The 108,645-nt window shown below is 34.7% G+C and carries 102 protein-coding genes, 1 pseudogene and 1 riboswitch (1 of these 104 running past the window's edge); of the genes and pseudogenes, 85 read left to right on the plus strand and 18 right to left on the minus strand.

Annotation, left to right across the window (positions count from 1 at the left end):
• From AC1Q8N_RS12475 to AC1Q8N_RS12645, 35 genes are all read left to right on the plus strand, one after another.
• Window positions 1-951: the 3' portion of a ribonuclease J gene (locus AC1Q8N_RS12475; RefSeq protein WP_000823079.1), read on the plus strand. The gene continues 720 nt to the left of window position 1, outside the view; only the last 951 of its 1,671 coding nucleotides appear in the window; the start codon falls outside the window, past its left edge; its stop codon occupies window positions 949-951.
• Between the two features lie 104 nt (window positions 952-1,055).
• The gene (tepA, locus tag AC1Q8N_RS12480) at window positions 1,056-1,805 is read left to right on the plus strand and encodes a translocation-enhancing protein TepA (protein WP_000139828.1); all 750 of its coding nucleotides are present in this window, start codon (window positions 1,056-1,058) and stop codon (window positions 1,803-1,805) included.
• A complete protein-coding gene (locus AC1Q8N_RS12485; RefSeq protein ID WP_000605020.1) occupies window positions 1,802-2,005 on the plus strand; it encodes a YlzJ-like family protein in 204 nt (67 codons plus the stop codon). Before tepA ends, AC1Q8N_RS12485 begins: the two co-directional genes overlap by 4 nt.
• A gap of 211 nt (window positions 2,006-2,216) precedes the next feature.
• Window positions 2,217-4,601, plus strand: coding sequence for a DNA translocase FtsK (locus AC1Q8N_RS12490; RefSeq protein ID WP_098047848.1), 2,385 nt, complete (start codon window positions 2,217-2,219; stop codon window positions 4,599-4,601).
• A 203-nt stretch (window positions 4,602-4,804) separates the two neighbouring features.
• Window positions 4,805-4,906, plus strand: a riboswitch (purine riboswitch).
• 233 nt (window positions 4,907-5,139) lie between these two features.
• Complete coding sequence (locus AC1Q8N_RS12495) at window positions 5,140-5,865, plus strand: GntR family transcriptional regulator (RefSeq protein WP_000114176.1); 726 nt, start codon at window positions 5,140-5,142, stop codon at window positions 5,863-5,865.
• 92 nt (window positions 5,866-5,957) lie between these two features.
• Window positions 5,958-7,034: a BMP family lipoprotein gene (locus AC1Q8N_RS12500; protein WP_493521187.1), complete on the plus strand. Its 1,077-nt coding sequence runs from the start codon at window positions 5,958-5,960 to the stop codon at window positions 7,032-7,034.
• 118 nt (window positions 7,035-7,152) lie between these two features.
• Window positions 7,153-8,685 carry an ABC transporter ATP-binding protein gene (locus AC1Q8N_RS12505; protein ID WP_098132038.1) on the plus strand — a complete coding sequence of 511 codons (1,533 nt, stop codon included), beginning with the start codon at window positions 7,153-7,155 and terminating at the stop codon, window positions 8,683-8,685.
• On the plus strand, window positions 8,678-9,736 hold the full coding sequence (locus tag AC1Q8N_RS12510; RefSeq protein ID WP_098079077.1) for an ABC transporter permease: 1,059 nt from the start codon (window positions 8,678-8,680) through the stop codon (window positions 9,734-9,736). Before AC1Q8N_RS12505 ends, AC1Q8N_RS12510 begins: the two co-directional genes overlap by 8 nt.
• Window positions 9,737-10,696 carry an ABC transporter permease gene (locus AC1Q8N_RS12515; RefSeq protein WP_000008857.1) on the plus strand — a complete coding sequence of 320 codons (960 nt, stop codon included), beginning with the start codon at window positions 9,737-9,739 and terminating at the stop codon, window positions 10,694-10,696.
• Window positions 10,697-10,916: 220 nt separating this feature from the next.
• Complete coding sequence (gene yfmF / locus AC1Q8N_RS12520) at window positions 10,917-12,191, plus strand: EF-P 5-aminopentanol modification-associated protein YfmF (protein ID WP_048545971.1); 1,275 nt, start codon at window positions 10,917-10,919, stop codon at window positions 12,189-12,191.
• Window positions 12,192-13,478: an EF-P 5-aminopentanol modification-associated protein YfmH gene (yfmH, locus tag AC1Q8N_RS12525; RefSeq protein WP_048545969.1), complete on the plus strand. Its 1,287-nt coding sequence runs from the start codon at window positions 12,192-12,194 to the stop codon at window positions 13,476-13,478. It begins immediately after the preceding gene.
• A gap of 99 nt (window positions 13,479-13,577) precedes the next feature.
• A complete protein-coding gene (gene ymfI / locus AC1Q8N_RS12530) occupies window positions 13,578-14,291 on the plus strand; it encodes an elongation factor P 5-aminopentanone reductase (RefSeq protein WP_000759593.1) in 714 nt (237 codons plus the stop codon).
• 75 nt (window positions 14,292-14,366) lie between these two features.
• Window positions 14,367-14,615: a DUF3243 domain-containing protein gene (locus AC1Q8N_RS12535; RefSeq protein WP_000114455.1), complete on the plus strand. Its 249-nt coding sequence runs from the start codon at window positions 14,367-14,369 to the stop codon at window positions 14,613-14,615.
• Between the two features lie 139 nt (window positions 14,616-14,754).
• Window positions 14,755-15,540 carry a DUF3388 domain-containing protein gene (locus tag AC1Q8N_RS12540; protein WP_000574107.1) on the plus strand — a complete coding sequence of 262 codons (786 nt, stop codon included), beginning with the start codon at window positions 14,755-14,757 and terminating at the stop codon, window positions 15,538-15,540.
• A gap of 21 nt (window positions 15,541-15,561) precedes the next feature.
• Window positions 15,562-16,473, plus strand: coding sequence for a helix-turn-helix domain-containing protein (locus tag AC1Q8N_RS12545; protein WP_000137490.1), 912 nt, complete (start codon window positions 15,562-15,564; stop codon window positions 16,471-16,473).
• A gap of 63 nt (window positions 16,474-16,536) precedes the next feature.
• A complete protein-coding gene (gene pgsA / locus AC1Q8N_RS12550; protein WP_046956497.1) occupies window positions 16,537-17,115 on the plus strand; it encodes a CDP-diacylglycerol--glycerol-3-phosphate 3-phosphatidyltransferase in 579 nt (192 codons plus the stop codon).
• 20 nt (window positions 17,116-17,135) lie between these two features.
• Window positions 17,136-18,374 carry a competence/damage-inducible protein CinA gene (gene cinA / locus AC1Q8N_RS12555; protein ID WP_098079080.1) on the plus strand — a complete coding sequence of 413 codons (1,239 nt, stop codon included), beginning with the start codon at window positions 17,136-17,138 and terminating at the stop codon, window positions 18,372-18,374.
• A gap of 142 nt (window positions 18,375-18,516) precedes the next feature.
• A complete protein-coding gene (gene recA, locus AC1Q8N_RS12560; protein ID WP_048545964.1) occupies window positions 18,517-19,548 on the plus strand; it encodes a recombinase RecA in 1,032 nt (343 codons plus the stop codon).
• 481 nt (window positions 19,549-20,029) lie between these two features.
• Complete coding sequence (rny, locus tag AC1Q8N_RS12565) at window positions 20,030-21,592, plus strand: ribonuclease Y (RefSeq protein WP_048545962.1); 1,563 nt, start codon at window positions 20,030-20,032, stop codon at window positions 21,590-21,592.
• A 154-nt stretch (window positions 21,593-21,746) separates the two neighbouring features.
• Complete coding sequence (locus AC1Q8N_RS12570) at window positions 21,747-22,541, plus strand: TIGR00282 family metallophosphoesterase (RefSeq protein ID WP_001221093.1); 795 nt, start codon at window positions 21,747-21,749, stop codon at window positions 22,539-22,541.
• A gap of 149 nt (window positions 22,542-22,690) precedes the next feature.
• Entirely contained in the window at window positions 22,691-22,951 is a 261-nt protein-coding gene (spoVS, locus tag AC1Q8N_RS12575; protein WP_000404341.1) for a stage V sporulation protein SpoVS, read from the plus strand.
• Window positions 22,952-23,009: 58 nt separating this feature from the next.
• Window positions 23,010-23,933, plus strand: a complete 924-nt coding sequence (locus tag AC1Q8N_RS12580; RefSeq protein ID WP_048545959.1) for a dipeptidase — start codon at window positions 23,010-23,012, stop codon at window positions 23,931-23,933.
• 227 nt (window positions 23,934-24,160) lie between these two features.
• Window positions 24,161-25,918 carry a 2-oxoacid:acceptor oxidoreductase subunit alpha gene (locus tag AC1Q8N_RS12585; RefSeq protein ID WP_098079082.1) on the plus strand — a complete coding sequence of 586 codons (1,758 nt, stop codon included), beginning with the start codon at window positions 24,161-24,163 and terminating at the stop codon, window positions 25,916-25,918.
• Window positions 25,905-26,771, plus strand: coding sequence for a 2-oxoacid:ferredoxin oxidoreductase subunit beta (locus AC1Q8N_RS12590; protein WP_000190158.1), 867 nt, complete (start codon window positions 25,905-25,907; stop codon window positions 26,769-26,771). Before AC1Q8N_RS12585 ends, AC1Q8N_RS12590 begins: the two co-directional genes overlap by 14 nt.
• 429 nt (window positions 26,772-27,200) lie before the next feature.
• Window positions 27,201-28,730, plus strand: coding sequence for a tRNA (N6-isopentenyl adenosine(37)-C2)-methylthiotransferase MiaB (gene miaB / locus AC1Q8N_RS12595; protein WP_087985036.1), 1,530 nt, complete (start codon window positions 27,201-27,203; stop codon window positions 28,728-28,730).
• Between the two features lie 3 nt (window positions 28,731-28,733).
• Window positions 28,734-29,165 carry a YlbF/YmcA family competence regulator gene (locus tag AC1Q8N_RS12600; protein WP_000649386.1) on the plus strand — a complete coding sequence of 144 codons (432 nt, stop codon included), beginning with the start codon at window positions 28,734-28,736 and terminating at the stop codon, window positions 29,163-29,165.
• A gap of 125 nt (window positions 29,166-29,290) precedes the next feature.
• Window positions 29,291-29,833 carry an outer spore coat protein CotE gene (gene cotE / locus AC1Q8N_RS12605; RefSeq protein ID WP_001288802.1) on the plus strand — a complete coding sequence of 181 codons (543 nt, stop codon included), beginning with the start codon at window positions 29,291-29,293 and terminating at the stop codon, window positions 29,831-29,833.
• A gap of 181 nt (window positions 29,834-30,014) precedes the next feature.
• A complete protein-coding gene (gene mutS / locus AC1Q8N_RS12610) occupies window positions 30,015-32,687 on the plus strand; it encodes a DNA mismatch repair protein MutS (protein ID WP_048545947.1) in 2,673 nt (890 codons plus the stop codon).
• Window positions 32,688-32,695: 8 nt separating this feature from the next.
• Window positions 32,696-34,639 carry a DNA mismatch repair endonuclease MutL gene (gene mutL, locus AC1Q8N_RS12615; RefSeq protein WP_493521188.1) on the plus strand — a complete coding sequence of 648 codons (1,944 nt, stop codon included), beginning with the start codon at window positions 32,696-32,698 and terminating at the stop codon, window positions 34,637-34,639.
• Window positions 34,640-34,897: 258 nt separating this feature from the next.
• The gene (locus tag AC1Q8N_RS12620; RefSeq protein WP_048545945.1) at window positions 34,898-35,602 is read left to right on the plus strand and encodes a lantibiotic protection ABC transporter ATP-binding protein; all 705 of its coding nucleotides are present in this window, start codon (window positions 34,898-34,900) and stop codon (window positions 35,600-35,602) included.
• 3 nt (window positions 35,603-35,605) lie between these two features.
• Window positions 35,606-36,358 (plus strand): lantibiotic immunity ABC transporter MutE/EpiE family permease subunit, encoded by a 753-nt coding sequence (locus AC1Q8N_RS12625; protein ID WP_048545944.1) that lies wholly within the window; start codon window positions 35,606-35,608, stop codon window positions 36,356-36,358.
• Window position 36,359: 1 nt separating this feature from the next.
• A complete protein-coding gene (locus AC1Q8N_RS12630) occupies window positions 36,360-37,118 on the plus strand; it encodes a lantibiotic immunity ABC transporter MutG family permease subunit (RefSeq protein WP_048545942.1) in 759 nt (252 codons plus the stop codon).
• 41 nt (window positions 37,119-37,159) lie between these two features.
• Entirely contained in the window at window positions 37,160-37,822 is a 663-nt protein-coding gene (locus AC1Q8N_RS12635; protein WP_048545941.1) for a response regulator transcription factor, read from the plus strand.
• A complete protein-coding gene (locus AC1Q8N_RS12640) occupies window positions 37,810-39,171 on the plus strand; it encodes a sensor histidine kinase (protein WP_048545939.1) in 1,362 nt (453 codons plus the stop codon). Before AC1Q8N_RS12635 ends, AC1Q8N_RS12640 begins: the two co-directional genes overlap by 13 nt.
• A gap of 214 nt (window positions 39,172-39,385) precedes the next feature.
• The gene (locus AC1Q8N_RS12645; RefSeq protein WP_493521189.1) at window positions 39,386-40,372 is read left to right on the plus strand and encodes a choloylglycine hydrolase family protein; all 987 of its coding nucleotides are present in this window, start codon (window positions 39,386-39,388) and stop codon (window positions 40,370-40,372) included.
• A gap of 468 nt (window positions 40,373-40,840) precedes the next feature.
• On the opposite strand, the gene AC1Q8N_RS12650 is transcribed toward AC1Q8N_RS12645, so the two are convergent.
• Entirely contained in the window at window positions 40,841-41,026 is a 186-nt protein-coding gene (locus tag AC1Q8N_RS12650) for a hypothetical protein (RefSeq protein WP_000461129.1), read from the minus strand.
• 482 nt (window positions 41,027-41,508) lie between these two features.
• Here AC1Q8N_RS12650 and AC1Q8N_RS12655 point away from each other — a divergent pair, with 482 nt between their 5' ends.
• Window positions 41,509-44,292: a dynamin family protein gene (locus tag AC1Q8N_RS12655; RefSeq protein ID WP_493521190.1), complete on the plus strand. Its 2,784-nt coding sequence runs from the start codon at window positions 41,509-41,511 to the stop codon at window positions 44,290-44,292.
• Window positions 44,293-44,390: 98 nt separating this feature from the next.
• Here the strand turns inward: AC1Q8N_RS12655 and AC1Q8N_RS12660 are convergent, their stop codons facing one another.
• The 3 genes from AC1Q8N_RS12660 to AC1Q8N_RS12670 all read right to left on the minus strand — a co-directional run bounded on the left by AC1Q8N_RS12660 (window position 44,391) and on the right by AC1Q8N_RS12670 (window position 49,171).
• Window positions 44,391-46,310 carry an LTA synthase family protein gene (locus AC1Q8N_RS12660; RefSeq protein ID WP_048545934.1) on the minus strand — a complete coding sequence of 640 codons (1,920 nt, stop codon included), beginning with the start codon at window positions 46,308-46,310 and terminating at the stop codon, window positions 44,391-44,393.
• A 465-nt stretch (window positions 46,311-46,775) separates the two neighbouring features.
• A complete protein-coding gene (locus AC1Q8N_RS12665) occupies window positions 46,776-48,113 on the minus strand; it encodes an NAD(P)/FAD-dependent oxidoreductase (RefSeq protein WP_064469397.1) in 1,338 nt (445 codons plus the stop codon).
• Window positions 48,114-48,373: 260 nt separating this feature from the next.
• On the minus strand, window positions 48,374-49,171 hold the full coding sequence (locus AC1Q8N_RS12670; protein WP_098079095.1) for a cell wall hydrolase: 798 nt from the start codon (window positions 49,169-49,171) through the stop codon (window positions 48,374-48,376).
• A gap of 291 nt (window positions 49,172-49,462) precedes the next feature.
• Here AC1Q8N_RS12670 and AC1Q8N_RS12675 point away from each other — a divergent pair, with 291 nt between their 5' ends.
• The 12 genes from AC1Q8N_RS12675 (at window position 49,463) to AC1Q8N_RS12730 (ending at window position 61,756) form a co-directional block, all read left to right on the plus strand.
• The gene (locus AC1Q8N_RS12675; protein ID WP_098079098.1) at window positions 49,463-51,304 is read left to right on the plus strand and encodes a S8 family peptidase; all 1,842 of its coding nucleotides are present in this window, start codon (window positions 49,463-49,465) and stop codon (window positions 51,302-51,304) included.
• Window positions 51,305-51,481: 177 nt separating this feature from the next.
• The gene (locus AC1Q8N_RS12680) at window positions 51,482-52,462 is read left to right on the plus strand and encodes a phosphatidylinositol-specific phospholipase C (protein WP_064475043.1); all 981 of its coding nucleotides are present in this window, start codon (window positions 51,482-51,484) and stop codon (window positions 52,460-52,462) included.
• 231 nt (window positions 52,463-52,693) lie between these two features.
• The gene (locus tag AC1Q8N_RS12685) at window positions 52,694-54,409 is read left to right on the plus strand and encodes a methyl-accepting chemotaxis protein (protein ID WP_098079101.1); all 1,716 of its coding nucleotides are present in this window, start codon (window positions 52,694-52,696) and stop codon (window positions 54,407-54,409) included.
• A gap of 231 nt (window positions 54,410-54,640) precedes the next feature.
• Window positions 54,641-56,050, plus strand: a complete 1,410-nt coding sequence (locus AC1Q8N_RS12690; RefSeq protein ID WP_048545925.1) for a glycoside hydrolase family 1 protein — start codon at window positions 54,641-54,643, stop codon at window positions 56,048-56,050.
• Between the two features lie 30 nt (window positions 56,051-56,080).
• Window positions 56,081-56,788, plus strand: coding sequence for a GntR family transcriptional regulator (locus tag AC1Q8N_RS12695; RefSeq protein ID WP_046956514.1), 708 nt, complete (start codon window positions 56,081-56,083; stop codon window positions 56,786-56,788).
• 214 nt (window positions 56,789-57,002) lie between these two features.
• Entirely contained in the window at window positions 57,003-57,194 is a 192-nt protein-coding gene (locus AC1Q8N_RS12700; RefSeq protein WP_048545921.1) for a hypothetical protein, read from the plus strand.
• 53 nt (window positions 57,195-57,247) lie between these two features.
• A complete protein-coding gene (bshB2, locus tag AC1Q8N_RS12705) occupies window positions 57,248-57,928 on the plus strand; it encodes a bacillithiol biosynthesis deacetylase BshB2 (protein WP_431097661.1) in 681 nt (226 codons plus the stop codon).
• 23 nt (window positions 57,929-57,951) lie between these two features.
• On the plus strand, window positions 57,952-58,725 hold the full coding sequence (locus tag AC1Q8N_RS12710) for an alpha/beta fold hydrolase (protein ID WP_493521191.1): 774 nt from the start codon (window positions 57,952-57,954) through the stop codon (window positions 58,723-58,725).
• Window positions 58,726-58,793: 68 nt separating this feature from the next.
• Complete coding sequence (gene pdxR, locus AC1Q8N_RS12715; protein WP_431097595.1) at window positions 58,794-60,227, plus strand: MocR-like pyridoxine biosynthesis transcription factor PdxR; 1,434 nt, start codon at window positions 58,794-58,796, stop codon at window positions 60,225-60,227.
• A 30-nt stretch (window positions 60,228-60,257) separates the two neighbouring features.
• Window positions 60,258-60,614 carry a CidA/LrgA family holin-like protein gene (locus AC1Q8N_RS12720; RefSeq protein ID WP_098642035.1) on the plus strand — a complete coding sequence of 119 codons (357 nt, stop codon included), beginning with the start codon at window positions 60,258-60,260 and terminating at the stop codon, window positions 60,612-60,614.
• Between the two features lie 23 nt (window positions 60,615-60,637).
• Complete coding sequence (locus AC1Q8N_RS12725; protein ID WP_048545914.1) at window positions 60,638-61,309, plus strand: LrgB family protein; 672 nt, start codon at window positions 60,638-60,640, stop codon at window positions 61,307-61,309.
• A gap of 21 nt (window positions 61,310-61,330) precedes the next feature.
• Window positions 61,331-61,756: a YfmQ family protein gene (locus tag AC1Q8N_RS12730; RefSeq protein ID WP_048545912.1), complete on the plus strand. Its 426-nt coding sequence runs from the start codon at window positions 61,331-61,333 to the stop codon at window positions 61,754-61,756.
• 63 nt (window positions 61,757-61,819) lie between these two features.
• Here AC1Q8N_RS12730 and AC1Q8N_RS12735 read toward each other — a convergent pair whose 3' ends face one another.
• A complete protein-coding gene (locus tag AC1Q8N_RS12735; protein ID WP_048545911.1) occupies window positions 61,820-62,509 on the minus strand; it encodes a Crp/Fnr family transcriptional regulator in 690 nt (229 codons plus the stop codon).
• Between the two features lie 78 nt (window positions 62,510-62,587).
• Between AC1Q8N_RS12735 and AC1Q8N_RS12740 the strand changes: the two genes are divergently transcribed.
• Window positions 62,588-63,343 (plus strand): HAD-IIB family hydrolase, encoded by a 756-nt coding sequence (locus AC1Q8N_RS12740; protein WP_048545909.1) that lies wholly within the window; start codon window positions 62,588-62,590, stop codon window positions 63,341-63,343.
• Window positions 63,344-63,387: 44 nt separating this feature from the next.
• Here AC1Q8N_RS12740 and AC1Q8N_RS12745 read toward each other — a convergent pair whose 3' ends face one another.
• Together AC1Q8N_RS12745 and AC1Q8N_RS12750 are read right to left on the minus strand one after the other, a co-directional pair.
• Window positions 63,388-63,813: a CBO0543 family protein gene (locus AC1Q8N_RS12745; protein WP_493521192.1), complete on the minus strand. Its 426-nt coding sequence runs from the start codon at window positions 63,811-63,813 to the stop codon at window positions 63,388-63,390.
• A complete protein-coding gene (locus tag AC1Q8N_RS12750) occupies window positions 63,776-64,954 on the minus strand; it encodes a DUF2515 domain-containing protein (protein ID WP_098077461.1) in 1,179 nt (392 codons plus the stop codon). The genes AC1Q8N_RS12745 and AC1Q8N_RS12750 overlap by 38 nt, the downstream gene beginning before the upstream one ends.
• 309 nt (window positions 64,955-65,263) lie before the next feature.
• On the opposite strand from AC1Q8N_RS12750, the gene AC1Q8N_RS12755 reads away from it, so the two are divergent.
• From AC1Q8N_RS12755 to murG, 4 genes are read left to right on the plus strand one after another with little or no spacing between them, the layout of a single operon-like run.
• Window positions 65,264-66,250 (plus strand): UDP-N-acetylglucosamine 4,6-dehydratase family protein, encoded by a 987-nt coding sequence (locus tag AC1Q8N_RS12755; RefSeq protein ID WP_098077464.1) that lies wholly within the window; start codon window positions 65,264-65,266, stop codon window positions 66,248-66,250.
• Complete coding sequence (locus AC1Q8N_RS12760) at window positions 66,247-67,158, plus strand: SDR family oxidoreductase (RefSeq protein ID WP_493521193.1); 912 nt, start codon at window positions 66,247-66,249, stop codon at window positions 67,156-67,158. The genes AC1Q8N_RS12755 and AC1Q8N_RS12760 overlap by 4 nt, the downstream gene beginning before the upstream one ends.
• A 25-nt stretch (window positions 67,159-67,183) precedes the next feature.
• Window positions 67,184-67,504, plus strand: a complete 321-nt coding sequence (locus tag AC1Q8N_RS12765; RefSeq protein WP_048545900.1) for a DUF6572 domain-containing protein — start codon at window positions 67,184-67,186, stop codon at window positions 67,502-67,504.
• Window positions 67,505-67,552: 48 nt separating this feature from the next.
• Complete coding sequence (gene murG, locus AC1Q8N_RS12770) at window positions 67,553-68,620, plus strand: undecaprenyldiphospho-muramoylpentapeptide beta-N-acetylglucosaminyltransferase (protein WP_098079130.1); 1,068 nt, start codon at window positions 67,553-67,555, stop codon at window positions 68,618-68,620.
• A gap of 96 nt (window positions 68,621-68,716) precedes the next feature.
• Here murG and AC1Q8N_RS12775 read toward each other — a convergent pair whose 3' ends face one another.
• Window positions 68,717-71,437 carry a putative bifunctional diguanylate cyclase/phosphodiesterase gene (locus AC1Q8N_RS12775; RefSeq protein ID WP_493521194.1) on the minus strand — a complete coding sequence of 907 codons (2,721 nt, stop codon included), beginning with the start codon at window positions 71,435-71,437 and terminating at the stop codon, window positions 68,717-68,719.
• Window positions 71,438-71,876: 439 nt separating this feature from the next.
• Between AC1Q8N_RS12775 and AC1Q8N_RS12780 the strand changes: the two genes are divergently transcribed.
• The 3 genes from AC1Q8N_RS12780 to AC1Q8N_RS12790 all read left to right on the plus strand — a co-directional run bounded on the left by AC1Q8N_RS12780 (window position 71,877) and on the right by AC1Q8N_RS12790 (window position 73,934).
• A complete protein-coding gene (locus tag AC1Q8N_RS12780) occupies window positions 71,877-72,692 on the plus strand; it encodes an alpha/beta fold hydrolase (protein WP_098079135.1) in 816 nt (271 codons plus the stop codon).
• A 30-nt stretch (window positions 72,693-72,722) separates the two neighbouring features.
• The gene (locus AC1Q8N_RS12785) at window positions 72,723-73,298 is read left to right on the plus strand and encodes a histidine phosphatase family protein (RefSeq protein ID WP_493521195.1); all 576 of its coding nucleotides are present in this window, start codon (window positions 72,723-72,725) and stop codon (window positions 73,296-73,298) included.
• Window positions 73,299-73,616: 318 nt separating this feature from the next.
• Complete coding sequence (locus tag AC1Q8N_RS12790) at window positions 73,617-73,934, plus strand: hypothetical protein (RefSeq protein WP_098089586.1); 318 nt, start codon at window positions 73,617-73,619, stop codon at window positions 73,932-73,934.
• 91 nt (window positions 73,935-74,025) lie between these two features.
• Here AC1Q8N_RS12790 and AC1Q8N_RS12795 read toward each other — a convergent pair whose 3' ends face one another.
• Window positions 74,026-74,664, minus strand: a complete 639-nt coding sequence (locus AC1Q8N_RS12795; RefSeq protein ID WP_098079140.1) for a YczE/YyaS/YitT family protein — start codon at window positions 74,662-74,664, stop codon at window positions 74,026-74,028.
• Window positions 74,665-74,857: 193 nt separating this feature from the next.
• Between AC1Q8N_RS12795 and pepT the strand changes: the two genes are divergently transcribed.
• Entirely contained in the window at window positions 74,858-76,090 is a 1,233-nt protein-coding gene (gene pepT, locus AC1Q8N_RS12800) for a peptidase T (RefSeq protein ID WP_098048817.1), read from the plus strand.
• Window positions 76,091-76,127: 37 nt separating this feature from the next.
• Here the strand turns inward: pepT and AC1Q8N_RS12805 are convergent, their stop codons facing one another.
• From AC1Q8N_RS12805 to AC1Q8N_RS12815, 3 genes are read right to left on the minus strand one after another with little or no spacing between them, the layout of a single operon-like run.
• Window positions 76,128-77,039 (minus strand): DNA-3-methyladenine glycosylase family protein, encoded by a 912-nt coding sequence (locus tag AC1Q8N_RS12805; RefSeq protein ID WP_098079143.1) that lies wholly within the window; start codon window positions 77,037-77,039, stop codon window positions 76,128-76,130.
• A complete protein-coding gene (locus AC1Q8N_RS12810) occupies window positions 77,036-77,566 on the minus strand; it encodes a methylated-DNA--[protein]-cysteine S-methyltransferase (RefSeq protein WP_098079147.1) in 531 nt (176 codons plus the stop codon). Before AC1Q8N_RS12810 ends, AC1Q8N_RS12805 begins: the two co-directional genes overlap by 4 nt.
• Complete coding sequence (locus tag AC1Q8N_RS12815; RefSeq protein WP_098079150.1) at window positions 77,547-78,143, minus strand: bifunctional transcriptional activator/DNA repair enzyme AdaA; 597 nt, start codon at window positions 78,141-78,143, stop codon at window positions 77,547-77,549. The genes AC1Q8N_RS12810 and AC1Q8N_RS12815 overlap by 20 nt, the downstream gene beginning before the upstream one ends.
• A gap of 154 nt (window positions 78,144-78,297) precedes the next feature.
• On the opposite strand from AC1Q8N_RS12815, the gene AC1Q8N_RS12820 reads away from it, so the two are divergent.
• From AC1Q8N_RS12820 to AC1Q8N_RS12845, 6 genes are all read left to right on the plus strand, one after another.
• Entirely contained in the window at window positions 78,298-79,056 is a 759-nt protein-coding gene (locus tag AC1Q8N_RS12820) for an exodeoxyribonuclease III (protein ID WP_048545879.1), read from the plus strand.
• A gap of 298 nt (window positions 79,057-79,354) precedes the next feature.
• Window positions 79,355-80,320 carry an iron-hydroxamate ABC transporter substrate-binding protein gene (locus AC1Q8N_RS12825; protein WP_493521196.1) on the plus strand — a complete coding sequence of 322 codons (966 nt, stop codon included), beginning with the start codon at window positions 79,355-79,357 and terminating at the stop codon, window positions 80,318-80,320.
• Window positions 80,321-80,347: 27 nt separating this feature from the next.
• Window positions 80,348-81,355, plus strand: a complete 1,008-nt coding sequence (locus AC1Q8N_RS12830) for a FecCD family ABC transporter permease (protein ID WP_001173055.1) — start codon at window positions 80,348-80,350, stop codon at window positions 81,353-81,355.
• Complete coding sequence (locus tag AC1Q8N_RS12835; protein WP_048545876.1) at window positions 81,348-82,370, plus strand: FecCD family ABC transporter permease; 1,023 nt, start codon at window positions 81,348-81,350, stop codon at window positions 82,368-82,370. Before AC1Q8N_RS12830 ends, AC1Q8N_RS12835 begins: the two co-directional genes overlap by 8 nt.
• Before the next feature lie 14 nt (window positions 82,371-82,384).
• On the plus strand, window positions 82,385-83,206 hold the full coding sequence (locus AC1Q8N_RS12840) for an ABC transporter ATP-binding protein (protein ID WP_048545874.1): 822 nt from the start codon (window positions 82,385-82,387) through the stop codon (window positions 83,204-83,206).
• 16 nt (window positions 83,207-83,222) lie between these two features.
• On the plus strand, window positions 83,223-84,041 hold the full coding sequence (locus tag AC1Q8N_RS12845) for an alpha/beta hydrolase (RefSeq protein WP_431097611.1): 819 nt from the start codon (window positions 83,223-83,225) through the stop codon (window positions 84,039-84,041).
• Window positions 84,042-84,078: 37 nt separating this feature from the next.
• On the opposite strand, the gene AC1Q8N_RS12850 is transcribed toward AC1Q8N_RS12845, so the two are convergent.
• Complete coding sequence (locus AC1Q8N_RS12850) at window positions 84,079-84,768, minus strand: class I SAM-dependent methyltransferase (RefSeq protein ID WP_098079156.1); 690 nt, start codon at window positions 84,766-84,768, stop codon at window positions 84,079-84,081.
• Between the two features lie 92 nt (window positions 84,769-84,860).
• Here AC1Q8N_RS12850 and AC1Q8N_RS12855 point away from each other — a divergent pair, with 92 nt between their 5' ends.
• The 10 genes from AC1Q8N_RS12855 to AC1Q8N_RS12900 all read left to right on the plus strand — a co-directional run bounded on the left by AC1Q8N_RS12855 (window position 84,861) and on the right by AC1Q8N_RS12900 (window position 92,816).
• On the plus strand, window positions 84,861-85,601 hold the full coding sequence (locus AC1Q8N_RS12855; protein ID WP_255258495.1) for a hypothetical protein: 741 nt from the start codon (window positions 84,861-84,863) through the stop codon (window positions 85,599-85,601).
• A 108-nt stretch (window positions 85,602-85,709) separates the two neighbouring features.
• Entirely contained in the window at window positions 85,710-86,084 is a 375-nt protein-coding gene (locus AC1Q8N_RS12860) for an ArsR/SmtB family transcription factor (protein ID WP_098079158.1), read from the plus strand.
• A 66-nt stretch (window positions 86,085-86,150) separates the two neighbouring features.
• The gene (gene gpmA / locus AC1Q8N_RS12865) at window positions 86,151-86,873 is read left to right on the plus strand and encodes a 2,3-diphosphoglycerate-dependent phosphoglycerate mutase (protein ID WP_098079161.1); all 723 of its coding nucleotides are present in this window, start codon (window positions 86,151-86,153) and stop codon (window positions 86,871-86,873) included.
• 60 nt (window positions 86,874-86,933) lie between these two features.
• Window positions 86,934-87,179 carry a ferredoxin gene (locus AC1Q8N_RS12870; RefSeq protein WP_098079164.1) on the plus strand — a complete coding sequence of 82 codons (246 nt, stop codon included), beginning with the start codon at window positions 86,934-86,936 and terminating at the stop codon, window positions 87,177-87,179.
• A 43-nt stretch (window positions 87,180-87,222) separates the two neighbouring features.
• Window positions 87,223-88,170, plus strand: coding sequence for a cation diffusion facilitator family transporter (locus AC1Q8N_RS12875; RefSeq protein WP_098630896.1), 948 nt, complete (start codon window positions 87,223-87,225; stop codon window positions 88,168-88,170).
• Between the two features lie 259 nt (window positions 88,171-88,429).
• A complete protein-coding gene (locus AC1Q8N_RS12880) occupies window positions 88,430-88,657 on the plus strand; it encodes a hypothetical protein (protein WP_000849106.1) in 228 nt (75 codons plus the stop codon).
• Window positions 88,658-88,949: 292 nt separating this feature from the next.
• Complete coding sequence (locus AC1Q8N_RS12885) at window positions 88,950-89,252, plus strand: metal-sensing transcriptional repressor (protein WP_000509876.1); 303 nt, start codon at window positions 88,950-88,952, stop codon at window positions 89,250-89,252.
• A 200-nt stretch (window positions 89,253-89,452) separates the two neighbouring features.
• Window positions 89,453-89,659 (plus strand): copper chaperone CopZ, encoded by a 207-nt coding sequence (gene copZ, locus AC1Q8N_RS12890; RefSeq protein WP_002014669.1) that lies wholly within the window; start codon window positions 89,453-89,455, stop codon window positions 89,657-89,659.
• Window positions 89,660-89,754: 95 nt separating this feature from the next.
• Entirely contained in the window at window positions 89,755-92,175 is a 2,421-nt protein-coding gene (locus tag AC1Q8N_RS12895; protein ID WP_493521197.1) for a heavy metal translocating P-type ATPase, read from the plus strand.
• A gap of 161 nt (window positions 92,176-92,336) precedes the next feature.
• Entirely contained in the window at window positions 92,337-92,816 is a 480-nt protein-coding gene (locus AC1Q8N_RS12900) for a GNAT family N-acetyltransferase (protein ID WP_098079172.1), read from the plus strand.
• A gap of 20 nt (window positions 92,817-92,836) precedes the next feature.
• On the opposite strand, the gene AC1Q8N_RS12905 is transcribed toward AC1Q8N_RS12900, so the two are convergent.
• Window positions 92,837-93,109, minus strand: a complete 273-nt coding sequence (locus AC1Q8N_RS12905; RefSeq protein ID WP_001043904.1) for an HU family DNA-binding protein — start codon at window positions 93,107-93,109, stop codon at window positions 92,837-92,839.
• A gap of 141 nt (window positions 93,110-93,250) precedes the next feature.
• Window positions 93,251-94,066 (minus strand): formate/nitrite transporter family protein, encoded by an 816-nt coding sequence (locus tag AC1Q8N_RS12910; RefSeq protein WP_098079175.1) that lies wholly within the window; start codon window positions 94,064-94,066, stop codon window positions 93,251-93,253.
• 196 nt (window positions 94,067-94,262) lie between these two features.
• Between AC1Q8N_RS12910 and AC1Q8N_RS12915 the strand changes: the two genes are divergently transcribed.
• Entirely contained in the window at window positions 94,263-95,156 is an 894-nt protein-coding gene (locus AC1Q8N_RS12915; RefSeq protein WP_098079178.1) for a metallophosphoesterase, read from the plus strand.
• 167 nt (window positions 95,157-95,323) lie between these two features.
• A pseudogene (locus tag AC1Q8N_RS12920) lies at window positions 95,324-95,403 on the plus strand (N-acyl-L-amino acid amidohydrolase); the annotation flags it as partial.
• Window positions 95,404-95,453: 50 nt separating this feature from the next.
• Here the strand turns inward: AC1Q8N_RS12920 and AC1Q8N_RS12925 are convergent.
• Window positions 95,454-96,536 (minus strand): chitinase, encoded by a 1,083-nt coding sequence (locus AC1Q8N_RS12925; protein ID WP_098079181.1) that lies wholly within the window; start codon window positions 96,534-96,536, stop codon window positions 95,454-95,456.
• A 270-nt stretch (window positions 96,537-96,806) separates the two neighbouring features.
• On the opposite strand from AC1Q8N_RS12925, the gene gabP reads away from it, so the two are divergent.
• The 8 genes from gabP (at window position 96,807) to entD (ending at window position 105,787) form a co-directional block, all read left to right on the plus strand.
• On the plus strand, window positions 96,807-98,201 hold the full coding sequence (gene gabP, locus AC1Q8N_RS12930) for a GABA permease (protein WP_098079184.1): 1,395 nt from the start codon (window positions 96,807-96,809) through the stop codon (window positions 98,199-98,201).
• A 161-nt stretch (window positions 98,202-98,362) separates the two neighbouring features.
• Window positions 98,363-98,674: a hypothetical protein gene (locus AC1Q8N_RS12935; RefSeq protein ID WP_000393474.1), complete on the plus strand. Its 312-nt coding sequence runs from the start codon at window positions 98,363-98,365 to the stop codon at window positions 98,672-98,674.
• 317 nt (window positions 98,675-98,991) lie between these two features.
• Window positions 98,992-99,534, plus strand: a complete 543-nt coding sequence (locus AC1Q8N_RS12940; RefSeq protein ID WP_000228316.1) for a DUF420 domain-containing protein — start codon at window positions 98,992-98,994, stop codon at window positions 99,532-99,534.
• 117 nt (window positions 99,535-99,651) lie between these two features.
• A complete protein-coding gene (locus tag AC1Q8N_RS12945; protein ID WP_431097619.1) occupies window positions 99,652-100,815 on the plus strand; it encodes an iron-containing alcohol dehydrogenase in 1,164 nt (387 codons plus the stop codon).
• 158 nt (window positions 100,816-100,973) lie between these two features.
• On the plus strand, window positions 100,974-101,726 hold the full coding sequence (locus AC1Q8N_RS12950) for a DeoR/GlpR family DNA-binding transcription regulator (protein WP_000957278.1): 753 nt from the start codon (window positions 100,974-100,976) through the stop codon (window positions 101,724-101,726).
• Window positions 101,723-102,634 carry a 1-phosphofructokinase gene (gene pfkB, locus AC1Q8N_RS12955; protein WP_098048809.1) on the plus strand — a complete coding sequence of 304 codons (912 nt, stop codon included), beginning with the start codon at window positions 101,723-101,725 and terminating at the stop codon, window positions 102,632-102,634. Before AC1Q8N_RS12950 ends, pfkB begins: the two co-directional genes overlap by 4 nt.
• A 13-nt stretch (window positions 102,635-102,647) precedes the next feature.
• Window positions 102,648-104,507 (plus strand): PTS fructose transporter subunit IIABC, encoded by a 1,860-nt coding sequence (locus AC1Q8N_RS12960; RefSeq protein WP_098048808.1) that lies wholly within the window; start codon window positions 102,648-102,650, stop codon window positions 104,505-104,507.
• A 347-nt stretch (window positions 104,508-104,854) separates the two neighbouring features.
• The gene (gene entD / locus AC1Q8N_RS12965; protein WP_098642736.1) at window positions 104,855-105,787 is read left to right on the plus strand and encodes a cell wall-binding protein EntD; all 933 of its coding nucleotides are present in this window, start codon (window positions 104,855-104,857) and stop codon (window positions 105,785-105,787) included.
• Window positions 105,788-105,849: 62 nt separating this feature from the next.
• Here entD and AC1Q8N_RS12970 read toward each other — a convergent pair whose 3' ends face one another.
• A complete protein-coding gene (locus AC1Q8N_RS12970; RefSeq protein WP_098079194.1) occupies window positions 105,850-106,095 on the minus strand; it encodes a hypothetical protein in 246 nt (81 codons plus the stop codon).
• 181 nt (window positions 106,096-106,276) lie between these two features.
• Between AC1Q8N_RS12970 and miaA the strand changes: the two genes are divergently transcribed.
• Together miaA and hfq are read left to right on the plus strand one after the other, a co-directional pair.
• Window positions 106,277-107,230 (plus strand): tRNA (adenosine(37)-N6)-dimethylallyltransferase MiaA, encoded by a 954-nt coding sequence (gene miaA, locus AC1Q8N_RS12975; RefSeq protein WP_098079197.1) that lies wholly within the window; start codon window positions 106,277-106,279, stop codon window positions 107,228-107,230.
• 21 nt (window positions 107,231-107,251) lie between these two features.
• The gene (gene hfq / locus AC1Q8N_RS12980; RefSeq protein ID WP_000813896.1) at window positions 107,252-107,476 is read left to right on the plus strand and encodes an RNA chaperone Hfq; all 225 of its coding nucleotides are present in this window, start codon (window positions 107,252-107,254) and stop codon (window positions 107,474-107,476) included.
• An 80-nt stretch (window positions 107,477-107,556) separates the two neighbouring features.
• Here hfq and AC1Q8N_RS12985 read toward each other — a convergent pair.
• Window positions 107,557-108,645: Gly-Xaa-Xaa repeat protein (locus AC1Q8N_RS12985; RefSeq protein ID WP_493521198.1), on the minus strand; the 1,089-nt coding region annotated here is incomplete at its 5' end.

Genomic DNA, 108,645 nt, shown 5'->3' on the forward strand with positions numbered 1-108,645 from the left:
CAAGTATTTGATGCAGCTGCTGAAACAGGACGAAAAGTAGCGGTTGTAGGACGTAGTATGGTGAAAGTGGTAGATATCGCAAGACGTCTTGGTTATTTAGATGTTCCAGAAGGTATGGTTATTTCACTACAAGAAGTAGACAATTTCCCAGAGAAAAAGGTAGCTATTTTAACGACAGGTAGCCAAGGTGAACCGATGGCAGCCCTTTCTAGAATGGCGAAGCAAGCTCATAAACAAATTTCAATTCGTAAAGGCGATACGGTTATTATTGCGGCTTCTCCAATTCCAGGTAATGAAATATCTGTATCGAAAATTATTGACTTGTTATTTAGAGCTGGAGCTGATGTTATTTATTACGGTGAAAGAAAAGTTCACGTTTCAGGTCACGGTAGCCAAGAAGAATTAAAGTTAATGTTAAATTTAATGAAACCGAAATATTTTGTACCCGTACATGGTGAGTTCCGTATGCAAAAAGCACATGCATATTTAGCTGAAGATGTAGGTATTGCAAGAGAGAATATCTTTATCGTAGAAAAAGGTGATGTGATTGCTTTTGGTGACGATGACGCAAACTTAGTTGGCAAAGTACAAGCTGGTAATGTGTTAATTGATGGATTAGGTGTAGGTGACGTTGGTAATATCGTTCTTCGAGATAGAAAAATGTTATCTCAAGATGGAATATTAGTAGTTGTTGTAACACTTGGTAAAGATGAAAAGAAAATTATCTCTGGTCCAGAAATCATTTCACGTGGTTTTGTGTATGTTCGTGAATCAGAAGCGTTAATTGACCGCTCTACAGAGATTGTACGTATGATTGTTGAGCAATCGATTAAAGAGTATTCAATTGAATGGTCTATGTTAAAACAAAATATTCGTGAATTATTAGGGCAGTTCTTGTACGAAGAGACAAAGAGAAAACCTATGATTTTACCGATTATTATGGAAGTATAAAAAAGATCACCTTTACGGGTGATCTTTTTTTCTTTTTAAACTCTATCGAATGAAATTTATAACTTAAGAAATAATAGTTATATACGAGTGAAAGGGGATGCGATATGACAGAACGTGATCGTTATACAAATGAAGGGAAAGAGGCTGAGCCGAAAGAAACTGGGAAAGAAGCTTCGATAGTGGAGAAAATTCAACAGCTAGGGCAAACGAATGTACCACAAATGAATGAGTCAAGTATTCATTGTTTAACAATCATCGGGCAGGTGGAAGGTCATGTTCAGTTGCCGCCGCAAAATAAAACAACAAAATATGAGCATATTATTCCGCAAATTGTTGCGATAGAACAAAATCCGAAAATTGAAGGTTTGCTTTTAATATTAAACACGGTCGGAGGTGACGTTGAAGCAGGGTTAGCAATTTCTGAGATGGTAGCTTCGCTTTCAAAGCCAACGGTATCACTTGTTCTGGGCGGAGGGCATTCTATCGGTGTACCAATCGCCGTCTCTACGGATTATTCATTTATTGCGGAAACTGCGACGATGACAATTCATCCCATTCGTCTAACAGGTCTTGTTATAGGTGTGCCGCAAACATTTGAGTATTTAGATAAAATGCAAGAAAGAGTCATTCGATTTGTGACGAAGCATTCGAAAGTAACCGAAGATCGTTTTAAAGAACTTATGTTTGCGAAAGGGAATTTGACGCGAGATATTGGGACGAATGTAATTGGTGGCGATGCAGTGAAATATGGTCTTATAGATGATGTCGGTGGTATTGGGAATGCGATTCGAAAACTGAATGAATTAATAGATGCTCGCATGGATGATAGTGCAGAAGGGACAATGTTACAATGATTTTATACACAATTATGCCAGAGCAACTTGTATATCCAGCTGATTATTCGCAATGTGAAAGCCAAAAAGTTGTAAATATAAACGGTGTTGAATTAATGGTTTCTGAAGAAGAACATGGGTGTTATTCTATTGTACGTGTGTTAAGTACGGATCCGCTACACTACTTAGAGTTTGAGCCCGGCCAGAAAATAACCTTTTAGCAAAAAGAAGGATTTTGTTTAGAAGCTATGGTATAATATAAAAAACAAGACGGTTGAGCAGCCATGAGAGGGCTGCTTTCTTCTGTTTATTTAACAATTTACAAGAAGTGTAAAAATAGAAGATATAAGACCTGAAAAAATAGAGAAAACAGACATGTAAGTAGTGCTTTTTTAGGAAGCCCTACTTACATGTAGAACACGAGGTGAAGAAATGGCAAAACAAAAGCAAAGAGGGACGAAGGCAAAAGCAAGACGCACGATAAAGCCAACTTTGTATTATGAAATCGTCGGTTTAACTCTTTTTGCACTTTCAATCATTACGATTTTACAGCTAGGTGTTGTAGGGAAATCGTTTGTGTTATTTTTTCGCTTCTTCTTTGGTGAGTGGTACATAATTGGTGTGTTAGGTGTAATAGCTTTATCGGTTTCGTTTGTAATCAAACGTGGATGGCCGAACCTTTTAAATAAACGGTTAATTGGTTTTTATTTAATAGTATTGGCGATATTAATGTTTAGTCATATTACATTATTTAACCTTCTTACGAAAGATGGAGCAGTGCAAAATACTTCTGTTATTGTGAGTACGAAAGATAACTTCTTTCTTGAAATGAAAAAGGGGCCGGATAGCGTTCATTTAGGCGGTGGTATGTTTGGTGCGCTTATGTTCGCGACGTGTTACTTTTTATTTGACGAAGTAGGAGCTTATATCATTGGCATTATTTTAGTGATTCTCGGCATACTTTGTATAACAAATAAGCATATTGGAGAAGTACTTGCCCCTGTAGGAAGAATCCTTAGAAGTCAATTTGAAGTAATGCAAGGGGATTATAAAGATTGGAGATCCAAAAGGACGGCTGAACAAACAGAAAAGAAAAAAACAACGAGAAGCACAAGGAGCAAACGTGCTGCAGAACAAGAAGAGACTATTGAGCCGATGGAAGAAATCTCAATTGATCCTCCAATTATTTCGAATTTCACTGAGAATTATCCTGTAAATGAAGAAGAGAATAAACGAATTAGCGAAGAACAGGAAGCAGAGTTAATAACTTCACCGTCTATTGAAGAGGCTCCGTCTGTTGAAGAATCTAAGAAAAAGCGTGGAGAAAAGATTGTAGAATCTTTAGAGGCGGAAACAAGTGCCCCGCCAATGCAATTTTCAAATGTAGAAAATAAAGATTACAAGCTTCCTGCACTTGATATATTGAAATTTCCTAAGAATAAGCAAGTTACAAATGAAAATGCAGAAATTTATGAGAATGCTCGTAAATTAGAACGTACATTCCAAAGTTTTGGAGTGAAAGCGAAAGTAACAAAAGTACATAGAGGTCCTGCAGTTACAAAATATGAAGTGTATCCTGATATGGGAGTAAAGGTAAGCAAAATTGTTAGTTTAAGTGATGATTTAGCACTTGCTTTAGCTGCAAAAGACATTCGTATTGAAGCACCTATTCCCGGGAAATCAGCTGTAGGGATTGAAGTTCCGAACTCAGAAGTATCTATGGTAACGCTAAGAGAAGTTCTTGATTCTAAGGCTAATAATCATCCGGAAGAGAAGTTGTTAATTGGTCTTGGACGAGATATTACAGGTGAAGCTGTATTAGCCCGTTTAAATAAAATGCCCCATTTACTAGTAGCTGGTGCGACAGGTAGCGGGAAAAGTGTATGTATTAATGGTATTATTGTTAGTATTTTAATGCGTGCAAAACCACATGAAGTAAAATTAATGATGATTGATCCGAAAATGGTAGAGTTAAATGTATATAACGGTGTTCCGCATTTATTAACACCAGTTGTAACTGATCCGAAAAAAGCATCACAAGCTTTGAAAAAAGTCGTGAGTGAAATGGAACGACGTTATGAATTATTTGCTCATAGTGGCACGCGTAACATTGAAGGATATAATGATCATATTAAAGAACATAATAGTCAATCAGAAGCGAAACAACCGGAATTACCTTATATTGTAGTAATAGTGGACGAGTTAGCCGATTTAATGATGGTTGCTTCATCAGATGTAGAGGATGCGATTATGCGTTTAGCACAAATGGCTCGTGCGGCTGGTATTCATTTAATTATTGCGACGCAGCGTCCATCGGTTGATGTTATTACGGGAGTTATTAAAGCGAATATTCCATCACGTATTGCATTCGCGGTATCGTCTCAAACGGACTCTCGTACAATTCTTGACGGTGGTGGTGCAGAGAAACTGCTAGGTCGTGGAGATATGCTGTTTATACCAATTGGTGCATCGAAGCCTGTACGTGTACAAGGGGCATTTTTATCCGATGATGAAGTTGAGAGAGTTGTAGAGTATGTTATTGGTCAGCAAAAAGCGCAATATCAAGAAGATATGATTCCACAAGATGTTCCTGATACGAAGCAGGAAGTAGAAGATGAATTATATGATGAAGCAGTTCAGCTTGTAGTGGAAATGCAAACAGCATCTGTTTCTATGTTGCAACGTAGGTTTAGAGTAGGTTATACGCGAGCTGCCCGTTTAATTGATGCAATGGAAATGAATGGTGTAGTAGGTCCGTATGAAGGTAGTAAACCGCGAGAAGTGCTCATTAATGATGTACAAGAAAAAAGTTCATAAAAAAAGCCTAATTGTTTTTACAATTAGGCTTTTTTATATGCCATTTTTGTTATATACTATATTCAGTGATTAAGAAAGGGCTTACATTTGAAGAGGTTCTTTAGAATACGAATACTTTGATTATGTTTTTAATAAATGTTCGATATTTAATGTAGAAAAATGTTAAATTTTGTTGACACGTATGGGAGCAAGTGGTAAGATTACTTCGAAAAGAATCACTGCCTCATATAATCTTGGAGATAAGGTCCATAAGTTTCTACCCAGCAACCATGAATTGCTGGACTATGAGGGGAAAAGTGTGTAACAAAGGATGTAAGAGATCTTTGTGCCGAACTTTTTCTCGAAATGAGGAATGTTTATGGTGCGAAGTTTTTTTTATGCAGTAAAGAGTGAAAATTTCATCTTGAAAAATTATTAATATTTATTCGACAATTAAGCTTATTTTTAGTATTTAGCAATTTTTATTATGTTGTAAGTTGAAAAAAGAGAAAAGAAGTCTTACATCAGAGGTCGAATAATTGAAATGCGGGGGAGTCTTATGTCAGTAAAATCCGATAGTCGTCACCTATATTTACGGGTGATTGATCACATCAAAGAAAAAATTAAAGATGGAGCTTACAAAGAAAGACAGAAGTTACCATCAGAGTTTGATTTAGCGAAAGAACTTGGTGTAAGTAGGGCGACTTTAAGGGAAGCGCTGCGTATTTTAGAAGAAGAAAATGTTGTCATTCGTAGACATGGTGTAGGAACATTTGTAAATGCAAAGCCGTTATTTTCTTCTGGGATTGAACAACTTTCTAGTATTACAGATATGATTTCTAGTGTGGGGAAAACACCAGGAACTATCTTTTTATCATCATCTACAACAAGTTTAACAGAAGAAGAAAAAGAGAAGTTTAATAGTGAAGACGGTTTTAATGCCGTAATGATTGAGCGTGTGCGTACAGCAGATGGGGAACCTGTTGTATATTGTATCGATAAACTTGCAAAAGAAATCTTGCCAGATTTATCGGGATACAACGAAGAATCATTGCTTACAGTGATACATAACAATACGCACAAACGTATCACATACGCAGTTGCGCACATTGAGCCAATTGGCTATCATCCGAAAATCTCACCGATTTTAGAATGTGAACCGGAAACGGCACTGCTAGTTTTAAAACAAATGCACTATGATCAAAATGATGAGCCAATCTTATATTCTATCAATTACTTTAGAGCTGATAAGTTTAGCTTCCACGTATTAAGAAAACGTATGTAGGTAAGTTCCATTTTAGGGAGGTGACAGCAAGAAGTTAGGGACAGCAGCGTAAGAATAAAGAGATATATATAATTTTAGGAGGGGTTTCTAGTATGAAGAAAAAAACAGGTCTTTTATTATCATTAACATTAGCAGCAAGCGCGGTTTTAGGTGCATGTGGTAACTCGGATAAGGCGAGTAGTGACAAGAAAGAAGATAAAGAATTCAAAGTTGGTATGGTAACGGATGTTGGGGGTGTTGATGATAAATCATTCAACCAATCTTCTTGGGAAGGTTTGAAAAAGTTTGGTAAAGATAATGGATTAAAGGAAAAGACAAATTATCGTTACCTACAGTCTGAAAAAGAAGCAGATTATATTCCAAACTTAAAGAAATTTTCAAAAGATAAGTATGATTTATCTTTCGGAATCGGTTATAAATTAGAAGGTGCAATTAAAGAAGTAGCAAAAGAAGCTCCAAAACAACAATTCGCAATTGTGGATACTGTTGTAGATGCACCGAACGTAACGAGCATTACATTTAAAGATCATGAAGGATCATTCCTTGTAGGTGCGGTAGCGGCTATGTCAACAAAATCGAATAAAGTAGGATTTGTTGGTGGAATGAAGAGTGATTTAATTAGTAAATTTGAAAATGGATTTAAAGCTGGTGCAAAGGCAGTAAATCCAAACATTGAAATCGTATCTGAATATGCAGAAGCATTCGATAAGCCTGAAAAAGGTACAGTTCTTGCTTCAGCAATGTACGGTCAAGGCGTAGATGTAATTTATCATGCTGCTGGTGGTACAGGTAACGGTGTGTTCACTGAAGCGAAAAATCGCAAGAAAAAAGGTGAAAATGTTTGGGTAATCGGTGTTGACCGTGACCAACATCAAGAAGGTATGCCTGAGAATGTAACATTAACTTCAATGATAAAACGCGTTGATGTAGCTGTAGAAAAAGTAGCTAAAGAAGCAAAAGATGGAAAGTTAAAAGGTGGAAAAATTGAAGCGTTTGGCTTAAAAGATGACGGTATTGGTATTTCAAAAACAACTGATAACGTGAAAAAAGTTAACTCTGAAATTTTAACAAAAGTAGAAGAATTTGAAAAGAAAATTACAGACGGTGAAATTAAAGTACCAGCTACAGATAAAGAGTATAAAGAATATGAAGCTTCTCTAAAAAAATAAATAGAGAAATAGCAAAGGTTAGTTCATAGAACTAACCTTTGTATGTATAAAACTTCCGAATTGCTTAATAAGTTAATAGTGTAATAGGGGAATGTTCCCTGTTAAAAGGAGGAACAAAATGGAATACGTAATTGAGATGAATAACATTACGAAAGTATTCCCAGGCATTGTAGCGAATGATGATATTACGCTGCAAGTAAAGCAGGGTGAGATACATGCTTTACTTGGCGAAAATGGTGCAGGGAAATCCACATTGATGAATGTACTATTTGGTTTGTACCAACCAGAACAAGGTGAAATTAAAATTAATGGAAAGTCTGTAAACATTACCAATCCGAATGTGGCAAATGACCTTGGTATTGGAATGGTTCATCAGCACTTTATGCTTGTTCATAATTTTACAGTTACAGAGAATATTATTCTCGGAAATGAACCGAAGAAAAAAGGGAAAATTGCTGTTGAAGAAGCTGCTAAAGAAATTCAAAAACTGTCTGAACAATACGGCTTAGCTGTAGATCCATATGCGAAAATACAGGATATTTCAGTTGGTATGCAACAGCGTGTTGAGATTTTGAAAACTCTTTACCGCGGTGCAGAAATTTTAATATTTGATGAACCGACAGCTGTGTTAACACCACAAGAAATTCATGAGCTAATTCAAATTATGAAAAAGCTTGTGCAAGAAGGAAAATCTATCGTTCTTATTACACATAAGTTGAAAGAAATTATGGAAGTTTGCGATCGTTGTACGATTATTCGTAAAGGAAAAGGGATTGGAACGGTTGACGTTGCAAATACGGATGAAAATAAACTTGCAGAATTAATGGTCGGACGTCAAGTGAATTTTAAAACAGAAAAAATAGACGCGAAGCCAAAAGAAGAGGTACTTTCAATTGCAAACCTTGTTGTTCACGATGCACGTCAACTACCTGCTGTAAAAGGCCTTGACTTAACTGTTCGTGCGGGGGAAATTGTTGGGATTGCAGGAATTGATGGAAACGGACAAAGTGAATTAATAGAAGCGATTACTGGTTTACGAAAAGTTGAGTCAGGTTCTATTGCAATTAGAGGAAAAGAAATAACAAATTGGCCTGTTAGAAGAATAACAGAAGAAGGAATTGGTCATATTCCAGAAGATCGTCATAAACACGGCCTTGTTCTTGATTTTTCTGTTAGAGATAATATAGTTCTGCAAACGTACTATAAAAATCCGTTTTCAAAGAAAGGGATTTTAAATTTTAGTAAAATTACAGAAAAAGCAAAGGCACTTATTGAACAGTTTGATGTACGTACACCTAGTGAGCAAACGTTAGCGCGCGCTTTATCTGGGGGGAATCAACAAAAAGCAATTATTGCACGTGAAGTAGACCGTGATCCAGATTTATTAATCGCGGCACAGCCAACACGTGGTTTAGATGTAGGAGCAATTGAATTTATTCATAAGAGATTAATAGAGCAAAGGGATAAAGGAAAAGGTGTATTACTTTTATCACTAGAGTTAGATGAAATCTTAAATGTTAGTGACCGAATTGCTGTTATTTATGAAGGGAAAATTGTAGCAATTGTTGATGCGAAAGAAACGAATGAACAACAGCTTGGATTGTTAATGGCTGGAGGAACAAAGAAGGAGCAGGTGGGTACAAATGGCTAAAAAACTTTTAACAGAACGAACGATAAATATTTTAGTCCCAGTACTATCCGTTATTTTTGGCTTACTTGTCGGAGCAATTGTAATGCTAGTTAGTGGCTATGATCCAATTGTTGGTTATAGTGCACTTTGGACAGGAATGTTCGGTAGCGCAAGTGCGATTGGTGAAACGCTTCGTACAATGATCCCGCTTATTCTTGCTGGTTTATCAGTGGCGTTTGCATTTCGAACAGGTTTATTTAATATCGGGGTAGAGGGCCAATTGCTAGTTGGTTGGCTTGCAGCAGTTTGGTTCGGTTATGCAGTTTCGCTACCAGCTGTTCTTCACATTCCGTTATCAATTTTATTTGCAGCATTGGTAGGTGGAATTTGGGGTTTCATCCCTGGATATTTAAAGGGGAAATTTCAAGTTAATGAAGTTATTGTAACGATTATGATGAACTATATTGCGTTATACGTAACATATGACATTATTAAGCGTTTCTTGCACGAGGGTAATGATAAAACGTACGACATCAAAGCGAGTGCGTCATTATCTTCAGACTGGCTTGCTTCCATCACTGACGGTTCGCGCCTTCACTGGGGAATTGTTGTAGCAATTTTAATCGCTATTTTAATGTGGTTCTTATTAGATCGAACAACTTTAGGGTATGAATTAAAGTCGGTAGGATTTAATCAACATGCCTCCCAATATGCTGGTATGAAAGTTTCTCGCAATGTAGTATTCTCTATGACAATTGCTGGTGCATTTGCAGGGATTGGCGGTGCGATGGAAGGGTTAGGAACATTCCAAAGTATGACAGCAATGTCTTCGTTTACAGGAGTAGGATTTGACGGGATTGCCGTAGCCTTACTTGGGGGGAATAATCCGTTTGGTATTATCCTTTCAGCTTTATTATTTGGTGGTTTGAAAAGTGCTTCCCCTCAAATGAACTTTGAGGCAGATGTACCATCAGAGCTTATTAATGTGATTATTGCATGTATCATCTTCTTTGTTGCATGTAGTTATGTGTTAAGATGGGCGCTTACACGCATGAGCAAGGAGGGGAAATAAATGAGCTTTTTAGATATATTAGCCATTCTTGTGACGGGTACGTTATATACATCAGCACCTATAATTTTTACAGCACTAGGTGGTGTATTTAGTGAACGATCAGGTGTTGTAAATATTGGATTAGAAGGACTAATGCTATTTGGTGCATTTATTGGAGTTGTTACAAACTTATTAATGGGTGATACATGGGGCACGATGACTCCGTGGATTGCGTTATTATTTGCGGCAATTGGTAGTGGGTTATTTGCATTACTTCATGCGGTAGCATCTATTACATTCCGAGCGGATCAAGTTGTAAGTGGTGTAGCAATTAACTTCTTATCTCTTGGTTTAACAGTATTTGCAATTAAGAAGATTTTTGATAAAGGGCAGACTGACTTTATTCAGTATCGTATTGAAAAGATTGATATTCCAGGCCTTTCGGATATTCCGGTTTTAGGGAAAATATTTTTCTCGAACGTACCAATAACGTCGTATATTGCCATTATTTTAGCATTCGTTGTTTGGTATGTTATTTATAAAACACCGTTCGGTCTTCGTCTACGTGCTGTTGGTGAACACCCAATGGCTGCGGATACGATGGGGATTAACGTATATAAAATGCGCTATATTGGAGTCTGTATATCAGGTGTGTTTGCTGGAATTGGTGGAGCGATTTTTGCAATGTCAATTTCTAATAACTTCTCAGGGGCAACTATTACAGGACAAGGTTTCTTAGCTTTAGCGGCTATGATTTTTGGAAAGTGGAATCCACTAGGCGCACTAGGTGCAGCTCTATTCTTTGGTTTTGCGCAATCTCTTAGTGTAACAGGTGGAACAATTCCTGTATTAGATCAAATTCCAAGTGTTTTATTAACGATATTACCATATGTATTCACAATATTAGCACTTGTCGGTTTTGTAGGCCGTTCTGAAGCTCCGAAAGCATTAGGAACTCCTTATGAAAAAGGAAAACGATAAGTATTTTATAAGTATTTTATAAGTATAAAAAAGCTCGCACATTAGTGCGGGCTTTTTTACATAGAATATATGTAATACGGAATTTTACTATGTTCCTTACATATGAAAGTTTTTAGAAAGAGCCTCATGTAAGTATAGTGAGGAAGAAAAGTTGATTTTTCATTTCTAAAAACTGTATATTGAAGAGGAATATTCCTATATACGTAAAGGAGGGCTATAAATGAAACTAATGGAACAACAGTTACATGAGTTAGGTGGTTTGCGAGTACATATTATTCCGACTGATAAATATAAAACAAATACTTTTGTATTTCGTTTTAAAGCACCTTTAAATGAGGAGACGGTGACAGAGCGTGCCCTATTGCCATACGTATTGCAAAGTGCGACAGAAAAGCTTCCTTCTGTAATTCGTCTTCGTCAATATTTAGAAGAATTATACGGATCTTCTTTGGCAGTAGATGTAAGTAAAAAAGGAGAAGACCATATTATCTCTATTTATGTAGACATTGCAAATGAAGTATATTTACATGATGCACCACCGCTATTTGAAAAAGCGCTTTCTATGTTATCGGATATCGTTTTACATCCAGCAACAGAGGGGAATGGTTTTTTACCTTCTATCGTAGAAAGTGAAAAGAGAGCGCTCTTGCAACGAATTGAAGCTACGTACGATGATAAAATGCGCTATGCAAACGAGCGTTTAATTGAAGAAATGTGCAAAGTAGAACCGTATCGTTTAAGTGCACATGGGAAAAAAGAGATTGTTTCTTCTATTACAAATGAAAGTTTGTATCAATATTATCAAAAAGTGTTAGCAGAAGATGAAATGGATCTATACATTATTGGTGATATTTCAGAAAACGCAGTGGATCTTGTAAGTAAGTATTTTTCTATTTCAGCGCGTCCTGCGAGAGAAAGAAATGTACTTCTTCATAAGAGAAATAATGAAGAAAAAGAAGTTGTTGAAAAACAAGAATTAAAACAAAGTAAATTACACATTGGTTATCGTACATTTATTACGTATAAAGACGAAGATTATTTTGCGCTACAATTGTTCAATGGATTGTTTGGAGGATTTTCTCATTCGAAGTTATTCGTTAACGTTCGTGAAAAAAATAGTTTAGCGTACTATGCGGCATCCCGCTTTGAAAGTCATAAAGGCTTATTGTTTGTCATGTCAGGGATCGAAGCGAAAAATTATGAAAAAGCTGTTGAGATTATTAAAGAACAAATGTTAGCGATGCAAAATGGTGATTTTTCTGAAGAAGAGATGCATCAAACGAAAAGTGTTATTCAAAATCAAATATTAGAGGCGATTGATACACCACGCGGATTTGTGGAGATGCTGTATCATGGTATTATTTCAGATCGTACGCGTCCGGTTGAAGAATGGCTTACAGGCATTGAAAGTGTGACGAAAGAAGAGATTGTGAAAGTTGCTAAAAATATTGAACTAGATACAATTTACTTTTTACAAGGAACGGAGGGAGAATAAATGGAGAAAATTGTTTATGAGCAATTAAAAGAGACACTCTATTATGAAAAACTTCCTAATGGATTAGATGTATATATTTTACCAAAGCAAGGATTTAATAAAACATTTGCAACGTTTACGACAAAATATGGTTCTATGGATAATACATTCGTACCATTAGGTAAAGAAGAAATGGTTCGTGTGCCTGATGGAATTGCTCATTTTCTTGAACATAAATTATTTGAAAAAGAAGATCACGATGCTTTCCAATTGTTTAGTAAACAAGGAGCATCAGCAAATGCTTTCACATCTTTCACAAGAACAGCTTACCTGTTTTCATGTACATCAAATGTAGAACAAAATTTAAATACATTGTTAAACTTCGTACAAGAGCCTTACTTCTCTGAAAAAACAGTTGAAAAAGAGAAGGGGATTATTGGGCAAGAAATTCAAATGTATCAAGATAATCCAGATTGGCGCTTATACTTTGGATTAATTGATAGCTTGTTTGTGAAGCACCCAATTAAAATTGATATTGCAGGGACAATCGAGTCTATTAGTAAAATTACGAAAGACTTATTATATGAATGTTATGAAACATTTTATCATCCGAGCAATATGTTATTGTTCGTTGTGGGGGCAATTGATCCAGAGAAAACAATGGATTTAGTACGTGAAAATCAAGCGAAAAAAGATTATAAAAACCAGCCAGAAATTGTACGTTCATTTGAAGAAGAACCAGATGAGGTAAATGAAAAGAAGAAAATTATTTCCATGCCTGTACAAACACCGAAATGTTTAGTTGGTATTAAAGCGACAAATTTAAAAGAAAAAGGGAAAGCCCTTTTAAAACAAGAAATTGCGCTTACGTTACTTTTAGATTATTTATTTGGGAAAAGCTCCGTTCATTACGAATCTTTATATAATGAAGGTCTTATTGATGATTCGTTCTCGTATGATTATACGGAAGAGAATAACTTCGGTTTTGCAATGGTTGGCGGCGATACGAAGCAACCTGATGAGCTGGAAGAGCGTTTGAAAAGCATTTTACTAAATACAAATTATGATCAATTAGATGAGGTGGCATTAGAACGAGTAAAGAAAAAGAAAATAGGTGGCTTTTTACGCTCGTTGAATTCGCCGGAATATATTGCAAATCAATTTACACGATATGCGTTTAATGAATCTAGTCTGTTTGAGGCATTGACTGTATTAGAAAGTTTAACTGTTCAAGATTTACAAGAAGTAGCCAAATTATTATTATCAGAAGAGAAAATGAGTGTTTGTCAAGTTTTACCGAAAAAATAAAAGATTTCATAATAATACCCTCATCTTATCATTGATAAATTGTAAGATGAGGGTATTATTTATAGGAGAAAGATTTTGTTGAAATAAGAGAGGAATTGTATGAAAAAGTATGCATTAGTAACTGGAGGAAGCGGAGGGATTGGCTCTGCTATTTCAAAACAATTAATTCAAGATGGATATACAGTATATGTTCATTATAATAACGGTGAAGAGAAAGTGAACGAGTTGCAGAAAGAATGGGGTGAAGTGATTCCTGTTCAAGCGAATTTAGCTTCTACTGATGGGGCAGAGCAGTTGTGGGAACAAATTGAACATCCTCTTGATGTTATCGTATACGCAGCTGGGAAGAGTATCTTTGGACTCGTAACAGATGTAACGAACGATGAATTGAATTATATGGTAGAACTTCAAGTGAAGAGTATTTATAAATTATTATCAAGGGCGCTGCCATCTATGATTCAGCGGAGAAGTGGTAATATTGTACTTGTTTCTTCTATATGGGGCCAAATCGGCGCATCATGTGAAGTGCTTTACTCGATGGTAAAAGGTGCACAAAATTCATATGTGAAAGCTTTAGCGAAAGAAGTTTCATTAAGTGGATTAAGGGTTAACGCGGTGGCGCCAGGTGCAATTGAAACGGAAATGTTACAAGTATTTTCAGAAGAGGATAAGAATGAAATTGCTGAAGAGATCCCGTTAGGCAGGTTGGGACTACCAGAAGAGGTAGCGAAAACAGTGTCATTCCTCGTATCACCAGGAGCATCTTACATAACTGGACAAATTATCGGAGTAAATGGTGGTTGGCATTGCTAAAAATTTCTTACATAAAAAATGAAAAACTGTACAAATTAAGCATGATTCTATTACTAAGTAGTGAGGTGCTTACACATGTCAGTTTTAGATAATTTTGATCAATGGAAGAGCTTTTTAGGAGAACGTTTAGAACAGGCATCAGGAAAAGGTCTTGATGGTGGTGCTGTATCAGATATGGCATTTCGTGTTGGAGATTATTTAGCAAATGAAGTAGAAGCGCGCAACGATCAAGAGAAATTATTGTCTGAGCTTTGGAAAGTTGCTGATGAACAAGAGCAACATACAATCGCAAACTTAATGGTGAAGTTTGTACAGCATAAGTAAAAAATAGAGAGGAGATTCTCCTCTCTATTTTTTTTGTATAATAATTGAACGGGATAGATTATACATTTAGCTTCCCTATTAAGGTGAAATCATATAATATAGTACGTAGGTGTAAAGTAAGCAAGGGGAGTGATCTTGGATGATTGAATGGTATTTTGAATATGAAATACATAAAAACCGACCTGGCTTGCTTGGTGACGTTTCTTCGTTAATCGGTATGCTCGGCATTAATATTGTCACAATTAATGGTGTAGATAATGCACGACGTGGATTACTCCTTATGTGTGATAATCAAGAGCAAATCTCTAGACTTGAATCAATTTTAAATACGATGGATAACATAACGGTAACGAAATATCGTCCGCCAAAGCTAAGAGATAAGCTAGCGGTTAGACATGGTAGGTACATACAACGAGATGCAGATGATAAGAAGACATTTCGATTTGTACGTGATGAATTAGGGTTACTTGTAGACTTTATGGCTGAAATAATGAAAAAAGAAGGTCATAAACTAATCGGGATACGAGGAATGCCTCGTGTCGGAAAAACAGAATCCATTGTTGCCGCAAGTGTTTGTGCAAATAAAAGATGGTTATTTGTATCATCTACTCTTATTAAGCAAACTGTTCGTAGTCAATTGATTGAAGATGAGTATAGCGACGACAATATTTTTATCTTAGATGGAATCGTGTCAACAAAGCGTGCTAACGAAAGGCATTGGCAGCTTGTTCGTGAAATTATGAGATTACCTGCAACGAAAGTTGTGGAACATCCTGACGTATTTGTGAGTCAGTCAGAATACACATTGGATGATTTTGATTATATTATCGAGTTGCGTAACGATTATGATGAAGAAATTCAATATAATTTAGTAGATGAAATTGAGCAAGGTACGCAAAATAATTTCTCTATGTTTGACTTTTAAAGAAATATTGAGGTGTTAGTAGTGACAGAATTAGGACAAAAGCTGAAAGAAGCAAGAGGAACGAAGGGCTTGTCTATGGATCAGCTGCATGAGATTACAAAAATTCAAAAACGCCATTTAGTAGCGATTGAGGAAGGCAATTATGATGTATTGCCCGGAGCTTTTTATGCGCGTGCATTCATTAAACAATACGCAGATGCGGTTGGGTTAAATGGAGAGGAACTGCTTGTAGAATATCAGAGTACGATACCACAATCTGAAAAACGCGACGTTCCACAAGTATCAACAGGACAGAAAACACAAGAAACAATGCAAAAATCTTCATCATGGCCAATTGCAGATCATATGCCGAAAGTTTTAGTTGCGCTATTAGTTATTGCATTTGGAGTGGTAATTTGGTTTGTTTTCCAAGCGTTAACTGGAAAAGGTGATGAGAAAGTTCCGAATGCTCAAAGTGAGAAAATTGAAGTTAAAAAAGCAGAAAACTCGCCGTTAGATACGAAGAAAGATGAAGTGAAAGCGGAAGAGCCGAAAAAAGAGGAACCAAAGAAAGAAGAGCCAAAGAAAGAGGAACAACCAGCACAACCAACGGGACAAGAAGAAGTAAAAGTAGTTGGTACAACTGGTAAAGTATCTACTTTGGAAATTCATAACAATAAAACATTAGAACTGGAAATATCGGGTAAAGGTGCGAGTTATGTAGACGTTAAAGATGATGCGGGGAATGTGATTCTAAACGCTACAGTACAAGAGGGCCAAATAGAAAAACGTGATGTATCAACATTAAAAGAAGTGCGACTTAATATTGGGAATGCAACGAATGTTGAAGTTAAACTGAATGGCCAAGTGGTCGCTTATCCATTGGATCCAGAAAAAGAACTTCACCAAAGATTGGTGATAAAAAACCAAGGGATAGGGCAACCTGCACAATAATAGTCATCGCCTCGATGACTTTTTTCAATGAACAAATGTTTTTGATATGATGGAGGAATAGCTGTGAATTTACCAAATAAAATTACAATATCTAGAATCTTCTTAATTCCAATTTTTATGGTAATTATGTTAGCGCCCTTTGATTGGGGTTCATACACAATTGGTGATGTTGATTTACCAATTCAACATTTAGTAGGGGCACTTATCTTTATTATTGCTTCGGCTACAGATTGGATTGATGGACATTACGCAAGAAAGTATAATCTTGTAACGAATTTAGGGAAGTTTCTTGACCCGTTAGCTGATAAATTACTTGTTTCAGCAGCGCTTATTACATTAGTTGAGATGCAATACGTACCTGCTTGGATCGTTATTGTAATTATCAGCCGTGAGTTTGCAGTAACTGGTTTACGCCTTGTACTTGCTGGAACAGGAGAAGTAGTGGCAGCAAATCAGTTAGGGAAAATTAAGACGTGGACACAAATTATTGCAATTGCGGCGTATTTATTACACGATGTACCTTTAAATTTAATCCATATCCCAGTTGCTGATATTTTCATATGGATTGCATTAATCTTTACTGTTATTTCAGGGTGGGATTATTTCTGGAAAAATAGAGCTGCTTTTGTAAACTCAAAATAGAAGTTTATGGGGGAATTGGGATGAATGCTGAAATTATTGCGGTTGGAACTGAATTATTACTTGGACAAATTGCAAATACAAATGCCCAGTTTTTATCTGAAAAGTTAGCTTCAATCGGAATTAATGTGTACTACCATACTGTAGTTGGAGATAATAACAAGCGATTACAGCAGGCGATTGAAGTTGCGGAAGAACGTGCTGACATACTTATTTTCACAGGTGGATTAGGCCCGACAAAAGATGATTTGACGAAAGAAACGATATCTTCTAGTTTGGGTGAAGAGCTTGTATATGATGAAAAGGCATTAGCATCGATAAGCGAGTACTTTAAGCGTACAGGTCGCGAGTTCACAGAGAATAATAAAAAGCAAGCGCTCGTTTTGAATGGAGCAACTGTATTTGCGAATGATCACGGCATGGCACCTGGTATGGGGTTAAATAAGAACAGGAAAGTTTATATTTTATTACCAGGACCACCGAAAGAGATGAAGCCGATGTATATAAGTTATGTAGAGCCTTTTTTACGTAACTTTACAACAGGAGAAAACATTTATTCTCGTGTGCTTCGCTTTTTCGGGATCGGGGAATCTCAATTAGAAGTGAAAGTTCAAGATTTAATTGATGGACAAACGAACCCGACAATCGCCCCCCTTGCGAATGATGGAGAAGTGACACTACGTTTAACTGCCAAACATCAAAATGCTGATGAAGCTGCGAAACGCATTCAGCATATGGAAGATTTGATTTTAGAAAGAGTAGGAAAATTTTTCTACGGGTATGATCAAGAGTTTCTGCATGATAAGGCGATAGAGTTATTGAAGAAAAAAGGATTAACTTTAGCGTGTGCAGAAAGTTTAACCGGTGGTCTCTTTGGCAATCAAGTAACAGAAAGTGCTGGTGTGTCTTCAGTATTTAAAGGCGGTATCATTTGTTATCATAATGATGTGAAGCAACATGTTTTACATGTACCTGCGGAAGTGTTGTCTACTGATGGTGCAGTTAGTAAAGAATGTGCTCGTTATCTTGCTGAAAATGTTAAGGGCTTATTAAAAGCGGATATCGGAATTAGTTTCACTGGGGTAGCAGGACCGGATGCTTCAGAACATAAAGAGCCGGGAACAGTATTCGTTGGATTGGCGATTAAGGATGAACCAACTGTAGTCTTTCCTCTTATTTTAAGTGGAAGTCGTCAACAAATTAGGGAACGTTCGGTGAAATATGGATTTTATCATTTATATAAAAAGCTAGAAGAGATATAAGTTTCTTCTAGCTTTTTTTATGGTTAAACTCATTTTTATTTAATGGAAAATAAAAAAATCGAATAAATGTTCGATTTTGTTGGCAAATTGAATTGAAAATAGGTATAATAAGATTAGCAATTGAGTTAAGGAGGAATTTTGAATGAGTGATCGTCAAGCGGCGTTAGATATGGCGTTAAAACAAATAGAGAAGCAATTCGGTAAAGGTTCAATTATGAAATTAGGAGAACAAGCGGAGCGTAGAATTTCTACAATTTCAAGTGGTTCTTTAGCACTTGATGTGGCATTAGGGGTAGGCGGATACCCACGTGGCCGTATTATCGAAATTTATGGACCAGAAAGTTCAGGTAAAACAACAGTTTCATTACACGCAATCGCGGAAGTACAGCGTCAAGGTGGACAAGCAGCGTTTATTGATGCGGAGCATGCAATGGATCCTGTATATGCACAAAAATTAGGCGTTAACATAGATGAATTACTATTATCACAACCTGATACAGGGGAGCAAGGACTAGAAATCGCAGAAGCACTTGTACGAAGTGGCGCGGTTGATATTATCGTAATTGACTCTGTAGCAGCTCTTGTACCGAAAGCTGAGATTGAAGGAGACATGGGTGACTCACACGTAGGTCTACAAGCTCGTTTAATGTCTCAAGCACTTCGTAAGCTGTCAGGTGCAATCAATAAATCAAAAACAATCGCAATCTTTATTAACCAAATTCGTGAAAAAGTTGGGGTTATGTTCGGGAACCCAGAAACAACTCCAGGTGGTCGTGCGTTGAAATTCTATTCAACAGTTCGTCTTGAAGTGCGTCGTGCGGAGCAATTAAAGCAAGGTAACGACATCGTTGGTAATAAAACAAAAGTAAAAGTAGTTAAAAATAAAGTGGCACCACCATTCCGTGTTGCTGAAGTTGATATTATGTACGGAGAAGGTATTTCAAGAGAAGGTGAAATCTTAGATATGGCTTCTGAACTTGATATCGTTCAAAAGAGTGGTGCTTGGTACTCTTATAATGAAGAGCGTTTAGGGCAAGGTCGTGAAAATTCGAAGCAATTCTTAAAAGAGAATACGGATTTAAGAGAGGAAATTGCCTTCTTTGTTCGTGACCATCACGGAATTGGTGAAGACTCTGGTGCTGAAGAAACGGAAGATTCAAATCTTCAAGATTAAAAAATAAAAGACACGGTTCCGTGTCTTTTATTTTTAATTATTATGAAAGCGTTGTATATCGTTGGAGATAAAATATTTAATCTGCCTAAAAGGCTATGTATAAAGAGGGATATATGCATGTTTTGTATGCATAAACTGGAATTCACTAAGGTTTTCCAGGATAATATGCTGTCTTCTTTTTAAATTCATATATGAATTAGAGCTGAAGGTAAAGAAAGTAAAAGTAGACAACGCTTGACAATGAAAATTGCGATAGATACAATGAGAATGTATATTTTTTCTTATATACGAAACACTCTTCTCAAGAAGAGAAGTAATATTCGGAGTAAGACTTAAATCTTGCCGAAATAATAATATGACATTTTAATTGTGAAATGAAGAAAGTCCCTTAAAAAAGCGGGACGACGGTCTTTGCTGTATGTTGGTATTCAATGTACATGCCGACAGTCTTTTTTCATTCATAGCAAGGGGAGGTGAAATCATGAGTAGTACAGTTTGGATACTCATCTCCATTTTGCTTGCAACAGTCGGTGCAGTTGTTGGCTTTTTTGTTCGAAAGTCTATTGCTGAAGCGAAGATTAATGGTGCAGCTAACGAAGCGAAACGTATTCTAGACGAAGCGAATCGTGAGGCTGAAGCACTTAAGAAAGAGGCGCTTTTAGAAGCAAAGGATGAAATTCATACACTTCGTACAGAAGCTGAATTAGAAATTCGTGACCGTAGAAGCGAATTACAAAAACAAGAAAATCGTTTAATGCAAAAAGAAGAGAACCTTGATCGTAAAGACGAAACGCTCGATAAACGCGAGCGACAGTTAGAAAAGAAAGAGGAATCTCTTGTAGCGAGACAACAACAGATTGAAGAGTTGGAAAGCAAAGTGGGAGAGTTAGTTCAAAAGCAACAAACAGAATTAGAGCGCATTTCCAATCTGACACGCGAACAAGCGAAAGCAATTATTCTTGGTAAAGTAGAAAGTGAAGTTTCTCATGAAATTGCCGTAATGGTAAAAGAAAGTGAAGTTCGTGCGAAAGAAGAAGCGGATAAGAAAGCAAAAGAGATTTTATCTCTTGCAATGCAAAGGTGTGCAGCTGATCATGTTGCTGAAACAACCGTTTCGGTTGTAAATCTTCCAAATGACGAAATGAAGGGACGTATTATCGGACGTGAAGGTCGAAATATTCGTACGTTAGAAACGTTAACAGGTATTGACCTAATTATCGATGATACACCAGAAGCGGTTATCCTTTCTGGATTCGACCCAATTCGTCGTGAAACAGCTCGTATCGCTCTTGATAAACTAGTACAGGACGGACGTATTCACCCAGCGCGTATTGAAGAGATGGTCGAAAAATCAAGACGTGAAGTGGACGAGTATATTCGCGAAGTCGGAGAGCAAACAACGTTTGAAGTGGGTGTTCACGGATTACATCCAGATTTAATTAAGATTTTAGGTCGTTTAAAATACCGTACAAGTTACGGACAAAACGTCTTAAAACACTCTATGGAAGTTGCATATTTAACTGGACTTATGGCAGCGGAGCTTGGTGAGGATGAAAAACTAGCAAGACGTGCTGGTCTATTACATGATATCGGTAAAGCAATTGATCATGAAGTAGAAGGTAGCCACGTTGAAATTGGTGTCGAACTCGCAACGAAGTATAAAGAGCATCCTGTAGTTATAAACAGTATTGCATCTCACCATGGGGACACAGAACCAACTTCTATCATTGCAGTTTTAGTTGCAGCAGCAGATGCATTATCAGCTGCAAGACCTGGAGCTCGTAGTGAAACACTTGAGAACTATATTCGTCGTCTTGAAAAGTTGGAAGAGATTTCAGAGTCTTATGAAGGCGTAGAAAAATCTTTCGCAATTCAAGCAGGACGAGAAGTTCGTATTCTGGTAAAACCAGATACAATTGATGATTTAGAAGCTCATCGTTTAGCTCGTGATATTCGAAAACGTATTGAGAATGAACTGGATTACCCAGGACATATTAAAGTAACTGTTATTCGTGAAACACGTGCAGTGGAATACGCAAAATAAAGTGGTGAAACACCACTTTATTTTTTTGTGTTGGAATTGGTTAAAATAAAGGGAATTAGTATACAAGTGAAACAAACTTATAATAAATATATTGTAAGGAAATCACTTGAAGCTATAGTAATAAAAAATGTAGTACATAGGAAGGGTAAGACATATGAGAATATTATTTGTTGGGGATGTAGTAGGATCTCCTGGTAGAGGTATGATTCAACAATACGTACCGGCATTAAAGAAGAAATATACACCTACAGTAACCATTATTAATGGAGAAAATGCAGCAGGTGGACGTGGAATTACGGAAAAAATATATCGAAACTTTTTAGAATGCGGGGCACAAGCGGTTACACTTGGAAACCACGCTTGGGATAACCGTGAAGTATTTGAATTTATTGATGATGCAAAATATCTTGCAAGACCAGCTAACTTCCCAGAAGGAACTCCAGGGAAAGGACTTATCTTTGTGAACTGCAATGGAACAGAAGTGGCAGTTATTAACCTACAAGGACGTACATTCCTTCCTCCAATTGATTGTCCATTCCGTAAAGTGGATGAATTAATTAACATTGCAAAAAAACGTACGAATATTATCTTTATTGATTTTCATGCGGAAACTACAAGTGAAAAACAAGCGTTAGGTTGGTATGTAGATGGTCGTGCTACAGCAGTAGTGGGTACACATACACATGTTCCTACAGCAGATAATCGTATTTTACCAAGCGGAACTGCATATATCACAGATGTTGGTATGACAGGTCCTTACGATGGGATTTTAGGTATGGATCGAGAAGCGGTATTGAAGAAGTTTTTAACAAACTTACCAGTACGATTTGAAGTGACAAGTGGTAGAACACAATTAAGTGCAGTGCTAGTTGATGTGGATCCTAATACAGGAAAAGCTAAGAAAATCCAGCGTATCTTAATTAATGATGATCAGCCATTTTTTGAGTAATTTCCGGGTAAGATTTAGAAAAGTTATTATTTTTTAATTTTTTAGAAAAATTACAGAAATTTAGCAGGAATACGCGTCATTCCTCGTGAATATAAGTTAAAGTGAAATAATTGCTAATACTTTTTATAGAAACGAGGAGGAAACGCGGAATGGAAATATTAAAAGTTAAAGCAACGTCGGTCCCTAATTCTGTAGCTGGTGCACTTGCAGGTGTTATTCGCGAACGCGGAACAGCAGAAATTCAAGCCATTGGTGCAGGTGCATTGAACCAAGCGGTAAAGGCAGTAGCAATTGCAAGAGGATTTGTAGCGCCTAGTGGTTTAGACCTGATTTGTATCCCAGCGTTCACAGATATTATGATTGATGGGGAAGAGCGTACAGCAATAAAATTAATTGTAGAACCTCGTTAAGTTTAAACAACCTGTTTGCAGTATGCAAACAGGTTGTTTTTATAATGGAGGAATGGAAATGAAAATTTTTGATGCTCATTGTGATGTACTCTTTCGGTTATGGAGTGCACAGGGGAAAAAGGATTTTAAAAACGATCCGCAATTACATATTACATTTGAACAGTTAAAGAAAAGAAAAGGAAGTATACAATGTTTTGCTATATATGTGCCAGAAACGGTGCTATACGAAAAACGATTTGAAGTGGCATTACAAATGGTAGATATTTTTTATAATGAAATTTTATCATTACCGGGTGTAAAGTTTATTCAGACAAAAGATGATATTAACATGTTAAAACAGGACGAGATTGGAGCGATATTAACACTAGAAGGATGCGAAGCAATTGGAAAAGATGCAATGAAATTACGGTTGTTTTATCGTCTAGGAGTACGTTCATTTGGACTAACATGGAATTATGCCAATTTATTAGCTGATGGTGCGCTAGAGACACGTGGGGCGGGTTTAACGACCTTTGGTAAACATGTTGTACAAGAACTTAATACGTTACATGTATGGACCGATGTGTCGCATCTGAATGAAAGAAGCTTTTGGGATGTGATAGAAATTGCAAAAAATCCTATTGCCTCCCATTCTAATTGTACGAAACTTTGTCAGCACCCACGTAATTTAAACGATGAACAACTTAGAGCTCTTATAAAGCGAAATAGCATGATCGGTGTTACTTTCGTACCACAGTTTCTAATAAGTGAAAAACAAGCGAATATAGCAGATATAGTAAAACATATCGAATATATTTGTTCATTAGGTGGAGAGAACAATATAGGGTTTGGTTCGGATTTTGATGGGATATTAGAAACAGTTGTAAATGTATCAACGTATGGAGAATATGAAAATGTAATTAATGAGCTTTGTAAACACTATGCTGCATCTACTGTAGAGCGATTTTTATATGATAATTTTGTTGAACATATAAGCTTTTAAGATTTTTGTTTTAAAAATCCAGAAAAATTAGAATTAATTCATTTGATATTATTGCTTTTTTTAAGACCTAATACTAGAATGAAAAACAAAATAGCTTTATACTAAAGATTCAGGGAAATCAGAAGAGGCATAATTTGCGTCCGTTGTAGTTTATTTGTATAAAAAATGCTAAACTATTACTGTAAAAAAATACACTACAATGAATGCAGCCAAAAGGGGTGTAGGAGATGATTAGTCAACTTTCATGGAAAGTTGGAGGCCAACAAGGTGAAGGAATTGAAAGTACAGGAGAAATCTTCTGTATTGCATTAAACCGATTAGGATATTACCTATACGGTTACCGCCACTTCTCATCACGTATTAAAGGCGGCCATACAAATAATAAAATTCGTGTAAGTACAACAGAAGTACGCGCGATCTCAGATGATTTAGATATTTTAATTGCTTTTGATCAAGAAACAATTGATTTTAACTTCCACGAACTACGTCCAGGTGGAATTGTAGTTGCGGATGCGAAATTTAATCCAACAATACCTGATAATACAGATGTAAATCTATATGTGATACCGTTTACAGATATTGCTTCAGAATTAGGTACATCATTAATGAAAAACATGGTTGCTGTTGGGGCATCAAGTGCGGTATTAGGATTAGATGAAACAGCTTATTTAAATGTTGTTGAAGAGATCTTTGGTCGTAAAGGAGAGCAAGTCGTTCAAAAGAATATGGACGCAATTAAACGTGGCTCTCAATATATGAAAGAGTTGCTAGGTGAGAAAGTTAACATGATGCAGCTTGAAAAAGCTGATGGTAAGAAACGCATGTTTATGATTGGAAACGATGCAATCGCATTTGGTGCGGTAGCTGGTGGTGCTCGCTTTATGTCTGCATATCCAATTACACCTGCATCTGAAATTATGGAATACTTAATTAAAAAATTACCAAAAGTTGGCGGAACAGTAATCCAAACTGAGGATGAAATTGCAGCTTGTACAATGGCAATCGGTGCAAACTATGCTGGTGTTCGTACATTAACTGCATCTGCTGGTCCGGGTCTATCTTTAATGATGGAAGCGATTGGTTTAGCGGGGATTACAGAAACACCATTAGTAATTGTGGATACACAACGTGGTGGTCCAAGTACAGGATTACCAACGAAACAAGAGCAGTCGGATTTAATGGCGATGATTTACGGTACGCACGGTGAGATTCCAAAAATCGTAATGGCGCCAAGTACAGTTGAAGAAGCTTTCTATGATATTGTAGAAGCATTTAACCTAGCTGAAGAATATCAAGTACCTGTTATTTTCTTAACGGATTTACAGCTTTCTCTAGGAAAACAAACTGTAGAACCGCTTACGTTAGATAAGGTGGAAATTCGTCGCGGTAAGCTTGATTTAGAAGCGGAATTACCAGAACGTGAAAATAAAGCATACTTCAAGCGTTATGAAGTAACCGAAGATGGCGTTTCACCACGTGTTTTACCTGGTATGAAAAATGGTGTTCACCATGTTACAGGTGTAGAACATGATGAAACTGGTAAACCATCTGAATCAGCAATAAACCGTAAAGATCAAATGGACAAACGTTTCCGTAAAATGGAGAACTTGAAGTTTAACACCCCTGTCTATAAAAATGTTAAGCATAAAGAAGCGGACGTATTGCTTGTTGGGTTTAACTCAACTCGTGGTGCAATCGAAGAGGCAATGGAGCGCTTAGAACAAGAGGGTATGAAAGTAAACCATGCTCATGTACGTTTAGTTCACCCGTTCCCAACAGCTGAAATCGATCCACTTGTGAAAAATGCGACGCGTGTTGTAGTGGTAGAAAACAACGCAACAGGTCAGCTTGCTAACATTATGAAAATGAATCTTGGTAACGGTGAGAAAATTTCTAGTCTTTTAAAATATGATGGGAACCCATTCTTGCCGAAAGAGATTTACAACGAATGCAAAAAAGGGGTTGTATTAAATGGCAACATTTAAGGACTTTCGTAACAGCGTAAAACCAAACTGGTGCCCAGGTTGCGGAGACTTCTCGGTGCAAGCTGCAATTCAACGTGCGGCAGCTAACGTTGGTTTAAATCCAGATGAACTTGCTGTTATCTCCGGTATCGGCTGTTCAGGTCGTATTTCAGGTTATATTAATTCATATGGTGTGCATAGTATTCATGGTCGTGCCCTTCCAATTGCACAAGGTGTGAAAATGGCAAATCGTGATTTAACAGTTATCGCATCAGGTGGTGACGGTGATGGATTTGCGATTGGTATGGGACATACAATCCATTCTATTCGTCGTAACATCGACATTACGTACATCGTAATGGATAACCAAATTTACGGATTAACAAAAGGGCAAACTTCACCGCGTAGTGAAGCTGGATTTAAAACGAAAAGCACACCACAAGGTTCAATTGAACCGTCACTAAATGTTATGGAAATGGCTTTAACAGCTGGTGCTACATTTGTGGCGCAAAGCTTTTCAAGTGATTTAAAAGAACTAACACAAATTATTGAAGCTGGTATTAACCATAAAGGATTTTCATTAATTAACGTATACAGCCCATGTGTTACTTACAATAAAGTAAATACTTACGATTGGTTTAAAGAGAATTTAACAAAACTAAGTACAGTAGAGGGATATGATCCGTCTAATCGCATGATGGCTATGCAAACGTTAATGGAAAATAACGGATTAGTAACAGGTTTAATATATCAAAATACAGCGCAACCTTCATACCAAGAACTTGTAAAAGGCTATAGTGAGAAGCCTTTAGTGCAAGCTGATTTAAATATGGATCAGAAAATGTTTGATGAACTCGTAGCTGAATTTATGTAGTGTAAGAAGAGGAGGTTGCCATTTGGTAACCTTTTTTTATGAGTAAAAAATATAGGATAGTCTTGTTTACTTAGAAAATTCAGAATGATAAAATAATATATAAATCGTTGTATGAAAATGGCGAGTTCATTGCTGATGAAATGTAAGATCAGACAGAGCCTTTTTCTTGTTAAAATTGGCGTAACGCTTCATACTATGGTAATGTTTATAGGGATAAAGCAATATGCTTTTGGATAGGACAAAAAGAAGTATGAAAAGGGAATGTCTATTTGTGTGGGGAAGACTTCATTCTTATGAATGATTAGATTGATTACTCAAGTTTCAAAGGACAAGTTATCTCTCAAGCTATCTAACCATTTTTGAGGTGAGTCAAAGCGCATTAAAATGGACTATAGAGTGTGTATAGTTAAGGGTGAAAGGAGATTACCAATGAACGAGCAACAACGATTAGCAAGTCGACAAGCAAATTCCTCTACGAAAAAAGAAGAGAAAGATTATAGTAAATACTTTGAAAGTGTATACCAACCACCTTCCTTAAAAGACGCGAAAAAACGAGGGAAAGAAGAAGTTAAAATTGAACGGGATTTTGGCTTATCTGAAGAATTTCGCAATTTTGGTACAGGAAGAAAGTTCTATATTCGTACATATGGTTGTCAAATGAATGAGCATGATACGGAAGTAATGGCGGGTATTTTCACCGCACTTGGATATGAGCCAACCTTTTCAACTGAAGATGCAGATGTAGTTTTATTAAATACTTGTGCAATTCGTGAAAATGCTGAAAATAAAGTTTTCGGTGAACTAGGTCATTTAAAGTCATTAAAAAGAAGAAATCCGGACCTTTTAATTGGTGTATGTGGTTGTATGTCTCAAGAAGAATCTGTTGTAAATAAAATTATGCAAAAAAATCAGCATGTAGATATGGTGTTTGGAACGCATAATATTCATAGATTGCCGTATATTCTTAAAGATGCGATGTTCTCGAAGGAGACGGTAGTTGAAGTTTGGTCAAAAGAAGGGGATGTAATTGAAAACCTTCCGAAAGTACGCCGTGGTGATATTAAAGCTTGGGTAAATATTATGTATGGCTGTGATAAGTTCTGTACATATTGTATCGTGCCGTATACACGTGGAAAAGAGCGAAGCAGACGTCCAGAAGACATTATCCAAGAAATTCGTCATTTAGCTGCGAATGGTTATAAAGAAATTACATTACTTGGCCAGAACGTAAATGCATATGGTAAAGACTTTGAAGATTTTGAATACGGTCTTGGCGATTTAATGGACGAACTTCGTAAAGTTGATATTGCCCGTATTCGTTTTACAACGAGCCATCCACGTGATTTCGATGATCACTTAATTGAAGTGCTTGGAAAAGGTGGAAACTTAGTAGAACATATTCACTTACCAGTTCAATCTGGAAGCACAGATATGTTAAAAATTATGGCGCGCAAATATTCACGTGAGCATTATTTAGAACTTGTAAGAAAAATTAAAGAAGCAATTCCAAATGCAGTATTCACAACTGATATTATCGTTGGTTTCCCGAATGAAACAGATGAGCAATTTGAAGAAACGATGTCGTTATATCGTGAAGTAGGATTTGATACTGCCTTTACCTTTATTTATTCTCCGCGCGAAGGTACACCAGCTGCAAAAATGAAAGATAATGTACCGATGGAAGTGAAAAAAGAACGTCTTCAACGCTTAAATACACTAGTAAATACGTTGGCAATTGAAAAGAATAATCGTTACAAAGGTCAAATTGTAGAAGTGTTAGTTGATGGGGAAAGTAAAAATAATCCAGAAGTGCTCGCAGGTTATACTCGTACGAATAAACTTGTAAACTTCGTCGCTTCAAAATCTTTAATTGGTCAGCTTGTGAAAGTAAAAGTAACGGAAGCAAAAACTTGGTCTCTTAACGGGGAATTAGTTGAAGAGCCGATTGAGGTGGAATAATAGATGAAAGCATATTCGAAAGATGAAATTGTTGAACAAGCGAAAGAATTAGCAAAAATGATTTCTGAAACAGAAGAAGTTGATTTCTTTAAGAAAGCAGAGGCGCAAATTCATAAAAATGAAAATGTAAAGCGCGCAATTGATGAAATTAAAGCACTGCAAAAACAAGCAGTAAACTTGCAGCATTACGGGAAATGGGAAGCTTTGAAAAAAGTAGAAGCTGACATTGATGCATTGCAAGATAAGTTGGATAGTATTCCAGTTGTGCAAGAATTTAAATCTTCACAAACATATGTAAATGACTTACTACAGCTAGTTGCAAGTACGATTTCTAACAACGTAACAGATGAAATATTAATTTCAACTAATGGCGATGTATTGAAGGGTGAAACGGGCGCAGCGGTAGAAAGTAAAAAAGGAAATTGTGGTTGTTAAAGAGATGTCGAATTGACATCTCTTTTTTTAATGGGTTAAACGTAAGTTCTTCTCGAAAAAAGAATGACACATTCCGCTATTGTCACGCATATGATTAAGTGAATAGTGATTGAGGAGGGTTACGAATGTCCGAATTTAGAGAGATTATTACAAAAGCAGTGGTTGGAAAAGGACGTAAGTATACAAAGTCAACGCATACATGTGAATCGAATAATGAGCCAACAAGTATTTTAGGGTGCTGGGTAATTAACCACTCGTACGAAGCAAGAAAGAATGGAAAGCATGTGGAAATTGAAGGTTTCTATGATGTGAACACTTGGTATTCATTTGATGGTAATACAAAGACAGAAGTTGTAACAGAACGTGTGAACTACACTGATGAAGTGAGTATTGGGTATCGTGATAAAAACTTTTCTGGTGATGATTTAGAAATTATTGCTCGTGTCATTCAGCCACCAAATTGTTTAGAAGCTCTTGTATCACCAAATGGTAATAAAATTGTTGTAACTGTAGAACGTGAATTTGTAACAGAAGTAGTTGGGGAAACGAAAATTTGTGTAAGTGTAAATCCTGAAGGTTGCGTAGAATCAGACGAGGATTTCCAAGTCGATGATGATGAGTTTGAAGAATTAGATCCGAACTTTATCGTCGATGCAGAAGAAGAGTAATAGAAAGCTAGGGAGAAGTTCTTCCTAGCTTTTTACTTTACATAAGTGATGCTTGAATGAACATGATTCCTTATGAAATGTGCTATAATGAGGAAAGACTCCTGAAATAGGAGATATGGATGTCCGTGAAGTGTGACATATATGAAAATTGATTACTATGTAAGAATTATGGAGGAAAAGTATGACTCAATATACCCCTATGATACAGCAATATTTAAAGGTTAAGGCAGACTATCAAGATGCCTTTTTATTTTTCCGATTAGGTGATTTTTATGAAATGTTCTTTGAAGATGCGGTTAAAGCAGCTCATGAACTTGAAATTACATTAACGAGCCGAGATGGTGGTAGTAGTGATCGTATACCGATGTGCGGTGTACCACATCATGCAGCTAAAAATTATATTGAACAACTTGTTGAAAAAGGATATAAAGTAGCTGTTTGTGAGCAAGTGGAAGATCCAAAAACAGCTAAAGGTGTAGTACGCCGTGAAGTAGTACAACTAATTACGCCAGGAACGATGATGGAAGGGCGTACTATTGATGAGAAAGAAAATAACTTCTTAGCAGCATTAACACATTTTGAAGATGGATCGTATGCTTTAGCTTGTAATGATTTAACGACTGGACAAAATACAGTAACGTTGTTAACAGGTTCAGTAGAAGATATTTTATTAGAAGTGTATGCAACTGGTTCAAAAGAAATTGTTGTAGATTCTACATTTTCAAAAGATGAATTAAATAAATTAACTGCAACATTAAAAATGACGATTTCGTATGAAGATGCAACAACGATTCCGGAAGGGTTAGAACATCTTGTGAAAAACGTTTCGCAAGCAAAGTTAATTAAAGCAGTTGGACGTTTATTTAACTATGTAATAAGAACGCAAAAACGTTCGTTAGACCATTTACAACCAGTGGAAATTTATTATACGAATCAATTTATGAAAATTGATGTGCATTCAAAGCGAAATTTAGAGCTGACAGAAACACTCCGAACGAAAGAAAAAACAGGATCATTATTATGGCTATTAGATAAAACGAAAACAGCTATGGGTGGTCGTATGTTAAAACAGTGGATGGAACGTCCGCTGATCCAAAAAGAAAAAGTAGAAGAGCGTTTAGAAATGGTTGAAACATTTGTAAATGATTACTTCTTACGTGAAGATTTAAAAGAAAAATTAAAAGAAGTATATGATTTAGAACGTTTAGCAGGGAAAGTTGCATTTGGTAATGTGAATGCACGGGACTTATTACAGTTAAGACGATCTTTACTTCAAGTACCGGCTATTTTAGAAGCGATTAGTTTGTTAGATAATGCTTATGCAGCAAGGTTAATTCAAGGTGCGGATCCATGTGAGAGCTTAACTGAATTACTAGGAAGAAGTATTCAAGAAAACCCACCGCTTTCTATTAAAGATGGAGATATTATTAAAGACGGTTATAATGACAAGCTTGATCAATATCGTTACGTTAGTAAAAACGGGAAAACGTGGATCGCTGAGCTTGAAAAACGAGAGCGTGATATTACAGGAGTTAAATCGTTAAAAATCGGGTACAACCGTATTTTCGGCTACTACATTGAAGTGACGAAGGCGAATCTTGCAGCGCTTCCAGAAGGCCGCTATGAGCGTAAACAAACGCTTGCTAATGCGGAACGTTTCATTACAGATGAATTGAAAGAAAAAGAAACATTAATCTTAGAAGCAGAAGAGAAAATTGTACAATTAGAATACGATTTATTTACAGTGCTTCGTGAAGAAGTCAAAGTATTTATTCCGAAATTACAACATTTAGCGAAAGTAATTAGTGAATTGGACGTACTGCAAAGTTTCGCGACAGTTAGTGAAGAAGAACAGTTTGTAAAACCTGTTTTAACAACTAAGCGTGAAATCTTTATTAAAGATGGTCGTCATCCTGTCGTTGAAAAAGTATTGAACGGGAAATTGTATGTACCGAATGATTGTATTATGCCGGAGAAGATGGATGTCTTTTTAATTACAGGACCGAACATGTCTGGTAAAAGTACGTATATGAGACAATTAGCACTTGTAACTGTTATGTCACAGATTGGTTGTTTCGTACCAGCAACAGAAGCGGTATTACCTGTATTCGATCAAATCTTTACGAGAATTGGTGCAGCGGATGATTTAATTTCGGGTCAAAGTACATTTATGGTCGAAATGTTAGAAGCGAAAAATGCAATTGCAAATGCATCAGAAAGAAGTTTAATTTTATTCGATGAAATTGGACGCGGTACATCTACGTATGATGGTATGGCACTTGCACAAGCAATCATTGAACATATTCATGACCAAATTGGTGCGAAAACGTTATTCTCTACGCATTATCATGAATTGACGGTGCTAGAAGAAAGTTTAGGACAATTGAAGAATGTACACGTTTCAGCTATTGAAGAGAACGGAAAAGTAGTATTCCTTCATAAAATCCAAGATGGAGCAGCTGATAAAAGTTACGGAATTCACGTTGCGCAACTTGCGGAGCTTCCAGATAGCTTAATCGCTCGTGCGAAAGAAGTGTTAGCGCAACTAGAAGGACAAGAAGAAATTATTATTCCAAAGCGTACAGAAGTGAAAGTACAAGAAGTGGCTCCAGAACCAGCTGTTGTAAAAGAAGAACCAGCAGAAATACAAGAGACGAAAGTAGAGACTGAGGAAGAATCGCAATTATCATTCTTTGGTGGAGAACAGTCTTCGAAAAAACAAGACAAGTCAGTGCTAGATGCAAAAGAAACGGCAGTACTTGCGCAAATTAAAAAAATTGATTTACTTGATATGACACCTTTAGAGGCGATGAACGAACTGTATCGCTTGCAGAAAAAGTTAAAGAAAGGATGAGTAAGTAGATGGGGAAAATTCGCAAACTCGATGATCAACTCTCTAACTTAATTGCGGCGGGGGAAGTAGTAGAGCGCCCTGCCTCAGTCGTAAAAGAACTTGTGGAAAATTCTATCGATGCGAATAGTACATCTATTGAAATCCACTTAGAAGAAGCTGGTTTATCGAAAATTCGCATCATTGATAATGGGGATGGCATTGCAGAAGAAGATTGTATCGTCGCTTTTGAACGACATGCGACGAGCAAAATTAAAGATGAAAACGACCTGTTTCGCATTAGAACACTCGGTTTCCGTGGTGAGGCATTGCCGAGTATTGCCTCAGTTAGTGAATTAGAATTAATTACTAGCACAGGTGATGCGCCTGGTACACACCTTATGATTAAAGGTGGAGACATTATAAAGCAGGAGAAAACAGCGAGCCGAAAAGGAACAGATATTACAGTACAAAACTTATTCTTTAATACACCAGCGCGTCTTAAATATATGAAGACCATTCATACAGAGCTTGGGAATATTACAGATATCGTGTATCGTATCGCAATGTCACACCCAGAAGTATCGTTAAAGCTGTTTCATAATGAAAAGAAATTGCTTCACACATCAGGAAATGGTGATGTAAGACAAGTACTTGCATCAATTTACAGTATTCAAGTTGCGAAGAAGCTTGTTCCAATTGAAGCTGAATCTTTAGATTTTACAATTAAAGGCTATGTCACATTACCAGAAGTAACGAGAGCATCTCGAAATTATATGTCAACGATCGTAAATGGTCGTTACGTTCGAAATTTCGTATTAATGAAAGCCATTCAGCAAGGATACCATACATTACTGCCAGTCGGACGATATCCAATAGGCTTCTTATCGATTGAAATGGATCCGATGCTTGTTGACGTTAACGTACATCCAGCGAAATTAGAAGTTCGTTTTAGTAAAGAACAAGAATTACTAAAGCTTATCGAAGAAACATTGCAATCGGCATTCAAAAAAATACAGCTCATTCCAGATGCAGGTGTAACAACGAAGAAAAAAGAAAAAGATGAAAGTGTGCAAGAACAGTTCCAGTTTGAGCATGCGAAGCCGAAAGAGCCATCTATGCCGGAAATCGTTTTACCGACTGGCATGGATGAAAAACGAGAAGAACAACTGGCTGTGAAACAGCCAGCACAACTGTGGCAACCGCCGAAACAAGAATGGCAACCACCACAGTCGCTCGTAAGGGAAGAACAAAGTTGGCAACCATCTACTAAACCGATAATAGAAGAGCCGATTCGAGAAGAGAAATCGTGGAACAGCAATGATGAAGACTTTGAATTAGAGGAATTGGAAGAAGAAGTTCAGGAAATAGAAGAGATTGAAATGAACGGTAATGACTTACCACCGCTTTATCCAATTGGACAAATGCACGGAACATATATTTTCGCTCAAAATGATAAAGGCTTATATATGATTGACCAACATGCCGCGCAGGAACGTATTAATTATGAATACTTCAGGGATAAGGTAGGAAGGGTAGCGCAAGAAGTACAAGAACTACTTGTACCATACCGTATTGACCTATCTCTTACTGAATTTTTACGTGTCGAAGAGCAGTTAGAAGAACTAAAAAAAGTCGGACTATTTTTAGAACAATTCGGTCATCAATCCTTTATCGTCCGCTCGCATCCAACATGGTTCCCGAAAGGACAAGAAACAGAAATTATCGACGAAATGATGGAGCAGGTTGTTAAACTAAAAAAAGTTGATATTAAAAAGTTACGTGAAGAAGCAGCCATCATGATGAGCTGTAAAGCATCTATTAAAGCAAATCAATATTTAACGAACGATCAAATATTTGCTTTACTGGAAGAATTACGTACAACAACAAATCCATACACATGCCCGCACGGAAGACCGATTCTTGTGCATCATTCTACTTATGAGTTGGAGAAGATGTTTAAGAGGGTTATGTAGGGATACTGTTATTTTGGATATGATTTAATAAAAAAGAAGCGATGAAATAAATCGCTTCTTTTTGTTTGCATTTAGTTTAAGAGCTTTTAAAAAATTCTTAATCCTAGCCAAGTATAGAAAAATTATATGAATACATAGTTTCATACATATCGCATTTGAAAAACATTTCCTATCTCTCTATGTTTTTTCATTTTCCTTATAGAATCCTTATAATTGTCATTTACTCTAGAATTACAATATACGAGGAGGAAGTTTAGGATGAATGAGATGATGTTAGAAACAAAGAATCTTTGCAAAACATTTAGAAAGCAAAGTGTAGTACAAAATATTTCGCTTTCTGTACCGAAATATGCAATTTATGGATTGTTAGGTCCTAATGGGGCAGGGAAATCGACAACTTTAAAAATGATAACAGGTATGCTTATACCTACTTCTGGTGAGGTTTATTTTGATGGTCATAAATGGACGCGGCAAGATTTACATTCTATTGGTGCTTTAATTGAGTCTCCGCCACTTTATGAAAATTTAACAGCAAGAGAAAATCTGTTGGTTCGTACGACTGTTTTAGGATTACCTAAATCAAGGATTGATGAAGTATTGCATGTTGTGGAGCTAGAGAATACAGATAGGAAAAAAGCGAGGGAATTCTCTATGGGGATGAAGCAACGATTGGGAATTGCGATTGCATTGCTGAATCATCCGAAGTTTTTAATATTAGATGAACCGATGAATGGACTAGATCCTTTTGGGATTCAGGAATTAAGAAAATTAATCCTTTCCTTTCCCACAAAAGGAATTACTGTCATTTTATCCAGTCATATTTTAAGCGAAGTAAGTCAAATTGCAGATCATGTTGGGATTATCTCAGGCGGTGTATTGGGGTATCAGGGGAAACTGAATAAGGATGATGACCTGGAAGATTTATTTGTACAAGTGGCTGGAAAGTATAGAAGGGAGGCATAAGAAATGAATTTATATATTGCATCTGAAAAAATTAAAATTAAACATACTTTTTTGAGCAAACTTATATGGCTAGTTCCATTTGCCACAATACTAATTGCTTTTTTATTATCGGCGGATTATTTTCAATTATCTAGTTACAATTGGTGGTACATTACGATGCTTCCAGGAATGATTTCTTTAAGTTGTGTACTTCTTGCGGAGAAAGATAAGAAAATGAATAATCGTTCTATCTTATCGTTACCAGTTTCATTAAAACGAGTATGGATTTCTAAAGTATTACTAATTTTAGGGATTTTGAGCTTTTCATGCATACTTTTTTTCTGTGGAATCCAGTTATCTAGTTTACTATTAAATAAGGAGAACTTCCGAATCATTCCTACAGTAAATGCGCTATTAGGAAGCGTTCTTTTAATCGTTACTTTTATGTGGCAAATTCCACTCTGCTTGTTTTTAGGTAACAAAATAGGGCTATTTCCGACGCTTCTGTTGAATATAGGGGCAAATGGAATTTTTGGAGTTGTATTGGCAACAAAAAATATTTGGATGATTAGTCCATACACATATCCAAGTAGACTTATGATTCCTATTTTAAAAATACTACCAAATGGTCTATATGCAGAAACCGGAAGTGTAACGTTCAAACCAGAACTCCTTTCCTACGATGTAATTTTGCCAGGCGTGGCAATTTCTGTCGTGTTGTTCTTTTTGTTTACTTATATGACGGCAAAATGGTTTGAAAAGCAGGAGGCAAAATAATATGGCGGTTTTGTCGAGGATAGTAAGAGCTGATTTTATAAAAATGAAACATACGATTTTTTTCTGGATACATATAGCGATGCCAATCATCGGTATTGCTCTTTTTTTAAGTTATTATTCCATTTCAAAAGTTGATTCTATAAATAAGGTTTCAGGATATATTCAAGTATTATCGATATCTTTTCCGTTGCTAATTAGCATTGTGTGTTCTTCTGTTGTGGAACAGGAGGCTGTGGCAGGGAATTTTAAAGAACTTTTATCAACGGAATACGGAAGGCGTAAAGCATTTATTAGTAAAGTATGTTTACTTTTAATATGTGGGTTTTGTTCAACTATGTTGGCAGTCGTTGGGTTTGCGGCAGGGTTTCATTCTCTGTTGGGAGAAAATAACTTTCCATTTGCTTTGTATGTTGAAATTTCCTTCATTCTTTTTGGTTGTCAAATCTTTATGTATATATGGCATCTGTTCTTAAATTTTCGCTTTAGTAAAGGTGCTTCCATTGGGATTGGAATTATAGAAAGCTTGCTGGTAGCTTTAATGCTTACAGGGATGGGAGATGTGATTTGGAAATACACGCCATGTGCGTGGAGTGTGAGATTATGCAATTATTTTTTGGAGCACAAATTGAGTCCCGCTTCTATTTATGTCTTACAAGTGGAGGAAAAAATTGGAGCAGTGATTTGCGTTTGTTTCACGATCATTGCATTTGTTATTTCCCTTGTATGGTTTTCCTTTTATGAAGGCCGTAAAGAAATGTAAGTGCATTTGTATTATAATGGAAGTGAGAGGAGGGATTCTATATGGCAAGAATATTAGCAATTGATGATGAAGAAGGCATCCTTTATATTATAAAAAGTGCTTTAGAGAAAGAAGGCCATGAGGTAACTGCCATTAGTAATCCTCTTACTATACCAAAGGAGAAATTTTGTCATTATGATTTAATTCTATTAGATGTCATGATGCCAGAAATAGATGGTTTTACACTTTGTAAGGAAATACGGGATTTGGTTGATAGTCCAATTGTATTTCTAACAGCCAAAACAATGGAGAAGGATCTGATCACAGGGCTTAGTCTCGGTGGAGATGACTATATTACAAAACCTTTTGGAATTGGAGAACTGCGTGCGAGGGTATCCGCACATGTAAGGCGTGAGCATAGAGAAAAGCAAAATGCATTTTTCCTGTCAGGTCTTACATTTCATCTGTCATGTAAAGAAATATGGCATGACGATACATCTATCGCATTTACGAAAAGTGAGTATGGAATTTGCGAATATTTAGCTTTGAATCATGGACAAGTATTTTCAAGAGAAAAGATTTACGAAAATGTTTTTGGTTATGAGGGAGAAAGTGATAACCAAGTAATTGTGGAACATATTAAAAATATCCGTCAAAAATTATGTAAGCATAACATGAATCCAATAGAAACAGTATGGGGAATTGGTTATAAATGGAGAAAGTGAAAAAGCAAGTCAATCTTAGTAAGATTTTAATACAGTATATTTTTGCATTTTCAATAGGGACGATTGCATTAGTTACTTTTTTTATGATTCTATTCCAAGTTGGAGTTAACGCAGAGGTAATCTTGCCAGCAAATTATTATGAAAAGCAGATTGAGTCGCAAAGAGATGCTATAGTTAAAGCGGAGCAGGACGATGATCAAATTTTAAAGCAATATAAATATGTTGTGTATGATTTTTCTGGAAACGTTATTCAAGGGAGTATTAATAAAGATTATGCGGGACAAATATGGAATAACATACATAAGGATGAAAAAGGTGATAGTAAGTACTACTATGCAGTTATAGAACGTGATAAAGATATTTGTGTCATTCTATATACGTTACATGCTACTTTTAAAAATCCTTTTTTGAAGAAGTATTTACCAAGTCCGGAAGTTTGTGAAATTGTTCTTTTTATTCTATTATTTGTTGCCGAAGTGATATTTCTATCTCGCTCTTTTGGTAAAACATTGTCAAAGGAAATGCTGATTTTGAGAAATGTAACAGATAAAATTCAAAAGGAAGATTTAGATTTTCAAGTGGAACAATCTAAAATAAAAGAAGTGAATGAAGTATTAACTTCTTTAGTAAAAATGAAAGATGAATTAAATCATTCGTTACGTACACAGTGGAATATGGAAACAAATAGAAGAGAGCAGATTGCTGCTTTGGCACATGACATTAAAACGCCATTAACGATATTGAGAGGGAATGCAGAGCTATTAAATGAATCAATGCTAGATTCAAATCAGAAGAAATGTAATGAGCATATTTTGAAAAGTATTGATGAGATGGAAATATATATGAAATCTTTGCTCGATATTACGAAATGTGAGGAAGGCGCTTCACTTCAATTCAAGCAAACAGATCTCCGCGACTTTATTCGTAATATTATAGAAGAAAGTGCAATTTGTGTTTTAGGCAAACGGTTAAATCTAATTGAAAATGTTCAGGACATACCAAATTTTATTCCTATTGACGAGACCGCTTTGAAAAGAGCAATTATGAATATAATGATGAATGCAATTGAATATTCTCCAACAAAGGGTGACTTGATGTTCTCAGTGGAAATGATTAGTGAAAAACTGCAATTTATTGTAGAGGACTCAGGAAGAGGGTTTACAGAAGAGGAAATGCATTCAGCTACAGAGCAGTTTTATAGAGGAGATAAAAGTAGAAACTCCAAAGATCATCATGGAATGGGGTTATACATTGCTAAAAGCTTTGCAAAGCAACACGGTGGAAACCTTTACTTAAGTAATTCGGAAAAGCTGCACGGTGCAAAAGTTGTTTTGGAAATATCAGCGTAGTAGAGAGGGTACAGATTATAATAAGTCGCTCCTTTTTAATATAATTCTTTTGCAACTACATTTTAAAAATTCATTTATAAACTAGAGATAACCTCAACCTATTTGTACTTTATATGTGCCTTCTCAATTTTTTTGTAAGGAAAGAGGTTTTCAATTTACAGATTTATCAGAATTATGTAAAGTGTAGATAAAACCATAAAACGGGGTGTTCTTTATGTGTACTAGTTTGACATTACAGACAAAAAACGGTCAGCATCTTTTTGCAAGAACGATGGACTTCACATTAGATATGAATCAAGAAGTAATAATCATTCCTCGACATTACCAGTGGAATAATATAACTGGTGAAATTATTAATACGAAACATGCTACGGTCGGAATGGGGATTAATCATCACGGAAGGGTCATTATGGCGGACGGAGTAAATGAAGCTGGTATGACATGTGCAACACTCTATTTTCCAGGATTCGCTGCTTATAGTCAAAGCATAGATGACAACAAAACGAATTTGGCTCCATTTGATTTTGTGACTTGGAGTCTGACACAATTCAATTCTGTCAAAGAGTTAAAGAAATCTGTAGATAGCCTTACCTTTTTGGATATACCATTACCGGATTTAGGACTTACGCCACCACTACATTGGATTTTAGCGGATAAATGGGGAGATTGTATTGTACTGGAGCCGACAAATGAAGGATTAAAAATGTATGATAACCCACTAGGAGTGATGACGAATAGTCCGGAGTTTAATTGGCATTTGCAAAATTTAAGACAATATATAGGCCTTAAATCGCAGCCATTCGCGCCAACTGAGTGGAGTAACTTACCATTAAGTGCTTTTGGTCAGGGCTCAGGCTCAATGGGACTTCCAGGGGATTTCACACCGCCATCAAGGTTTGTGCGAGCAGCATATGGCAAACAAAACATTCAAGGTATAGATAGTGAAGAAGAGGGAGTATCGGCCCTATTTCATATTTTATCAAATTGCGAGGTTCCTAAAGGCGGAGTAATAACAGAAGAAGGTGCATTAGATAATACCATATATACAAGCGTAATGTGTATGGAGTCCGGAACATATTATTATCATACCTACGATTGTAGACAAATTATAGTCATTCATTTATTTCATGAAAATTTAGATACAAATGAGATTAAAGCCTATCCGTTCCAACGGAAACAAAAAATATTTTATGAAAACTAGGTAGCTTTGAAACAATGTTTGGTAAATTTAATAGAGCAATAATGCCTATATAATTCTTGGGTACTTCTTTAACTTTGTGATTCACCATAGATCTACTCCTTTCTTCAATGACTCCAACGAGTAAAACTTTGCTGGTAGAAGCATTGGCTAAGGTGCAGTGATGGTGGACTTTATTGCCTAATGTATTTGAATAGTATTATCCTGAATATCTCTAAAAACGCTAAGAAACTTATTTCTTCTAGAAGGCCCATTAAAGTGCTATTAGGTAAAATGAACATGGACGTACTCCATTTATAAATAGTAAAGAACAAAAAAGGTGTGGGAAATATCCATACCTTTTTTGTTTTTCTATTATCTATGTATAAAAAAGCGCTGTATATCAGCACTTTTTAAAAGTACATGAGCTGTATAAAAAGTATAAATTACTTAAAACGTAACTATGCAGCGTCAAAATGAAGAACTATACGCTTATTTATTTTTATTATTATTAATTTTTTCCGTATATAACACTTGTTCTTTATAGTGTTTTTTAATTGGGAAAGTATGTGTACCAGAGCCGTTTTTGAAAGTTTTATTGATGGGGTTTTTTAGCGGGATTGTTGTAGTTTCAGTAAATTCATATGGGTAATTTATTTTAGATTTATCTTCAAACATGAAAATGCCTCCTTTTAGGATTTCCTGAATTCTTTACTATAACATGATATGCATATAGATTTTTTTTGGACTAGTTATTTATATAGGTTAATGGAATTAAATTACGTAACTACTGAAATATTTCAAAGGAAAACAATGTGAGAAATATATGATAATGCTTCTTTTATTTATTAGGGAAGGAAATATTGCATATATATTCGTTATAAATTGTTTTTATAATATGGTTTATATAGATTTTTCCTGATAATATAATGCGGGAGATTATAGTGTTATTAGGTTATTAGGAACATTTAATGCTGTTTCACAACTGAAAGGAAAATGAAAAAAAACTGAAACTTTTCTCATAAAAATTCAATCTAACTTAAAAAATGAAAGGAAAATGAAATTTTCCAAAAGATATTCTTTGTTAAGATAAAAAGCATACATACAAAAAGTATTGACATATCTTAAAAATGTATTTTCAAGATATAGTGGGGGAAAAGATGAGAGTAGAAAAACAATTAATAAAAAAGATGTATTATGAAACATTCCTAATGGAGAATGAAACAAAACCACCTATTGACGTACTTGGAGAAGCTTATGTAAACGAAGAAAGAAATGAGGTTTCTGATGGATCTTACATTCGTTTTGCACAAGGTGAATTTTATTATCGCCATCAAGATTTTGAAGCAGCTATTTTTAAATGGGAGAAGGTTAGTAATGAATTAGCACCATGGGCACAAAAAAATATTGCCGATGCTTATTTCGAGCTTAATCAATTACCAGTTGCTGAAAATGTTTATACTTCCATTACTACTGATAATATAATATTGATGACGGAGATTAGATTACAATTACTTTCTCTTTACATAGAGCAAAATAATTTTGACTCTGCTTTCGCTGTTATTAAAGAAGCAGTTTCTTTAAATCCGGATTATCCAAATGTTACAAAAATTGCACGTTCCTTTTATGAGGAGCAGCAAGATTTTGATAGTGCAGTAGAGCTTGCTGTCAATGAGTTAATTCGAACAGAATCTTATCCGTGGTTTGAGGTTTTAAAAGGATATATCGATAAAAGATTTACTAAACATATTTCACCAGATTATTTTTATGAAGTATTAGTTACGTTAAATAATGTAGATCAAGTACAATTTACGCAAATGGTTTCATCACTTTGGAATAGTTATAAAAACGAACAAAATTACTTATCATGGCTTAACACAATAAATGAATTTTTCTTACATATTGAAATACATTCGTCCGATATATGGGACAAAATTTCTTCTCTTTACGAAGGAACGTACTTTGAATTAATTCAAGGTCAATATAAGCTTAAACAATTACACGACATCATTCCAAACTTGTTAACAAATTGGTTAAAGGTAGTCAATCCATCTTATGCTGTATTTCCATCTGCAGCTGTGTTGGCATGGGATGAGATTTTCCCTTCTAAAATAGATGCAGCAAATATAAAACATGCTGAAAACCTGTTGTTATATTCTATTAATCATGTGAACGGCTTAGAGTATAGTTTGAATCTTTTTGAATCTATTACAGAGTGGGCACAAAAGCATAATATAGAAATGGGTCACCGATTTAGATGGTTAGTTGGCGAGCTCGCAGATTTAAGCACAAATCGCATTTTAGTAACGGGAACTTCAGGAAACGGAAAAACTACATTTATTAACTCTATATTAGGAGAAAATATATTAGAAAAATCAATTTCAAATGTAGTAGTTTTAAAAAATGATGCGCATACAGAAATTAACGCCATAACAGACTCTACAATTACAACAACGGAAGATGTCTCTGATTACTATAATATGATGTCTCAGCACCATCAAACATATAGAGATAGAGCGTGTGTTGAATTTAAATTACCATGCAGATTTTTAAGTGAAAATAAACTTACATTTGTAGTTACACCTGGCTTTAATAGAAATAACGATACTAGGGATGAGATATTCGAATATTTAAATTCTGTAGACGAATTACTATTCGTATTAAATGCGGATTCACCTTTTACTGACAAAGAACGTGATATTCTATTAAGCATTCAAGAACATACACCAAATTTACAAATCCATTTCTTATTAAATAAAATCGATAACATATACAGTGATGCAGAAGTGAAAAGAGTATTACATGATACGCAAGCGAGAATAAACACATATTTCCCGCATGCGAGAATTTTCCCTTACTCTTCGCTATATACAAGTAGTCAACAATTAAATGATTTAACTGAGTTTATTCATTTTAACTGTAATCATAAAAATATCGATGCAGAACGTACGGAAAAGCTATTGTTTTTCATTCGAAAAACAATTACATATCTTTTGGATAAACGCGTTGAGAAAGAAAATAATCTAGTGGATGCGATTAATTGGAACGAAGATATGCTAGTGAAACTAAATGGTAGTATTAATAATCTTACTGCTTTTGAGAAGGAAAAAATTCATTTCATTACAAAATCATATCGTACAATGAAAACTGAAATTATGAATGACCTTACTGAAAATATTCCGAAGATATTACAGAGTTGTTCGGATTTAATTAGTGAAGAAAGCGATTTCGGGCACATTGATACGGAACTAAATAAAGCGATGAATGAAAGAGTACATAAATATTTAGAGCAAACTGTATTACCTAATTTTGCTCTTTCTATGCAAAATTGGATTGCGATTTCTAATAATGAGCTCCTTCAAAGTCAATCGTACTTAGAAGAACTTAGTGAAGGGCTTAATTCTTTATTTGGAGAAAATCGAATACAGTTAGAATGTGATTTTAAAGTGCTTGATGACTGGCGCAGAGATACTGACAGAATGACGACTAGAATACAAATGGATGAAGTAAGTATTTTACGTCGCTTTACGCCAGCGCAATTTTTACTGAAAAGTGCCGGTAAATTATTTGGAGTTCTTCCTAAAAACAAAGGTATGCTATATAACAAATACAAACAGTATGTAGAAAATGAAGATTATACCGAGGTAACGGCTTCTATTATGAAGAAATTTTTCTTGCAATTTGAGCTATTTGAAAACACGCAAGAGCGGGATATTAACATATTCTTTAGAAATCCATTTAACTCCTTGAAACAAGCTGTAGAAAACACTCATTTAGAAATACAAGAAAAACAAGAGATGTTACATAAGATGAAATCACAACCTGAAGTTTATCAAGATTCTATCATGCTCTTTGAATTGAGATTACGTCAATGTGAAGTAATTTTAAATATAGGTGATGATCATACCTATACAGATGTAACTTTAGAAACAAGCGTAGAATAAAAGTAAAATATACGAGGTTTTTATATGACATTGCATCATATGTTATAAGAGAGTGAAAGGGAGCAACTGTAATAAGTTGCTCCCTTTTCGTATTTAGATTATTTTTCAGTCTCTTTAATTTTAGTTTGTACTTTGCCAGTTTTAATTTTATTACTTTCTGAGAAACGTAATAAATCGCCTTCAATAATTTTGTCGGACATTCGTAATTCATTTTGTGCACGGTTAATGAGTGCTTGTGCTTCTTTTTTTGGTAAATCTACAATTTCACCTGTTATGCGGTCATAGAAAGTATTGTTTGTGTATGCATACTTGTCTGTAATAAAGCTACCATCACGTAAAACGACAAAACCGGTATATTCATCTGAAAACATATCATGACCAAAACGGATATCGTTCGTAGTATCAATCCCTAATAAATTTAGAATAGTAGGTTTCATATCGATTTGTCCCGTAGGCTTTGAAATCGTTTGACCTTCTGTTTGGCCAGGTACATGAATATATAAAGGTGTGCGTTGTAAATTTAAAGTATCAAATTCTGTTATTTGATCTTTTTCTAAAAACTGTGCCATTGCACGATTATGTTTTTCAGAAATACCATAATGATCACCATACAACACAATAATAGAATCATCATACATTCCTTCGGCTTTTAAACGCTCAATAAACTTTTTAATTGATTCGTCTAAGTAACGTGCTGTTACGATATAACGATCAAATACGCCATTACCAGAGTTATATGGTTCAATGAATTTTGTATCTTCATCATACGTAAATGGATAATGGTTCGTTAACGTAAGGAAACGAGCGTAAAATGGTTGATCAACAGTTTTTAATATATCTACTGATTGATCGAAGTATTCGATATCTTTTAATCCCCAATTTAAATTTGTTTCGGGTGTAATTTTGTAATCAAGTTCGTTATAGTAACGATCATAACCAAGAGCGGAGTACATAATATTACGATTCCAAAATGTTGCGTTATTCGCATGGAATACAGAAGTGAAATAACCTTGCTGACGTAAAATTTCTGGAGTCGCAGTATAATCATTGTTACCGTGTGTGAAAAATACAGCTCCTCGATTTAATGGATACAATGACGTATCGATTAGAAATTCAGAATCGGATGTTTTTCCTTGCCCAGTTTGGTGGAAAAAGTTATCGAAGTAATAGCTTTCATTTATGAATTCATTCAAGAATGGTGTAACTTCTTGACCGTTAACTGATGCGCCTATTAAAAAGGTTTGTAGGGATTCAAGAGTGACAACAATTACGTTTTTTCCTTTTGCTGCACCAAACATGTTAGGGTTTGGCTCACTTTGGTTTGCCTTTACGTAGTTTTCAGTTTCTTGTAATTTACTACTATCAGCAAGTGCTTTTTGTGATCCTGCTTTTACTTGTAGTGTTAAATCATATACTTGATGAGTGTATAGTCCCAAATTTTTAACAAGCATGACTCGGTCGAATGATCTCGTTAATAGTTCAGGTCGTTCTTTTTCTGCAAGGTGTAGATTCGCAAAAAATACACCAAACGTTAAGAGAAAATATAGCAAGCGTGCCGGATGAGTTACACGTCCTGTTTGGAAGACTAGTGCCTTCTTCTTTAACAAAATAAAGAAGAAAATAATGTCTACGAAAGCGAGTATAATTTTATAGTTCAATATTTCTATAATACTGCCGCCTAATTGGCCAAAGTTTGATGTTTGTCCAAGTACTGGTAACGTAACGAAATCACTATAAAAATCATAGAACATTACATTCCCAACAAGTATGATTGTTAATAAGAGATTAATACATAGCGCTATATAATTTCGCTTTTCACCGGTTGCAAATAATGCTAATCCGACAAAAGCTAATGATGCAGCGAGAGGGCTAATAAACAAAATAAGCTCTTGCGTTGAAGACTCAATTTTTAAATCAAAACTGAATCTTGTAATAAGATATGTTTTTAACCATACTGCTAAAGCAATTATTAAAACAAAGCTTATATTTTGCATTTGTAAATTGATTTTATTTTTCATTTTTACACCTTCTTTATACAATTTATTTAACTTGTGTTATATATTATATTTTCATAACTATTAGAGTGTAATGTACCATTTAATGGTTTCTAAAGGTAACAATATGAAGTATTCATATACGTACAATGAGGAATTTTAAAGCGCAAATCTATTTTGGGAAACAGAACAGAAAAAGTCATAGTTGTAGTAAAAAATACTTATAGACATCCTAACATATTAAACACTATGATGATGTTACAAAATACCGAACAAATGAAAGTGGAAATGAATAGAGGCTTTTAAAACTGTTGACATTCAATTTTTTAGAATTGAATGTCGATAGTTTTACCATACATAGTTATGTTAAATATGTATCTCGTAAAATCCCGATTTTTGGCGGGATAATCATTAGCGGGGGAAGGACAAGGTACATAAATAAAGCGTTATGGAAGTTAAAATATTTGATTGATATCTTAATGAAAGAAATTAAATATGAGATAAATATTTTCCAACATACAACCCACTTGCAGCAGCTTGAGATAATGAATGAGTGACGCCTGAACAATCTCCAACTAAAAATAGTCCATGCACACTTGTTTCAAAATGGTTATTGATTTTTATCGTAGGAGCATAGAACTTTCCGTCAATTCCATATAACAAAGTATCTTTATCGATCGGTTCTTTGATAAATCGTTCTAAGCGTAATAAAAACTCTTTTAGTCCTTCAATATATAATGGGGGAATTTCTGTATTCAAATCTCCATAATCTCCTTGTAGTGTAGGTTGTATACGGTTATGTTTCATGTCGTTCTTTATTGTAGGTTGTTTATTTAGTAAGTCCTCTAAGCGCTGTATAACAATCCGATCTCGTCCTTGGTTAATGTTTTTTATAATTGAACTTGCGTATACATTTGCTTCTTTGAGAGTTGAAAAATAGCGCGGGATAAATAAAGTGAAATTTAAGTTAGGTGTGCCAGTTCCTTCCTCTCGAAAATTTTGACCGTCAGGCATAACTAAACCTTCTTCGTACTTTCTAATGATGCGTCCTTTTGGATTCATACAGTACGTAGTTGCGGTGAAGTGTTCATGCTCATAAGAAAGTTTTGTCTCAAATGTATCTTTTAATATAGAACGTAATTGGTGTTCTTTCATCTCTACTCTAATCCCTAAATCTACACGAGTTTGCTCCTGAGAAATTTTAAGAGAAGTGCACATTTCTTTTAACCAATCCGCTCCGGAACGCCCAGTTGCAAACACTAGTTGCTTAGATTCAACTATTCCTTCATTTGTCTCTATTGTAAAATGATCTTTCTGTTTCATAATATGTTGTACATCTATATGAAATTGAATATTTATTTTTGTAAGTAAAAATTCATAGAGCTGCTGAAAAATGTCACTTGAAAGGGTAGTACCAAGATGCCTTACTTCTGTTGTTAGCATTTGTAAACCACACGTTTCAGCTCTCTTATTGAGATTTGGATTTTCTGTAGAGTATTTTGAAACAGAACTTCCTCCGAACTGACATAGAATTTCATCTACTTCAGCCATGAGTTGAATAAAGCTTTCTTTACCGACTTTTTGCTCAAGTTCTCCGCCAAATCCGTTTGTATAATTAAATTTCCCTTCAGATTTTCCTAAACCACCAAACCCGAAATATTTATCACATGTAGTACAAGTACACACTTTTCCTTCGTCTAAAGGACAATGGCGATCTTCTAGCGCTTTACCTTTATCAAGAATTAAAACCTTTTTGTTACTTTTAGCTAGTGAATAAGCCATAAAAATGCTACTTACTCCAGCACCGATAATTGTAACATCATACATATTTTTTCACCTGCTAACGAATAGTTTGTTTTTATTTTTCTAGTGTATAACAATTTTATGAAGTTAAGAAATAGCTTTTATTAATAAAGAGGGAGTTTTTGAACTGGATGCTTTTTTAATTTCTCCGAGTGGTGGGGTAAATACAAATGTCTTTATTTAAAAGAAGAAATAGTTTTCAAAGATCACTATGTCATATGATAAATAAATTCTTACATATAAAAAAACAGACCTTTTAAGTGAGAAGGTCTGTTTTTTATATGTTATTTAGCGAAGACGTGGTTACCAATTACTGCTACTGTTTGACGTGTCGTAATCCATTTGTCTGTTGATGTTTTTGGGTTGTAAAAATAAAGCCAATCAGAATGTATTCCATTTGTGGAGATAGCTTCTTCTACTGCCATTTTTGCTTCTGGGCTTGCAGGCTGATTAATTCTTCCATCTGTAACAGGAGTAAAGGCATATCCGTATTTAATAGGTTCATAAATAACGCCTGTTATTGTGTTTGGAAAACCTTTTGCGTTTACACGGTTTAGTATAACTTTCGCTACTGCTACTTTTCCTTTATACGATTCGCCACCTGCTTCAGCAGTAACTAAGCGTGCCATTAAGTCTTTTTCTTTTTCTGAAATGCTTGAGTTTATTTTTATATGTTGTCCTGTATAAAGCTTGTTTCCGACTATATTGTTAATTTGTTTTATAGATTGAACGGTAACATTGTAACGCTTTGCTATCGTTTCCAATGAATCTCCCGGTTGTACTTGATAAATAATTTGCTCAGAAATGTTCGCAGGTTTAGCGTTTTGGCGAACAGTGATTTCATTTGAGTTGACGGAACCTGGAATATGTAACTGTTCGCCAATGAAAGTTTGATCGTTTTCTTTATTGTTAGCCTGTTTAATGGATTGTATTGAAACTCCATATTGTTTACTAATGCCCCAAAGTGTATCATTCTTTTTTACTGTATGAATGGTAGATGCTTCAGCTGTACTTTGATGACATACGAATGTAATTGCAGCTGCAGATATAGGGATTATATGTTTTATTTTTAATAATTTCATTGTAAATCCTCCTAGAAAAAATTAAGGTGAAACTGTTAAGTAATGTAGTTCAGAATATCTATGTATAATATTTTAATATAAGTATATTAGCACGTATAAAATAAATAATCATCATAAGTTTTTTATTTATGCAGTGTAGAGTCCAAATATGAAATATTGCATATGAAAATACATTGAAGTTCATATTGCTGATTACTATAATCTATTTAGTAGAAAGGTAACTTTATATGTTATAGAAGTTAAATCATTATAGATTGATATAATGATTTTTTAAGTTGGAGGAGTGATGTAATGAATATATTTAAAAGAATATCTGTTTCAGCTGTAATTATTTCAATATTTTTAGGAATAGGGGACACGGTCAATATTGTAGGTGCGGATTCTATAGAACAGCAGAGTAAATTAGGGATAGAACAAGAAACAGATAAACAAATCATTGTAAAATTCAATGCGGATTTGAAATTACCATATGAAGATGGTATTGAAAAACAGATACAAGCTCAAGCAAGTGATAAAGTACTAGAAGATCTTTTGGTAGAATATCCAGATGTAACATTCACTCGTTTATTCACATCTGTAAGTCCAGAAGAAATACAAGACCTTGAAGTGAAAGCACCCAATAATGTATCTACAAGTTTATTAAACTACTATATTCTTCAAACTCAAAATGGTGGGCAGAAAGAAGAACTAGTAGATAAGTTAAAGGCATCTTCTTTAATAGAAGATGTGTATATGAAAAAACAAGAAAAAATAACGCCACCGGAAGTACAACCATTAAGTGTATCTTTTAATCCTGATAACAATCCTAGATATAAAAAACAAGGTTACCTTGAAGCAGCACCATACGGTATTAATGCGCCTTTCGCCTGGGGAGTTCAAGGCGGTAATGGAAATGGTATAACTTTTGTTGATATGGAATATGGATGGTTATTAAATCATGAGGATTTAGTACATCAAAATATTGAATTAATGTCTGGAAGAAATATAGATCAGCATGTTGGACATGGGACGTCTGTACTAGGAATTGTATCCTCCGAAGATAATGAAGTGGGGAATATTGGGATTGCGCCAAAAGCGAAAGCGAAAGTGATTTCTCAAATAAGAGATAACGGACAGTATAATACAGCTGATGCAATATTAAGTGCTGTAAATCATTTAGAAGCTGGGGATGTTTTATTATTAGAGGCACAAGCTTCCTTTGATGGATATGGTGATAAATATTTACCTGTTGAAGTACAACCAGATATCTTTGATGCAATTCGTGCTGGTACAGATAAAGGTGTTGTAATTATAGAGGCTGGAGCAAATGGCTGGAATGATTTAGATCAATTTAAAGATAGAAATGGTAAACAAGTTTTAAATCGTAATAGTAAAGATTTTAAAGATTCAGGTGCAATTATGGTAGGAGCGGGCTCTTCAACATTCCCTCATGAGCGTATGTGGTTTTCAAATTATGGAAGTCGGATTGATGTGTACGGGTGGGGAGAAAATGTAGATACAACTAAAGCCGAGCAAAGTAGAAGTGCTGTAAATCTTTATACTACAAGCTTTAGTGGAACATCTAGTGCTTCGCCAATTATTGCTGGGGCAGCGACTTTAGTACAAAGCATTGCTAAAAAAAATTCAGGACAACCGTATAGACCGAGTGAATTAAGAACGATATTAAGTAACCATAACACTGGAACGAAATCTAAAAATCCATATGCAGATAAAATTGGTGTTTTACCAGATTTGAAGTCTATACTAGTAAACTTAGGGTATGAACAAAGAGAGCCGAACGGTGGGAATGAGTTACAAGTAACAGAAAATGAACCAAATAATGAACCTAGACAGGCAAATAAAGTTAACTTTCATACACCAATGAAAGGAACACTACATAATCGTGATAAGGTAGATGTATTTACTTTCCAAATTGACTCACCAGAGAATATTAATATTTCTCTACTAAATGAACAAAACATTGGAATGACATGGGTACTTCATCATGAATCAGATTTAAACAACTATGTAGCATATGGTGAAAATGAAGGGAATGTAGTTAAGGGAACTTATAATGCAAAGCCAGGTAAATATTATTTATATGTTTATAAGTATGAGAATAAAGATGGTTCATATATATTGAATATAAAATAAACGAAAGGAACTTCAGATGAAGTTCCTTTAAATTTTTCTAATTCAGTATATGTGAATGATTTTTTAACTTTACTTCTATGCAATATTTCATATTGATGAAATATTATTTATTTTTTACTCACTAGATTATATTATATTCAATAAGTTTGATGTAAAACAGAAAAAGGAGGAATAATAATGAGCAATAAGAAGTTTATTTTGAAATTATTCATATGTAGTATGATATTTATCACATCTGTATTTGCTTTACATGATAAGCAAGTCGTTGCAGCTAGTTCTGTTATTGAACTTGAAAATTGGTCAAAATGGATGCAACCTATACCTGATAACATCCCGTTAGCACGAATTTCAATTCCAGGAACACATGATAGTGGTACGTTCAAATTACAAAATCCAATAAAGCAAGTATGGGGAATGACGCAAGAGTATGATTTTCGTTATCAAATGGATCATGGAGCTCGCATTTTTGATATAAGAGGCCGTTTAACAGATGATAATACGATAGTTCTTCATCATGGGCCATTATTTCTTTATGTAACACTGCATGAATTCATAAACGAAGCGAAACAATTTTTAAAAGATAACCCAAGTGAAACAATTATTATGTCTTTAAAAAAAGAGTATGAGGATATGAAAGGGGCAGAAGGTTCATTTAGTAATACGTTTGAAAAAAATTATTTTGTTGATCCTATCTTTTTAAAAACAGAAGGAAATATAAAACTTGGAGATGCTCGAGGGAAAATTGTACTACTAAAAAGATATAGTGGTAGTAATGAATCTGGAGGGTATAATAATTTTTATTGGCCAGATAATGAGACGTTTACGACAACTGTAAATCAAAATATAAATGTAACAGTACAAGATAAATATAAAGTGAGTTATGATGAGAAAGTAAAATCTATTAAAGAGACGATAAATGAAACGATTAACAATAGTGAGGATTTAAATCATCTATATATTAATTTTACAAGCTTGTCTTCTGGTGGTACAGCATGGAATAGTCCATATTATTATGCCTCTTATATAAATCCCGAAATTGCGGCATATATTAAACAAGAGGATCCCAAAAGAGTTGGTTGGGTGATCCAAGATTATGTTAGTGATAAGTGGTCACCGATTCTCTATCAAGAAGTTATAAGGACTAATAAGTCACTTTAAGTTTCACCATAATTTCATAGAAACAATGTAACGCTATTAAAAGTCTTGTGGAATTCCCATAAGACTTTTTAGTATTTAATATTATGAGAATCAAAGTTCTTTGAATAGGTTTATATAGTTAATATAATAATTTAATACGGTTATAAAATCGATACGAAAAAATGTCGATAAATGTCGATTAATATTGTAATATAAAACATATAAGTATAATATACAGATGAGGTGGATTTATTGTCTTTTATTAAAAATAGTAAAATTGGAACGAAATTAAATGTGTTAGTCATTATATCGAGTTTGGCGTGCATCATGTTATCTTCTCTGGGGTTTCTAGGGCTTCAAAAAGGTGAAAATACATCTTCTAGTATGTATGACGAAAGGCTATTACCAATTGAATGGATAGGAACTGTAGAATCAAATTTTTACCATGTGAATATGAATTTTATGGAGATTATGATATCGAAAGATGAAAAAAGAATGAAAGAACTAATAACAGAAATGGATAAGACTAGGAAAGAAAATGATGAGTTATTAAAACAATTTGAAACTAGAATTAGTTCTCATAAAGAAAAGGGCTTGTATAATGCATTTCAAAGTCAATTCAAAGATTTAAGAATACAAATGAAGAAAGCACAGGACTTGGGACTGACTAATAATGAAGAAGCGTATAGCTATTATTTAAAAGAAATTGAGCCTAATATGGGAAAAACAATTCAGTCTATCCGTGAACTTATTTTATATAATAATACCGCGGCTGAACAACTACAAAAAGAGAATATCAATAGTGTGAAAAATACGATAATAACATTTGTAATTATTTCATTTGTTGGAATCATAATAATTATTTTTATTGGTTTTATAATAAAAAATGTTATAAAAAAACCAATTGTATTATTACAAAAAGATATGGAACGAGTATCTGCTGGAGATTTAACAATTCGAACTTCTTATAAATCCGAGAACGAATTAGGCCATATTGTACAATCCTTTAATAGTATGTTAGATAACTTGCAACAATTAGTCGGTCAGGTGAAGGTTACAGCGAAAGAAGTGATTATTTCAACTGAAAATATGTTACAAGAGACAAAAACGGCAGCACATATATCAAACGAGGTTGTTCGAACTACTTCTGAAATAAATAAAGAAATAGAGGGACAAGTGACTAGTATTCAAGAAAGTTCAACTTCGATGGAAGAAATTGCAACTGGAGTTCAAACAGTAGCTGAATCTTCAGCGATGGTTGCTGAAGTTGCTGTTACAACAATAGACCAAGCAAATTCTGGTAGTGAAGTTATAAAACAATCTATTCGTCAAATGAATAGTGTGAATGAAGTTGTTGAAGAAACTTCTAAGGTCATTGATAGACTTGTTACGCGGACACAACAAATTGAAGAAGCGCTAGATGTTATTACTAATATTGCAGAACAAACGAATTTACTGGCCTTAAATGCTGCAATTGAGGCAGCACGCGCCGGAGAAAATGGAAAAGGATTTGCAGTAGTTGCAGCTGAAGTAAGAGGTCTGGCTGAGAAATCTAAAACATCTGTAAATGATATAAATAATTTAATACGTTTTATACATCAAGATACACAGGATACAGTTCATGTAATGAAAAAAGGTCAACAACAGGCTAGTGGTGGTAAAGAAGCAGCATATAAGGCAGAACTCGCATTTTCATCTATTATGCAAGATATTAATAGAATAACGTCCCAAATTCAAGAAGTGTCTGCTGCCACAGAAGAAATGTCTGCTGGGACAGAAGAAGTGAATGCCTCTTTATCAATAGTTTCTGAAACTGCAACACAAGTCGCACAAGAAACGAATCGAACGGTACAATCAATTCAAGCACAAGCCACATTGATTCAAGAAATAACGACGAAATCTAATGAAATGAAAAAGAAAGTCGAAAATTTAGAAATGCTAATTTCGCAATTCATTATTGAAGAATAAGTTTGTTAACATTTATCAGTAGTATAAACTTTAAGATACTCAATATAGTGCTGCGTTGCACAATTTGAAAAAGGACCTTTATAGGTTCTTTTTTTGTAAATGGTGTGAATGCTATGTTTAATTATAGTGAAAAACAGAAATGTATTATATAATAATCATTTAAATTTGTACCTATAAATTTTATATGTAATAATGAATTTGATTTATTCTAATAAAATGGAGGTATATACTATGAAGTTTCCACATGATTTTTTATTCGGAGCTGCTTCAGCTTCTTATCAAGTAGAAGGTGCATGGAATGAGGATGGAAAAGGTGTTACGAATTGGGATGAGTTTTCAAAAATTCCTGGCAAAACATACAATGGAACAAATGGTGATGTAGCGGTTGATCATTATCATCAATATAAGGAAGATGTTCGTTTAATGGCTGAGATGGGATTGGAATCGTATCGTTTTTCGATTTCTTGGGCGAGAATATTGCCGAATGGAGATGGAGAGGTAAATGAAAAAGGCATTAAATTTTATAACAATTTAATTGATGAATGTTTAAAGTACGGGATTGTACCGTTTGTCACTTTATATCATTGGGATCTACCATTACCGTTAGAAAAGGATGGTGGGTGGACGAATAAACGAACAGCAGATGCTTTTGTAAAGTATGCCGAAATTTGCTTTAAAGCATTTGGTGATAGAGTGAAACATTGGATTACTTTTAATGAAACAGTAATGTTTTGTGGATTAGGCTATTTAAAAGGTGCACATCCACCAGGAATAAAAAATGATGTTCCAAAGTATTTTCAAGCGACTCATTATGTATTTTATGCACATGCGAAAACAATTGCGGTGTACAAGCAGCTGAAACAATATGGGGAGATTGGGATTACACATGTTTTCTTACCTGCTTATAGTGTGGATGATGAAAAAGAAAATATACTAGCAGCAAATCATGCGAATGAATATGAAACGTATTGGTATTATGATCCAGTTTTAAAAGGTGAGTATCCACCTTATGTTGTTCAACAATTAAAGGAAAAAGGGTGGACTCCTAATTGGACGGTTGAAGAATTAGAAATCATTAAACAAAATGCCGAAAAGAATGATTTTATTGGCTTGAATTATTATCAACCAATACGAGTAGAAAGATACGATATGGATATAAAGAGCGATGAGCATTCTCGAGAAAACTCAACACTTGCTCCAGGTAATCCTTCTTTTGATGGTTTTTATCGCACAGTAAAAATGGATGATAAAACATATACAAAATGGGGATGGGAAATATCTCCCGAAGGTTTCTTAGATGGATTGCATATGTTGAAAGGGCGTTACGGTGACATAAAGATGTATGTAACGGAAAATGGACTTGGTGATGAAGATCCAATCATTGAAGGAGAAGTTGTAGATGTTCCGAGAATTAAATTTATTGAAGAGCATTTAAAAGTAATAAAGCGTGCAATTGAAGAGGGAATCAATTTAAAAGGTTATTATGCATGGTCAGTGATTGATTTATTAAGTTGGTTAAATGGGTATAAAAAGCAATATGGCTTTATTTTTGTCGATCATAATGATAACTTAAAACGTAAGAAAAAACTTTCGTTTCATTGGTATAAACATGTTATCGAAACGAGAGGAGAAGAGTTATAATAGATAAAAGAGTATTTTAGGAGAAAGTGTATGAGTGCAAAGTATAAACAGATTGCAGATGTGTTAGAGCAAAACATTCGAGATGGGCTTTTTAATGAAACGAAAAAACTACCTACAGAAGAAGCTTTGATGAATCGGTTTGAAGTAAGCCGTAATACGATACGTAAAGTAATTAGTCAGCTTGTAAATAGAGGTTATATTTTTCAAGTGCAAGGTAGTGGTATGTTTTTACGTGAAACTTCTGTAACAGATTACATTAATTTAGGAAGTTTACGTGGATTAACGAAAAATCTCGTTTCGCAAAATATTGAAACGAAAGTGTTAGAGCTTGAAGTAATAGATGCGGACGAAGATATAGCAAAGCGGATGCAATGCGAAGCTGGAACTAGGATATATTTTTTGAAGCGTTTAAGAATTGTAGATGGTAAACCATTCTCTATTGAAGTAAGTTATTTCAAAAAGGATATTATTCCATATTTGAATAAAGAAATAGCATTAAGCTCTGTATACAGTTATTTCATTGAAGATTTACGATTAAATATTGGCTTTGCCGATAAAGTTATTAGTTGTGAAAAAGTAAATAAAGAAAACGCGCAGCTGTTAGAATTAAATGAAGGTGATCCGGCGCTTCTTATTGAAAATACAGTGTGTCTTGTAAACGGGACAATTTTCGAGTTATCTCAATCGATGTTTCATTATGAAAAGACTAAACTTTTAAATCGAATTAATTTCAAATAAAAATAGAAAATAATTTATCGTGTGAAAAGCAACTGAGTCCAAAGTGATCAGTTGCTTTTTATTTTTAAAGTGGATGAGCAAAAAAACACAAAAGTGGTTGGTCCGTTTTTTGTAAACATCTATTATGATAAGAGAAGAAAGGTAGTATGTTATTAAAGTTTTAAAGAGGAAGTTCTTTATTAAAATAGATTGTCTTTAGAGAGGTGAAAATACAATGATTTTTGCAATTTCACTAGTGGTTATTATTGTAATTGGATCCCTGTTTGGGACCGTGTTAGTTGCACGAAATGTGGAGGATAATTACGGCAAGTCTACAAAGAGAAATGTGAAAAACTTATCAACTATTTATATTCTTCTTCTTTTCGTACTACTTGTTGGGGTAACGTGGTATGCGGTAGTGATTTAATAGTTTTGAAAGAAAAAAGTTAATATTGTATATGATGGAGGAGTATGATTTTGATAAAAAATGAACGCCACGTTTTAATTGTTTTTCCGCATCCAGATGATGAGTCATATTGCGTGGCAGGTACAATTTTAGCTTATGCGCAGCGAAATGTTCCTCTTACTTATGTTTGCTTAACGTTAGGTGAAATGGGGAGAACGATGGGGAATCCTCCTTTTGCAACACGTGAATCATTAAATGTTATAAGAGAGACGGAACTAAAGAGGGCTACAAATGTTTTAGGGATTAAAGATTTACGTATGATGGGATATCGTGATAAAACTCTTGAATTTGAAACTCCCGGAGAGTTAAGACGTGTAATACAAAAATGTGTAGAAGAAGTGAATCCTTCGTTAGTTATTTCTTTTTATCCGGGATATGCGGTTCATCCAGATCATGATGCAACAGGAGAAGCGGTAGCAGAGGCGTTAGCTAATATTCCGGAATATAAAAGGCCAACATTTTATGCGGTAGCTTTTTCGAACAATCATGAAGCGGAAATAGGTCCTCCGCATTTTAAAAATGAAGTGAAAGAATATGTTCCCAAAAAATTAGAGGTATTGCAAGTACATGCATCACAATTTGCGACGAAAGTAACGGAACTAAAAAGAGAGTATGAAGAAGGTGTACCGGAAACAGTAGAGTGGTTAGAAAAGGAACCATTTTGGATATATTCATTCAAAGATAAGAGTAAGTGATGTTATAGCTGAAGGTGATGAATATGTATTTTGAATATAAGAATCGGAAAATTTCTTACAATATAGAAGGATCGGGCCCTGTTATATTGTTATTACACGGTCTTGGTGGGAACGCAAACAATTGGCTATATCAAAGGCAATATTTCAAAGAGAATTGGACGGTGATTTCTCTTGATTTACCGGAGCATGGGAAATCTGAAGGGCTGGAAATTCTTTTTAAAGAATATGCAAATGTTTTGTATGAGTTATGCAGTTATTTAAAGCTACAAAAAGTAGTTATGTGTGGCCTTTCAAAAGGAGCTAGAGTCGGTATCGATTTTGCTATTCAATATCCAGGCTTTGTTTCTAGTTTAATTGTTGTAAATGCATTTCCCTATTTGGAGCCTGAAGACCGAAAAGAACGAATTGAAGTATATGATTTACTTAGCTTACACGATAATGGAAAAACATGGGCGGATACATTATTGAAGGCGATGGGAGTAGCAGATAATGAAGTAATTGTTAGGGGATTTTATCAATCTTTACAGTCTATTAATTCGGTGCATATTCAAAGATTATTTGCTGAATTAGTAGATTATGATCAAAGACCGTTTCTTTCAAATATTTCATGTCCTACTTTAATTATAAGAGGGGAAAATGATGATTTCGTTCCCGAGAAATATGTAAGAGAGTTTGAAAGACGTTTGAAAAATACAACTTTTATTGAGTTTAAAAATAGTGGACACTTACCTTATTTAGAACAGCCGACTAGCTTTAATATGACGGTAGAAAGATTTTTAAATCATGTAATTAATTAATACTATTATTAAAGTTAATACTGTTATTAGGGAATCAAGGATAGTTCGTTTTGAGAGGGGGCAACAAGGTGGAATGGAAACCAAATCGTGCAGATAAGACGCCTGTATATAAACAAATAGCGGATTATATGGAAAGGGGTATTTCTTCAGGTGAGTTTCCTTCTGACAGCAAGTTACCTTCTGAGCGTACGTTAGCGAAAGAATTACAGGTGAACCGGAGTACAATAGTAGCTGCGTATGAAGAATTAAAATCACTTGGAGTAGTAGAACGGCAAAAGGGAAGCGGAACAAGGGTCAATACAGATATATGGGGTGTCTCACATAAACGAATACCGAACTGGGGTAGGTACGTGGAGGATGGATCGTTCTTACCTAACGTACCACTCGTTCAACAAATTAGAACGGAAACACAAAAAGACGACTTAATTAATTTAGCGAGTGGTGAATTGTCACCAGAATTGATTCCGAGCGATAGATTCCGAACGATTTTGTCGGAGAAAACATTTATGGAAAACCTCGGTTATGACCATCCGCTTGGAAATGAAATGTTGAGAAAAACAATTGCAGCACATGTTCAGCAATATAAACAAATTGAAGCAGATTCGAATTCTATCCTTGTTACATCTGGCGCACAACAGGCACTTAACCTTATCGTGCAATGCTTATTAAAACCAGGAGACGCGATTGCAATTGAAGATCCGTCGTATTGTTTTTCATTGCCGATGTTTAAATCTGCTGGCCTAAAAATATTCCATCTACCTGTTGATCAGCATGGAATGAATCCAGATGACTTAATTGATTTGCATAAAAAGCATCGTATTCGTATGGTATTTTTGAATCCAGATTATCAAAATCCAACGGGAACTGTGTTGTCATTAGCAAGGCGTAAAAAGGTTTTAGAGCTGTCTTCTGAATTTGGTATACCGATTGTAGAAGATGATCCGTATAGTTTAACTTCATTTAATGGAGAAGTGAATCCTACATTAAAATCAATGGATCAAAACGGGAATGTTCTTTATATAAGTTCATTATCAAAAATTGTTGCATCAGGATTACGTATTGGCTGGGTAATTGGCCCTACGCGTGTAATAGAACGTTTAGCGGATGCAAAACAGCAAGTTGATTTTGGCCATAGTGTATTTACGCAGTGGGTGGCAAATCAATTTTTAGAATCAGAAGATTTTCATGCACATATTACAATGCTTCGTGAGCAATTGAAAGACAGAAGAGATGTGTTAATTAGAAAGCTTGAAGAAATATTAGGGGACCAGGTTGAATTTTTTGTTCCAGAGGGTGGAATACATTTATGGTGCAAAGTGCAAGGAACATTTGATGAATATCATTTATTAGGCGAATCTATACGAAATGGTGTAGCGTTTGTCCCGGGAAGTGTTTTAGGTACTAAAAATGAATATATTCGTTTTACTTTTGGGAGAGTAGATGTCGAACAAATTCAACTGGGAATCACGAGGTTTGCGGAAACATTAAACGAGATTTCATAATAGTGATGCATATTGAAATGAGGGAAAGAAATGAAGTACGTGACGCTTTTACTTCAAGTAGGCGTGCTATATGTATTTAGCTTAGTTGGTACGTGGATTCAGGAAGTATTCCATTTATCAATGCCAGGAAGTTTAATAGGGATGTTAATGCTGTTTCTGCTCCTTTCTACTCGTATTTTACCATTAAAGTGGTTTGAGGAAGGTGCGGAAAAGTTAATTATATTTTTACCGTTATTTCTAATTCCTTCGACAACAGGGCTGATGGAATATGGGTCTTTTCTTTTCAGTAAGGGGAGTGTTATATTCCTTTTAGTAGTTGCAAGCACAATAGTAACATTGATTGTTTCAGGGTATATAAGTCAATTATTAGTAGCATCAAAAAAATAAAATCGACAAGGTGCAAGATGCAAATGGTCTTAATTATTATTACTGTAGTAATGTATGTATTGGCGACAAAGTTATATAAAAAAATTCCGTTTCCATTTACGTTACCGGTGTTAACAGTTACAGCAAGTATGATTTGCTTATTTCTGATTTTGGGTATTTCTCATCATGAGTATAGAGAAAATGGGGGAGACATTCTTTCCGGCTTATTGAGTCCTGCAATTGTAGCGTTAGCGATACCTTTATTTAAAGAGCGAAATATACTTATGAAAAATTTTTTGTCGATACTTATCGGCGTAGCGGTAGGTATAGTGGCTTTAACGAGTATGAATGTAGTGATAGGCGGAATGTTAAATATAGATAAGGAACTCATATTAACAACACTGCCGCAATTAGCGACGATGCCTATCGCCATTTCATTAGCGGATCAAATTGGTGGTATTCCATCTATGACTTCTAGTTTTGTAGTTGTTGCAGGAATAACAGGTGCTATTATCGGACCAACAGTACTTAAGTTTTTCCGTATAACAAGTACGATTGGAAAAGGAGTGGGGATGGGCTGCGCATCACATATTATTGGTGTGAGCCGTCTCGTGAAGGAAGGCGAGAAAGAGGCGACGATCGGTTCAGTGACGATGATTGTAACCGGAATACTCATTAGTATATTTATACCTTATGGAACGAAATTTATATTTTAAAATATAATGGAGATGATGAAAATGACAACATGGTTTATAGTTACATTATTTATTTTTGGCGCTCTTAAAGTACTAGTTTCTAGTATGCCAACTTCTGTTGTAGAATCAATTATTAGTAGATTTGAATTGCATCAAAAACTTGAAGAAGAGACTACCTCTATATCGATAGATGGAAAAAATATAGAGGGAGAAATGAAACTACAAGTTATTCATGAATTTAATGAGGCTTTATTTTTAGATAAACACTATTTCCCACCGCACGGGGAAGGAACACCAATCGTTATTAATACGAAGAAAGGGAATAAAGAGATTAGATTTTCTCTGTATAGCCATGAGGAACATGTTGATGTAATCAAGCAATATAAGAAGAAAATCGTTGCCTATCGTTTACGTTCAAAAAGTCTTCAAACTCTGGCACCATTAGTAGTAACTGAAGAGTATGCTTAAGGAGAGACCGTTTTTACAACGGTCTCTTTATTATAGGTAGGATGTATATAATTATTTAACTGTTTATTCGTATCTTAGCCCGTTTGAAAGTTCTTCAATAGCTTTCCAATCGTCAACAACAATCTGTTTATTATTTTTATGAATTATATTGTTAGCTATTAATTTTTCGATAACTCGATTAAGATGACGGGTAGTTGTCCCGATTAATGAGGCAATTTCATGATGATCTTTCGTATGGATTTCTCGTCCAAATAAATTAGATGGGTTTCGAGCTGTACATAAATAACTAGCAAAGCGTGTCTCCACAGAAGCTAGTAAATTGATACGTGAAGCCGTTGTGCAGGTTTGTAGTTTATAAGTGACGTGATGAATTAGTTCTTGAAGAAAGACTACATCATGTAATAAGTAACTTGTTACATAATTTTTATCAATAAAAAGAAAATCAGTCTGCTGTTCGGAGGTTACATGAGATTGTATGTCTACTGATTGAATTAATTCAATATCTCCCATGATAGAAACTGCAGAACAAAATCGTAGTAATAATGCTTTACCTGTAATTACACTTGAAGTTATTTTTGTACGACCTGACATTTGAATGTATAGGCCGTCAATAGCCTCGCCTTCTTGTAATACAGTTTCTTTTGCTGCATATCTGTGAATCTCAAATGGATGATTGAATTGTTGGAACAGTTTTTTTATGTATTCATTGTTTAGGTAATTTAGTAATAAAATATTATCTGCAATCTTTTGCATAATGTTTCTCCTTTTGGGACATCTGTCCTGTCTATTATAAAATAATTCATTTACATTAAAAAGAAAGGAGTGATGTATATGAAATTTATTTTTGATATCGATGGTACTATTTGTTTTAAAGGGAACGCAGTAACTAGACAGATCATTCAAGCGCTAGACGTTTGTTATAGTAAAGGACATGAGATTATATTTGCATCTGCTAGACCGATTAGAGATTTATTACCTGTTCTACCAACTCATATGCATCATTATTCAATGATTGGTGGGAATGGTGCCTTTGTCGCAAAGGATGGAGAAATTGTTGAAGTTATACGTTTTGACATTGAAGCAGTAAGTGCTATGCGTTCAATTATAGAAAAGTATAGTCTTTCATATTTGGTAGATAGTCAGTGGAATTATGCTTATACAGGAAGCGAGAATCACCCTATCTACAAAAACATAGACCCTAATCAATTGGCTATTAATATGAATATTGATGAAATTGATGAAGTAGTAAAGGTGGTTTTATTTCCTGATAATATAAAAAAAGAATTAATCATAAATGCGTTGGAAGAACTTCCTATAAGAATATATGAGCACGCAAAAGAGGGGATTATTGATATAAGTCCGCCACATATTGATAAATGGGAAGGTTTAAAACGATTAGGTATAAAAGAGGGAGAATTTGTAGTATTTGGTAATGATTCAAACGATTTATCAATGTTTATACATGCTAAGGAAAGTATATGTGTTGGGAGTCATGAAGTATTAATGAATCATGCTTCCACATGTTTAAAGATTAATGAACAAACTATTAGTAATAAAATTATGGAGTTAGCAGAGTCATATGCATAATAATGTGTATGTGAAAAAAGGGTACTAAAAGGATTGTTAGCCTTTTAGCGCCCTTTTTTATTAATAATTGACTGATAGAACTTCCATATGAAAAATAAAAATAACATATATCCAAACAAAGAGTAACTATGACGCCAATTCGCACTATGTACAAACAACCCTAATCTTTCAGCAACCTGTTCAAAAATACTAGCACAAATACCTATTGAAACAATAAATAAAATTCTAGAAACTGCAGATAATGTTTTTGAAATTTGTATGAAAAGCGTTGTTAAAATCGGTAGTACAAACAAAGTAAAGCCAATGTTAACTGAAAATATGGATGAGAATGGTCTAACGGGAAAGGAATACATTTGGTTCGCAACAAAGAAAGCATCTAAGCAAGTTCCGATAATAGAAGAGAGTAAGATTGTAACTGCTAATGCTAGAAAATCACTCTTCTTCTCGAAGGAGGACGTTTTTCTTTGCAAGAATTGCCAACTCAATTGTTTCGAGTGTTTTACAGTAGTCTTCTGTAATTTGTCCATTTATATTTTCCCCCTTATCTACTAAGTAATTTACAACTTGCCAGTCCGTAAACCAATCTTCATTGTCAACTTCTTCATGCTTCATATCTCGCCATGCATAGATGAGTGCAGGACTGTATATACGATAAGCGCCACTACGCAACTGGCATTTCTTTATTCGACGCTTATAAAACTCACGGGAAAAAGATTCATTGACACTTGAAAATAAATGAGGCCAGTAATCTTTCCTTGATCCTGTATGCGGATGGTGCTGGGCCCAGCTTATTATTTGAGATAAAACATGTGTGTCTCGAAATAATAATGAATACAACCTTTTTCCAATTAAGATTCGTTCGTGTAAGGAAGTGAAATGTTTCATTGTATCACCAAATAGTAATACTTTGTGTTTCTTATCATTTTCGTAGAATGGGAAAAGAATATGATTAAATTGAAAGAAATCAAAGAGTTTAAATCCAATACTATTAAGTACAGTCTTTTTAAATTGTATATTTTGAATCACTCTTTTTTCTAAGTAGTTTTGCTCATTAATAATAGTTGCAATGGCTAATGTTTTTTTGTTACCTGTTTTCCAAAAATCGTTCCACATCGTTTCCATAAATGTAGAAACATTTAGGTGAGGGAGAAGGTGAAATAGCTTTTTTGCTCTTTTCACACTTTGTTCATAAAGCAGAAATTGAGGATATACATCTTGGAAAATAAGCCAATTCCCTCTTTCTAAAAAAGAAAAAAATGTGATTTGATCTTTCTCTGATAAAATTTTCGTATATAAATCGCCCTTTAAATCAGTCATATTCCAACCGCCGTTACGTGATACCATATGCCCAAGTAGTGCCCAATGTATTTCTGGATATTGAGTGTAAAATTGGTAGTATGCGCGTGTTCTTGTCACATTATTTTTATTTAGCTGTTCTGTTTGTATTTTTATGTTGTTGATGATGAGTTGCTCTTCTTTCGTTAATTTATACATCGTACCAGAATGTATGAGTTTGCTTTTTTGTTTTAATTCATTTTTTACATCAAATAGGGAGAGAGGCAGTACTTTGGAAGGTCCGTTATATGTATAATTTGAATCGCTTCGGTACATTCCGTTACCTCCATTTTTCATAAATTTAAACATGATTATTGGCTATGAATCATTCTATTTATTTTATTACGAGTATAAGAAATAAATGAGCGGTGTTTTTTACAAGTGTTTAGTTATTATGCAAAAAGTATAAAAAATCTTACTGTTGTGAGGTGAAATAAAAAACAGAAACTATTTTTAATAGTTTCTGTTTTTTTATTTTGTCAATTAAATGTAACAAACGACAATTATGATTTAAATCAATTGAAAATAATTCAATAAATTTTATAAATACAATTCTAATTGAAATGTGTGGTAGGAGGAAAAGAAATGCTAAATAAAATAATTTTAATTACTGGTGGTACAGGTTCGTGGGGACATGAACTTATAAAACAATTATTAGAAAAATCACCGAAAGAAATTAGAGTTTTTTCAAGAAATGAAACGGTTCAGTTTGAAATGCAGCAACAGTTTATAAATGATGATAGATTAAAATTTATTATTGGAGATATTCGTGATAAAGATCAACTACTCTATGCATGCCAAGGTGTCCATTATGTATTCCATCTTGCAGCTTTAAAACATGTTCCAGTATGTGAGTATTATCCTTATGAAGCTATAAAAACAAATATACATGGTACACAAAATGTAATTGAAGCATCTATACAGATGCAAGTTGAGAAAGTTATATATGTTTCAACGGATAAAGCAGCCGATCCATCAAATACGTATGGGATGACAAAAGCAATTGGTGAGAAGTTGATGGTGCATGCGAATATGCAAACGAAGAAAACAAAATTCATTTGTGTTCGTGGTGGAAATGTTTTGGGGACGAGCGGAAGTGTGGTACCACTCTTTAAAAAACAAATTAAAAAATCTTTACAAGTTGGGATTACCGATGCAAGTATGACTAGATTTTTCTTAACGATTGAAGATGCTGTTGGATTGTTATTTAAAGCCGTATATCAAGGTAGAGGTGGGGAAATCTTTGTTATGAAAATGCCGGCATGTAAAATAACAGATTTAGCAGAAGTGTTAATTGAAGATTCGAAAAAGGAAAACGTGAAGGTAAAAGAAGTAGGGATAAGACCGGGTGAAAAATTAAGTGAAATGCTTTTATCTGAGGTAGAGAGTAAAACAAGTATAAGTTTTGATCAAAATTATTTTGTGGTACTACCGACTATTCCTATAGAAGGACTGCAAGAATATTATGCTAGCTATCCGCTTGTGGATGTGAAGAGTTTTAGTTCTCAACAAGACTTACTTACAAAACACGAGGTGAAACAAATGTTATTAAAAGGAGGGTTTTTACGATGAAAAAAAATGCGAGTCTTTTAATAACTGGTGCAAATGGTTTCACAGGACGCCATGCTTGCCAATATTTTTTAGAGCAGGGCTTTCATGTAATTCCTATGTTTCAAAATCGTGCACATAGAGAAATAATTGGGAATGGTATTACTTGTAATTTAACTAATAAGAGCGAAGTAATGAAGGTAATGAAACAAATAAAGCCAGATTATGTATTGCATTTAGCAGGAAAGAATTCGGTCATAGAGTCTTGGACAGCTGCTCTTGAATATGTAGAGGTTAATGTAATAGGGACGTTATATTTATTAGAAGCAATTAAGCAAGAAGTACCTCACTGTAGAACATTGGTTATAGGATCTGCTTTGCAAGCAGATAGTATGAGCAATATAAAAATTTCAAATCCATATAGTTTAAGTAAAACGATGCAAGTCATTATTGCAGAGGTGTGGAGTGAATTAATGAATTCAAATATTATCATTGCAAAGCCCTCGAATTTAATTGGTCCAGGAGTATCGAATGGTATTTGTTCTATTCTTGCAAAAAAAATGATAACTATAGAGTCGAATAAAAGTGAAGCAATTATTGAAGTAAACAGTATGAAAGATAGTAGGGATTTTCTAGATGTACGTGATGCGGTTAAAGCGTATCATGTGTTATTGCGCGATGGAATAAATGGAAAACAATATAATATTGGATCAGGGATAAAACGGTCTTTATTAGATGTAATAGAACAATACAAAGAATTAACACAGCTGAGTTTTTCCATAAAAGAAGCAGAGCATAGTGGAAGCGAATCAAATGAGAGTTTAGTAATAGAGGATATAAAAAGGTTAGGTTGGGTCCCAGAAATTCAATTCCATCAATCATTAAAAGATGTACTCGAGTATGCGAAGTGTAGTGAAATCTGCATTCAATGAAAAATGAAAAGGGTGTAAGAAATATATGAATGGCTATAAAACAATAGATAATCAAAATACGCTATTTCTTTTAATTGTTGATACGCTGGACTGGAAAGATGAGGAAGAGCATGTTTTGTGTATCTATGAGGCGATAAATAAATGTCAAGCCTATGTGGAAGGTAAAAAGGGTGATAGGAAAAATCCAGTAATAGGTACAGGAACTAGGCCTGTAATTCAAGTCTTTGCTCAGTATGAATGTAGTGAGTATGGAAATGATTTTTATGATCTTATTAAAGATTTTTTGCAAGATATAGGGTTTGAGCTAAATGTTTATATAAATAATAGTAAGTTTACTTACATTTAATAGATTAGTATAAAACAAGATTTTTAATGATAAAGGTGGATATAAATTATGAATAAAAAGATTCTCTTTACTGGGGGCGGTACAGCCGGACACGTAATGATTAATATGGTATTGATTACTAAATTTATGGAAAAAGGATGGGGAATTGAGTATATTGGATCTCAAAATGGAATTGAAAAACTATTAGTTCAAAATGTGAAATACAATAGTATTTCAACGGGGAAGCTTAGGAGATATTGGGATTGGGAGAACTTTAAAGATCCTTTTAAAATAATAAAAGGTTGCATACAAAGTTATAAATTGATGAAACGAATAAAACCAGATGTTGTTTTTTCGGCAGGAGGATTTGTGTCCGTTCCTGTAGTAATAGGAGCGTGGATGAATAAAGTACCTGTAATAATACGTGAACCAGATAGTACGTTAGGATTAGCAAATAAAATAGCATTACCTTTTACTACAAAACTATGCACAACATTTCCTCAGACAGGAGAAAATGTAAGTAATGAGAAGAAGGTTTATGTAGGACCAATTGTAAGGGAAGAAATTGAGAGGGGCAATGTATTGCGGGGAAGAAGCTATTGTAAATTTCAGCAAGATAAACCAGTATTGTTAATTATGGGTGGGAGTCAAGGTGCTCAATGGATAAATGATATGGTAAGGGGAAGTTTGGAAAAATTACTATTAAATTTTAATATTGTTCATATGTGCGGTAAAGGGAAGATAGATTTATCTATTGGCATGGAAGGTTATATGCAATTTGAGTATATAGGCGACGAGTTGCCGCATATACTAAATATGGCGAGTGTTGTAGTTTCTAGAGCAGGTTCTACTGCTATTTCTGAATTGCTATTTTTGAAGAAACCGATGTTGCTTATCCCGTTAACTAACAGTTCTAGTAGGGGAGATCAAGTTTTAAATGCTGAATATTTTTCTCGGCAAGGATATGCGGAAGTTATAATCCAGGACAGAATAAATACGAATGTATTCATACATGCAGTAAATAAGTTGTATACAAATAAGGAGAGATATATTCAAAACATGAATGGATATAAGAAAACAAATGATGAGGGGATTCATCAATTAATAGATATAATAAATGAAGTGGTGAAGGAATAGAAATTTAAATAAAAGAACAAAAGGAAAGAAGATATCTTCTTTCCTTTTTACTATAGTTGTTCAAATTCATTATTACTTATCCATATTAGCAATATACTATAGGTGAATACCGATTTCTAATAGCTCAGTAAATGCATGAGTGTGGATAGGTTTACTATAATAGTAACCTTGAATAAACTGACATTTATTTTTTTGAAGGAAATTCACATGTTCTTTCGTTTCTACACCTTCTGCAATGACAGACATTTCTAATGTATGTGCTAATGTGATAATCGTTTTAATAATTTCCATTCCATCTTCACACGTTTCAGACATTGTAATAAATTCTCTTGGGATTTTTAACGTATCTATTGGATATAAAGGTAAATACGCTAGTGAAGAATAACCTGTACCAAAGTCGTCGATTGAAATGTGAACTCCTAAACCCTTTAGTGTGCGGAGCTTTATCAATGTTTCTCGCTCATCCATCATTGCAATGCGCTCTGTTAATTCAAGGTCGAGAGAACTTGCCGGTAAGCCTGTAGTTGCTAATGTAGAAGAAATAGACTTTACAAAATCTTCTTGTTCAAATTCTTTAGCAGATAAGTTTACACCAATTTTTAAATGAGAATATCCGAGTGTGTGCCAACGTTTCATTTGCTCACAAGCCTGCTGCAATGTCCATTTTCCTATTGGAATAATTTGTAGTGTTTCTTCAGCAATCGGAATAAATTCATATGGAGAAATAACGCCTAATTCAGGATGATTCCACCTGATTAGAGCTTCTGCACCGATAATTTTATTAGATTCACTATCAACTTGAGGTTGATACAAAAGGAACAATTCTTCATTTTGTATTGCGTTTGTTAAATCTTTTTCTAATCGTAATCGTCTTTCAATTTTTTTAGCGATTACATCGTCATAAATAGAGACAGAGTTAAGCTCTTTTGCCTTTGCATCATACATTGCAACATTAGCGTTTTTCAAAAGTGTAGCGGTATCGATTCCGGAATGTGGATAAATAGCGATGCCGATACTAAGTGATAAAGTTAATGTATGCTCATGTATGACAAACGGTTTTTCCATGCATTCAAATAACTGGTTGCATAAATCGAATAAGGAATCTTCGTCAGTATAGTTTTCAATTAAGATTGTAAATTCATCGCCACCGATTCTTGACAGATGAGTATGTGATGGAAGACATGATTGGAATCGCTTCGTTACTTCTTCTAATATGTGATCTCCTGCCGAATGTCCAAGTGTATCGTTAATTGCTTTAAAGCGATCTAAATCTAAGTATAATAATGCGAACTCACTGTCTGTTGTTTTAGCATTTTTTATAACTCTTTTTAATTTCTTATGGAAAAAGGCACGGTTCCCAATTTTCGTTACCGTATCATGGAATGCTAAATACTTTATTTCTTCTTGTTGCTTTTTTAGTGCGGTAATATCTTTTACCATAATATAACTTCCTGAAATTTGTCCGTCTATTATAATAGGGACGATGGTAACGTATAAAAAATAAGTAAAACCATCTTTATATTTAGAACTTAGTTGTAAGTATGCCGATTCTTGTTGTTTCACCTTTTCTAATGCAGATGTTAGTTTATGTTTGTCTTCATCTAAAATAATCGAAAAACAAGTTTCACCGAGTAACTCATCTGTTGGTGCTCCAAGTAGTATACTTCCGGCTTGATTTACATTTAAGAATACGCCATGTAAATCAATTGTAAAAATAGGATCAGGGTGATATTCATATAACGATTTAAACTTTTGTTGTTTTTGAGATAGAGCCTCTGATTTATGAACTAAATCAGAAGTCCGTAAAGTCACCTTTTCTTCTAGTTGTGCATTGAATGCCTGTAAACGTTTTGTTAGGGAATTGTTTTGCATACGTACAATAGAATGACGAATGAGTACGAAAATAAAAGTAATACAATTTCCTGTAATGAGAGTTGAGGATGATGTTTGTTCTTTTAATGTAAACCCGATTAGTATTGCAACAGCAAGATAGGGAAATACAACTAAAGCCTTTTTTCCTATTATAGGGTTAACAATGAAATAATTTTTATGGCTATTACGATCTGCTGAAATAGATCCAGCTATTGCAATAAACAATATAGGTATTCTATATAAAAGACGTAATAATGTTATCGTTTCAGTTGCTAAATGGTTATTTAAGTAAAAATAAATATAGTTAAAAGTTGCAGAACTTATCAATACAAGAATAAAGATATAAATCTTCCGTTTAGAATTAAAAATTGTCGGACGGAAAAAGAGACTAAAGCCTAGTAGAAGAAACAATAAATCTGCAATTGGATATAGAAATGAAAGGAAAACATCGCCTAGTGAAAGAGAGAATATATTTAAATTTGGTTGATTAAATAAATACCACTCTAATGTGAATATGGAAGTAAGTACTATACATATATCACAAATAAAGAACGCTTTTTCCCATTTATCGCATTCTTTTAAAATTTTATAACTGAAAGCGATAAGACAAAAGAGTAGAAAAAACATGTAAAATACATCAGAAATAGTAAAACGATGTATTGGAATTTCGAAGAAGCTATCTTGATATGTATATACTATTTTACCTAATAAAAAACTCCCAATTGCTATCGTGATACATATCCAAAACGGATTTGAACTGACTTTTTTAGAATATATAGAATAAATTAGTGATACAAATGTAATGGCTTCAACGATAAGTGAAGCGAAGCGTACATCCGAATTTGAAAAATGAGTAGGGAACAGATAAAAAAATATAAAATAGATTGAATAGCATATTAATGTTCCGATTAATATACATAGTTGTAAATTTTTATTTAATTTCAATAAAATCACCTTCTTTAATTATGCACTATATTCGTAATATCTATACATAGTAATATTACTTAAAAATTGTATCAGATTTCCTTGTAAAAATCTTGTTTATAAGGAAAGTATTGAAGAGTTTAATACTTCTTAAAATTAAAAAAACATTGCGTTTGATAGTATGTATTGCATCAAGATTTTAAATAGAAATTGTATATTTAGTCATCCTTTGAATTTTAAAGGTTTTTTAGTGATTTGCAAGCGGAGATGCAAAATTGCATATAAAATGATGAGAATCCTCTTTCTAGCTGATCTTTTGATTGTTATAGGCTATTTTAAGTAAGATTTTCATCTTTAATCTGAAAATTAACATTTGTAAAAATGTTACAAAAGGATATAAAATAAGAACGTGTATTCTTACAGAGTGGATTGTATTTTTACTAAATAGGGAGGACTTTTTATGTTATGGCGAATTAAAGATGCGGAAATATACTATGAAATTGTTGGAGAGGGGAAACCAGTCATTATTATACATGGCTGTGCGCCGGATCATAGGTTAATGATGAAATGTATGGAATCAGTATTTCAAAAATATGAAGGTTATCAACGAATATATATTGATTTACCTGGAATGGGAAAGTCGAACGCTCCAGATTGGATAAATAGTTCAGATCATATATTAGAAGTGTTAACTATATTTATTGAAGAAATCATTCCAAAGAAAGATGTTTTACTAGTAGGAGAGTCTTTCGGCGGATATTTAGCTAGAGGGATACTTTCAAAAATGGTTGAGAGAGTCAATGGATTATTATTAATATGTCCTGTGGTTGTTGCACTGCAAAAAGAAAGACGTTTACCGGATAAACAGATAATTGTACAAGATAAGGAGTTTTTAAATACGTTAACTTCTACCGAAAGAAAAGAATTTAGCGAGTTAGCAGTGGTAGCAAATGAATATACATATAAGCGATTTAAAGAAGAAATTAAGCCGGGGTTAGATGTTGCTAATTATGAATTTATTGAAAGATTGCAAAAAAATTATTCTCTTACTATGGAGTTTCACCGAAAAAAATATGAGAAACCCGTTCTTTTATTAGCAGGAAGACAAGATATATCGGTAGGTTATCGAGATATTATAGAAATTATTGAAGATTATCCAAGAGCAACATTAGCGGTGCTTGATATGGCGGGACATAATTTGCAAATTGAACAGCCTGAACTATTCGAGAGTTTAGTAGGAGAATGGATTACACGAACAAAACAACAAAATTTATAAAAAACGAATGAATATTTTCAAGGAGGAAGTATGAATACATATATTTATATGGTTAGGCACGGTGAATCATCAAAATTAGAAGGGGGTGAAAGAACACGTGGTTTAACTGAAAAGGGAAGTTTAGACGCTCACAGAGTAACAGACATATTAAAAACAGAGGGAATCGATACTTTCATTTCAAGTCCGTATAAGAGGGCTGTGTTAACGATAGAAAAATCAGCCGATTTCTATGAAAAAGAAGTAGTAGTATATGAGAATCTCAAAGAGTGTATGTTTTTAAGTGAGGATAAGATTATATCAGATAAAGAGGTGTATCCACTTGTAAAGAAGATGTTCTCTGATCCGGATTTTGCACTAACAGAAGGAGAGTCATATAAGGATTGTCAGGTAAGGGTAGTGAAAATGTTAAAGAAAATATTAATGAATTTTCAAGGACAAAAAATTGTAATTGGCACACATGGACTTGTAATGACATTAATGATGAATTACTTCAATAACCAATATGGGTTTGAATTTTTAATACATACATCAAAGCCTGACATATATAAGTTGGAATTTAAAGAGGAGCAATTCATGAATGTAGAAAGATTATGGATAGGAGAATGAAACTGCATATATGGAGTGTGTTTTAATTTGTACTTATAAAACACACTCTTTTTTATAGAATGCATTTTTATCAACTATTTTTAGAATGTTAAATTAATAAGTAATTATTCAATTTCTGAATAATATAAATGGAAGTTGGTTTAAGGAAACAATTTTAAATGTGACAAAACTCCAAACGCTGGATTTATATTCAATTGGAGAAAAAGATGTAGAATTTTGTCTTACGGTCTCCGTTTACTTTTCATTTCATTACATATAGGCTTTGTGGTGTAAGGGGGGGAATCACCTTTACACAAAATTTATAAGGAGGACATTGTAATGAAAAAGATTAAAAAGTTTGCGGGAGTAGCTTTAGCAGGTACGATTGGATTAAGTGGACTACTGTTTTTAGAACCAAGTGTAAGCGCTGCGGAAACCCAACAGGTGAAAGAAGGGAATTTCAATGCAATTGATGTAACGATGAATCAAAGTGAATTTTATGTATTGAGTGGTAGAAGTATTGATATTCTTTCTGGAGATAAAGAAGCCATTCAGCTAAATAAATACACAATTCGTTTTAGTAAACCAGGGAAGTATGTAATTAAAGTAAATGGTTGTATTTATGATGATATATATACATTTATTGTGAATAAATAGTATGTATTCTTAAATTGTGAGATAAAAAAAGAAACACCCTATTTGCGGTGAGAATCGTAAATAGGGTGAATGATTTGTATTAATTTGTATTTTAAATATGTTCACTAACTTTCTCTTTGTTATGTAAAGTATGTAAGAGGGTTTGAAACATCTTAAATGATTGCTGAAAGATGGGACTTTGAATAAAGGTGTAAAGAAAAGTTACGATGAAAACAGGACCTCCTAGCATAAATCCAATAACTAGTACAACACATTCTACTATAATTCTAGCACGGCTAATAGATAGCCCTGTTTTGTCGGAAATAGTAAGCATGAATCCATCTCGAGGGCCAGCACCAATCCCAGCCGCAACATACATCCCTCCCCCAATACCTGTAATTGCAATACCAGCAAATAAAATGAGTAAGTTTATCCATAAATAATTACTAGCGTTTGGAAGGATATTTGATTGTAAGAAAAAGTCCATAATGGGACCGATAAGTAGTGCATTTAAAAATGTACCCACATTTATATATTTTCGATCTACTAGTAAAGAAATGAGAACGAGACATAATCCACATATGACACTCCACGTACCAATGGTCCACCCAAACCTTTGGTAGAGAGCCATGTTTAAAACTTCCCAAGGGTGTAAACCGAGAAATTTAACTTTGACTGCAAGGGCATTTCCAAGGCCGAAAAAAATTAATCCTAAGAAAAAAAGAAAATAGCGAAAGAGAGTTAGCCTCATCTTTAAAACCTCCTATATTGTATAATTATGTATATTACATGTAAGAGTTTTGATGTACAAATATTACGACTTTTTAGCTGCTATTTAAAATTGCTAAAATACAAATGAAATATATATTCGCAGTCAAAAAAGTTAAAATATTTCGTTTTAAGGATTATAATAGAACGAGAAACATAAAAGGGAGTGAATGAGTTTGAAACAAGAACTTATTGAAAGATTTACGAGATATGTAAAGATTGATACACAATCAAATGAAGAAAGTCATACAGTACCAACAACACCTGGACAAATTGAGTTTGGTAAGTTATTAGTGGAAGAGTTAAAAGAGATTGGCTTAACAGAAGTAACAATGGATGATAATGGGTATGTAATGGCAACACTTCCTGCTAATACGGATAAGGATGTGCCAGTAATCGGCTTTTTAGCACATTTAGATACGGCAACAGACTTTACAGGTAAAAACGTAAAACCACAAATTCATGAAAATTTTGATGGCAATGCGATTACGTTAAATGAAGAGCTAAATGTTGTGTTAACGCCAGAACAGTTTCCAGAATTACCATCATATAAAGGACATACGATTATTACAACGGATGGTACGACACTTCTAGGAGCAGATGATAAAGCTGGTCTGACTGAAATTATGGTTGCAATGAACTATTTAATACATAATCCGCAAATTAAACATGGGAAAATAAGAGTAGCATTTACGCCGGATGAAGAAATTGGTCGTGGGCCGGCACATTTTGATGTAGAAGCGTTTGGTGCATCATGTGCTTATACGATGGATGGAGGTCCATTAGGTGGTTTAGAGTATGAAAGCTTTAATGCTGCAGGTGCTAAGTTAACGTTTAACGGAACGAATACACATCCTGGAACAGCGAAAAATAAAATGCGTAACGCAATTAAACTTGCTATGGAGTTTAATGGGCACTTACCAGTAGAAGAGGCACCAGAAAATACAGAGGGTTATGAGGGATTCTATCATTTACTTTCTTTAAATGGTGATGTTGAGCAAAGTAAAGCGTATTATATTATTCGAGATTTTGATCGTGAAAATTTTGAGGCGCGTAAACATAACGTTGAAAATATTGTGAAGCAAATGCAAGAGAAGTATGGACAAAATGCAGTCGTTTTAGAAATGAATGATCAATACTATAACATGCTTGAAAAAATCGAACCAGTGAGAGAAATTGTTGATATTGCATATGAAGCGATGAAAAGTTTAAATATCGAACCAAACATTCATCCTATTCGTGGTGGAACAGATGGATCACAATTATCGTATATGGGATTACCGACGCCGAATATTTTCACTGGTGGTGAAAACTACCACGGTAAATTTGAGTATGTTTCGGTGGATACGATGGAAAAAGCTGTTCAAGTTATTGTGGAAATCGCAAGACGATTCGAAGAACAAGCTTAAAAAAGAACCAAGTAGTGCGGATGCGCTACTTGGTTTTTTAGTATAATACTCGCCACAAATAAAAAGTGGCGTAAGACTCCCAGTTGGTCCAATTTGCCGCAAAATCTTTTATTTCCTGTTTAGTCGGTTTACTTTCAGAGCCTGTTATATATTTAATTGCATTGTGCAAGCCAACATCGTCAATGGGAAAAGCGGAAGGAAATCGTAAGCAGCGCATTAAAACATAGTTGGCAGTCCACGGTCCTATACCATGTATAGCAGTTAATTGTTTTTCAGCTTGTTGCACATCTTGTATTTGCAGTAAAGATTCTTTTGATAATTTTCCTTCTGTAATAAGCTTTGCAATACCTATTACATATTCGCATTTTCTAGTCGTCATTTTTAAGTTTTTGAGATCCTCTACATGTAAATTGGCAATCGTTTCAGGAGAAGGGAATATCCAATGTTTTCTATCATTCCATTCTACATAATTTCCAAATTGCTCGACTAATCTTCTTTTTAGTGTATAAGCATATGTGAGATTAATTTGCTGACCGATAATTCCCCAGGAAAGTGCTTCAAATAAGTCTGGAATACCTAAAGTACGAAGCCCATAATATTGTTCAATTGGTCCTTGAAGGAGTACATCATGTTTAGCTAATGAATAAAAAGGAGCTAAATCAGTAGTTAAATCAAACCACTCTTTTACATAGTGAGCTACAGCTTCGCATATCGATTCTTCAGACGTATATGATTCTTCTAAAAAACGTATTTGAATATTATCATCCGAGTTCATACTAATTTCAACTAAAGGATGTACATCGTGAACAGGGATAACTTTATAAATTTTGTTATCTTCAATGTGGAACATACATTCATTGTTAGAACGTGATAGATAGCGTAAATTTTCTTGGAAACTAAATTCTGTTGGAACTGCTAAAGTTAATGTGCTAGTATATTCTGCTGTCATATGCATTCTACCTGAGACTTTTCTAATGTAAGCAACACTTTCTTCATTTCTAATCCACCTCTAAAACCGGTTAGTTTACCATTCTTTCCAATAACACGATGGCAAGGAATTGTAATGAGAAGAGGGTTGGCAGCAATAGCAGTAGCAACGGCACGCACAGCAGTAGGTTTTTGCATTCTTTCGGCAATTTCTGAATAAGAATATGTCTCCCCATAAGGAATTTCACGTACCGTATTCCAAACAGATAATTGAAAATCAGTTCCGTAAGCATCGATAGGGAATGTAAAAATTTCTCGTTTACTTTCTAAATACTCGATAACTTCTTTCGTATATGATTGCAGATAATCTGGATTACAGGTCAATATATGTTGTGGCAATTTTTTTCTAGCCCATATATTTAGTTCTTCAAAGTTTTCGTCTTGGGATCCAATGAAACATAATCCATTTTCAGTTGCAGCAATATGAAACTGCCAATTTTCATGTGTAAGTAGCGTCCAATATATAAATTTATTTTTGGAGGAATTCATTATTGTATCCTTCTTTCATTTCGTTCTTTTTTCGATATTCAGTAGGAGTAAATCCGGTATTCTTTTTAAATAAAGTTGCGAAATACTCTGGGTTTTCTATCCCGACAGCAGTACTAATTTCTTTAATGGATTGATTTGTGTGTAAAAGGTGTTCTGCCGCTTTAACAATCCTAAACTGCTGTATATATTCTATTGGACTTATTCCTGTTACTTTTTTGAAAGTACGTTGTAAATGAAATGGGCTACCATGACATATTTCAGCAAGTATGTTGAGAGTTAATAATTCGTCAAAGTGCTTTTTGATATAATCTTTAATTTGTTCTACCCACTCTTCATTAGGTAAAGTGAGCCCATTTGGTTTACAACGTTTGCAAGGGCGGAATTTTTCGCTTAATGCTTGCTCTGCATGATGAAAAATTCGTACATTGTTTCTATTCGGTATTCTTGATTTGCATGACGGTCGGCAAAAGATTCCGGTTGATTTCACAGCATAAAAGAATTTACTATCATAGGAAGAATCATTATGAATAATTGCTTGCCAATGCTCATTTGTTAACGTAATCCCTTCATTGTGCAAAGAACATCACCTCTGAAATTAGTATAACCTGAATAAAGTGCGTATGTATGTATTCACAAATGTAAGAGCAAGATTACAAAGGTGAAAATATGATTGTTTTTCTATTTTGTGATAGCATGAAATTTGAAAGTGAACATCAAGAGGAGGATTATAGGTGAAGTTAATTTCGTGGAATGTAAATGGTTTGCGAGCAGTTATCGCAAAAGGTGGATTTTTAGAATATCTTGAGGAATCAAATGCTGATATATTTTGTTTACAAGAGATTAAATTACAAGATGGGCAAATTGATTTGAATCCAGAGGGATATTATACATACTGGAATTATGCTGTGAAAAAAGGTTATTCAGGAACGGCTATTTTTTCGAAAAAAGAACCGCTATCTGTAACATACGGTTTAGGAATTGAAGAGCATGATCAAGAAGGACGAGTTATTACTTTAGAATTCGAAGATTTTTACATGATAACGTTATATACACCAAACTCAAAACGAGGATTAGAACGATTAGATTACAGAATGAAATGGGAAGATGATTTCAGGGCTTATATTAAGCAATTAGATGAAAAAAAGCCCGTTGTTTTTTGCGGTGATTTAAACGTTGCTCATAAAGAAATCGATTTAAAAAATCCAAAAAGTAATCGTAAAAACCCTGGATTCTCTGATGAGGAACGAGAGAAATTCACATGTATTTTAGAAGAAGGATTTATTGATACGTATCGTTATCTGTATCCTGATCAGGAAGGTGCATATTCGTGGTGGTCGTATCGTATGGGAGCGAGAGCAAAAAATATTGGATGGCGTTTAGATTATTTTGTTGTTTCGGAAAGAATGAAAGACAAAATAACAGAGGCGAAAATTAATAGTGAAGTGATGGGATCAGACCATTGCCCAGTGGAATTACATATAAATTTCTAAAAAAAGAAGTATCTTCCTAAGATTAGGCGGATACTTCTTTTTTATTCAGTTTGTTAAAATTTTTCAAATCTTTCTTGAAATAATTGCATATTAAATATATACTTAGTAACGATAATCATTATCAATGAAAAGTGTTGTCAATAGATGAGGTGTAAAAGAATTATAGTTTAGGGGAAGTGAACGAGAATGAGTTCTGGATAGAATTATTAATCTAATGAAATATATATGTGAGACAAGTTTCATATAGTTAAATTTTATTGAGAATATAGTTTGAGAATTCGAGAGGAGTTATATAAAGATGAACAAGAAGTTATTTACTTTAGGGATGGTTACAGTTTTAAGTGTAGGACTAGCAGCATGCAATAGTACGGATAAAACTTCAGGAGAACAAAAGCAACAGACAAAAGCTACGGAAACGAAAAAAGACGAAAAAAGAAAAGTTACATATTTAGGTAAAGAATATACAGTACCAGCAAAAGTAGATAAAATTGCGACAGCTAGTTTAGAGTCAATGGAAGATGCAGCGGTACTTGGTATTAAGCCGGTAGGTGCCATTACTGTTGGTGGTAAATTACCGAAGTATCTTGAAAAAGATTTAGAGGGTGCGAAATCTGTTGGCGAGAAAATGCAACCAAATTTTGAAACATTACTACAATTAAAGCCAGACGTTATTACATCAAGTACAAAATTCCCAGCAGAAACAGCTGAAAAGTTTACGAAAGTAGCTCCGACATTCCCAGTATCACATGTTTCAACAGATTGGGAAGATAACTTAAAGTTAATGGGAGAATTAACTGGTAAAAAAGATAAAGCAGAAAAAATTATTAAAGATTACAATGCAGATGCTGAAAAAGCAAAAGCAAAACTAGGAGATAAGTTAAAAGACAAAAAAGTACTTGTCATTAGACTAAGAGCAAACGAATTATTCCTATATCCAGAAGGAGTATACTTCAACCCTGTCATTTATAAAGATCTTGGGCTAACTGCTCCAGAACAACTTAAAGCTGTAAAAGCACAAGAGAAAATTTCATTTGAAAAACTTGCTGAACTTAACCCAGATTATATTTTCTTACAATATGAGGCAAGTGAAAATAAAAATCCGAAAGTGCTAGAAGAAATTGAAAGCAATCCAATTTGGCAAAGTATGAATGCTGCGAAGGAAAAGAAAGTATTTGTAAACGTTGTAGACCCAATGGCACAAGGTGGTACAGCTTGGAGTAAAACAGTATTCTTAAAAGAAGCAGTAAAAAATTTATCTAAATAATACAATAAGTAAGGTGCGTTGAATGATATGCAGAAAACAAATGCAGTACCAGTAACCATATTATGTATAGCACCCATACTCATCTTATTTACAGTTATACTTTCTATTTTGTATGGGGCGAAAAGTATTGATGCTGAAACAGTGTGGAACGCATTATTTCATTTTGATTCAAGCGATGTAAATCATAATATTATTATTACTTCACGTTTACCAAGGGTAGTTGCAGCTCTTTTAGTCGGAGCATTTCTAGCCATATCAGGAGCACTTATGCAGGGGATGACAAGAAACTATCTTGCATCCCCTTCTATTATGGGTGTGACGGATGGGGCAGCCTTTGTTATTACACTTTGTATGATTTTTCTTCCAGGAATGTCATCAATTGGTATGGTTTTATGTTCAATGATTGGTTCTGCACTAGGAGCCGGTATCGTGTTTGGTTTTGGTTCGCTCCTTCAAAATGGCTTATCACCAGTTAGGTTAGCGATTATCGGAACAGTTATTGGAACATTTTTAAGTAGTGTATCTGCTGCAATGGCTTCATATTTCCAAATTTCTCAAAATGTTAGTTTTTGGTTTAATGCAAAGTTAGACCAAGTGGACCCTAATATCATTAAAATCACGATACCGTTTGGGATAATTGGAATAGTTTTAGCGCTGTTAATATCAAAATCTATTACTATTCTTTCTTTAGGAGAAGAAGTTTCTATTAATCTAGGACAGCGTACAAAACTAGTTAAAGCGATGGCTATTTTATCGGTTATTTTCTTAACAGGAACGGCAGTTGCTTTAGTGGGGAAAGTTGGTTTTGTAGGTTTAATTATTCCTCACATTACTCGCTTTATAATTGGGGTAGATTATAAGTGGATTTTGCCATGTGCAGGCGTTATTGGTGGAGTTTTCTTAGCGTTATGTGATGTTTTAAGTAGATTTGTAAACTATCCATTTGAAACACCAATTGGAGTCGTTACCTCCTTAATTGGAATTCCTTTCTTCCTTTATTTAATCCGTACAAGAGGAGGAGAGAGACATGCTTAAAAGTTCGAGTCAGCGCTTTGGAATGACAATGGGGATTATTATATTTTTAATACTATGTGCAATTTATATTAGTTTAACGAATGGTACGTTTGATATTACGATTACGGATGTATTTAAAACACTTTTTAGAATTGATCCAGTACCAGAACATGATTTAGTTATTTTTGAGTTTCGTCTTCCTCGTATCGTAATTGCTGGGTTAGTAGGATTAGGCCTAGGCGTTGCAGGTGCTGTTATTCAAGGGATTACGAGGAATGGATTGGCAGACCCAGGTATTTTAGGAGTGAATGCTGGGGCCGGCACAGCCATCGTTATTTTTATGTTTTTCTTTCAAGGGCAATTAAAGAGCACAGACTGGATGTCTATTATGATGATGCCAATGTTTGGTTTAGTCGGCGGATTAGGTGCAGCTATCATCATTTATCTGTTTTCATGGAAAAACGGTAAGCTAGACTCACAACGTCTTTTATTAACAGGGATTGCAATTGGATCAGGATTTGGAGCATTTTCTATGTACTTATCACTCAAAATGAAGTCAACTGATTTCGAAATGGCTGCAGTTTGGGTGTCAGGAAGCATATATAGCGCAAACTGGAAGTATATTGTTGCTATGTTGCCGTGGCTTATCATATTAATTCCGCTTATACAAAAAAAAGCTTATTTATTAGATTTATTTCAATTGGAAGAAACGAGTATTACAAGTTTAGGTGTTTCGGTAGAAAGAGAGAAATCTATTTTACTACTAAGTAGTATCGGACTTGTCAGTGCATGTGTTGCAGTTTCAGGAAGTATTGGTTTCATTGGTTTAATGGCACCGCATATAGCGAAAAGACTTGTTGGTATTCAACATAAGCATATCATTCCTACGTGTGGAGTAATCGGAATGTTCCTTGTAATAGCTTCAGACTTTATTGCAAAAACAGTTTTCACCCCTGTAGAGTTACCTGTTGGGATCGTTATTTCTATTGTCGGTGTACCGTATTTCTTATATTTACTTTATAAGGCGAAAGCGTAAGAGGAGGAATAAAAGTGAGTATTTTAAGTGCAAAAAATTTAGAAACGAGTTATGAAAAGCTTACAGTGTTTCGCGATTTAAATGTGGAAATACAAGAAGGAAAAGTAACGACAATTATAGGGCCAAACGGGTGCGGTAAATCAACACTGTTAAAAACGATGGGAAGAATTTTAAAGCAAAAGAGCGGTAAAGTATATTTGCAAGGACAGGATTTAAATACGATTCCAACGAAAGAAATTGCGAAGCAGTTAGCTTTACTTCCGCAAACTCCAATTGCACCAGGAGAACTTAAAGTGGAAGAATTAATTTCTTATGGACGCTATCCACATCGAAATAATGTAAATAAGTTAACTTCAAAAGATAAAGAGATGATTGACTGGGCATTAGATATAACGAAAACTTCTGAATTTCGAACGAGACAAATTGCCAATTTATCAGGTGGTCAAAGGCAAAAGGTATGGCTAGCGATGGCTTTAGCACAAGAGACAGAAGTGTTACTACTAGATGAACCAACGACATATCTTGATATGTCTCATCAATTAGATGTATTACAAATTGTGGAGAAGTTAAATAAAGAACATAATTGTACAGTTGTAATGGTACTACATGATATTAACCATGCAGCAAGGTTTTCAGATGAAATTATTGCGATGAAGGAAGGGGAAATCGTTACAACTGGTATCCCAGAAGAAATCATTACAAATGAAGTGTTAAAAGAAGTATTTCATATTGATGCGCGTGTCATGATTGATCCGTATAATGGATCTCCTGTTTGCTTTGGATACGATAGTGTTGTCTCTCAAGAAGAGAAAGTAGAAATATATGTAACGAGTTAAGAGGGAGGGATATAAGATGAATACTACGATTGAAAAACAGCAGATTATAACAACTAATACAGAACAGTGGAAAATGTATTCGAAATTAGAAGGTAAGGAATATCAAATTCATATTTCAAAGCCGAGGCGACCAGCGCCAGAGTCAGGCTATCCTGTTATATACGTATTAGATGGCAATGCTTTTTTTCAAACATTCCATGAAGCGGTTAAAATACAATCAGTTAGAGCAGAAAAAACAGGTGTTTCACCAGCAATTATAGTAGGTATTGGTTATCCAATTGAAGGGGCATTTTCAGGTGAAGAAAGATGTTATGATTTTACACCTAGCGTAATTTCAAAAGATGCGCCTTTAAAACCAGATGGCAAACCGTGGCCTAAAACAGGAGGAGCACATAACTTCTTTACTTTTATAGAAGAAGAACTGAAGCCTCAAATCGAAAATGATTTTGAGATTGATAAAGGAAAGCAAACGTTATTTGGGCATTCGCTAGGTGGTTTATTTGCTTTACATATACTATTTACAAACGTAAATGCCTTTCAAAATTATTTTATTAGTAGTCCATCTATTTGGTGGAATAACCAATCTGTGCTTGAAAAAGAAGAGAATCTTATAAGTGAATTAAATAGTGCCAAGTTTGAAACGGGAGTGTTCCTTACAGTTGGGACATTAGAACGAGAGCATATGGTTGTAGGGGCAAACGAATTGTCAGAGCGCCTTCTCCAAGTAAAACACGATCAGTTTAGATTTACGTTTTATGAAGCTGAAGGGGAAAATCATGCGTCAGTTGTGCCGACTTCTTTAAGTAAAGGGTTAAGGTTTATTAGTCACCTATAGAAGAGGGAAAAGGTAAGCAATTGCTTACCTTTTTTCATTATTGTTTAAAGGCAACGTATCCATCAATTAAAAAGCTACTGAAAAAGCGAGTGATGTGAGTAAAGCCACATTCCTTCATGATAGTTAGTAGATTTGTTTCGGAAATAGGAAATATTTCTGTTTCAAAAGAATTTTCAAATCGGTCCCAATCTTTTAATGGAATTTGATTTTGCATCATATGGTTGCGCCAAGCATTTAATTGTGCAGAAAACATACTTGTATGGGGTATACCATTTATTGAAGAGAGAAAGAGTGGAGCACCAGGCTTTAAGCGGCTACTAATTTCATTAAGTAACTCTTTTTTCTCCTTCATAGTTGGGATGAAGTGAAGAACAAGCATACAAGTAGCAGCGTCAAATAATGGATTGGTTAATAATGAATGAACAGTTCCATGTACAAAGTGAATTTGATTTTGCAAGTCTTCGTTTTTAATTCTTTTTTTAGCTAACTGTAGCATGCTTTTAGATGGATCAACACCTGTAAAAGATAAGTTGCTATTTTGTTTGCCTATTGAGAGAATTTCTTGTCCACCACCAGCACCTATAACTAGTAAATTTGGATTCATATTTTCTTTAGGGAGTGTCGTAAATAAAAAATGGTTCACCATTTCATAAAGGGTAAAATATCCAGGGATTTTTAACGGAATTGTTCGTTCATATGTATGTACAGTACGATCATTCCAGCTCATTTTTTAGCCTCCTCTTTTACAATAAAGTTTCACTTTATTATGAAATGAAACGGTTAGCGGAAACAATCCCATAAATCTGGGGGGAAATCAAGATGATTTATGAACAGGCAACGAAAGAAATAACAGTGTTGATAAAAAGTGAGAGATCAATTAGACAATTTCAAAAAGAGTTTTTAAATATATTAAAAAAGGTAATTCCTTTTGATGCTTCCTGTTTTGCCGCTATAGATCCGCGTACATTTTTATCAACTGGGGCATATACAGATCGAAGAATTGAACAACTGCATCCGCAGTTATTTATGAATGAATTTTTAGAGGAAGATTACAACAAATTTAAAGAGTTAGCACGAAAGCCTCCTCATGTTGGTGCGATGTGTATTATCACAAATGATAACCCGATAAAAAGTACTAGGTATCGAAATATTTTAAAACCAGCTGGTTTTATAGATGAAGTAAGAGTGGCTTGTATGAGTAAAGGAAAATGTTTTGGACACTTAAGTTTGTTTCGAGATCATACAAAAGTACCGTTTCAGAATGATGAATGTAAGTATTTATCGAAGGTGGGTTTATTGGCAGGAGATACTTTAAGAACCTCCTTTATAATCCGTTCAGAAGAACAAATGGAAGTGGTAGGAATGGGCATGATTATATTAAATGAAACTCTTAAACTAAATTATTGGGATGAAACAGGATACATATGGTTATCAAACTTTAGAAAGGATGAACAATTGAATGAAGAAGACATCCTTTCTAAAGTTTGTTCGCAAATAAAAGCAAATGAAACTAATAAAGAAGCAACAGTTTGTATAAGTTTTATGAGGGTTATTGTGTAGAATTTTTAATATAAACGAGAAACATTCAAATGAATATTTGAATATTTCTCGTTTATAAGGTATACTACATACATAATCAAATATATATTTGAATAAGAGGTGTTACATATGAAGGAAGAACATTGTGAACTTTGTTATCATGATGAGCAAAAAGTAAAACATGCAAGTGACATGCTAGAGAAAGAAAATATAAGTAGTGTAGCGAAAATGTTTAAAGCACTTGCAGATGAAACACGTTTGAAAATTGCTTATGCGTTGTATACGGAAAAAGAGCTTTGTGTACGTGATGTCGCAAGTATTATTCATAGTAGTATTGCAACAGCTTCACATCACTTAAGATTATTACAAACGATAGGATTAGCGAAAAAGCGTAAAGAAGGGAAACTTGTTTTTTATTCATTAGATGATTCTCACGTAAATGGATTAATTGAATTAGCGTTTAGTCATAGTAGTGAAATGGAGAATAAAGAACTTGATATGTAATCGCGCATTTTCATAAAGATACTTCTTTATGAAAATGCAACTTTAAAATGAGAGGAGATAGCAAGTATGGTAAAGCTAGTTTTAATACGACACGGACAAAGTGAATGGAATGTTGAAAATAGGTTTACTGGTTGGACGGATGTTGATTTATCCAGTAAAGGTTTGGAAGAAGCAAGAGAAGCCGGAGTAATGCTAAAAGCGAATGGTTTCTCATTTGATATCGCATATACATCTGTTTTGAGAAGAGCGATGCGTACGTTATGGATTACTCTCGAAGAAATGGATTTGATGTGGATACCTGTTCATAAAACATGGAAATTAAATGAGCGACATTACGGTGCGCTTCAAGGATTAAATAAGGAAGAAACAGCGAGAAAATATGGCGATGAACAAGTAACTTTATGGAGACGTTCAACAAATGTACGCCCACCGGCACTTACAAAAGATGACGAAAGATATGAAGCATCACATCCGAAATATAGAGATGTAAAAGAGTATGAATTTCCTCTTACAGAAGATCTAGAAGATACAGAGAAACGAGTGGTTTCATATTGGAATGAAGAGATAGCTCCTAATGTAAAAGCTGGTAAACAAGTAATTATTGCAGCCCATGGAAATACAATACGTGCTTTAGTAAAACATTTAGATCAAATTTCAGATGAAGAGATTGAAAATGTAAACATTCCAACAGGAACACCATTGGTTTATGAATTGAATCACGATTTAAAACCGATATGCCATTATTATTTGAATAGGGGAATAGAAACTTTAGAAGAAAAACTGGTATAAAACAAACAATTAAATATACCCTACCTATGTATTGTATAGTGATGACGAAGGTGATTTATAGTGTTACATTATACGGTCGTAAATAAAAAGAATTGTGAGTCATGTGGATTATGTACTTCTATAGCACCTGATATATACCAATTAGATGGAAGAGGAAAATCATTTGGCCTATTAGATAATAATCAAGGAATAATGGGGATCCCAAAAACTTTCTTGCAAGCCATGTTGGCGGCTAGTGATGGCTGTCCAACAAGTTCAATTCAGGTAAGAAAAGAGCCATTTATAAAGAAAGTAAAAATTAAATAGAGGAATTATGAAAGACAAAACAAAATTAAAAGGAGGCATTTATATGGGACATCATCACGGTCACCAACATCATGGGCATGCTCACGGGCATTCCCATGGACATCATCATTTTGAGGAAAGTAGGAAAGGAAATAGAAAAGGATTAATTACAGCTTTAGTAATTACAGCAACTATTATGTTCCTTGAATTTTTCGGGGGACTAGTTACAAATAGTTTGGCCTTATTATCTGATTCAGGACATATGTTAAGTGATACAAGTTCATTATTATTAAGTTTAATTGCAATCGGACTTGCAGCTAGAACGGTTATTTCTACAAAAACATATGGATATTATCGTTTTGAAATTTTAGCAGCATTAATTAATGGAATTACATTATTTGTTGTAGCAGGGCTTATCGTATGGGAAGCAATTGGCCGTTTTTTTGAACCACCAACTGTTGCAAGTGGTCCAATGATGTTAATCGCATCAATTGGTTTACTAGCAAATTTAATTAGTGCATGGGCGCTCATGAGACAAGGTGACGTGAAAAATAATGTGAATTTACGTAGCGCGTATTTACATGTTCTTGGGGATGCTTTAGGATCAGTGGGAGCATTAGTAGCTGGTGCACTTATGTCATTATTTTCATGGTATATTGCAGATCCAATTATCTCAGTAGTTGTAGCTTTATTAATTTTAAAGAGCGCGTGGGGAGTAACAAAACACTCCGTTCATATACTTATGGAGGGTACACCGGTTGGAATTGAACTAGAGAAAGTGAAGCAAGCGATTAAAGGAGTAGAAGGTGTACGTGATTTACATGATCTTCATATTTGGACAATTACATCGGGATTAGATGCATTAAGTGTCCATGTAATGATTGATAAAAAACAGGATGATCAAGAAGTACTTCAAAATATTATTGATATGCTAAAAAAGGAGTTCCATATTGAACATGCTACAATTCAAATTGAAACACTTAACATTAAACATAATGAAATGATTGTCTAATAAAATGCAAACAAAAGGCTATGGAGAAATTCTCCATAGCCTTTCGTTTGTTCAAGTAGAATTGTCCTTTTTGAAAGTTTTGTTACAACTTTTCGTCTAAAGAGACAAAAAGTTGTCACAATTCGGTCACAATTAGCATAAACATAAAATAGACGAAATGAACTTATTTCCAAAAAGGCTTGATTCATTCCATTCATGATTAGTAGAGCTGAAAAAGCATGGATTAAAAGTTCACTATATTCTCAAGGAGGTAGATCGTATGAAAACTATTCTTGCTATCGCTGGGCTTATTTGGGTTTTATCACATGGCATTCCAATTTATGAAGGAGAACAAATTCGCAGTGCTCTGAATAAAAATTTTAATGAATATCACGTTATTGATCGGCAAGATAATGTTGTGACAGTTCGTGTAAATGACTGTTTTCATACGGTAACCGTTGAAGGAACTTCAGTAGTGAATGATACAAAAGTATGTGATCAGCAATAATTATATATAGGAAGAAAAAAGTCTCAATTTACACGTGTGAAAATTGAGACTTTTATATTTGTAGATGAATAATAAGCGGGGATGGATAATCCCTGCTTATTATTGTTTTTTGAAAAAAAGGCAAGGGTATCATAATAATTGAGTCTGAAAAGCTAATAAATTGTTAAGAATAAGCTTAGAGCGGAAATATACTCATATGGGGTATCATACATAGATAATTAATGCTATAATTGGTATACTCGTAAAAGCAATTGTTTTATTGGATGAAGAGAAACTTTAAGAAGGTGATAATATGGGTCATAAAGAGCATGAAGCGGTAACACATAGATCAGAAAAAGAAAAAGAACAAATTATAAATAGATTAAAGAGAATTGAAGGACAGGTCCGCGGTATTCAAAATATGATTGAAAATGATCGTTATTGTGTGGATATTTTAGTACAAATTTCAGCGATTAATGCAGCGATGAAAAAAGTAGGAATGGGTGTATTAAAAAACCATACAAGTCATTGTGTTTCAGGTGCTATTAAAGATGGAAATGGTGACGAAGCAATTGAAGAATTAATGACTGTATTTGAACGTTTTTCAAAAGCGTAAAAACAAGCTAGTATGTAACTGGCTTGTTTTTTGTTTACCTTCATATAAGATTTCGGGGTATTGATGTGAAAAAGTATGTAAAATAAACTTTTAGAAAATAATTGAAAAATCATGATACAAAACCATTGATTACCTTAGGGGGGTATGGTAAGATGTAATTGTGATTAACAAACAATGAAGAAACAAGAGGAGGGTTTTAAATGGAACAGTTAACATTAAAAGTTGAAGGTATGTCTTGTGGACATTGTGTAAATTCTATTGAAAGCAGTGTGAAAGAACTAAACGGTGTTGAACAAGTGAAGGTTCAATTAGCAGAAGGAACTGTTGAAGTTACTATCGACTCGTCTGCTGTAACACTAAAAGATATCGTTGCTGTAATTGAAGATCAAGGATACGATGTTCAATAATTATTTTTAGATATGGAAATAAATCGTACTTTATAGGAAGTACGATTTATTTTGTTAATAATTATACCTTATGAGGGTATATAGAGGTGAGAGACATGAATGAACAGAAAGAGGCTAATCTTCAAATATCAGGAATGACATGTGCGGCATGTGCGAATAGAATTGAAAAAGGTCTGAAAAAAGTAGAAGGTGTTCATGATGCAAATGTAAATTTTGCACTTGAAAAAACAAAAATAATGTATGATCCCCAAAAAACAAATCCGCAACAGTTTAAGGAAAAAGTTGAATCGTTAGGATATGGAATTGTAAGTGATAAAGCTGAGTTTACTGTTTCAGGGATGACATGCGCAGCATGTGCGAATAGAGTAGAAAAGCGTTTAAATAAGTTAGAAGGTGTGAACGGAGCGACAGTAAATTTCGCTTTGGAATCAGCTACAGTAGATTTTAACCCTGATGAAATTAATGTAAATGAAATGAAGAGTGCAATTACGAAATTAGGATATAAATTGGAAGTGAAATCAGATGAGCAAGATGGATCAACTGATCATCGCTTACAAGAAATTGAGCGACAAAAGAAGAAATTTATCATTTCATTTATTTTATCATTCCCGTTACTGTGGGCAATGGTAAGTCATTTCTCATTTACATCGTTTATTTATTTACCTGATATGCTTATGAACCCTTGGGTGCAGCTAGCTCTTGCAACTCCAGTTCAGTTTATCATTGGTGGGCAGTTTTATGTTGGAGCTTATAAAGCGTTACGTAATAAAAGCGCCAATATGGATGTTCTCGTGGCACTTGGAACGTCGGCAGCGTATTTTTACAGTGTGTATTTAAGTATTAGGTCGATTGGTTCTTCGGAACATATGACAGACTTGTATTTTGAAACGAGTGCAGTACTTATTACATTAATTATTTTAGGTAAATTATTTGAGGCGAAAGCAAAGGGACGCTCGTCAGAAGCAATTAAAAAATTAATGGGATTACAGGCGAAAACAGCTACTGTTCTACGAGACGGAACAGAAATGAAAATTTTAATCGAAGAAGTAGTAGCTGGTGATATCGTTTATGTAAAACCTGGTGAAAAAATCCCGGTAGATGGAGAAATCGTAGAAGGAAAGTCAGCAATAGATGAATCGATGTTAACAGGTGAGAGTATTCCAGTTGATAAAACAATTGGGGATGTAGTAATCGGTTCTACAATGAATAAAAATGGATTTTTAAAAGTGAAAGCAACTAAGGTAGGAAGAGATACTGCATTAGCTCAAATTATTAAAGTAGTAGAAGAGGCGCAAGGGTCAAAAGCTCCTATTCAAAGAGTAGCTGATCAAATTTCAGGTATTTTCGTACCCGTTGTAGTTGTGATTGCTATTATCACATTTGCAGTGTGGATACTATTTGTTACACCTGGTGATTTTGGCGGAGCACTTGAGAAAATGATAGCCGTACTTGTTATCGCTTGTCCATGTGCATTAGGTCTTGCGACACCTACATCTATCATGGCTGGATCAGGAAGATCAGCTGAGTATGGTATTTTATTTAAAGGTGGAGAGCATTTAGAAGCAACGCACCGATTAGATACAGTTATTCTAGATAAAACAGGTACTGTGACAAACGGGAAGCCTGTTTTAACAGATGTAATTGTAGCAGATGGATTCCATGAAGAAGAAATACTACGTTTAGTCGGTGCGGCAGAAAAAAATTCTGAACATCCACTTGCAGAAGCGATTGTAGAAGGAATTAAAGAAAAGAAAATTGATATCCCAAGTTCAGAAACGTTTGAAGCGATTCCAGGATTCGGTATCGAATCAGTTGTAGAAGGGAAACAATTATTAATTGGTACACGTCGATTAATGAAGAAATTCGATATTGATATTGAAGAAGTTTCTAAATCGATGGAAGAGCTAGAACGAGAAGGAAAAACAGCAATGCTTATTGCGATCAATAAAGAATATGCTGGTATAGTGGCCGTTGCAGATACTGTAAAAGATACTTCAAAAGCAGCTATCGCAAGACTTAAGAAAATGGGTCTAGACGTTGTTATGATTACAGGAGATAACACACAAACTGCTCAGGCAATCGCTAAGCAAGTTGGTATTGATCACGTAATTGCAGAAGTATTACCAGAAGGAAAAGCAGAAGAAGTGAAAAAACTCCAAGCACAAGGTAAGAAAGTAGCAATGGTTGGAGATGGAATAAATGATGCTCCTGCTCTTGCTACGGCGGATATCGGTATGGCAATTGGAACAGGAACGGATGTAGCGATGGAAGCGGCAGATATTACGTTAATCCGTGGGGATTTAAATAGTATTGCTGATGCAATCTTTATGAGTAAGATGACGATAAGAAATATTAAGCAAAATTTATTCTGGGCACTAGCTTATAACGGATTAGGAATCCCGATTGCGGCGTTCGGTTTCTTAGCACCTTGGGTTGCAGGAGCGGCTATGGCATTTAGTTCTGTATCCGTTGTATTAAATGCATTACGATTACAAAGAGTGAAATTAAAAAAATAAAAATCTAGAGAGTAATTGCATATGCTTATAAACAAAAAACAATACTTTGAAATAAGTATTGTTTTTTGTTTATATAGAAAGAAAAAAGATATAATAAAGCAGAAATATTGAATACTAGATGGTAGACAAGTTAAATGATAGTGTAGTAAGGAGGTTCATATATGTTAAAAGATACGATCATTAGAATATTACACAATAGGGATTTAGAACAAGTATTACAGTTGTTCTATGAAACAGTTCATACAATTAACGCAAAAGATTATAACGTGTTACAGCTACAGGTATGGGCACCAGATCAACTAGATAGGGAAAGTTGGTTACAGTCTTTAGAGAAGAATATTAGTTATGTAGCGGATCATAACGGTATGATAGTGGGATTTGGGGATTATAATGATGATCATTACGTAGATCGCTTATTTACGCATAAAGATTATCAAGGGAAAAGGATAGCCTCATACATACTAAAGAAGCTAGAAAAAGAAGCAGTGAACTTGGGGCATAGGGAGATTTATACAGAAGCAAGTATTACAGCAAAACCTTTCTTTGAAAGTAAAGGCTTTATTTGCATAAAGGAACAAAAGAAACAGCATAATGGTCAGATTTTTATTAATTATGTAATGAAAAAAATAGCCCTCTCGTAAACGAGAAGGCTATTTTTTCATTATTTTACAGCTTCTTTAAGTTCTTTACCAGCTTTGAAAGCAGGTACTTTAGAAGCTGCGATTTGCATTTCTTCACCAGTTTGTGGGTTACGGCCTGTACGAGCAGCTCTTTCGCGTACTTCGAATGTACCGAATCCGATAAGTTGTACTTTTTCACCAGCAGCTAAAGTGTTAGTGATTGATTCTACTACAGTTTGTACAACTACAGTAGCTTCTTTTTGAGAAATCTCAGCATTTTGTGCTACGTTTTTAATTAATTCTGTTTTGTTCATGTTTTTCACCTCATATGTAAATAATGCTATTTAAGTTGTTATTATAACGTATAAAACATTCGAGAACAAGTGTACGCACATATATTCGTAAAAAAAATGAAATTTGTAATATTTTTTAGAGCCACTGTATAGACTTTCAATTTAAGCGGATAAAGATTTTTTCTTTGATGCAGTTTGCTCTTTATTGGAAGGGAGTTTCTTATTATAGGATATGAAATAAGGTAATGCTACAAATAACATACCTCCTACTAAGTTTCCGAAGAAAACAAAAATGAAGTTTGGAAAATATTCAATCCAAGTTAAATGACCGGCAAAAATTGCAGCTGGGATGACAAACATATTGGCTACAACGTGTTGAAATCCAATCGCAACAAAAGTCATAACTGGGAACCAAATACCGATAATCTTCCCGATAAATTCTTTACTTCCCATACTGAGCCAAACAGCTAAACAAACGAGCCAATTACATCCGATTGCAGAAATGAAGGCTTGTAGTGGTGTATCTTGTAGTTTAGCTTGCGCAATAGAAACTGTTTTCGCTAAAAAAGCTCCCTCTGTTAATCCGACGATATGACCGAAAAAATAAGCAACGAATGCAGCACCTATGAAGTTGCTAAACGTAACAATAACTAAATTTCGAATGAAGTGAAATAATTCGATTTTTTTGTGAAGCCACGCCATCGAAACGGTCATCATATTGCCAGTTACTAACTCACCGCCTGCAAGAATAACGAGTATAAGACCGATAGGGAATACAGCGGCACCTAGAAAGCTAGTAAATGATCCCCAAGACTTTGGCATTGTTCCAATAACATGAATATCGAGTAAATACCCTAATGCTATGAAAGCACCACCAAAAAAACCGAGAATTAGCATAGGGAGTAATGATAAATGAGCTTTTTTTCTTCCGGAATTCGCAGCAAGTTCCGTAATTTCTTCTGGTGTAAATACAGACATGAATAATCTCTCCTTAATAAAATGATAGAATGAATAGAAGGAACATTTTTAAGAATCTATGTATTATAAAAATATGTTATGACTTCTGTATAAATTTGTCAAAGTGAATGAGGATAGAATTGGATATAGCTAACATTGTTCATGTTGTCACATTAATGTAACAATAAGGCTTTAAAGTACTTCTAGAGGTGAGAACATGAATACGAATCATGTAAAAAAAGAACCAAAAAAATCAATCGTCAAGATATGTATAATCAGTTTCATAAGTATAGTAATGATTTCAATAAGTTTGTATTTCTATGCGACAGAAATAGAACGAAAACTAGTAACAGTTACGTGGAATGAAATAGAAGCTTCTACAATTCCTAAAGAGTTTAATAACAAAAAGATATTACAATTCTCAGATGTGCATTTAGGGCCAGAATTTACATTGAAACAACTAGAAAATTTGGTAGAGAAGATGAATACGTTACATCCAGATATAGTAGTTTTTACAGGGGATTTAATAGATAAGTTTGGATCGTATAAGGCAGAAAGAGAAGAAGCGAAAAGTATTTTACAGAAAATACATGCGCCCTTAGGGAAATATGCAGTGTTTGGGAATCATGATAGGGGCGGGGGAGGTAGTTTATTTTATAAAAAGTATATGGAGGAAGCTGGTTTCTCTGTGTTAGTAAATGAAGTGCATAAAATTAATGCGGAAAATGGCAAATATATTACAATATCAGGTTTGGATGATTTTTTATTAGGGAAGCCGCAAATAGACGCGACTTTAAAACAAATAAGGCAACAAGATTTTAATATGCTCTTAGTACATGAGCCGGATGTTGTAGACAAAGTAGCTCGTTACCCAGTTGATTTTCAAATGTCAGGACATAGTCACGGAGGACAAGTTCAAATTCCTTTTATAGGTCCATTAATTACTACAAAATTAGCTGAGAGTCATGTTGAAGGTATGTATGAATTAGAAGGGAAGAATAAGCCGTTACATTTATACGTAAATCGTGGTATTGGGACAACCCGAATGCCTGTTAGATTTTGGAGTGTACCTGAACTTTCAGTATTTGTGCTAAAACAAAATAGCAACTAGACTATTTTGAGTAGTAACAGGACTTTCAGAGAAAGTTCTCTTTTTTTATTGGGTAAATACAGAATGTTATGTGATTTTTATTTAAAGTGTTAAAAAGGAAAGGGGAATTTCTATGGTAGAAACATGGCATAAAGAATTGGAAAGTTTATATAACGAAATGGTTTCGTGGCAAATTACTTTTAAGTATTGTAAATAGTTATGTAGAGATGGAAAAGAATCTTTTCATCATGTAGAAGTGAAAAAGTAATTTACATAAAAAAAACAACAATAGGCTATGTAACCTATTGTTGTTTTTTATTATTTTTGCAAGGGAATAGCATCAAAATATGTTCTATAGTTATTAGAAAATTCAAAGTTGTTTTTCGCATCCCAATTAATAGACCAAGACATTAGGCCGCGGAATGCAGGGTAGCCACTCTGATTTGAAAGTTTATACTTTCCTCCGAAAGGAATTCCTTTAATGATATAATCTAAAGCTTTTTTCATTTCAGTTGGAGAAATATATCCGCCACTTGGAGCGGCCGCTGGTGCTGCAGGAAGTCCAATCATGACTTGATCTGAACGAAGAGCTGGGAAAATGTTAGTTGCATTACCACCTACAGGAAAACCATGTAAGAGCATATCTGCCATAGCGACTTCGTAGTCTGCAGTGCCTTGATTGTAGTTATTACCGTCCATTCCAATCCCGCTACCAGCGTTGTAGTGTTGAACGTGAATGTATGTTAGTTTGTCTTTTACTCCGTAAATAATCGGTAAATAAGCACCCCAGATGCTTCCGTATGCGCTATAACCACCTTGAACATAAGCTGTTTCAGGAGCCATGCTTAATAGAAAATCTGGACCGTAATGATCTGAGAGTGTTCGAATAGCTGAGATAAGATTTACGATTTGAGGAGTAGTTGGGTTTTTAAAATTAGTGTCATTTCCGTTTAAGTAAATACCTGATTCAAGGTCAATATCTATTCCATCAAAACCGTATTTATCGATCAGAGATTGTAGGGAATTAATAAAACGTTGCTTAGCCGCATTGTCAGGAAGTAAAACGACCCCATTTTGTCCACCTATTGAAAGAACTATTTTCTTACCTTTACTTTTTAAATAAGAAATATCTGATTTAAACTCTGCATCTGTACCATACACAGGAGAAAATTCAACAGTGGAACGATCACCACCAGTTTCACCGAAAGATACATTGATTACATCCCATTTTGGTGAAACGTCCCTTAATTTAATAATGCCAGTACCGTTATCGAAGTTATGCCAGTATCCAACGAGTAATTTTGATCCTAAATTGTTTGCAGCTTGTGCTTGGAAGGGAGCTAGCGGTAGCAGTAAGAAAATTACTAAAGTACAACAAATAAATTTGAACTTGTTTAACATATCAACACTCCTATACAAAAAGTTGTCTAGATGTATAATCTTGTTTATTTCATTATATCTGAAAATTCTAACTTTTGTAAGGTGACTATAATTTTCTCAACAATTGTGTATGGGAAATTATTAAACCTAATGTAATAATTTTTGGAGGAGGTCGAATTACGATTGTTAAATTCAGAATATTTTGATATATTTTAAAGTATAGGACAAGATTTTTCGCATAATACTCTTACATAAATTTCAAAATTAAGTTTGGAAGGGGATGTACAAGAGTTGGATAAAAATCTCAAGAAAGACCTCAAAATACGCCACATTACAATGATTTCCATTGGTGGCGTAATAGGAGCTGGTTTGTTTGTTGGAAGCGGTGCGGTTGTGCATTCAGCAGGGCCAGGTTCTATCGTTTCATATGCATTAGCAGGACTTCTAGTTATTTTCGTTATGAGAATGCTAGGGGAAATGGCAGCTATTAACCCGACAAGTGGTTCATTTGCAACATATGCAAGAGAAGCAATTGGTCCATGGGCGGGTTATACAATTGGGTGGCTATATTGGTTTTTCTGGGTAATAGTTATTGCGATAGAAGCTACAGCAGGTGCTGGTATTATTCAATATTGGATTCCAGAAATCCCGCTCTGGTTATTAAGCTTACTATTAACGATTTTATTAACATTGACGAATGTTTTTTCGGTGAAATCATTTGGAGAGTTTGAATATTGGTTTTCATTTATTAAAGTAATAAGTATTGTTTTGTTCCTTTGTCTTGGACTCGCTGTTATTTTAGGATTTGTACCAGGAACGGAAGCACCTGGCACTTCGAATTTAGTAGAGCAAGGAGGATTTATGCCAAATGGTATAAGTTCGGTGCTACTTGGAATTACCGTCGTTATATTTTCATTTATGGGATCAGAGATTGTCGCAGTAGCCGCTGGAGAGTCTGCCGAACCTGTAAAAGCAGTAAAAACAGCAACAAATAGTGTAATTTGGCGTATTCTCGTATTTTTCATTGGATCGATCGCTGTAGTTGTTACACTCCTTCCGTGGAATTCAGCGAACATACTAAAAAGCCCGTTTGTGGCGGTGCTGGAACATATAGGGATACCAGCGGCAGCACAAATTATGAACTTTATCGTTTTAACAGCTGTACTTTCTTGTTTAAATTCGGGTTTATATACGAACTCAAGAATGCTTTTTTCAATGGCAGAAAGAGGAGACGCGCCAAAGGCATTTTTGAAATTGAATAGTAGTGGTGTTCCAGTTCGGGCGGTTTTATTTGGAACTTTCTTTGCTTACATTGGAGTTGTTTTTAGTTACATATCTCCAGATAAAGTATTTTTATTTTTAGTGAATGCATCTGGCGGGATTGCGTTACTCGTTTATCTCGTTATAGCAGTTTCACATTTCAAGATACGTAAAAAAATGGGGAAAGCGGAACAACAAAATTTGAAAGTGAAAATGTGGCTTTTTCCATATGTAACATATGTTACAATTACTGCGATTATAGCAGTTTTAGTTGCCATGCTTGCAATTGAATCTTTACGTTCACAAGCGCTTTTAACAATGCTTGTTACTGTTCTTATAATAATTTCTTATTTTATTTTTAATAGAAATAAAAATAGTACATTGTTGAATCCTAAAAGCAAAAATGAGGAATCTGTTCGATTCTAATTTCTTGTTTTAGAAGAGAGTTACACCCAATCATTGCTATAAAAGAATCATATATAATCATAGAAACAAGTAATTACTATTGTCATAGTGGATATAAACTTTTTTCTTGACTTTTTATATGAAGGCGAGCAAAATGGTAAAAAAGGAAGGGGGGGATGACGATGGAAGAGTACGTACTTGAGCTGTATAACTTGTTATATACGACAGAATGGCAAGATATTGTTTCATTTCTAGGAATAATGTTTTGTATGAAAATTGTAATTGTATATATGGAAGAGCAAGGTATGTTCTATTCCTTCTCATCTCCGTTCGATGTGCAGCGCGAGCCGTTGCCAAACTATGCCAAGGTAAATTACGAACAGTTTCCTTTTGTGATTTTCTTTATGATTCGATTTATAACAGCAATTGTAAAGAAAAAGGAAAGTGACGATGAAGAGTGCCATTCAACTTGTAATATAGCGACTGCTTTTTAAGCTAAATACAAGGAGGAGATTTATATGTGGTTTCGATTTCTTATGATTGGTTTCTTTTCATTAACAGCAATTTCTTTAATGGGATATCAAGTGTCTGAAATTTATCAAGCATATAGCAATACGTTTTTTAACAAAAACTAATTACATTGCTATTTAAATAATAAAGCGATAAAATCCTTCTTAAGAAGTTTTATTAAGAAGGATTTTTTTCTTTGCGCTGTCTTACTGTGTCAAACTATTGTCACATTTACACTGTGAATAATATGTTAAAATAGTGAGGTTACGTATACATATTTGAAGGAAGAGGAGTGACCATTTTGGTGGATCAATCAACTAATCAGAAAAGCTATGCTCCTATTGTGATAACGCTTTCTGTAATTGTAAATGCGATTATTTTATTTTTGTTCTTTGGACCTGTTGGCTATGAAGGAGAAGTACATTTTGATGTAACAATTTTACCAATGTTAAATGCAATTTTTAATAGCTTTACGTTCGTATTCTTATTAGCAGCTTTATACTCTATTATTAAGAAGAATGTGAAAATGCACCGTGGTTTCATCCTAGCAGCATTTACAACGACGTTGCTATTTTGTGTTTCTTATTTATCGTATCATTACTTGGCGCCAGCAACACATTTTGGCGGAGAAGGATTCATTAAATATGTGTATTTCATCATTTTAATTACACATATTATCCTGGCAGCAATTATTGTACCACTTGCATTGTTTGCACTTGTATTTGGTTTTACAAATCAATTAACACGTCATCGTAAAATTGTACGTTGGACGATGCCAATTTGGTTATATGTAAGTTTATCTGGTGTTATTGTTTACTTAATGATCTCACCTTATTATCAATAAAAAATCTCAGCCTTTAGGCTGGGATTTTTTTTGTTAGGCAAATATTTTTGTGAAATGAAAAAAATATGGTATACAAAAGTATAGTTGCTTTTCATATAGAAGGGATGGTAAAGGGATATGCAAAATTTTGTATTTCGTAATCCAACGAAACTTATTTTCGGTAAAGGTCAATTAGAACAGTTAAAAACTGAAATTCCACAGTTCGGTAAAAAAGTTCTTCTCGTATACGGGGGAGGCAGCATTAAAAGAAACGGTATTTATGATAATGTAATTTCTATTTTAAAAGATATAAATGCGGAAATATTTGAATTGACAGGTGTTGAACCGAATCCTCGTGTATCAACTGTAAAGAAAGGGATTCAAATTTGTAAAGATAATGGTGTCGAATTCATATTAGCGGTTGGCGGAGGAAGTGTAATCGACTGTACGAAAGCAATTGCTGCTGGTAGCAAATATGATGGAGATGTATGGGATATTGTAACGAAAAAAGCATTTGCTAGTGAGGCGTTACCATTTGGTACGGTACTTACGCTTGCGGCAACAGGATCTGAAATGAATGCTGGTTCTGTAATTACAAACTGGGAAACGAATGAAAAATATGGCTGGGGTAGCCCAGTTACTTTCCCGCAGTTTTCGATTTTAGATCCTGTTCATACTGCGTCTGTGCCGAGGGATCAAACAATTTACGGTATGGTAGATATTATGTCACATGTATTAGAGCAATATTTCCATCATGGAACAAATACAGAATTACAAGATCGTTATTGTGAATCTGTTTTAAAAACAGTAATTGAAACTGCTCCTAAGCTTTTAAGTGATTTAGAAAATTATGAGCATAGAGAAACTATTTTATATTGCGGTACTATGGCGTTAAACGGTATTTTAGCGATGGGAGTAAAAGGAGATTGGGCGACTCATAATATTGAACATGCAGTTTCTGCGGTTCATGATATACCACACGGGGGTGGCCTTGCGATTTTATTCCCGAACTGGATGAAGCGTGTTGTAGATGAAAATGTAAGTCACTTTAAACAGTTCGCTATTCGCGTATTCGATGTAGAAACAGATGAAAAGACTGATCGAGAAATTGCGTTAGAAGGAATTGAGGCGTTACGTCAATTTTGGACTTCAATTGAGGCACCAGTAACGTTAGCGGATTACGGTATTGGGGAAAATGAAATTGATTTAATGGCTGATAAAGCGATGGCTTATGGTGAATTTGGTAACTTTAAAAAATTAAATAAAGACGATGTTTTAAGTATATATAAAGCTTCTTTATAAGTGAATAGAGTAAAGAAACCCATCTGATATAACAATCAAATGGGTTTCTTTTTTGTTGTTTATAACTGTTTGTGACTGATGTTGGTTGTTTATGAATGTTTATGGTTGATTTTTGTGATCGTTTTCATTATACTGTAATCAAAGAAGAGGTGAATAAGATGTTAACTCCTGAACGTCATCAAATGATATTGCAACTTGTAAAAGAGCAGAAGGTTGTTAAATTACAGCAATTAGTGGAAAGAACAGAAAGCTCTGAATCAACAATTCGTCGTGATTTAGCGCAATTGGAAAAGCAAAGGTTATTAAAAAGAGTTCATGGTGGTGCTGCTGTTTTAACAGGAAAAGGACAAGAGCCAACGATGGTTGAAAAATCATCCAAAAACATTCAAATAAAACAACAAATTGCGAAGTATGCGGCTAGCATTGTTGAACAAGGTGATTGCATTTATTTAGATGCAGGAAGTACAACATTTGAAATGATTCCATTTTTAATAAATAAAGATGTTACTGTCGTTACGAATGGACTTATGCATATTGAAGCTTTAGTTGAAAATAATATTCGTGCGTATTTACTAGGCGGAATGATGAAAAGCAGGACGAAAGCTTTAATTGGTGCTATGGCACAGGAAAGCATGCAGAAGTACCGTTTTGATAAATGTTTCTTAGGAGCGAATGGTGTGCATGAACAGCTTGGTTTTACAACTCCAGATCCAGAAGAGGCACTTTTAAAACAAATGGCGTTAACATTAGCAAACGAAGGATATTTCTTAATTGATGAAAGTAAGTTTTCAGAAGTTGCGTTTGCGAAAATTGCCAATGTTGAAGAAGCAAATATTATTACAAACTATTTAGAAATTGATTTAGAAAAATATAAAAGACAAACCAATGTAATTGAGGCTGATAAACAATGATCTATACAGTTACTTTAAACCCATCTATTGATTATGTAGTACAAGTTAATTCCTTCGATTTAGGAGCAGTAAATCGAGCAGAGAAAGATATGAAATTTCCTGGAGGGAAAGGCATTAACGTTTCTCGTATTCTTCATCGTTTAGGTGTTGAAAATGTAGCGCTTGGATTTACTGGTGGATTTACCGGTCGATTTATTAAAGATGTATTACAGGCGGAAGGTGTAACAACAAACTTCGTCCAAGTAGACGGTGATTCCCGGATTAATGTGAAAATAAAAGGGCAAGAAGAGACAGAATTAAATGGGCAAGGTCCTAATGTGACAAATGAACAATTTGAACAATTAATGAAACAAATTGAAAGTATGAGGCAGGGAGATTGTGTTGTACTAGCTGGAAGTGTACCGGCGTCTATCTCAACTACTTTTTATGAATCAATCGCAGCGCTCGGAGCTGAGAAAGGTATTCGCGTAGTAGTTGATGCAAGTGGAAGTGCGCTGCAGCATGTAATTAAAAATAAACCATTTTTACTAAAGCCTAATCATCATGAACTTGGTGAGTTATTCGGAGTAGAGATTTCAACAGTAGAAGATGTTTTACCGTTTGGAAGAAAATTAGTTGAACAAGGTGTAGAGCACGTTATCGTATCAATGGCTGGAGATGGGGCTTTATTATTTACGGCAGAAGGTATATATGAAGCAACTGTTCCAAAAGGTGTTGTAATTAATTCGGTTGGGGCCGGAGATTCTCTCGTTGCAGGATTTGTAGGTAAATATGAACAGACAAAAGATATTGAAAAGGCATTTCAATATGGCGTTGCAACAGGGAGTGCAACGGCATTTTCAGCTGATTTATGTGAAAAGGAAAAAGTAGAAGAATTATTGTCGCAAGTAATTGTAACTAAGCGATAGGGGGAAACAACATATGAAAATTACAGAACTATTAAAAAGGGATACAGTTATTATGAACTTGACAGCTTCAAATAAAGAAGCTGTCATAGATGAATTAGTTGAGAAATTAGACGGAGCAAATCGTTTAAATAGTAAAGCTGAATTTAAAGAAGCTATTTTAAAGCGGGAATCACAAAGTACGACAGGAATAGGAGAAGGGATTGCAATACCTCATGCGAAAACAAAAGCTGTTAAGCAACCAGCGATTTGTTTTGGTAGAAGTGTAAGCGGTATCAACTATGAATCGCTTGACGGACAGCCAGCGCATTTATTCTTTATGATTGCTGCGAGCGAAGGGGCGAATAATACTCATTTAGAAACGTTATCGCGCCTATCTACATTATTAATGGATGAAGGATTTCGTAAGCAATTGTTAGAAGCAAAGGATGAAGAGGAACTTCTTCGTTTATTTGATGAAAAAGAGAATGAAAAAGAAGAAGAAGACATTGAAGTTGCAAAACCAGAAGGAAATGAACCATACGTACTAGCAGTTACGGCTTGCCCAACTGGAATCGCTCACACCTATATGGCAGCGGATAGCTTGAAAGCAAAAGCAGCAGAGCTAGGAATAGCGATTAAAGTTGAAACGAACGGATCCACAGGTATAAAAAACGGTTTAACGAAAGAGGACATTGAACGCGCAACGGCTATAATTGTTGCGGCAGATAAACAAGTAGAAATGAACCGTTTTGCTGGGAAACATGTCATTCAAGTGCCAGTCGCTGATGGGATTAGAAAAACGGAAGCGCTTCTTAATCGAGCTGTAAAACAAGATACGCCAATCTTTAAAGGAATAAAGGAAGATGGGAAGACAGAAAGTACAGAGAAAGAAAAAGGATTAGGAATTTATAAGCACTTAATGAGTGGCGTAAGTAATATGCTTCCATTCGTTGTTGGTGGAGGAATTTTAATTGCACTAGCATTTTGGATTGGTGGCATAAAAGCAGAAGGACCATTGGCTGAATTGTTAATGTCTATTGGTGGAGGCAAAACAGGTGCGTTTTTATTCCTCGTACCAATTTTAGCTGGATTTATTGCGAGTTCTATTGCTGATCGTCCAGGATTTATGCCTGGTGTTGTCGGTGGATTTTTAGCAGCACATGCGAATGCTGGATTTTTAGGGGGATTAATTGCTGGTTTCTTAGCTGGGTATGTTGTTTTAGGATTGAAAAGATTATTTTCAGGATTACCAGCACAGTTAGAAGGAATTAAACCTGTATTGTTATATCCGGTCTTTGGATTGTTAATTACAGGAGTTGTTATGCAAAAAGTAGTAATTCCGCCTGTAGTGGCATTGAATGAAATGTTAACAGGATGGTTAAATGGTTTGAACGGTACAAATGCTATATTACTAGGTCTTATATTAGGTGGTATGATGGCAATTGATATGGGTGGTCCAATTAATAAAGCTGCATTTACATTTGGTATTGCTGCAATAGAAGCGCAGAACTTTGGCGTACACTCTGCTGTTATGGCCGGTGGTATGGTACCACCATTAGCGATTGCATTCGCAACTACTTTCTTTAAATCAAAATTTACTGAAGCAGAGCGTAAATCTGGTTTAACAAATTATATTATGGGAGCATCGTTTATTACAGAAGGTGCGATTCCATTTGCAGCTGCAGATCCAATTCGAGTAATAGTAAGTTGTGTTGTTGGTTCAAGTATTGCGGGTGCATTATCTATGTTATTCCAAATTACATTACCAGCACCGCATGGTGGATTGTTTGTTATCGCATTAGTAAATAAACCGGTGCTATATATTTTCTCGATATTCATAGGGACAGTTATTTCAGCTCTTATGATGGGGATTTGGAAAAAGAAAGTTAAATAACACATGAAAAAGGAGTAGCTTTTATTAGCTGCTCTTTTTTTATTAAAAAAAGGAGATTAATAATTGGAGAATGATGAATTTTGGTAAAAGATGTAATGAAATATGGTTTTTTTGTAACAAAAAAGTAATACTGTAATTTTTTTTGGGAAAAAATTCTGGGCTAGTATGTGGGAAATATATGAAAACTACGGGGAATTCTATTAGAAATGGAATTCATTAATATGGAAATTTATGTTACAACTCATTAATCGTGTATTACGAATGGTTTGTAATTGTGTGATTTCTAAAAATCCTAAAAATCTGTTGCTATAATGAAAATACGAAAACAAAGCAAATGGAGGCTATTCATGAAAAAATTATTAGGTATAGCAACGGCGGCAGTTTTTGGTCTTGGGATTTTTGCAGGTTCTGCGAAAGCAGAAACGATTGTAACAACAGACGTATTAAATGTTAGAGAAAACCCAACTGTAGAGTCAAAGCTTGTAGGTAAAATGTTAAGTGGAAATAAATTAGATGTTATAAATACAGAAAACGGATGGGCAAAAATTAAATTAAATGGTAAAGAAGCGTTTGTAAGTGCTGAATTTACAAAAAGTACATATTATGTAACGCCGGGCGTGTTAAATGTTCGTGCTGGAGCGAATACTGATTCTGAAATTCTTGGTAAACTGAATAAAGATGATGTAATTGAAACGACAAATCAAGTTCAAAATGAATGGTTACAATTTGACTATAATGGAAAAATGGGATATGTTCACATGCCATTTTTAACAGGGACGGCACCTGTAATTGAAAAGAAAGAAGTTGTAACGCAAGAAGAGGCGCCAGTAAGAGTAAATACGCCAGTTAAAAATAATAAAGTAGTTAAGAGCAAAGAGTCTGTTAAAAATGTAGAATCAAGTAAACCTGTGGCAAAACAGCAGTCAACTACGAAACAAGTTACGAAATCTACTGAAACAAGTGCACCTGCTGGTGGACGTGAAATAACAGTAGAAGCGACAGCGTATACAGCGCATCCAAGTGAGAATGGTACGTATGGTGGTCGTGTATTAACTGCAATGGGGCATGATTTAACAGCAAATCCGAATATGAAAGTAATTGCTGTTGATCCTAAAGTAATTCCGCTTGGATCAAAAGTATGGGTAGAAGGATATGGAGAAGCGATTGCTGGAGATACTGGCGGTGCGATTAAAGGGAATCGTATTGATGTATTAGTCGGTTCAGATGGTAGTGCCGATAGCTGGGGGCGCAAATCTGTAAAAGTGAAAGTTATAGAGTAGTGTATATGTATTAATATAAAAGGCGGTTGCTTGAAAGTGTGTAGGCAACCGCTTTTTATGGATTATTGAAAAGGATAAATAGTTTTACCTGTAATAATTTTATATGCACTGCAAAATTGATTTTGCATATACTCTGTATTTTTATTTTCTGGATGTAATGTTGTTTCTTGGAGAGTAGAATGAAAAGAACGTAGCAAACAATTTAAGGCGAAATATAATTCTTCTTGTGAACAATTTTGTTCTTTTGTAGCAGTAGCTAAAATAAGGTCTTTTGTTAAAGATGAAAAATTGATGGTGGATTGTTTCATAGTCAACTCATCCTCTCGAAGGTACTTTTAATCATGTATATGCGGAATTGGACAAACTATGTTCTTTTTTATTTATAATTTCATGTACCGAAATGAAAGAACTTGCAATCATGCCGTTAAAATTGGTAAGATTGGATATAATCAATAGATGGAGTACATTACATAAAGAGAGTTGAATGATATGGGAGAAGTGCAACGTGAAAAAGTTGCTGTCATCATTGGACCAACTGCTGTTGGAAAGACGAAGTTAAGTATTGATCTTGCCAAAGCGTTGAATGGTGAAATTATAAGTGGAGATTCCATGCAGATTTATCGTACGATGGATATTGGAACTGCAAAGGTGACAAAAGAAGAGATGGATGGAATTCCGCATTATATGGTCGATATAAAAAATCCGGAAGACTCATTTTCTGTTGCCGAATTTCAAGAGCGTGTTCGTAAGCATATTCGAGAGATTACAGAGCGTGGTAAATTGCCAATTATCGTTGGTGGAACTGGTCTGTATATACAATCTGTTTTATTCGATTATCAGTTTACGGATGATGCTGGCGATACAATATACCGAGAACAAATGGAAAAGTTAGCATTAGAACGTGGTGTGGAATATGTACATAAGAAATTACAAGAAGTAGACCCAGAAAGTGCTGAGCGTATTCATGCAAATAATGTACGTCGTGTCATTAGAGCGTTAGAAATTTTCCACACGACGGGTGAAAAAATGAGTGATCAACTTGAAAAACAAGAAAACGAGTTATTATACGATGTTTCCTTGATTGGCTTGACAATGGATCGAGAAATGCTATACGATCGCATTAACTTACGAGTTGATATAATGATGGACCAAGGGTTATTAGAAGAAGTAGAAGGATTGTATAATAGAGGGATACGAGATTGTCAATCTATTCAAGCGATTGGATATAAAGAGATATATGATTATTTTGAGGATCGTGTCTCTTTAGAAGAAGCGGTATCACAATTAAAGACGAATTCACGTCGTTATGCAAAGCGTCAATTAACGTGGTTCCGTAATAAGATGGATGTCATGTGGTTTGATGTTACAGGCGGTGAAAAAACGTCAGAAATTTTACGATACATAGAAGGAAAGTTACAACTAAAGTCGAATAATAGTAAGTAGAGAAAAAGAGGAGGATTCGACATGAAGCAATCAATCAATATTCAAGATCAGTTTTTAAATCAACTCCGTAAAGAAAATACGTTTGTTACGCTGTACTTATTAAATGGTTTCCAGCTTCGTGGATTAATTAAAGGATTTGACAATTTTACAGTCCTACTGGAAACAGAAGGTAAGCAACAGCTTATTTATAAACATGCAATTTCTACATTTGTACCACAAAAAAATGTTTCAATTGAATTAGAGTAGTAATGAATTATTGTACATAACAAAAAAAGAGCGAATTTCTCGCTCTTTTTTTATTTGCCATAAACGATACATAGTGAAATTTAAGCGATTCTAAATACAGTAAGGCGAATGTTAGTGTTTCCTGTTTCAGGAATTGTAATTTCGCTAAGGGTAGGTTTCACGGAAATGTTTGCGCCGGCAGCTAATGTTTCGATCGTAGTGAATGAAAGTGAGTCGCCTATTAAATTTGAAGAGAAGTTGTCAGTTGCGACTGCTCCATTTATTGAAATTCCTACTCCAAGTGGGGCGCATCCTGGTGCAGTTGTAGAGATGGATACGCTAATGACATAAATACCAGCGTTGATAACAGTAACTGTATCTGTGCCATTGAAGATAATGTTGTTTATGTTAATTGCAGTATTAAAAATGAAGTTGTTAAATTGGAGTACTGTTTGTTGAATGTTGTTTGTAACAACAATTGTTGCTACAGGGAAGCTAGGTCCAGTAGGCCCGGTTGGTCCAGTAGGTCCACCAGAAGGTCCAGAAGGTCCAGTAGGTCCAGTAGCTCCTATACCAGTGGCGCCAGTAGCACCTGTTGGTCCTTGAACGCCTTGAGGTCCAGTGGCACCCGTGTTACCTTGAGCACCTTGAGGACCAGTAGCACCCGTGTTACCTTGGGCCCCTTGAGGTCCAGTAGCACCCGTGTTACCTTGGGCCCCTTGAGGTCCAGTAGCACCCGTGTTACCTTGAACACCTTGAGGTCCAGTAGCACCCGTGTTACCTTGAACGCCTTGAGGACCAGTAGCACCCGTGTTACCTTGGGCCCCTTGAGGTCCAGTGGCACCCGTGTTACCTTGAACGCCTTGAGGTCCAGTAGCACCTGTGTTACCTTGAACGCCTTGAGGTCCAGTGGCACCCGTGTTACCTTGAGCGCCTTGAGGTCCAGTGGCACCAGTAGCGCCCGTGTTACCTTGAACACCTTGAGGTCCGGTAGCACCCGTGTTACCTTGGGCCCCTTGAGGTCCAGTAGCACCCGTGTTACCTTGAGCGCCTTGAGGTCCGGTAGCACCCGTGTTACCTTGAACGCCTTGAGGACCAGTAGCACCAGTAGCGCCTGTGTTACCTTGAACGCCTTGAGGTCCAGTGGCACCCGTGTTACCTTGAGCGCCTTGAGGTCCAGTGGCACCAGT

The sequence above is a fragment of the Bacillus sp. GW823-FHT06B01 genome (assembly GCF_058952315.1).

What these genes read in the sequence shown, in the direction of transcription:
- tepA (WP_000139828.1), top strand. Translation starts at nt 1,056, where the DNA reads ATGACAGAACGTGATCGTTATACAAATGAAGGGAAAGAGGCTGAGCCG.
- AC1Q8N_RS12485 (WP_000605020.1), top strand. Translation starts at nt 1,802, where the DNA reads ATGATTTTATACACAATTATGCCAGAGCAACTTGTATATCCAGCTGAT.
- AC1Q8N_RS12490 (WP_098047848.1), top strand. Translation starts at nt 2,217, where the DNA reads ATGGCAAAACAAAAGCAAAGAGGGACGAAGGCAAAAGCAAGACGCACG.
- AC1Q8N_RS12495 (WP_000114176.1), top strand. Translation starts at nt 5,140, where the DNA reads ATGTCAGTAAAATCCGATAGTCGTCACCTATATTTACGGGTGATTGAT.
- AC1Q8N_RS12500 (WP_493521187.1), top strand. Translation starts at nt 5,958, where the DNA reads ATGAAGAAAAAAACAGGTCTTTTATTATCATTAACATTAGCAGCAAGC.
- AC1Q8N_RS12505 (WP_098132038.1), top strand. Translation starts at nt 7,153, where the DNA reads ATGGAATACGTAATTGAGATGAATAACATTACGAAAGTATTCCCAGGC.
- AC1Q8N_RS12510 (WP_098079077.1), top strand. Translation starts at nt 8,678, where the DNA reads ATGGCTAAAAAACTTTTAACAGAACGAACGATAAATATTTTAGTCCCA.
- AC1Q8N_RS12515 (WP_000008857.1), top strand. Translation starts at nt 9,737, where the DNA reads ATGAGCTTTTTAGATATATTAGCCATTCTTGTGACGGGTACGTTATAT.
- yfmF (WP_048545971.1), top strand. Translation starts at nt 10,917, where the DNA reads ATGAAACTAATGGAACAACAGTTACATGAGTTAGGTGGTTTGCGAGTA.
- yfmH (WP_048545969.1), top strand. Translation starts at nt 12,192, where the DNA reads ATGGAGAAAATTGTTTATGAGCAATTAAAAGAGACACTCTATTATGAA.
- ymfI (WP_000759593.1), top strand. Translation starts at nt 13,578, where the DNA reads ATGAAAAAGTATGCATTAGTAACTGGAGGAAGCGGAGGGATTGGCTCT.
- AC1Q8N_RS12535 (WP_000114455.1), top strand. Translation starts at nt 14,367, where the DNA reads ATGTCAGTTTTAGATAATTTTGATCAATGGAAGAGCTTTTTAGGAGAA.
- AC1Q8N_RS12540 (WP_000574107.1), top strand. Translation starts at nt 14,755, where the DNA reads ATGATTGAATGGTATTTTGAATATGAAATACATAAAAACCGACCTGGC.
- cinA (WP_098079080.1), top strand. Translation starts at nt 17,136, where the DNA reads ATGAATGCTGAAATTATTGCGGTTGGAACTGAATTATTACTTGGACAA.
- recA (WP_048545964.1), top strand. Translation starts at nt 18,517, where the DNA reads ATGAGTGATCGTCAAGCGGCGTTAGATATGGCGTTAAAACAAATAGAG.
- rny (WP_048545962.1), top strand. Translation starts at nt 20,030, where the DNA reads ATGAGTAGTACAGTTTGGATACTCATCTCCATTTTGCTTGCAACAGTC.
- AC1Q8N_RS12570 (WP_001221093.1), top strand. Translation starts at nt 21,747, where the DNA reads ATGAGAATATTATTTGTTGGGGATGTAGTAGGATCTCCTGGTAGAGGT.
- spoVS (WP_000404341.1), top strand. Translation starts at nt 22,691, where the DNA reads ATGGAAATATTAAAAGTTAAAGCAACGTCGGTCCCTAATTCTGTAGCT.
- AC1Q8N_RS12580 (WP_048545959.1), top strand. Translation starts at nt 23,010, where the DNA reads ATGAAAATTTTTGATGCTCATTGTGATGTACTCTTTCGGTTATGGAGT.
- AC1Q8N_RS12585 (WP_098079082.1), top strand. Translation starts at nt 24,161, where the DNA reads ATGATTAGTCAACTTTCATGGAAAGTTGGAGGCCAACAAGGTGAAGGA.
- AC1Q8N_RS12590 (WP_000190158.1), top strand. Translation starts at nt 25,905, where the DNA reads ATGGCAACATTTAAGGACTTTCGTAACAGCGTAAAACCAAACTGGTGC.
- miaB (WP_087985036.1), top strand. Translation starts at nt 27,201, where the DNA reads ATGAACGAGCAACAACGATTAGCAAGTCGACAAGCAAATTCCTCTACG.
- AC1Q8N_RS12600 (WP_000649386.1), top strand. Translation starts at nt 28,734, where the DNA reads ATGAAAGCATATTCGAAAGATGAAATTGTTGAACAAGCGAAAGAATTA.
- cotE (WP_001288802.1), top strand. Translation starts at nt 29,291, where the DNA reads ATGTCCGAATTTAGAGAGATTATTACAAAAGCAGTGGTTGGAAAAGGA.
- mutS (WP_048545947.1), top strand. Translation starts at nt 30,015, where the DNA reads ATGACTCAATATACCCCTATGATACAGCAATATTTAAAGGTTAAGGCA.
- mutL (WP_493521188.1), top strand. Translation starts at nt 32,696, where the DNA reads ATGGGGAAAATTCGCAAACTCGATGATCAACTCTCTAACTTAATTGCG.
- AC1Q8N_RS12620 (WP_048545945.1), top strand. Translation starts at nt 34,898, where the DNA reads ATGAATGAGATGATGTTAGAAACAAAGAATCTTTGCAAAACATTTAGA.
- AC1Q8N_RS12625 (WP_048545944.1), top strand. Translation starts at nt 35,606, where the DNA reads ATGAATTTATATATTGCATCTGAAAAAATTAAAATTAAACATACTTTT.
- AC1Q8N_RS12630 (WP_048545942.1), top strand. Translation starts at nt 36,360, where the DNA reads ATGGCGGTTTTGTCGAGGATAGTAAGAGCTGATTTTATAAAAATGAAA.
- AC1Q8N_RS12635 (WP_048545941.1), top strand. Translation starts at nt 37,160, where the DNA reads ATGGCAAGAATATTAGCAATTGATGATGAAGAAGGCATCCTTTATATT.
- AC1Q8N_RS12640 (WP_048545939.1), top strand. Translation starts at nt 37,810, where the DNA reads ATGGAGAAAGTGAAAAAGCAAGTCAATCTTAGTAAGATTTTAATACAG.
- AC1Q8N_RS12645 (WP_493521189.1), top strand. Translation starts at nt 39,386, where the DNA reads ATGTGTACTAGTTTGACATTACAGACAAAAAACGGTCAGCATCTTTTT.
- AC1Q8N_RS12650 (WP_000461129.1), bottom strand. Translation starts at nt 41,026, where the DNA reads ATGTTTGAAGATAAATCTAAAATAAATTACCCATATGAATTTACTGAA.
- AC1Q8N_RS12655 (WP_493521190.1), top strand. Translation starts at nt 41,509, where the DNA reads ATGAGAGTAGAAAAACAATTAATAAAAAAGATGTATTATGAAACATTC.
- AC1Q8N_RS12660 (WP_048545934.1), bottom strand. Translation starts at nt 46,310, where the DNA reads ATGAAAAATAAAATCAATTTACAAATGCAAAATATAAGCTTTGTTTTA.
- AC1Q8N_RS12665 (WP_064469397.1), bottom strand. Translation starts at nt 48,113, where the DNA reads ATGTATGATGTTACAATTATCGGTGCTGGAGTAAGTAGCATTTTTATG.
- AC1Q8N_RS12670 (WP_098079095.1), bottom strand. Translation starts at nt 49,171, where the DNA reads ATGAAATTATTAAAAATAAAACATATAATCCCTATATCTGCAGCTGCA.
- AC1Q8N_RS12675 (WP_098079098.1), top strand. Translation starts at nt 49,463, where the DNA reads ATGAATATATTTAAAAGAATATCTGTTTCAGCTGTAATTATTTCAATA.
- AC1Q8N_RS12680 (WP_064475043.1), top strand. Translation starts at nt 51,482, where the DNA reads ATGAGCAATAAGAAGTTTATTTTGAAATTATTCATATGTAGTATGATA.
- AC1Q8N_RS12690 (WP_048545925.1), top strand. Translation starts at nt 54,641, where the DNA reads ATGAAGTTTCCACATGATTTTTTATTCGGAGCTGCTTCAGCTTCTTAT.
- AC1Q8N_RS12695 (WP_046956514.1), top strand. Translation starts at nt 56,081, where the DNA reads ATGAGTGCAAAGTATAAACAGATTGCAGATGTGTTAGAGCAAAACATT.
- AC1Q8N_RS12700 (WP_048545921.1), top strand. Translation starts at nt 57,003, where the DNA reads ATGATTTTTGCAATTTCACTAGTGGTTATTATTGTAATTGGATCCCTG.
- AC1Q8N_RS12710 (WP_493521191.1), top strand. Translation starts at nt 57,952, where the DNA reads ATGTATTTTGAATATAAGAATCGGAAAATTTCTTACAATATAGAAGGA.
- AC1Q8N_RS12720 (WP_098642035.1), top strand. Translation starts at nt 60,258, where the DNA reads ATGAAGTACGTGACGCTTTTACTTCAAGTAGGCGTGCTATATGTATTT.
- AC1Q8N_RS12725 (WP_048545914.1), top strand. Translation starts at nt 60,638, where the DNA reads ATGGTCTTAATTATTATTACTGTAGTAATGTATGTATTGGCGACAAAG.
- AC1Q8N_RS12730 (WP_048545912.1), top strand. Translation starts at nt 61,331, where the DNA reads ATGACAACATGGTTTATAGTTACATTATTTATTTTTGGCGCTCTTAAA.
- AC1Q8N_RS12735 (WP_048545911.1), bottom strand. Translation starts at nt 62,509, where the DNA reads ATGCAAAAGATTGCAGATAATATTTTATTACTAAATTACCTAAACAAT.
- AC1Q8N_RS12740 (WP_048545909.1), top strand. Translation starts at nt 62,588, where the DNA reads ATGAAATTTATTTTTGATATCGATGGTACTATTTGTTTTAAAGGGAAC.
- AC1Q8N_RS12750 (WP_098077461.1), bottom strand. Translation starts at nt 64,954, where the DNA reads ATGTACCGAAGCGATTCAAATTATACATATAACGGACCTTCCAAAGTA.
- AC1Q8N_RS12755 (WP_098077464.1), top strand. Translation starts at nt 65,264, where the DNA reads ATGCTAAATAAAATAATTTTAATTACTGGTGGTACAGGTTCGTGGGGA.
- AC1Q8N_RS12760 (WP_493521193.1), top strand. Translation starts at nt 66,247, where the DNA reads ATGAAAAAAAATGCGAGTCTTTTAATAACTGGTGCAAATGGTTTCACA.
- AC1Q8N_RS12765 (WP_048545900.1), top strand. Translation starts at nt 67,184, where the DNA reads ATGAATGGCTATAAAACAATAGATAATCAAAATACGCTATTTCTTTTA.
- murG (WP_098079130.1), top strand. Translation starts at nt 67,553, where the DNA reads ATGAATAAAAAGATTCTCTTTACTGGGGGCGGTACAGCCGGACACGTA.
- AC1Q8N_RS12780 (WP_098079135.1), top strand. Translation starts at nt 71,877, where the DNA reads ATGTTATGGCGAATTAAAGATGCGGAAATATACTATGAAATTGTTGGA.
- AC1Q8N_RS12785 (WP_493521195.1), top strand. Translation starts at nt 72,723, where the DNA reads ATGAATACATATATTTATATGGTTAGGCACGGTGAATCATCAAAATTA.
- AC1Q8N_RS12790 (WP_098089586.1), top strand. Translation starts at nt 73,617, where the DNA reads ATGAAAAAGATTAAAAAGTTTGCGGGAGTAGCTTTAGCAGGTACGATT.
- AC1Q8N_RS12795 (WP_098079140.1), bottom strand. Translation starts at nt 74,664, where the DNA reads ATGAGGCTAACTCTCTTTCGCTATTTTCTTTTTTTCTTAGGATTAATT.
- AC1Q8N_RS12805 (WP_098079143.1), bottom strand. Translation starts at nt 77,039, where the DNA reads ATGACAGCAGAATATACTAGCACATTAACTTTAGCAGTTCCAACAGAA.
- AC1Q8N_RS12810 (WP_098079147.1), bottom strand. Translation starts at nt 77,566, where the DNA reads ATGAATTCCTCCAAAAATAAATTTATATATTGGACGCTACTTACACAT.
- AC1Q8N_RS12825 (WP_493521196.1), top strand. Translation starts at nt 79,355, where the DNA reads ATGAACAAGAAGTTATTTACTTTAGGGATGGTTACAGTTTTAAGTGTA.
- AC1Q8N_RS12830 (WP_001173055.1), top strand. Translation starts at nt 80,348, where the DNA reads ATGCAGAAAACAAATGCAGTACCAGTAACCATATTATGTATAGCACCC.
- AC1Q8N_RS12835 (WP_048545876.1), top strand. Translation starts at nt 81,348, where the DNA reads ATGCTTAAAAGTTCGAGTCAGCGCTTTGGAATGACAATGGGGATTATT.
- AC1Q8N_RS12845 (WP_431097611.1), top strand. Translation starts at nt 83,223, where the DNA reads ATGAATACTACGATTGAAAAACAGCAGATTATAACAACTAATACAGAA.
- AC1Q8N_RS12850 (WP_098079156.1), bottom strand. Translation starts at nt 84,768, where the DNA reads ATGAGCTGGAATGATCGTACTGTACATACATATGAACGAACAATTCCG.
- AC1Q8N_RS12855 (WP_255258495.1), top strand. Translation starts at nt 84,861, where the DNA reads ATGATTTATGAACAGGCAACGAAAGAAATAACAGTGTTGATAAAAAGT.
- AC1Q8N_RS12860 (WP_098079158.1), top strand. Translation starts at nt 85,710, where the DNA reads ATGAAGGAAGAACATTGTGAACTTTGTTATCATGATGAGCAAAAAGTA.
- gpmA (WP_098079161.1), top strand. Translation starts at nt 86,151, where the DNA reads ATGGTAAAGCTAGTTTTAATACGACACGGACAAAGTGAATGGAATGTT.
- AC1Q8N_RS12875 (WP_098630896.1), top strand. Translation starts at nt 87,223, where the DNA reads ATGGGACATCATCACGGTCACCAACATCATGGGCATGCTCACGGGCAT.
- AC1Q8N_RS12880 (WP_000849106.1), top strand. Translation starts at nt 88,430, where the DNA reads ATGAAAACTATTCTTGCTATCGCTGGGCTTATTTGGGTTTTATCACAT.
- AC1Q8N_RS12885 (WP_000509876.1), top strand. Translation starts at nt 88,950, where the DNA reads ATGGGTCATAAAGAGCATGAAGCGGTAACACATAGATCAGAAAAAGAA.
- copZ (WP_002014669.1), top strand. Translation starts at nt 89,453, where the DNA reads ATGGAACAGTTAACATTAAAAGTTGAAGGTATGTCTTGTGGACATTGT.
- AC1Q8N_RS12895 (WP_493521197.1), top strand. Translation starts at nt 89,755, where the DNA reads ATGAATGAACAGAAAGAGGCTAATCTTCAAATATCAGGAATGACATGT.
- AC1Q8N_RS12900 (WP_098079172.1), top strand. Translation starts at nt 92,337, where the DNA reads ATGTTAAAAGATACGATCATTAGAATATTACACAATAGGGATTTAGAA.
- AC1Q8N_RS12905 (WP_001043904.1), bottom strand. Translation starts at nt 93,109, where the DNA reads ATGAACAAAACAGAATTAATTAAAAACGTAGCACAAAATGCTGAGATT.
- AC1Q8N_RS12910 (WP_098079175.1), bottom strand. Translation starts at nt 94,066, where the DNA reads ATGTCTGTATTTACACCAGAAGAAATTACGGAACTTGCTGCGAATTCC.
- AC1Q8N_RS12915 (WP_098079178.1), top strand. Translation starts at nt 94,263, where the DNA reads ATGAATACGAATCATGTAAAAAAAGAACCAAAAAAATCAATCGTCAAG.
- AC1Q8N_RS12925 (WP_098079181.1), bottom strand. Translation starts at nt 96,536, where the DNA reads ATGTTAAACAAGTTCAAATTTATTTGTTGTACTTTAGTAATTTTCTTA.
- AC1Q8N_RS12935 (WP_000393474.1), top strand. Translation starts at nt 98,363, where the DNA reads ATGGAAGAGTACGTACTTGAGCTGTATAACTTGTTATATACGACAGAA.
- AC1Q8N_RS12945 (WP_431097619.1), top strand. Translation starts at nt 99,652, where the DNA reads ATGCAAAATTTTGTATTTCGTAATCCAACGAAACTTATTTTCGGTAAA.
- AC1Q8N_RS12950 (WP_000957278.1), top strand. Translation starts at nt 100,974, where the DNA reads ATGTTAACTCCTGAACGTCATCAAATGATATTGCAACTTGTAAAAGAG.
- pfkB (WP_098048809.1), top strand. Translation starts at nt 101,723, where the DNA reads ATGATCTATACAGTTACTTTAAACCCATCTATTGATTATGTAGTACAA.
- AC1Q8N_RS12960 (WP_098048808.1), top strand. Translation starts at nt 102,648, where the DNA reads ATGAAAATTACAGAACTATTAAAAAGGGATACAGTTATTATGAACTTG.
- entD (WP_098642736.1), top strand. Translation starts at nt 104,855, where the DNA reads ATGAAAAAATTATTAGGTATAGCAACGGCGGCAGTTTTTGGTCTTGGG.
- AC1Q8N_RS12970 (WP_098079194.1), bottom strand. Translation starts at nt 106,095, where the DNA reads ATGAAACAATCCACCATCAATTTTTCATCTTTAACAAAAGACCTTATT.
- miaA (WP_098079197.1), top strand. Translation starts at nt 106,277, where the DNA reads ATGGGAGAAGTGCAACGTGAAAAAGTTGCTGTCATCATTGGACCAACT.
- hfq (WP_000813896.1), top strand. Translation starts at nt 107,252, where the DNA reads ATGAAGCAATCAATCAATATTCAAGATCAGTTTTTAAATCAACTCCGT.